The sequence below is a fragment of the Luteibacter jiangsuensis genome (genome assembly GCF_030812295.1).
GTDB classification, from domain to species: domain Bacteria; phylum Pseudomonadota; class Gammaproteobacteria; order Xanthomonadales; family Rhodanobacteraceae; genus Luteibacter; species Luteibacter jiangsuensis_A.
The window spans coordinates 286153-397145 of sequence record NZ_JAUSSK010000005.1; the positions used below are offsets into that span (position 1 = coordinate 286153).

Sequence of the window (110993 nt, forward strand, 5' to 3'; positions counted from 1 at the left end):
CCAAAGGCCTCGATCACCTTGCCGGCGGCGCCCGGCCCGTTGTGCCCATGCAGCAGAACCACGCGCGTGGACGCGATGTTCAGGGCCAGGCGGAGCAAGGTGGCGAACAGCACCACGGTGGGGAACGACGCCAGTTCCAGCGGTCGCATGACATACATCGTGGCAAGCAGGATCACCAGCGACAACGCGATGTTGAAGGTGAACAGCAGGTCCAGCATGAACGGCGGCAAGGGCAGCATCATCATGCCGAGCATGATCAGCATCGCGACCGGGGCTGCGATGCCCCGGCGGCCGATCTGCCGGAACGTGCCCATGAGGTTGGAGGAAGCTGCCATCGTCAGTTATCCATGCGGTAAGGGCCGAGCAAATCCGGATCGATATCCTGCTCGGGTAGATCGGGCGGGAGATCGCCCACGGCGATCGCCTGCTTCAGCCGGAACACGTAGGCCAGGATCTGGGCCACCGCGATATACAGCGCGGCGGGAATCTCGCGTCCGATTTCCGTCGTGTGATACAAGGCGCGTGCCAACGGCGGCGCTTCCACCACCGGTACCTTCGCCCCACCCGCCACGTCGCGAATCTGCTGGGCGATCACATCCACGCCCTTGGCCACCACGCGCGGCGCTCCCATGCGGTTCTCGTCGTATTTCAGGGCGACGGCGAAATGGGTCGGATTGGTCACGATCACGTCCGCCGCCGGGACGTCTTCCATCATCCGCCGGCGCGCCATCTGGTGCTGCATCTGACGGATTTTCGACTTCAGTTCGGGGCTGCCCTCGCTTTCCTTGTGCTCGTCCTTCACTTCCTGCTTGCTCATCTTCATCTTCTTGGTGAAGCTGAATTTCTGCCACGGCGCATCGACCAGCGCGATGGCACCGAGCGCGCAAGCGAAGACGAGCGAGGCCTGGCCGAAGATGGCGAAGGCCTGCGCGATGCCGACGCTGACGGGACCGGTGCCCACCGTGTACATGTCCCTCGTCGAGCGGAGCAGGAACCAGACCAGCGCACCGCCGATAAGCATGAGCTTGAGCAGCGATTTGCCCAGCTCCACCAAGCCGTTCACCGAGACCAGGCGCGAAAATCCCTTGATCGGATCGAGCCGGTCGAACTTCGGAGCGAGCGCCTGAGCGGAAAAATTCAATCCGCCCATGAGGGTCGGCGCGGCGACCGCGGCGACCGCGGTCACCGCGAACACGGGACCGAGCAGCTTGAGCCCTTCCAGGGCGGCCGTGGCCAGTGCGCGATACACGCCATTGGCGGCGAACAGGTCGCCGCGGCTGTAGCGCAGGCCCACGTGCATGATGTTGGCCGCGTGCACGGACATCTGGTCGCGTGCGGCGATCAGGGTGATCACGCCCGCAAGCACCACCACGGCGGTGGAGAGATCGCGCGAACGCGGCAGGTCGCCTTTCTCGCGCGCTTCGCGAAGGCGCTTTTCACTAGGCGCCTCGGTGCGGTCTTCCTTGTCGGTCTCGCTCATGGGCGTGTCACCTCCCCATGAGCTGGCGCATGGTGTCCCACGCGGCCGTTTGCAGCGAATCGAACGCGCCCGGCAGGGCGCGCAGCGCGAGCCATACGGCCAGGAGGCCGAGGCAGATCGTGATGGGGAATCCCACCGCGAAGAGGTTCATCGACGGTGCCGAGCGGCTGATCGCGCCGAAACCGAGGTTCACCACGAGCGTCGCGGTGAGCGCGGGCAGCGCCACGCGCACGGCGCCGCCGAAAAGGTGGCTGGCGAAGGTGAGCACGCCCCAGATACCGTTCGCGCCGATGCCCTGCTCGCCCACCGGCAGCGTGCGGAAGCTGTCGGCCAGCAGCGAAATGAGTTGCAGGTGGCCGTTCATCACCAGGAACAGCAAGGTCACGAGCATCGTGTAGAACTGGCTGAGCACCGGCGTGGTGCCGCCGACGCCCGGGTTCACCGTCTCGGCGAAACCCAGGCTCATCGCCTGCGACACGAGCTGTCCGCCGAACGACACCGCCTCGAACACCAGCTTGAGGACGAAGCCCAACGAGGCCCCCACCAGGATCTGCTGCGCCAGCGTGGCCACGCCCTGTGCGGAAATCGGGCGGATGTCCAACGGTGCCAACGGGGCCAGGACCATGGTCAGCAGCAGCGCCAGACCAAGACGGATGCGCACCGGGATCATCGTCGCGCTCAGAACGGGCGCGACGAGCAGGAGGCCCGAGACGCGGGCGAGCGCCCAAGACGCTCCTCCGACCCATGCTTCGAGCTGGCCGAAGTCGATCGGCATCAACGCACCGCCTGGGGAAGGTTCTCGATCAGCGTGCGCGTGAACTGCACGAGGGTGCGCAACATCCAGGGCCCGGCGATGATCATCACCAGCGCCATGGAGATGAGCTTCGGGATGAAGCTGAGCGTCTGCTCGTTGATCTGCGTGGCCGCTTGGATCATGCCGATGAGGAGGCCCACCGCCAACGCGGTGAGCAAGAGCGGCGCGCCGATCAGCATCGCGATGTGCAGGGCCTGCTGGCCGAAGCCGATGACCGTTTCCGGAGTCATGGGAAAAAGCTCCCCGCAAGCGTCCCCAGCAGCAGTGTCCAACCGTCGACCAGCACGAACAGCATGATCTTGAATGGCAGCGAGATGATCATCGGCGAGACCATCATCATGCCCATCGACATCAGCACGGAGGCGACGACGAGGTCGATGATGAGGAACGGGATGAACAGCAGGAAGCCCATCTGGAAAGCCGTCTTCAGTTCGCTCGTCACGAACGCCGGCAGCGCCACGCGGTAGGGCACGGCATCCTTGTCGGCATACGGCTGCTCGCCGGCCAGCTTGGTGAACAGCTGCAGGTCCGGGTCGCGGGTCTGCTCGAGCATGAAATGACGGAACGGCGCGGCGGCGAGCGGCAGCGCTTCCTGCACGCTCATCTGGCCGTCCATGTACGGTTTGATCCCGGCGTCATAGGCCTTGTTGATGACAGGCGTCATCACGAAAAGCGTGAGGAACAGCGACAGGCCGAGGATCACCTGGTTGGGTGGCGTGCTGTTCGTGCCCAGCGCCTGGCGCAAGAACCCAAGCACGATGATGATGCGGGTGAACGAGGTCATCATCAGCAAGATGGCTGGCAAGGCGGTCAAGGCCGTCATCAGCGCCAGCATCTGGATCGACAGCGACCAGGTTTGTGAGCCGTTGGCACCCGGCTGCACATTCAGCAACTGGATACCGGGCGGCTCGGTGGCGAACGCCGCGGCGGGCACGAACAACAAGAAAAGCACCACCAGCCACGACCAACGTCGCGCCCGCCCGGCAAGGTGGGAGCACCGCCCGTCAGCCCCTCGTCCTGCTCGGTGGGAGCGGACCCCGTCCGCGATAGCCACGGCCTTCATGGGTGCTTCCACTGTGCAAGAACGTCACGGAAACCACGCGCCACCGGCGTCGCCGGCGGCGGCGCATCGTCCTGCACCGGCGTGGCCAGGACGTGCAACGTACGCAGGCCGCCCGTGGGCGAAGCCCCGACCAGGAGTTGCGTACCGCCGACTTCCAGCAGCATGACCTTTTCCTTGATCCCGACCGGCATCGATTCGATGACCCGGATCTTCCGGCCGCCGGGGCGCACGCGCGCCTGCGCGCGGCGGCCGAACCAGCCGACGAAGAAGATGAGCGCCACGACGCCGAGCAGGCTGACCAGCACGCGAAGCCATTCGGCGCCCGAGTCGACCGCCGGGGCGGCGGCCGGGGCCGCCATCAGGGCGCGGGGAAGGAAGCCACCGGCGAAGGCGGCGACGGTACGACGCATGGGGATCACCGAAGCTTGCGGACGCGTTCGGCCGGGCTGATCACGTCGGTCAGCCGGATACCGAACTTCTCGTTGATGACGACGACTTCGCCATGGGCGACGAGGGTGCCGTTGACGAACACGTCGAGCGGTTCACCGGCGGCGCGGTCGAGTTCCACGACGGAACCCTGGTTGAGCTGGAGGAGGTTGCGGATGCTGATCTTGGTCCGGCCCACTTCCATGGCCATGGTGACCGGGACGTCGAGGATGACGTCGAGGTTCACTTCGTTGCCGAGTCCAATGGACGAGGCCAGCGTGGCGTCATTGGCGTTTTCGATTTCGTCGAGCGTGGCGTTCATGTCGTTCCAGTGTTTGCGTTGCCGAGGGGTTCGAAACCCTATGAAGCAAGCGGCGTGCCATGGGGCGAACGCCTGTGGAACGGTGATGTTGCCCAGATGGATCAGATACTTAGTGACTCGCCGGGGACCGCCCTGAGTAGGTGACCTGTAGCGGCAGACGGAAACCTGACGCTCGACGGCAGTTAGTCACCGTGACGGACCATTGGCGGCATGCGTCAGGCCGGTTCGGTAGTCGGCTGGGCAGGGACCGTGGACGCACGAGGGGCCGTGCGGCGGAGTAGCGATTCGAACTGGATCGCCTTATTGCCGCTGGAATTGGCCATGCGGCCACGGAAAATCGGCACGTCCTCGGCGAACACCGTGGCCGTCTCGGGCAGGTTGATCGGGATGATGTCGCCCTTGCGCAGATGCAGGAAGTCGCCAATGGTCAGGCGTGCCTCGGCGAGCATGGCCGTGACCTCCACTTCCGCGTCGAGGAGTTCCTCGTGCAGGTTCTGGATCCAGCGGTCGTCGCGTTCGGCGCGGTCGCTCTGCACGCCCGCGTCGAGTAGCTCGCGAATCGGCTCGACCATCGAATACGGCAGGGTCAGGTGCACTTCGCCACCACCGCCGTCGAGTTCGATATGGAAGCGCGATACCACCACCGTCTCGGTGGGGCTCACGATATTGGCGAACTGGGGGTTGATCTCCGAGTTCAGGAACTCGAAGTGCATCTTCAATACCGGTGCCCAGGCCTCGGCCATGGCGCCGAATGCCTCCTGGAGCACGATCTGGATCACCCGGTTCTCGGTCGGCGTGAAGTCGCGACCCTCGATGCGGGCGTGATAGCGGCCGTCACCACCGAAGAAGTTGTCGATGACGGTGAAGACCAGGCGCGGCTCGAACACCATCAGGGCGGTGCCACGCAGGGGCTTGATGCGGATGAGGTTGAGGTTGCTCGGTACCGCCAGCGAATGCACGTACTCGTTGAACTTGGTCATCCTCACGCCGAGGACCGACACCTCGCACGACTTGCGCAGCACGTTGAACAGGTTGGCGCGGAAGTAGCGGGCGAAACGGTCGTTGACCATTTCCAGCGTGGGCAGGCGACCGCGGACGATGCGGTCCTGCTGGGTGAAATCGTAGTCGAGGATGCCACCGGGCGGGGGAAGATCGACCTCGGTCTCGACCGCGCCGCCTTCCACGCCCGCCAGGAGGGCATCGATTTCGTCCTGGGTAAGGATGTCCGTCATGGCTGCGGGGTTCCCATCACTGCATGATGAAGCTGGTGAAGTAGACCGCGTCCACGCCCGGGCGGCCGATCTTTTCCTTCAGCACGCGCTGGATCTCGGCCAGGGCGGCGGCCTGCAGCTTCTGCTTGCCTTTCACGTCGGACAGCGACTTCATGTCCTGGGCCGAGAACAGCATCAGCAAAGCGTTACGGATCTCCGGGTCGGCCTGCTTGGCGGCGGCGATCGCTTCCGGATCGTGCGACATCACGTTCACGCCCACCTGGAGGAAGCGCAGCGCCGCCTCGTCCTGGAAGTTGACCACGAAGGCGGGGTCGAGCTGGAGATAGACCGCCGGCTTCGACCTCGCCGCCTCGGCGGCTTCCTCACCCGGCTTGCCGTGGCCGCCTTTCAGCATCAACCAGCCGCCGGCGCCACCGGCGGCCAGGACGACGAGCGCGCCGATGACGAGCAGGCCGCCCTTCTTCTTTTTGCTGGGGGCCCCTTCGGTTTCTTTCGGTGCTGCGGCCATGCGTGAAAAACCTCTCGATACGGAATGCTATGACGATAACGCCCGGGGACGTAACGCTGATGATGCGAGTGTTGCAAACGGCGTGCCATCCGGACGAGCCGTCTTTCAACCCGATACAAGGCGGCGTGGCGCGATTCGCGGGGCTACGCCCCTCAGACTCGGGTCGACAAATTGACGCTCGACGACTTTACGTCGACAGCGCGTCAGGCGACTTCGTCGACCAGCCCACGGGAAACACGCGACGTCGCCGCCGTGGCGGCGATACCGCTCGCCTCGGTGTCGCCGCCCTGGCCAGTCGTGGCCTGCCCGCCATGCTCGCCACCGTGCTCCGCCTGGCGCTGGCCGACATCGGCTTGTCCCAGCGAAAGACCGTGATGAGCGAGCATGCTGTCCAATTGCGACAGCGTCTGCTGGACAGCGTGCACCGCCGCCGGGTGCTGCGCCAGGATCGCGACGTTGACCTTGCCTCCCTCCAGGTTGACACGCACATCCATGCTGCCGAGTTCTTCGGGGTGAAGCTTGATCCGGGCCTCCTTGACCTGGCCGGAGCCCATCCATGCGATCTGCTCGCCCAGCTCCTGGGCGAACTGCGGCGAGGTGGCCGGCTGCGTGGCCTGTACCTGCAAGACCGGTGCGCCACCCTGGCCAAGCCCTTGCACATGCGCGAGCGGCATGGGATTCGCGGCATCGGCGCCCGGCGACGCATCGTCCTTCACTGCCGGGGCATCACCCGATGCGGCCAGCAACGAGGTGAACGGCGAGGCGATGGCGGCGGCCATGCCGCTACCGAGGGAACCCGCCGGACCGGCGGCACCGAGCGGGGCCTGGGCGCCATCCTTCAGCGCGGCCGCTTCATCCACCGCTGCTTCCGTTCCCGGCAAGGCACCCGCCAATGCGGCAGCCGAACCGAGCGCTTCGCCTGCGCCGGCCTCCCCATCCTTCAGTGCACCGGATGCCTTCGCGGCCAGATCGGCCACCTTCGGCGGTACGCCGATCAGCGACAGCATGGTGGCGGCGATCGACGCGTCGTCCGCGGGCTTGTCGTCCTTCTTCGTCGGCGGCTCGTCCGTGGCGCGTGCGGTGTCCTTGGTGGTCGCGGCCTTCGCCACCGGTGCGGCATCGTCGGTTGCCGCGGATGCCTTCGCCTGCTTGTGTGGATCGCGCGCATCGGCGTGCGCGGCATCCAGCGCGGCGTCGAAGCGCTTCGACGGAGGCGTGCCGTCCGCGTCGCGGCCCGTTGCCGGCGGAACGGCCGGGGCGGCGGGACGGGAAACGTTGAGGGCGAGCGTGGCGTTGTTCATACGGTTACTCGTTCACATCGGTCGGCGTGGATGGACGTGGCTGGCGTCGATATTGCGAGCGTTCGTCGGCTTGTTCCTGCTCGCGGCGGTCCTGCGTCTTGCGTTCCTGCTCGCGATATTTCGTGGTGACCGAGTCCAGCGCCTTGGCGCGGCCACGCGCCTCGGTCCAGTCCTGGCGCGCCCGTTCGAGCGCGCGCTCACGGCGCTGCACCTCACCCAGTTGCTGCACGATGGCCATGTCGATCTTCTGCAGGAACTGTTGCCGGTTGAGCAATGCGCTCACGCCGATGCCATTGGGCATCTCGGCGTACTCGTTCCTGTAGCGGCGCAGTTCCGTCAACTGGTGCTCCGCGTCGGCGAGCGCGCGCTGCTGCACGGCCAGCGCGCGCGTGGCGTCCTCGGCCCGCTCGGTAGCCAGGTCGACGACGGGCTGGAGGCGGTCGGCGCGCGAGGGCATCAGCCGGCCGCCGTGGTTTCGGCGAGGCCGGCTTCGGCCTCCTGGAGGTTCACCGGCACCTCGGTCTCCTGCTGCAGGAAGGCCGAGAGCCGCGGATAGAGCGCGATGGCTTCGTCGGTACGCGGATCGCTACCCTTCTGGTAGGCGCCCACGGCGATCAGGTCACGCTGCTGGCGATACGCCGAATACACCTGGCGAAAGCGCTGTGCCGACCGCATGTGCTCCTTGCTGACCACGGCGGGCATGACGCGGCTGATCGATGCCTCGATATCGATCGCGGGATAGTGTCCGGCCTCGGCCAGGTCGCGCGACAGCACGATGTGGCCATCCAGGATGGCTCGCGCGGAATCGGCGATCGGATCGTGGCGATAATCGTCGCCCTCCGTGAGCACGGTATAGAACGCGGTGATCGAGCCACGGCCATCGGCGTCGTTACCTGCCCGCTCGACCAGCGCGGGCAACATCGCGAACACCGAAGGCGGGTAGCCCTTCGTGGCCGGAGGTTCGCCGATGGCCAGCGCGATCTCACGCTGCGCCTGGGCGTAACGGGTGAGCGAATCCATGAGCAGCAGCACGCGCTTGCCCTGGTCGCGGAAGTGCTCCGCGACGGCGGTGGCCACCTGCGCGCCGCGCAGGCGCGACAGCGGCGGTGCGTCCGCCGGTGCGGCGACGACGACGGCGCGGCGACGGCCTTCCTCGCCCAGCGTATGGTCGACGAACTCCTTTACCTCGCGGCCGCGTTCGCCGATCAGGCCCACCACGACGACATCGGCGTTGGTGAAGCGGGTCATCATCCCCATCAAGGTCGACTTGCCGACGCCCGAGCCGGCGAACAGGCCGATGCGCTGGCCGCGGCCCACGGTGAGCAGGGCATTGATCGCCCGCACGCCGGTATCCAGGGGGGTGTCGATCGGCTGGCGGAGCATGGGATTGATCGGATCGCGACGCAAGGGCGCGCGTTCGCGCGCGAGCAAGGGGCCCTGTCCATCCAGTGGTACGCCGTCCGGGCCGATGACCCGGCCAAGCAACGAATCGCCCACGGGGATACCGGACACCGACGCGACCGGGATGACCCTCGCGTTCGGCAACACGCCATGCATTTCACCCGTGGGCATCAATAAGAGGCGCCCATCCGAAAAACCGACCACCTCGGTTTCCAGTTGCTTGCCGTCGGCGCCCGCGACCATGCAACGGGCACCGACGGGTGCCTCGCAACCCACCGCCTCGAGCGTCAGCCCGACGACACGGCGCAGCTTGCCTTCGGCCTGCAACGGACGCACATGCTCGGCGCTGGCACGCTGCGCGGCGAGCGACTCGCGCCAATGCGAGTTCCGGGCGGCGACATGGTCGGTCGTGCTCATGCCGTGCCCGCTTCGTCATCGATGGATATATCGATACGTCCCTGCAGCACGCTGTCGACCACGGCGGCAAGACGGGTGCGCACGCGGGCGTCCAGGCGCGAATGCTCGCTTTCCAGGCGCACGTCACCACGCTCCAGCGACGCGTCGTCGACCACCGTGCCTTCGTGATCCAGGGACGACCGGTGCTCGCGTACGATCGCGGCGTCGGCCGGATTCAGGTGGATCTTCAGATGACGCGTGGCGGCCGGCAGTGCGTCGACCGCCTGGCGCACCACGTCGAGGATTTTTTCCGGCCGCGTGGCGATCTCGTAGCCCAGCACGCGCTCCGCGATGACCGTGGCCAACATGGCCAGATCACCGGCCACCTCATTGTCCAGTTCGGCGAACGGCCGTTCCACTGCCGCGAACAAGGCGTCGAGTCGCGCTACTTGTGCGGCCAGTTCGCGCTTCGCCATCGCGCGGCCCTCGTTCAGCCCCGCATTGAAACCTTCCTCCCGAGCCTGCCTTTCTATCGCCTCGATCTCGGCGACAGTCGGCCGCTGCGGGCCCTCGTCCATCGCTTCGTCGCGCGCATCCGGTGCATCGGTTGCACCGACGACAGGAAGCTCCCAGCGCTCGAACTGGCCGACACGCTCGCGTGCGAGGATGGAGGTAAGGCTCATCAGACGAATTCTTCGCCGCCACCGGCAAGGTTGATCTGGCCCGCGTCAGCAAGACGCCGCGCCGTGGCCAGCACTTCCTTCTGCGCCGCATCCACCTCGGAAAGGCGCACGGGACCCTTGACCTCGAGGTCGTCGCGCAGCATGTCGGCGGCGCGCTTGGACATGTTGGAAAAGATCTTTTCGCGGATCGCCGATTCCGCGCCCTTGAGCGCGGTGATGAGGCGTGCCGACGGCACCTCGCGCAACAGCGTCTGCATGCTGCGGTCGTCCAGTTCGGCGAGGTCGTCGAACACGAACATCAGTTCCTCGATGCGTTCGCCCAGACCCGAGTCGATGCCGCGGATGGAGGCCATCAGCTCGGCTTCACGCGAGGTTTCCATCGCATTGAGAATATCGGCCGCCGCCTTGAGGCCACCCACGCTCGCCGACTTCAGCTTGTTCGAGTTCCCGGAGAACTGGCGCTCCATGATTTCGTCCAGTTCGTTCAGGGCATGTGGCTGCACGCCATCGAGCGTTGCGATGCGCATCACCACGTCGCTCCGTGTGCGCACGGGGAGGTAACCGATCACTTCCGCCGCCTGGTCGGACTCGAGGTGGGCCAGCACCAGCGCGATGATCTGCGGATGCTCCTGGCCGATCATCTCGGCGATAGCCCGGCTTTCCATCCACTTCAGCGATTCCAGGCCCTTGCTGCTTCGGCCCAGGAGGATACGGTCGATGAGGCCACCGGCCTTGTTTTCACCCAATGCGTTGACCAGGATGCGGCGGATGTATTCCTCGGTGCCGACACCGATCGACGTGTGCTGGCCGACGTCTTCCTGGAGTTTCGTGAGGACCAGGTCCACCTGCTCCTTGGTCACGTTCTTCAACGCGGCCATGGCCGTGCCCACGGCCTGCACGTCGCGTGCGCCAAGGTGCTTCAGGATGGACGCCGCGTCTTCCTCACCCAGGGTGAGGAGCAGGATCGCCGCCTTCTGTGCGCCCGTCAGGGCCTCTTTCTGTTCAGCCGCCATCGTCGGACACCCAGCTCTTCACGACTTGCGCCACCTGTTTCGGATTTTCGGCGGCCATGCGCTTGGCAAGGCCCACCTTCTGTTCGTAGGCCAGCAACGCGGGCGAGCCGAGTTGGGCCTGGGACGTGCTGACACGGTCGGGCGTCATGTCGTCGTCATCGACCATCACCGAAACACTCGGCATCGGTCCCGCCAGCGCGACGTTGTTCATCGCCAGCGGAGCGGGCTTCAACAACCCCTTGAGGATCGGACGCAGGACGAAGAATCCCACCAGCAGCGCGATCATCACGCCCAGGCCCTGCTTGATCAGGTCGAGCATGCCCGGGCGTTCCCAGAAGGGCGCGCTGACCGGCGCTTCTTCCGCGGTGGCGCCATGGAACGGTTCGTTGATCACGCTGACACTGTCGCCACGCTCGGCGCTGAAGCCCACGGCGTTCTTGGTGAGTTCGGTCAGGCGCGACAGTTCCTCCGGCGTGAACGGCACGCTCTTGGTCTTGCCGTCCTTGTCGGGCATCTGTTTGTTGTCGACCACCACGGCCACCGAGAGACGGGCGACCTTGCCCGCGGGGTCGGTGACATGGCTTACCGTGCGGTCGAGCTCGTAGTTGCGCGTGGCGCTCTGCGTCTGCTGGGTAGGCGTCTGCGCCGCCTGCGTGGCGGCCGCCTGTGCGCCGGGCTTGGCGGCACCCGCGGCGGGATTGGCCGCCGTCGCGTTCGCGCCCGTGTTCGGGGGCTGGTTGCTCAACGCGCCGGGCACGCCGCCATTGTTCGCCGGCTCGGTGCGCGTATCGCTATTGGTCTGCTCGCTGCGCAGCGCCGGGTTGTCGTGGTTGAAGGTTTCGCTGGCTTTCTCTGTCTGCGAGAAGTCGAGGTCGGCGAAGACCTGGGCACGTACCTTGCCGGCGCCCACGAGCGGCGTGAGCAGATCCTCGACGCGCTGCGTATAGGTGGCTTCGATGCGGTTGGACAGGCGAAGGCGGCTGTCGCCGATGGCCGAGGCGCTGTCCGGATCGCTCACGGTGAGAAGGTTGCCACCCTGGTCGATCACCGAGACCTGGCGGGTATCGAGGTCGGGCACGCTGGCGGCGATGAGGTGGACGATGGCGGCCACCTGGCCCTGGTCGAGTTGCCGGCCCGGATACAAGGTGACGACCACCGAGGCGCTGGCCGGCTTGTTGTCGCGAATGAACGCCGACGGCTTGGGCAAGGCCAGGTGCACGCGTGCCGCACGCACGGATTGCAGACCGGCGATCGTATTGGACAGGTCGTTCTCGAGCAGCGACTGGTAGCGCGAACGCTCGGCCATGTCGCTCATGCCGAACGGCGAATCGGCCTGCGGGATGGCACTGGCGGCGCTGCCCTGCGGCAGCCCCTGGCCTGCGAGCTTGAGACGGACACCAGCGACATCCGCGGCGGGCACGAAAATCGAGCTACCGTCCGAACTCAGCGTATAGGGCGTGTTGCCCGCCTGCAGCGCCTGGGTGACGGCGGCGGCATCCTTCTGCTCCAGGCCGCCATAAAGCAGCCCGTAGTTCGGCGCACGGGACCACATCACCGCGGCGATGCCGATAGCGACGGCACCGGCGATACCGGCCAGCATGAAGATCTGCCGCGCCGCGGGCGTCTGCGCCAGCGACTTCAGCGAGTCCATGCGTGACGCGTTATTGCTGTCCGTGGTGGCTACGCCGTTATCTGCCATGGTTCGACTCGAATCCTGTCATTGCGCTCATGCCCAATCAGATCGACATGTTCATGATTTCTTTGTAGGCATCGACCATCTTGTTGCGCACTTCGGTCATCGCGCGAAACGAGAGATCGGCTTTCTGCCCCTGGATCATCACCTGGGCGAGATCGACGCCGGGATCACCGCGCTCGAATGCCGTCGCCATTTTTCTGGCTTTGTCCTGGCTCTGCGCCACGCCATCGATCGATTGCTTGAGCAAGTCGCCGAACGAACCCTTCGCCGCTGGGGTGGCTTCGCCTACGCCACGCAGGGCGGGCATCTCGGTCTGCGCACTGATACGGCGCATCTGGAGCAGGAGGCTGTTGACGTCGATCGTGGTCATGACGGTTTTCCAACGCGTTATCGGCTTTGCGTCACCCGATGCACGACCTGTGCCAAGCGTCGGATCATCAGCCCGCCTGGACCGTCTCGGACAAACCGTACTTACGCAGCTTCTCGACCAGCGTGGTGCGCTGGACGCGGAGCAGCTTGGCGGCGTGGGCGACGACGCCGTTGGCGGAGTCCAATGCCTGACGGATCAGACCGATCTCGATGCCGGCAAGGTGATCCTTGAGGTCCAGGCCACCCTGGGGCAGGACCGACGGGTCGCCTTCGCCGGCGTAGCCGAAGGTCTCGGTGATTTCCGGTCCGGCTTCCATCATCGCGATGAGCGCCGCACCCGATACTTCCTCGACCGGCAGGACACCCCGGTACTTCTCCGGAAGGTCGGCCGCGCGCACTTCGCCGTGCGGCATGAGGATGGCCATCCGCTCGACCAGGTTCGACAACTCGCGCACGTTGCCCGGCCAGCCGTAGCGGCACAGGGCGCCCATGGCGCTCGGCGAGAAGCGGATCGACGACAGCCCGCGATGGACCAGGCGCTGGTTGAATTCGGAGATCAGTGCCGGCAGGTCTTCGAGACGCTGGCGCAGCGGCGGCATCTCCAGCGGGAACACGCTCAGGCGATAGAATAGGTCTTCGCGGAAGCCGCCGCGCTCGATGGCGTCCTCGAGGTCACGGTGGGTGGCGGCGATGATGCGCACGTCGCAACGCTGCGGACGGTTCCCGCCCACCCGCTCGAACACGCGCTCCTGCAACACGCGCAGCAGCTTCACCTGCATCGGCAGGCTCATGTCGCCGATCTCGTCCAGGAACAGCGTGCCGCCCTCGGCCATCTCGAAACGGCCCTTGCGGGTGCTGATCGCACCGGTGAAGGCGCCCTTCTCGTGGCCGAACAGTTCACTTTCGAGCAGCTCGGCGGGAATCGCACCGCAGTTGATCGCGACGAAGGGCTTGTCGCGGCGCGGCGAACAGTCGTGGATGGTGCGGGCAACCAGTTCCTTGCCGCTGCCGGACTCACCCAGCACCAGCACGCTGGAATCGAACGGCGCAACCTGGCGGATCAGCGCGTTTACGCGCTGCATCGGTCCGGACTGGCCGACGAAGCGGCGGCTGGACGGCACCGGCTCCATGCGCGACTGCAAGGCACGCAGGGCTTCGGACAGCCGTTCGTAACGCAACGGCATGTCCACCAGCTCCACGTGCTGGCTGCGCACGTCATCGGCGATCAACGAAGTGGCCAGCGGAGAATCCGCCGCGACCAGCAGCGGCAGTTGGCGACCGCCGCGGCCGAGAGAGGAAAGGTAGCCTTCCAGTTCGTTCTCGTCGTCCACCATGCCGACATAGGCACCGCGCCAGTTTTCCGATGCTTCGGCCAACGGCATCTGCTTGGCCAGCACCGGACGGTAACCGAGGAAGGTCAGCGCGGAAACGATGCTGTCGGCACGGGTGGTGTCGGATTCGACAACGAGAAAATTGGAAGACTTCACCTGGGATACCTCGCATGACGTGGGGTCGAAGTCCTGGGAACGGTTCCGCGATGGAATCCCGTCGACCTCGTTGCAAGGTATCAATCAAAGAGCGTGCCAACGTCGGAATTCCGGCGCGCGATGGCTGAAATGCATGTGCTATCGCGGCTCTTGAGGTTGTGCGCGGAATCCCTTTCGATGGCTGCCGGACGAGCCGGAAGGCGCCCGGTGTCAATCGTGACGACAGGCGTCACGAATGTGACGCGGGACGCCACGCGACGTTCCGACGTCACGTGACGTAAAAGGTCACATCGCGTCCGGGACGCCTTCCGCAGGGCGGGCCTGGGCCCGTGCTTCGGCGACCTGCCGCCTGTGCTGGCGGAAAACCAATCGTTCCAGGCCATCCCGCACGGCTTCGGACAAGCCCTCGAAACCGATGAATCCCTTGCCATCCTGCGGGCCGACAAGGCGCACGCCGGGCAGTTCCAGAGGCAGCGCGCGACATACGTCGAAATGGACCTTGAGCAGGACGGGCTGGCCTACGGGTGGCAAGCCATGCCAGGGCAGTACGGCACCGGCCGCGTTGAAACGCAGCGGCATGCGCGGCGGCAAGCCCGACTGGGGAAGCAGGAGCCGGTTCACGATCTCCATCAGGACATTGAGCTTGGCGTCGAGCCGGGCCACTTCCTGGGAAAGCGGGCTGTCATCCTCGACGGGATCGCTGCGGCGATCCATGAGTGCCGACACCGCGACCAGGACGCTGGCATTGCGGTCGTTGATGAGGGACAGCGCGGCGGCGTCCGGCCGCTCGACGGCGTCGCAAGTGGCATGGAATGCCGCGTCCCAGGCAACGCGATCGGAGAATGCCTGCCAGTCCTCGCCGCTCATCCGCCCTACCCCCTGCCGAAGATCAACGTTCAGAAGGAACTATACGCGGCCACGGCCCGGCGTACCCGGCGGGAAGCGTCCCACGCGACCGAAACCTCGTCGCGGGCCACGGAGACGAGATCCTTGATGAGGCCATCGAGCAACATGATGGACTTCAACGACTCCAGGGTTTCCGGCGCGGGACGCATGCTGCCGCTCCTGAGGACCGGCTCGCGCTCGGCCTCCAGTTCCGCCAGCTCGTCCCAACGTCCTTCGCTGGCCGCGGCATGCATGGCCTCGGTCAGGCCAAGGACGCGGTCGAGATCGCACCAGACGACGTCGTTCACGCGCCCGCTCCGGCAGGTTGACGGGCCTCGACGGGAATCGCGACCCAGCTCTCGCGGATTTGCCCGAGCAGGCGGGTCACCTCGTCCAGGGCATCCGCATCGTTGTGCAGGTTGGCGTGCAAGAGACGACGGCTCATGTAGTCGTACAGGCTATCCAGTTGCCCCACCAGCGGCGCCTTGACCTCGTGGTTCAAGGCGGACTGCAACGCGCCGACGATTTCGATAGCCTTCGAGATGGCCTCGCCTTTCCCGGCCACATTCCCGGTCACCATGTGACCGAGGGCGAAACGGATCCTCTCGAGCGCACCGTCCATCAGCATGGTGATAAGGCCATGCGGATCGGCGGTTTCGATGCCGCCTTGCGTACGGACCTGCTTGTAGGCGCCTGCGCCCTGGGAATATCCGAGTGCCATGAGTTTTTTCCTGAGGAGACCGTCAGCTCTTGCTGGTGGTCAACGCGTCGAACTGTTGCTGGAGGAAGCTGCTGGTATTGCTGAGCTTGGTCATCATCGTGTCGAGCGCCGTGTACTGCTTGGTCAGGCGGTCGGAATAGGCCTTCATCGTGACGTCGAAGTCCGTTTGCTGCTGGGTGAGATCCTTGGCCTTCTTGTTCAGGTTGGCCGTACGCTGGGTCAGGATGCCGCTGGACGAGGTCCAGCTGGTGATCAGCTTGTCCAGCTTGGGTGCGATGCCATCGCTGCCGCTGAGCAGGCCCTGGGTTTCCTTGGGATTGGTCGCGAGCGCCTTGGTCAGCTTGGTCGAATCGAACTTCAACGTGCCGTCGATCTGGAACGCCACACCCAGATCGCTCAGCGATTTCGGGCCGGCACCGGTACCCGTGGACTGCGAGCCGACCAACGAGGTGATCTGGCTCTTGATCGAGGTCAGCGTGGCGTCGCCGATGAGGGCGCCGACCTGCTGGTTGGTCGCGTCGTACTTGGTCAGCGTCTGGTAGGTGGAAACGAAGGCGTTGTAGGCCGCGACGAACGAGGTCACCGCCGACGACACCGCGGTGGGATCGTTGGCGATGGTGACGGTGCTGGTACCCGTCTTGGACAGGGCGAGGGTGACGCCGTCGATGGCGGTGGCCACGGTGTTCGACGGGCTCGTGGCGGGAAGGCCGTCGATGGTGAACTCGGCGTCCTGGGCCTTCACCGTCGCGGAATCGGTCGCCGGATCGAAATCGAGTTGCGACAGGTTGCCATCGCCGCCGCTGGAACTCACCGTGAACGCGTTGGCCGCGCCGGTGGAGGTCGACGTCAGCACGAGATGCGCGCCGTCGGTACCCGTGACGATGCTGGCGGTAACGCCCGGATTGTCCGACGCCTTGTTGATGGAGTCGCGGATGTTCTCGAGCGAGTTGGCGCCGGATGCGACGTTCAGGCTCATCGACTTGCCACCGATGGCGATCGTGAGCGTGCCGGTGCCCACCTGGGTCTTGCTGGTGGCGAAAGCCGTCGAGGTGGTTTTCTGCGAGGTGGCCAGCTTGCCGACGACGATGTTGTACGTGTTCGGCTGGGCATCCGCGTCCGCCGTGGCGGAAAGGATCGTCGAATCACCGACGGAGGTCTTCTGCGTCGTGAACGCGCTACCGTCCGTCAGTGCCTTCATCGCGTTCTGCAAGCTCGTCAGCGACGAGGTGAAGTTGCCGATCGCGGAAATCTGGGTGGTGTTCGCGCTGACCTGGGCAGCCAGGGAGCTGTCCGTCGCCGCGCGCTTGTTGTTCGTCAGGTTGGTGACGATGCTCGCGACGTCGATGGAACTGGAACCGAGGGTGATGGGATTCGTGGCCATGAAGCTCTCCTGGAGGACGCCTCACTGCCCTGGGCGCCAATTTGTCGGCGGCTGGCTCCCTTTCGAGTGCCAACCGCCGACAACTAAGCAATTACCCTGCCAATCCCAGCCTTGGCCGGGACTGGCGGTGTGACGCCTGTTACTGGAGCAGCTTCGAGACGATCTGCTGGGCCTGGTTCGCCTGGGCGAGGACCGAGACGCCGGCCTGCTGCAGGATCTGGGCCGAGGACATGTTCGCCGTTTCCTGGGCGAAGTCGGCGTCCGTGATGGCGGACTTCGACGAGGTCAGGTTCTGCGAGATGTTCTGCAGGTTGGAGATGGTCGATTCGAAGCGGTTCTGCACCGCACCGAGGTCCGAACGGAGGTCCGAGACCGACTGCAGGGCCGCGTCGATGCGGTTGATCGTCTGGTTGGCGCCGTCGACCGTCTTGACCGAGGAATTGGCCAGGGTATCGGTCGTGGAGACCGCCAGCGTACCGGCGGTCAGGCCAGCGTCGGCCGGAGCCGTGCCGCCCACCGTGATCGCCTTCGCCGAAGCGAACTTCACCGCGCCATCGGAACCGACATAGGCGTTGATGCCCTGGCCCGACTTGGCGTTGATCGCATCGGCCAGGTCCTGCGCCGAGTTGTACGTACCGGCGAGGTCGAACGAGGCGTTGTCACCAACCTGCAGGGTGACGGCGCCGGCGGCGAGCGTGACCGGGGTCTTGTCGCCGATGCTGACGCCAGCGGTCGTAGAAGTGGTGCCGAAGATCGACGCATTGGCGCCGCCGATGACCGGAGCCGTCGCGGTGTTGCCCGTGGCCGTGCTGGTGAACTCGATGCGGCCGGTCGTGGCGTTGACCGAAGCCGTGGCCGTGGCGCCGGCGCCCAGCTGCGTGTTGATTTCGGCGGCGACGCCGGCGGCGTCCGTCAGGTTCGTGGTCAGGCTGACCGCGGTGCCGTTGACGGTGAAGTTGGCATTGGTGGTCGAGAAGTCGGCGGTGGCCAGGGCCTGGCCGGCCGTGGTGACGGCGCCCGAGGCGGCGGTGGCCGCGAACGCCAGCGAGGCGGAACCGGAGGCCAGCTGACCGACCTGGTTGGCCTTCATGCCCTGGTTCAGGCCGACGGTGATCACTTCACCCACGTTGGCACCGACCTGGAAGCTCAGCTGGTTGGCCGAACCGTCGAGGACCTTCATGCCGTTGAAGTTGGTCTGCGTGGCGATACGCGTGACTTCCGCCAGGCGCTGCTGGACTTCGGCGTCGAGCGCGGCGCGGTCGCTGTCCGAGTTCGAGGCGTTGGTCGACTGGACGGCCAGTTCGCGGATGCGCTGCAGGTTGTTCGTGACTTCGTCCAGCGCCGATTCGGTCGTCTGCGACAGCGAGATACCGTCGTTGGCGTTCTGCACGGCGCGGTTCAGGCCGTTGATCTGCGTGGTGAAGCGGGTGGAGATGGCGAGGCCGGCGGCGTCGTCCTTCGCGCTGTTGATGCGCATACCGGAAGACAGGCGCTCGATGGCCGAGGACAGCTTCGTCTGCGAGGTGCTCAGGTTACGCTGAGCATTCAGCGACATGATGTTGGTGTTGATGGTCAGAGCCATGGGATTGATCCTTTGTAAGCGGAACCGAAATGCCGGAGGTTGTGCGGCGTAGTCCGGCGGGGTTCCGTTAGGGAAGCCTTCCGCCTCAGAGAGGTTTACGGCACGCCGGGAAGAAACTTGAGAACTTTTTCTACCTGTCAACCACTTTTTTGATCAGCACCCGCCAATGACGTCTCGCCGGCCGCTGTCAGGGTTCCTTATCGGCACGTCCGGCCCGGGATTTAGGCCTCGTTGCAAGAAAATAAGGCGGCCTCGCGGCCGCCTCGAATGCACTGCAAAGAGAAATGCGCGTTTCTTACTTGAGGTAGTTGAACAAGCTCAGGTTCTGCATCTTCACGTACGACTGCTGCGCGGCGTCGAGCGCGGATTGCTGCTGGGTGAACTTGCTGATGGCGCTGGCGTAGTCGAGGTCCTGCAGGTCGGAGAGCGTGCTGGCGTACTGCAACTTCACATCCGCACCGATCTGCGTCTGCTGATCGAGCGTGTTCATGCGCGCGCCGATCTTCGTGCGTGTATCGAGGAAGCTGGTGGCGGCCTGGTCGAGGTTCTGCAGCTGCGCGTTGATCTGATTATTCATCGCCGCGCCACCGCCGGGCGCCTCGAAGGCATTGATGATGCCGGCCACCGAGGAAAAAACGTCTTGCGACGACGAGGGACCCACGGCGAAGGTGTCGCCTGTCGCTGGGTTGCCCGTGAGATTGAGCTGCGTGCCCTTGAACGCGATGGTGCCGGTGTCGCCCGTGTACGTCCCCGTGGAGATGACCGTATTGGTGGGGTCGTTGACGTCGCGGATCTCGTAGTCGGTGGGCGAAGTGAAGGTGATGCTGTAGCTGCCGCCATCCCAGGCGCTTGCATCGGTGACCGACGTGGCCCCGACCACGGCCGTCCCCGTATTGGTGGCACCCGCGCTGGTGACGAAGGTGCCGTTGCCGCCGCGGATCGACATGAAGACGTCGGCACCGTTGTCGCCGGTGGCGACCTGCAGGCCCGCCGCCGCGGCGACCATGCGCTGGCCCTGGTCACCGCCATAGTTCACGTTCAGGCCGTCGATGGTGAAGGGCTGGGTGGTGGTACGGCTGCCCGCGAAGATGTATTCGCCCTGCCCGTCCTTCGTATTGCCCAACGCGACCAGCTGCTGCAACGTCTGCCGCAACTCCGTCGCGATCGATTGCCTCGATTCGTCCGTCTGCGTGCCATTCATGCCTTCGAGCGTGAGCGAGCGGATGCGATCGAGGATGTCGCCCGCCGAAGAAAGCGCCTGCTCTTCGACGGACAGGCGGGTGGTGGCGGATTGGATGTTGCGTGTGTACTGGTCGTTCTGCGCGCTGGCGGAACTGGTGTCGACGGCGCGCGCGGCGGCCGCGGGGTTGTCCGCGGGGGTCTGGATCGCCTTGCCGTTGCCCAGCGAAAGCTGGGTCTGCGACATCTGGTATTGCCTGTCGAGCATCGAGTCGACGGCTTGCTGTTGGCCCCAGGAAGTGGAAATACGCATGGTCGTCAGCCCCGCACGGCGGTCATAAGAGAGTCGAAGATGGTGTTCGCCGCGTTGATCACCTGGGCGGATGCCGCATACGCCTGCTGGAACCGCAGGAGGTTGGCCGCTTCTTCATCCATGTTCACTCCGGAAAGGCTCTGCTGCGATGCCATGGCCTGGTCGAGGATGCTCTGCTGGGCGTCGAGTGCGGTGTTCGCCTGCGCGCCCGCCGTGCCCACCTGGGCGATCAGCTGGCTATAGGACTTGCCCACCGTGGTGGCGCCGTTGTCGAGGACGCCCTTGTTGGCGACGTTCGCGAGCGCAAGCGCATTGCCGTTGTCACCGCTGGCCGAACCCGCCGGCTTCACGGTGAACGTATCGTTAGCGGCAGGGACACCGGAAAGCTTGAGCGTCCACCCGTTGCCGGTGATGGTGTCGCCATCCGCATAGGTTTGCGGAGCCCCCCCGTTGACGGTGTAGGTGGTCGGCGAGGTGAAGACGATATTGACCGGGGTGTTGAACGCCGGATCGGCGACATTGGTGACCGTGAGGGCGCCCAGGGTGGCCTTGCCGGTGTTGCCGGAAGCCTTGGTCGCGGCCAACGGACCCGATGCGGCGATCTTGCTGGTATCGCTGATCGCCACGCTCATGGTGGAGGCGGCATTGCGCGTCGGCTGGATCTGGAAGCTGTCACCGGCCTGAGGCGTGCCGCTCGGTACCGAGATCGCGAGCCCGTCGATGAGGATGGGATCTCCCGCGGCGCCCGTGCCCGTCGAAGGCACGGTGACGCCAGCCGCCGTCGTCACCGACCAGTTGGTTCCGTTGTAACGCATGATGTAGTCGGCGCTGCCGAGCTTGCCCACGTCGGTCACGGTTGCCGTAACCTGGGCGTTGCCCGTGTTGCCCGTGCTGTTGAACACCGCCGGATCGCCGATGGTGAAGAAATCGCCACCCGCATCGCCGTTGAGGTCGATGCCCTGCGCATGCTGCTGGTTGAACGCGTCGGTGAGGGCTATGGCCGCACGGCCAAGCTGGTTGCGCGCCGGATCGAGCACGTTGGTGCGGAAATCGAAGGTCGCCCCGAGCGAGCCGGAGCCGAGCTGGCCGCTGATGACGGAACCGCCAGGGCCGACGACTTCCAGGCGCGACGAATCGTACTGGTTGGCCGCGGTGCTCAACGTGGTCGCGTCGGTGCCATTGACCAGGGGCTGGCCGTTGCCCACCGACACGGTGACCATGTGGTCGCTGCCCTGGGTGACGTTCACCCCGACCACCTGCGACAGCTGCGAGATCGCCTGGTCGCGCGCGTCGAGCAAGTCGTTGGGCGCGGCGCCGCCCGCATAGGCTTTCTGGATCTGCCCGTTGAGGTCGGCGATGCTCCGCGCCAGGCTGTTGATGCTGTCGACCGAGTTGCTGATTTCCTGGTTGGTCTGCTGGTCGATCTGCTGGAACTGCGACGACAGCGAGCGGAAGGTCGAAACCAGGGTGCTTGCCTTGCCGATCAGGGCCTGGCGGCTCGCCGTGTCGACCGGCGCGTTGGCGAGGTCGCTCACCGCGCCGAAGAAGCCGTCGAGGGCCGTTTGCAGGTTGGCCGAGCCACTGACGGCGTTGTTGACCGACGCGGTGAGGCTGGCATATTGCGTGGCGCGGCTCTGGCCGGAATTCGCCGACCACACCGACTGGGTGAGGAACTGGCTATACGCGCGCTGGACGCTTACCGCATCCGCACCCTGCCCCACGTAGTAGCCGCCGTTGTACTGCGGCGCACGCGCATTGAACGTGGTCGTCTGCCGGGTATAGCCCGCCGTGTTGACGTTGCTGATGTTGTGGCCGACGGTGGAGAGGCCGACTTGCGATGCAAGCAGCCCGGAGACGCCGGTGGAGAGCAGGTCGGCCATCGCTGTTATTCCTTGTGATCTTTCATGGGCCCGTGTCTTACAGGTCCGCGGCGATGTGCTTCAGCGCGGCGAGCGCCTGCTTCATCACCGGACCGTTGGCGATATCGGTGAGCTTCTGCGCATAGCTGGGGTCGGTGGCGTAACCGCCCTTGACGAGGGCATGCGCGAAGCCGGACACATCGTCGCCACGTCCCACGGCCGCCGCATAGCGCGGACTGTTGGTAACCAGGTCGGCGTAGTCCTTGAACGAGTCGGACGGTGAATCGTATGCGCGGAAACTGTCTTTCCGACGTACGGCCACGCCGTCCTCGTATTCGAGCGTCGGCACGTTCACCCGCTTGCCATCCCAGCTGCTGCCCGCCTTGATGCCGAACATGTTGAAACTCGTGGTGCCACCCTGTGCCGGCAGATGCTTGCCCCAGCCTGTTTCCAGGGCGGCTTGTGCCAGCAGCGCGCGCACGGACACACCGAGTTTCTTCGCCGCCTCGATGGCATGCGGCGCAAGCTTCTGTACGAAGTCCTCCGGACCGGAGATGGATAGCTTGCCAACCGTGCCCGCCACCGCGTTCGCTCCATCGCCCACGGCCTTACCCGCGCGGCCGAGCATGCGCTCGAGCGAATCCATGAGGCCGCTGTCCTGGTCGGAAGGCGACGAGACGGCGGCGGCGGTGCTGGCGTCGCCGGTGACGCCGGCGAACAGGTCGTTCGAGGATGCGTCCTTCGCCGGGCTGCCACCGAGCTGGCGGATAAGCATGTCGGCGATGCCGATACCCTTGCCCTGCGACAGCGTGAGCGACAACTGGTGATCGAACATGTCTCGATAGGCGTCGGCCGCCTGTGAGCCCATGATGTCGTCGCCCATCGCGGCGCTGGCGTCACGCATGGACTTCAGCATCATCTGGGTGAAGATGGACTCGAACTGCTTGGCGACGGTCGGCAGGGCCGCCTTGGAATCCTTCTGCGCGGCCGCCCGCAGTCCGGCGAACGCGGACATGTCCGTGTAGGTGCCGAGCCTCTGGGTGTCGACGGCGGCGGCCATGTCAGATCACCACCAGTTCCGCATGCAGCGCGCCGGACTGTTTCAGCGCCTGCAGGATCGAAATGAGGTCGCTCGGCGAGGCACCCACCTGGTTCACGGCACGCACGATGGCATCCAGGCTGGTACCCGGCCCGAACTTGAACATGTGGCCACCTTCCTCGCTCACGGCCACCTGGCTGCTCGGCACCACGGCCGTCTGGCCCCGGCTGAACGCGCCGGGCTGGCTGACCTGCGGTTGCTCGCTGATGGTGACCTGGATGGAACCATGCGCCACGGCGGCCGCGCCCACTTTCACGTCGGAGCCGATCACGACCGTGCCGGTACGCGAGTTCACGATGATCCGCGCCGGAGCGTCGCCCGGGGTGACTTCCAGCGCCTGGATGGTGGACAACCACGACACGCGTTGCGACGGATCCAGCGGCGCGCGTACGGCGACCGAAGCCGAATCGATGGCGTTGGCCGTCCCCGCGCCGAAGCTTTGATTCACCGCCTGGGCGATGCGGGCGGCGGTCGTGAAGTCGGCCGTGTTGAGGTTGAGCATGAGGTCGCCGCCCTTGTCGAAAGACGAGGCGACGCTGCGCTCGATACTTCCGCCACCGGGAATGCGGCCGCTGGCCGAGATATTCACCTGTACGCTGGAGCCGCTCTTGCCTTGGGCACTGACGCCGCCCACGACGACGCTGCCCTGTGCGATGGCATACACCTGGCCGTCCGCGCCCTTCAGCGGTGACATGAGCAGTTCGCCACCGCGGATGCTCTTGGCGTTGCCGATCGAGGCCACCGTCACGTCGATGCGCTGGCCGGGCTTGGCGAATGGCGGCAGTTCGGCCGTGATCGTCACGGCCGCGGCGTTCTTCAGCTGCGGACGGACGTTGGACGGTACGTTGACGCCGAACTGCTGCAACATGTTCTCGAGGCTTTGCGTCGTGAACGGCGCCTGGCTGGTCTGGTCGCCACTACCGTCGAGGCCGACGACGAGCCCGTAACCGATCAACTGGTTGCTGCGCACGCCGCCCACCTGCACGAGGTCGCGAATGCGATCGGCCTGCACGGGCAGCACGATGCCCAGGGCCAGCACGGCGGCGGCGCCGCGAACGAGCATGCGGAGGCGCTGCGCGGTCTTCATCAGAACGGCATCCACTTCGAATCGAAGAAACGTGACAGCCAGCCGCGCGTATTCGCATCGGCCAGCGTGCCCTTGCCCACGTATTCGATGCGCGCGTCGGCGACACGGCTGGACGCGACGATGTTGTCGTTGCCGATGTCCTGTGGACGGACAATGCCGGAGATGCGCACCAGTTCCTCGCCCTGGTTGATCGTCAGCCACTTCTCGCCACGGACCACCAGCGCACCATTGGACAGGCGCTGAGCCACCGTGACGGTGATCTCGCCGGTGAGTTGGTTGCTCTGCTCGCTGGAGCCGTCGCCGGCAAACGCGTTGCTGCTGGACAAGGAACTGTCGGCGGCCTTGCCACCGATCCGCAGACCCTGGCCGAGCAGGGTCGGAGAAGAGATGGTATTGCCGTTCTTCTTGTTCGTGCTGGTCGCGGCCTTCTTGCTGGCCTGCGTGGACTCGACGAGGGTGATGGTCAGGATATCGCCGATACGGTGCGCACGCGGGTCGGCGAACAATTCCATCGACTGCTGGTCGGCGTAGATGGACCCCGTGGCCTGCGGCTGTGCCGCCGGCTCGACGGGAAGCGTCGCCGTGTACATCGGCTTGGGCGTGGGCGGAACGATGGCGCAGCCTCCGAGCGCGGCAAGTGGCAACGCGGCGACGAGAAGGCGGACGAGGGAACGGTTCATGTCGTTTCTCAGGTCTTGTTGGAGATGAACTGGAGCATCTGGTCGGCGGCGGAGATCGCCTTCGAGTTCATCTCGTAGGCGCGCTGCGTCTCGATCATGTTCACCATTTCCTCGACCACGTTGACGTTCGAGGTTTCCAGGGAGTTCTGTTCGATGGTCCCGAGACCGTTGAGGCCCGCCGTACCCGTCTGCGGCGCGCCACTGGCGGCCGTCTCCAGGTAGAGGTTGTCGCCACGCGGCTCGAGGCCGGCCGGATTGACGAAATCGGCGAGCTGGATCGTGCCGATCTGCTGCGATGTGGCGTTGGCGGCCGTGGTCACGCTGACCGTGCCATCCGTGCCGATGCTGATGGTCTTCGCGTTGGCGGGAATGGTGATCGCCGGCTCGAGCGGATACCCGTCGTTGGTGACGATCTGGCCGTCCTGGTCCTGCTTGAGCGCACCGTCCCGCGTATAGCCGACGGTGCCATCGGGCAGGGTCACCTGCAGGAACCCGCGCCCCTCGACGCGCATGTCCAGTGGATTGTCCGACTGCTGCACGCCGCCCTGCTCGAACATCTTCTGCGTGCCTACCACGCGCACGCCCGTGCCGAGCATGAAGCCGGTGGGGGACTGGGTCTGTTCGGTCGTCTGCGCACCGGCCTGGCCGCGGTTCTGGTAGGACAGGTCCTCGAACTCGGCACGCGAACGCTTGAACGCGGTCGTGTTGGTGTTGGCCAGGTTGTTCGATACGACATCCATGCGCGTCTGCTGCGCATCGAGGCCGGTCTTGGCGATCCAGAGGGACGTGAACATCGTTGACTCCTGCGCGCGGGCGCTTTACATGCCGGCGACGGTTTTGCGTCGCCCGGCGGTGGTTACCCCACCTGTAGCAATTTCGATGCCGACTGGGCGTTGTCGTCGGCGGTCTTGATCGAACGGACCTGCATTTCGAACTCGCGGGACAGCGAGATCATCTTCACCAGCACGTCGGAAGGATTGACGTTGCTCGATTCCAGCGCGCCGGCATCGACACGCACGTTGGCATCGGCGGGCGCCTGGGTACCGTCCTTCATGTGCATGAGGCCATCGCCGGCGTACGCCAGCTGGTCGTTGCCCGGGTTGACCAGCTTGATCCGGTCGGTGGTGGCGACGGTGGCCGGGGTTTCGCCGAGGGGCACGACCGAAATCGTGCCGTCGGAGCCGATCTTCACGCTGGACGCCTGCGGGATCGTGATCGGGCCGCCACCGCCAAGCACGGCGTTGCCGCGCATGTCCGTCAACAAACCGTCGGCATCGATGCGCAGGTTCCCGGCACGGGTGTAGCCTTCCGTGCCGTCCGGCGTCTGCACCGCGATCCAGCCGTCGCCCTGCACCGAGATGTCGAGGTCGTTGCCCGTCTGCATCTGGTTGCCCGCGGTCATGTCCCACCCGGTGCCCTGGGCCACGCCGTTGATGCGAGTCTGCAGACCGTCGCCCTGCACGGGCAGGCTCTGGAAGGCCGACAGCTCCGCCTTGAATCCGGCGGTGTTGGCATTCGCGAGGTTGTGCGCCACCTCGGCCTGCGCACGCATGATCTGCGTGGCGCCGGTCATCGCGACATATACGGAGCGGTCCATGTGGGTCCTCGGAAGCCGTCGGGCGCGGGCGCGCTTAGTTGCGGATGTTGATGATGGTCTGGGTCAGCTTGTCGTCGGTCGAGATCACCTGCGCGTTCGCCTGGTAGTTGCGCTGCGCCTTGATCATGTTGACCAGCTGGGCGGTCAGGTCGGCGGTGTTCGACGATTCGAGCGAACCGGCCTGGATCGTGCCGACGTCACCGGAGTTGGCGACGCCGCGGATCGGCTGGCCCGATTCCGACGACGGCACCCAGTTGGTGTCGTTGAGCTGGCGCAGGCCCTGGTTGTTGGCGAAGGTGGCGATCGCCAGCTGGCCCAGCGGCGTGGAGACGCCATTGGAATAGATGGCCGAGACGGTACCGTCCTTCGCCACGTCGATCTTCGAGAACGTGCCGGCCGCATAACCGTCGTTGGCCACCGCCGTGGTGGCGAAGGTATTGCCGAACTGCGTGACCTTGTTCATGTCGATGGTCAGGTCCATCGGCGCGGCGCCCGGGTTCGGCGACACGGCGCCGAAGTTCAGCTTGCCGCCGTTGGTCGGCACCAGCGCGCCACCCGAGCTGAAGGCCATCTGCTGCGAGGTGCCGACCTGCGTGCCGTCCACCGTCATGCTCACGTTCCACGTGTTCGCGGCGGTCGCGTCCTTCACGTAGTAGAGGTTGACCGTGTGCGAGGCGCCGAGCGAGTCGTAGGCCTGGAAGGTCGACAGGTTGTTGTAGGTCTTGTCGTTCGTCGGGTCGAACGCGCCGCCGGTCGGCGCAGTGGCATCGGACGGCAGGTTCGCCGTGATGCCGATGGCGGAACTGGCCTTGGCCGGGCTGGAGCCGTTGGTGATCTTCAGGTCGGTGAGGCTGCTGATGTCGAAGCCGCCCGTGGCGGTCGGCGGATAGGCCTGCACGAACTGGCCCGTGGCGTTGACGATGTTGCCGTTCTCGTCCGGATGGAAATTGCCGGCGCGCGAGTATGAATAGCCCGCGCCATCGCGAAGCGTGAAGAAACCCGCGCCGCTGAGGGCGAAATCGTAGGAGTTGCCGGTCTGCGTGACGTTGCCGTCGCCGAACTGCTGGGCGATGTTGGTCAGGCGCACGCCGCTGCCGGCCGCCGTGGCCGAGAGGTTCTCGCCGGCTACGGAATAGACCTGCGAGAACTCGGCGCGCGAGCCCTTGAAGCCGACCGTGTTCACGTTGGCGATGTTGTTGGCGGTGACTTCCAGGTCGGAAGACGCCGCGTTGATGCCGCTGAGGGCGATGTCGAATGGCATGGTGGGTTTCCTCGCTGGAATTACAGGATTTGTGCGATCTGGCTGAGCAGGGCACCGCCGTAGCCGGCCACCTGCACGTAGGTTCCGTCGGTACCCGAGGCACCGACGCCTTCCACCTTGCCGCGAACGAAGGTATCGATCGCGGTTCCGCCGGAAGTAGCGGATATCTTGTAGACGCCATCGTCCAGCTGCGTGCCGTCGTCGGACTTGCCATCCCAGGTGAAGGGGACGAGGCCGGCATCGGGCTGGCCCAGCGATATCGTGCGGACGATGTTTCCCGACGAATCCTTCACCTGCACGTTCACGTAGGTACCCGACGTACCGACGTTCACGGCACCGTTGAAGCTGCCATCGGTGAGCTTGCCGGCCGTGGAAGGCACCAGCACTTCCTGGCCCACCAGCGCCGCGGCGCGGACGAATTGATCGCCGCTGAGGTTGGTGGCCAGCGAGTCGAACGACTGCTGCAGTTCCTGCGTGGCGGCCACCTGCGAGAACTGCGCCATCTGGGCCACCATCTGGGTGGAATCCATCGGCTTGGTCGGGTCCTGGTTGGTCATCTGGGTGACCATCAACTTGAGGAAATCCGACTGGCTCAGCGTCTGCTGCTGAAGCTGGCCCGAGGACGACTGGGTGGTGGACGTTGAGCTGCCGTTGACGGTATCGACTGCCATGGGAATCCTTACTTGCCGAGGTCGAGCGTCTTCTGCATGAGCTGCTTGGCGCTGTTCATGACTTCGACGTTGTTCTGGTAGGAGCGCGACGCGGAGATCATGTTGACCAGCTCGTCGACCGGGTTGACGTTGCTCGAATACACGTAGCCATTGGCGTCGGCGAGCGGATTGGAGGGCTCGAAGCGCGACTGCACCGGCGCCTGGCTTTCGGTGACGCCGAGCGTGCGCACGCCCTCGTTTTCCATCTGCCCGTTCACCTGGCGCTGGACCGCCGAGAACAACGGCTGCTTCGCGCGGTAGGCACCGGCTTCGCTGCTGGCGAGGCTGTCGGCGTTGGCCATGTTGCTGGCCGTGGTGTTGAGGCGCGCCGACTGCGCGGCCATGCCGGAACCGGCGACGTCGAAGATCTTGAGCAGGCTCATGAACTGGACCCTGTGATGGCGAGGCGCATGGTGTGGATCTGCGCGTTGATGAAGCCGAGCGACGCCTGGTAGTGGATGGCATTGGCGGCGAACTGCGCTTGCTCGACCTGGGTGTCGACGGTGTTGCCGTCCATCGTCGGCTGGGTCTCGACGCGATAGGCGAGCTTCTGCGCATCGGCGAGGGCCGCGGCCGGATTGCCGCCGATATGTCCAGCTTCGGTCGCCGTCATCGGCAGCGTATTGCCATCGACGGCACCGGTAGCGGCGGTCATGACCTTGCGGAAATCGAGATCGCGGGCGAGAAAGCCGGGCGTATCGGCATTGGCGAGGTTCGAGGAAATCACCTCGGCACGGCTCTGCCAGAGGCCAAGGGCCTGGGCGTGAACGCCGAACAGCGCATCGGGTTTGTCGATCATGGGCTCTGCCCTCTCGTGACCTTGGCCCGAGGGGTTGAGCAATTCGCGTGCCACGCAAGAGCGGCGCGGGTGAAACGGCGGCGTGGCGCCGTTTTTCAGTCGTGTGTGGCTGTGTCCGCCCGGTGCCGTGTCGGAATTCCGGCGCCTGCCTGCGTCACATCGCTGACAGGGCGCCGACCGCCATCAGGCCGGCAATAGCTCGAGCACGGCGGTAGCCAGCACGTCGGGCTGGAACTTCGCGATGAAGCGGTCGGCGCCGACCCGTTCCACCATCGCCTCGTTGAACACGCCACTCAGGGAGCTGTGCAGCAAGACCTTGAGGTGACGCAGCTGGGTGTCCTCGCGGATGGCGCGGGTCAGTGCGTAACCGTCCATGGCCGGCATCTCGATGTCGGACACCACCAGGGCGATCCGCTCGGAGGCTGGTCCCGCGGCCAGGTTACGCAGCATGTCGAACCCTTCACTGCCGTCCTTGGCCACCACGCACTCCAGGTCCATCTTGCGGAAGAGATCGACCAGTTGCGTCCGGGCGACCAGGGAGTCGTCCACCACCAGCACCCGGCGATTCGACGCCTGCTGCACATGGGCGGCCTGCTGCACGCGTTCGGACAATTCGGCCACCCGCGGATCGACGCTGGCCAACACCTGCTCGACGTCGACCACCGCCATCAGGTTGCCATCCAGCCGGGTTACCGCGTTCACACGCGGGCCGTAACCCAGCGCGGGGGGCGGCGCCGCCAGGTTGCCACCATCCACGTGGACGATGCGGTCCACGTCGGAGACAAGGAAACCCTGCACCGACCGGTTGAACTCGGTCACGATCAGGTGCGCTCCGTCCTCCGTGGCGAGCGGTGGATAGCCCATGGCCGCGGCGAGATCGACCACCGGAATGGTGCTGCCGCGGTAGTCGAAGCTGCCCGCGACGAGCTCGTGCATGCTGGGCATCCGCTCCAACCGCGGCCGGCGCAGTACCTCGCGCACCTTGAACACGTTGATGCCGAAGGCCTGGCCATCGCCCAGCCGGAATAGCAGCATCGCCACGCGGTTATGGCCCGCGAGGCGGGTGAAGGTTTCCACGGTATCGAGGAGCGGTCGGGCCATGGGCTGCGCATGCGTCTACGGAAGGTGTCGCGGAACGTATCGGCCGGGGGCGGGCGAGCTTGAGGCACATCTCATGGCACGACGATTGCTTGGCTCAAGAAGCCGGCCTTCCTACCGATGTAGTGAGGCGACCACCCGAACAAAGCGAAAGCGAAATCATGACCCTCCTCTGGAGCCAGCACGTCCGCCTCCTAGCCCACGCCGCCGCCAGCGGTGACACCGCGCGCGTGCGGGCGCTCGCCGCCCAGTATCCGGCGGCCGCGAGTGCGCTGGGTGCCCTGCTCAAGCCCGCCGAGCCACGTACCGCGGCGGCGACGACCATCCAGGCGATCGAGCAACAGGGCATGGTGTTGACCAACGCCCAGGCGCTCGGCACGACCCTGCAGGAACTCGGCACCGCCGTCGAAGGCGCGCGCGATACCGCCGGACGATTGACGGAGGCCAGCGCCAGGATTTCGACGGCGATCGACCAGGCCCACGCCGGCGTCGCCGGGATGGCCGATGCCGGCAGCCAGGGACAAACCACGTCGGCCGAACTCGACGGCCAACTGCGCCTGCTGCGCAGCGCCTTGTCGGGAATGAGCCGCAACCATGCCCAGTTCGCCGATTATTTCACCGCCATCCGCAAGCTCACTGCCGCGGTGCAGGACATCGCCCACCAGACCAATCTCGTGGCGTTGAACGCCGCGATCGAAGCGGCTCGTGCCGGCGAAGCCGGCCGTGGCTTCGCGGTGGTGGCCGACGAAGTGAAGCAACTGGCGGAAAAGACCACACAGGCGACCGCCGAAATCGATCAGGTCACCCAGGCGGTGGGCGAATTCTCCGGACATCTCGACGAGGCCGTGCAAACCAGCCTGCGCCGACTGGACCAGTCCCAGTCCGGCATCGCCGGCATGCAGGCCTCGCTCGGACGCGTCGACGACGCCGTGCGCGGGGCGCGCGGCAGCCTTGAGGCCGCACGCGAAGGCATGGGTGCGCTACAGGGCCGTATCGCCGCGATCCAGACCACGCAAGGCACGCTCAGCCGTATCGGCAACGACGCACGGCGCCAGGCCGACGCGGCCGCCCGCGCCGCCGTCCTCGCCCATCGCCTTAGCCTCGCGAAGCTGGAAACCGAGGGCAACCTCGATGCCGCCAGCCTCAGCCAGATGATCCGCGAGGCCAGCCAGGGCCTGCGCTATGCCCTCGAACTCGCATCGCGCGATCCGTCCAGCCTCGACCGCCGCTGGCTCGACACCACGCCGATGATGCGTTGCATCGACCAGTTCCGCGCACGCCGGCCCGACGAATCCGCCGATGCCATCCGCGCCGCCGGCGAGCGTTTCTCCATCCTTGCGTCGCAATACGCCATCACCCTCGGCGAAGGCCGCCACGCCGATGCGGGACACATGCTGCCGGGCCTCGTGAAGGAGCTGGACGCCATCGCCCAGGGCCTTTCCACCTCCCTGGCGGAACGCGCCGCGTGATCCATCGCGTTCTCACCATCGGCCTCGCCTTCATCGCGACGCTCGCCCTTCCTCCATCCGCGGAAGCGGGCCAATCGCTGGACGCGATACGCACCACCGCTGTCGACTGGCTGCAACAGCATCGCAACCTGCCTGGCACCCGCATGACCGCCGAGGCCGGCGCCCTGGACAGTCGGCTGCGCCTGGCCGACTGCACCGCTCCGCTGGACGCGTCGCTGCCCGGCAATCGCCCGCTCGGCGCCCGGGTCGGCGTGACGGTGCGCTGCCCCATGCCAGGCGGCTGGACGGTGCGCGTGCCCGTGCGTGTGAAAATGCTCACCGACGTCCTGGTCACCAGCAGGCCACTTGCCCGCGGTGACGGCATCGGTGCTGGCGACGTCCATGCTGAAGAACGCGACGTCGCCACCCTTGCCTATGGGTACGTGGCCGACCTCGACCAGATCGGTGGCCGCTCGTTGGTCCGCCCGCTCAGCGCGGGCACCGTGCTCACCCCGGGCATGCTCGCCGGCCGTCAGGCCGTGCGCATCGGCGACGCCGTGAGCATGGAAGCCAGCGTCGACGGCGTTACGATCCGCGCGGAGGGCGTGGCCATGGGTGCCGGCGATACCGGCGCGCGGCTCAAGGTCCGCAACGCCTCGTCGGGCAAGGTGCTCGACGCGATCGTGAGCGGTCCTGGCACCGTCGCGGTCCTGCCGTGAACGAAATCCGAACCAGGTCACACTTCACGGCCTGAGGCCAGCTAAAGTTCGCCCGCGGACCGCCGATAAAGGTCTGACGGAAAAAATGATCCGAGGGATACACCCATGACGACGACCATCAAACCCGGCCTCCAGGCCACGCAGCCGCAGGTGCAGCTCCGCACCCAGAACCCGGCCGCCGGTTCCGCCGGTTCGACCCAGACCACCGGTTCGGTGCGCCCGAGCGACGACAGCGTCAAGATCACGGATTCGGCCAAGGCCCTCGACGCCGCGAGCCGCGGGGACGACATCGACGCGAAGCGCGTGGACGAAATCCGCTCCCGTCTCGCCGATGGCACCTACAAGCCCGACTCCCAGGCCATCGCCAGCAAGTTCCTCGCGCTGGAAGGCCAGATGGGCGGTAGCAAGGCATGACCGGCCCGCTCGGCCCCGACTTCGATGCCGCGCTCGTCGCGGTCATGGGCGACCTCGCCCGCGAGGTCGACGCCCTGCATGCCAGCCTGGTCGAAGAGCGCATGGCCCTTGGTCAGGCAGATCCGCAGGCGCTGGAAGCCGCCGGCCGGGCGAAAGGCAAACTGCTCGACCGGATCGAGAAACTCGACGTGGAGCGCCGCCAGCTGGGCGACGCGGCCGGCATCGACAGCCTTCTCGACCCGCGTTGGCTCCATACCCTCGAACGGCTGGCCGAATGCAGACAGCTCAATGAAGTGAATGGCCGCGTCGTCGCCCAGCGAATGGGCCACGTCCGCCAGGCTCTCGCGCTGATCTCCGGCGAATCGCCAGGCGGCTCGACCTACGGCCGCAACGGTGTGGCGAAAGTGAATCTTCGTTCCGCGACCCTTGCACAGGTTTGACCGAAACGAAGCAGCGACACTCAAGGTCCACCCAGACGGCGCAAGAAGGAAGCAATGGCAGCACATCCCCAGCCGGCAGCGGTGAACGACGACGGTATCCTGCCCATCGTCCGCGTGCCCATCCTGGACAAGAAGCAGTCCCTGTTCGCTTATGAACTGCTCTTCCCCCGGCCGATCGGCAGCGACATCGATGCCGCTTCGCTCGCCCATACGCAGGCGACGCTCAGCGCGATCGCCGACGGCAGCCTGAAGCGCCTCGTTCGCGACAACCGCGCGTTCCTGCACATGTCGCGCGACCTGCTGTTGCAGCACGCCGACATCCTGCGCCACAACGCGCGGCTCGGTGCCAGCATCAGTGCCGATGTCGGCACCGACGACCAGCTCCTGGTGAAACTCCGTGAACTGAAAGGCCATGGTTGCCTCTTCATGCTCGAGGATTTCAACCTGCCCGCCGACCCGGAACACCGGGCCGGTGTCGACGCGTTGCTGCGCATCGTGCAGTTCGCGAAGGTGGCGGTGGACCATCGTCACCCCGTGGCCGCCCGCGCGCACATGGACTACGTGCATGCGTTCGGCGTAAAGGTGATCGTCACCGGCGTCGATACACACGAAACCTTCGTCGACTACGCCGACCAGGATGTCGACGGATTCCAGGGCAAGTACCTGCTCCGCCCGGAGCGCGTCGACATGCCACGCCTGAGCCCGAGCAAGCTCGGCGTGCTGCGCCTCATGGGAGCGTTGCAGGACCCGGAGAACGGCCCGGTCGAACTCGGCAAGATCATCCGCGACGACGCCATCCTCAGCTACAAGCTGCTGGGCTGCGTGAACTCCGCGTATTTCGCCCTGCCCCGCCAACTGAAATCGGTGGAGCAGGCGGCGGTGTTCTTCGGCGTCAACCGCATGCGCAACTGGATCTTCACCATGGCCGTATCGGGCATGGACGAGCGTCCGCCGGAGTTGCTCCGCCTTGCCCTGATCCGTGCGCACATGTGCGAGAAACTCGCGCGTGCCATCAAGCCCGAACTGCAGGAAATGGCCTTCACGGCCGGCTTGTTCTCGTTGCTGGACACACTTATGAACGTGTCCATGGCCTACGTGCTCGAACACCTGCCGCTGGCGATCGAGATCCGCGAGGCCCTGCTCGAGGGAACCGGCCCGTTCGCTCCGATCCTCGACCAGATCCGCCATTGGGAACAGGGCGAACTGGAAAGCGATACGGCGCTGCGCGAGCAACACGTGCACACGATGGCGGCGATGTACGTGGAGGCCGCGAACTGGGCCGACCACGTCTACTCCTTCGCCGACGGCACGGCGGTGGTCGAAGCCGAGGCTTGAAGCCCGGGAAGCGCTATACCAGCAGGTGGATGACCGCGTACTGCCACAGCAGCATCAGGGCCATGAGGGCGATCACCAGCAAGGTGATCGCCGCGCCCGTGGCGCGGCCGGCCGAATAACCCGGTGTACCGGACAACCCGATGGCGTGGGCGATCCGCGCCAGCAACAGGACGATGCCGAAGGCATGCAGTAACACCGGCAAGGTCTGGTTGAGTTCGAGCACCAGCAACAGGATCAACGCCAGCGGCACGTATTCCGTGGCATTGCCATGGCTGCGCACGGCGCAGGCCACGGCACGATCGCCACCATCGCCGAGGCCGATGCGAGTGCGCCGGCGCAACCACATCACCCGCGCCGCCAGGCCAAGGATGAGCAGGGCAAGCAAGGCCGCATAAAGTCCCGTGATACGCATCGCCTGCTCTCCGTGGTTTCAGTGTGTTCCTGGCGCCGTCCGTTGCTGTACCCGCCAGATCGCAAGCCCCGCACCCAGCACGGCCACCAGCAACCATACGCTGGCCGCCATCGCGTCGCCAGCCAGCCACATGACGCCGGCGACGGCGGACACCACCACCGCACCGATGCCGATGGCGAACAGCACGTCGTTACGTAAACGGCTGGTGCAAGCAAGCAGCAGCGACCCGAGTATCGCCAGCACGAAAGCGCCCGCGCGCGCGGGCATGACGGCATCCGGCTGCTCGGGCAGGGCGGGCAGCACGTCGAGCAGGCTGCGCTCGCCCACTTGTACGTCGAAGCCATTGTCGCCATCGCGGCTGGCAGCCGGCACCAGCGCATCGTCGTCGATGCGTGCCAGCACGGTCATCGGTTGCAAAGGCACCGCTTCCCAGCTGACCCGCAGGTCGCCGAGACGGGGGTTGGCCGGCTTGGCGCTCGTGACCAGCGCGTCGCCGGCACGCTGGAAGGTGGCGGCCAGGTTCGGCGGCAGTTTCTTCTCGTCCGGCGGAATGGTCACGCGTCCAGGGAATGCGCGCAGGATCGTCTCGGACAGCTTGAAGTTACCCAGCTTCACCTCGCCCGCTTCGAATTGCCTGCCCTGGATCGGAAAGGCACCCGGATTCACGTGACCCGCCGGCTTGGCGAAATTCGTGGCGTCGATCGGGCGGTCCACCCAGTCGAGTTCGTAGTGGGAGACCCCGCCGACGGTGATCTCGCGCCACTGGAACATCTCCACGTGGCGGATGAGGATCGGCGACTCCGCACGGACATCGAATTCAGGATCGCGTGGCGCCTCGACGATCAATGGCATGCCGCTGACCCGGGTGAGCGCACCGTATTGCCCGGCCGTGGGCCGTCCCTCGGCGCCGAGGTCGAGCACCGGCGAGCCGTGCCGGACCAGCGCGGCGGTGTAGTCCATCACGCGGCGTTCGTTCCACGCGACGAGGCCCAGGCCAGCCAGCAGCAACACGGCACCGGCGAGCCGGGTTCCCAGGGCCATCCCCGTCTGGTTCATCCTGTAGTTCGATGACATCCTGCCCCCGTCCCCTGCACGCCTAGACATCGAGCCCAGCCAGTCGCCCAAGCGCATCGGCCGCCCTGTAGCGGCCCTTGTCGTCTTTCTCGACCGTCGCCAGCGCGCAGTCGTGATCGTGCGTGAAGAACAGCTTCACGCCACGCGCGATCTTATCGTCGAGGAAGGTCTTTTTCTCGTCGATGAGCTTCTCCGGCCAACGGTCGTAACCCATCGTCACCGGCAGGTGCACCCAGGCACGTCCGGGAATGAGGTCGGCGCAGAACACCACGCCACCGACTTCGGCGAGCATCAGGCCCGGCGTGTGTCCTTCGGAGAATTCGAAGCGCACCGACTCGCCCAGCGAAGATGGCATGCCCTCATGCACAAGCTCCAGCCGACCGCTCTCTTGCAGCAGCCGGACGATGTCCGGCACGAAGGAGGCGCGATCGCGCGGGTGCGGGTCCCGGGCGCGTTCCCAATGGGCCGCCCCCACGAGGAAGCACGCGTTGGGGAACAGCAGCCGTGCCGGCTCGCCTTCCACCCAGGGGGCCAGCAAGCCGCCGGCATGGTCGAAATGCAGGTGCGAAAGCACCACCGCATCGATGTCTTCATGGCCCAGGCCCGCCTCGGCGAGCGAATCGAGCAGCACGTGCCGCTCCTCCACCACGCCATAGCGTTCGCGCATCGCGGGCTCGAAGAACGCGCCAATGCCCGTTTCGAAGAGCACGTTGCGGCCATCCAGCCCGGTGACGAGCAGGCAACGGCAGGCCAGCGGGATCCTGTTCTCTTCGTCAGGCTCGATCCAGCGTGCCCACAGGGCGCGCGGTGCGTTGCCGAACATGGCGCCGCCGTCGAGCTTTTGCGAATTGCCGATCAATGACCAGAGCTTCATGGGACGGACTTCACTGTGCCCACCTTGCCCAGGCCCGACGGACGGCGCGGATCGGTGGCGGCATCCAGCGCGTTGGTCCGATGGTCCCAGGTGACCACGTTCATGAAACCCCACGGTGACCGGTTCTTCAAAACATGACCCATGTCCGTGAGCGTCTTGGCCGTGGCCTCGTCGAACGCACCCGCTTCCACGTCCACGCGATCGGGCAGGTACTGGTGGTGATAGCGCTTCTGCGCCGTGATCTGGGAGGCGCTCTTGCCGTCGATGAAGGCGAGGATGCCCTCGAGCACCTGCGTGATGATGGTCGAACCACCCGGTGAACCGATCACCGCGGTGCGGTCGGCACCAAAGACGAAGCTCGGCGACATCGAGGAAAGCATGCGCTTGCCTGGCTCGGGAGCGTTGGCAAGGGCACCGCGCAGACCGAAGGCGTTGGGCTGACCCGGCACCAGGGCGAAGTCGTCCATCTCGTCGTTGAGCACCACGCCCGTGCCCTTGGCGACAAAGCCCGAGCCGAATTCCAGGTTCACCGTGAGCGTGGACGCCACCATGTTGCCGTCGGCGTCGATCACGGAAAAATGCGTGGTGTGCATGCCCGGATCGGCCGACATGGCCGTGGGCAACAGATCGGAAGGCGTCGCCTTGTCCGGCGAGATGGTCGCGCGCAAGCCGTCCGCATAGTACTTCGACAACAGCATGTCGAGCGGCATCTTCACGAAGTCCGGATCGCCCAGGTATTCGTTGTGATCGCGAAAGGCACGACGCATCGCCTCGATCGTCAGGTGCGTGGAATGGGCGAGGTCGAGCTTGGTGAGATCGAAGCCGGAGAGGATGTTGAGCACCTCGGCGATCGCCACGCCGCCCGACGACGGCGGTGGCGCGGTGACGATGCGGTAGCCCTTGTAGTCGACGGTCAGGGGCTCGCGCTCCTTCACGCGGTACGCTTCCAGATCGGCGGCCGTCCAGTTGCCACCGGCAACGCGCGAGGCGGAGACCAGCAGCGTCGCCGTCTCGCCCTTGTAGAAGCCGTCGGCGCCCTTGACGGCAAGGCGTTCCAGCGTCGTCGCGAGGTCGGGCTGGCGCAACGTCCAGCCCTGCGCGGGCACTCTGCCGTCAGGCAGGTAGATCGCGGCCGATGCGGGATAGCGCGCGAGGACATCCTTGCGATCCTCGATGGTGCCGATGAAACGCGCGTCGGGCTGGAAGCCCTCTTTCGCGATCCGTATCGCCGGGGCCAGCGACGCGGACAAAGGCAGCTTGCCGTAATGCTCGGCCATCCAGGCCAGGCCCGCGGGCTCGCCCGGAATGCCAGCCGACAGCGGGCCGTTGGTCGACACATCGCGGTTCGGTTTGCCGTCCTTGCCGACGTAGACCTTCATGTCCACGGCCTTCGGCGCCGTTTCGCGCGCGTCGATGAAAACGTTGCGTCCATCGGACGCCTTGTGCAGCAGGGCCATGAAGCCACCGCCGATGCCGGAACTCTGCTGCTCCACCACGGCCAGCGTGGAGGACACCGCGACGGCCGCGTCGAACGCGTTGCCGCCCTTGGCGAGTACTTCGAATCCGGCATTCGTGGCCAGGAAGTTGGCGCTGGCGATCGCGGCCTGACCGGGACCCCGCGAAGCGGGAACATCCTTGGCGGTGGCCTGACCGGCACCGACGACGAGGAACAGGCTCGTGGCGAGCACGCGCCACGACGGGGCATGGATCATGTGGAATTCTCTCCGGAAGGGATATCGCTTTCCCTGAGATTAACCCATGACGCCTGTGGAGCGTTTACGTGCCGGCCTTCGCCATCAGGTGTTCGTACTTGAGCATGAGCTGCTCGCGCGTTTCCACATGGTCGGGGTCGTGCGGGATGCACTCGACCGGGCATACCTCGACACACTGTGGATTGTCGAAGTGGCCGACGCACTCCGTGCAAAGGTTCGGGTCGATCACGTAGTACTGCTCGCCCAGTGAGATGGCCTTGTTCGGGCACACGGGCTCGCAGACGTCGCAGTTGACGCAGGTATCGAGGATAAGCAGGGACATGTCCCCATTTTACCCTACCTTCGCCTGGCAAACCGCCCTTGTAAAAAGGGCGCCGGTAAGCGGCGCCCTTTGTTCACACCGGAAAACCGGCTCGATTACATCGCGACGAAGCGGAACGTCGCGCCGCTCGGGCCCACGGCGTCGGCGACACGCTGCTGGTCGGCCTGGTCGCCGATGAACAGCACGATCACGTTCTTGAACGAGCCCGGGTTCGCGCCCTTGAAGGCCTCGACCATCAGGTCGGCCGTCTTGGCCGACTCCGGGCCACCGAAGACGAGCATGTTGCCCGGGGTGACGCCGCGGGCGACGGTGCCCTGCACGTTTTCGAGCTGGCGGGCACGGCCATCCTGGCCGGCTTGGTCGTCGCCGGCCGGTACGAAGTACGGGAACGGACGGTCAGCCGTCATGCCCTGCATGTTCTTCCGCACGATCTGGCCGAAATACTGGCTCCAAGCCTTGGTATCGGTCGCATTGGTCGGCTTCGCGACAGCGGCTTCCTGCTGCGTGGCAGTCTGGTCGGTATCTTCGGACTTGTTGCAGGCCGAGAGGGCCAGGGCGGCGGTCAGGGCCACGGACGCGGCGAGGACGAACTTACGCATGATGATCACCTTTGGTTTCAAGAGTTGCGCCAGCGCTGGCGCATGGCCTGCTGCACCGCCGGATGCACGAAGCCGGAAATATCGCCACCCAGGCGACCGATTTCACGCACGAGCGAGGAGGAGATAAAGCTGTATTGCTCCGCCGGGGTCAGGAACAGCGTCTCGGCCTGGGGAATCAGGTGACGGTTCATGCTGGCGAGCTGGAACTCGTATTCGAAGTCCGACACGGCACGCAGGCCGCGAAGGATCACGCCCGCGCCGATCTCCGTGACGAAATGGGCGAGCAGGCAGTCGAAGCCACGCACCTCCACGTTCGGCAGGTCGGCCAGAGCCAGGCGGGCCAACGCGATGCGCTCGCCCAGGCTGAAGCCCGGGCCCTTGTTCCGGCTTTCCGCGACGGCCACCACGATGCGGTCGAACAGCGGCGCCGCCCGCGACACGAGGTCGGCGTGGCCGTTCGTGATGGGATCGAACGTGCCGGGATAAACGGCGAGACGCGGATTGGCCGGCAGAGGGGTCATGGATGGCGGGTCGGGAGAAAACGCGGGCTAGCTTAACGGATCGGCAGGTGTGCGGCGATAGAGGGCGTAGGCCACCTCCCCGGCCTGCCCCTGGCGGTGCGGCAGCCAGTTGTCCGGCAAGGCGAAGACGGCGCCACGGGGCGACTCCACGTAGATCCACGCGTGCGCCGCCAGCCAACCGCCCAATTCCAGTGCCCGTGCGGTATCCGCCCACGCGTCCAATGCGAATGGCGGATCGAGCAGGACGAGGTCGAACGGTCGTGCCGGCCCGCGCAGCCACCGGCTGGCATCGTCACCCACCACCTCCCCGGATACCTTGAAGCGCGCCAGGTTCGCCTTCAAGGCGGTCGCCAGCCGCGGCTCGCGCTCCACGAAGGTGACCGCCGCGGCACCCCGCGACAGCGCCTCGATGCCCAGCGCGCCCGTGCCCGCGTAGAGATCGAGGCAGCGCGTCCCACCCACCACGGGTTGGAGCCAGTTGAACAAGGTCTCGCGGACGCGCTCCGACGTGGGCCTCAGGCCTGGCAGGTCGGGCACTTCGATCCGTGAATTGCGCAGGGTTCCGCCGATGACGCGGATGCGGCCGGGAGCGCTCATCGCTCAGCGGCCAGTGAGGGCGGGGGTGATAGCATTCGCCTATTGTCTTTGAATCCTTCGCGCAATGCTCAAGTTCTGGAAGAAGAAGCCCGCCGAACCCGCGACCGCCGAGTCTCCGGCCGCGGACGAGCACGTCGACCGGACCGCCGACCCCGCGTCGGCCGAGGTCGGCTCGGCCATCGCCGAGACGCTGGCCGAGACGGCCGCGCCGGAACCCCAGGCTCCCGACCTCGAACCGGAGGCGGAAGAAACCGCCATCGTCGAGGCCGCGCGCGAAGCCGAACAGCACGAGTCCCAGCCGGCCCGGCGCAGTTGGCGCGAGCGCCTCTCCGGAAGCGGCTTCGCCAAAAGCCTCACCTCGCTCTTCGTGCGTCATCCCAAGCTCGACGACGACCTGCTCGACGAGCTGGAAACCTCGCTGATCACGGCGGACGTCGGCGTCGAAGCCAGCACGAACCTGGTGGAGGACCTGCGCAAGCGCATGCACAAGCGCGAGTTCGCCGATGCGGGCGAACTGCTCAAGGCGCTGCGCAATGAACTGGTCTCCCTGCTGAAGCCCGTCGAGAAGCCACTCGACGTCTCCACGGCCTCGCCGTTCGTGATCCTCACTGTCGGCATCAATGGCGTGGGCAAGACCACCACCATCGGCAAGCTGGCGCGACGCTACACCGACGAAGGCCGCGGCGTGATGCTCGCCGCCGGCGACACCTTCCGTGCCGCCGCGGTCGAGCAACTGAAGACCTGGGGCGAGCGCAACAAGGTGCCCGTGGTCTCACAAGGCCAGGACGCCGATTCGGCCAGCGTGATCTTCGATGCCCTGCAAGCCGCACGGTCGCGCGGAACGCAGGTGTTGATCGCGGACACCGCCGGCCGCCTGCACACCCAGGGTGGGCTGATGGACGAACTGGGCAAGATCGCCCGCGTCATGAAGAAGCTGGACACGGCGGCACCACACGAAGTGTTGATGGTGATCGACGGCACCACCGGACAAAACGCCATCAGCCAGTTGCGCCAGTTCCGCGACACCGCCGGCGTCACCGGCCTTGTCGTGACCAAGCTCGACGGCACGGCCAAGGGCGGCGTGATGTTCGCGCTCGCCCGTGAATTCGGCCTTCCGATCCGCTACGTGGGCCTGGGCGAAACGGCCACCGACCTGCGCGTATTCGACGCGGAGGCTTTCGTGGATGGCCTGCTCCCGGCGAGCCTCGGCGGCTGAGTGAAGGCGATGGCGCAGGGTACGCGGCGATGAACCGTCGACTGCGGATCGGGCTCTACGCGGCCGGCGGCATGATCGTCGTGTTCGTGCTGGCTGCCTTCATCGCCACGTACGTGGTACTCCAGCCCGAGCGTTTCACCGCCTTGCTGCAATCCCGCGCCCGCGCCGCCGGCCTCGACCTCGCGCTGGCCAGTCCCGCCAGCCCCACCCTCTGGCCAAAGCCGGCGCTGGAGCTGGAAGGACTCACGTTGCGCGCCGAAGGTGCCGGCACGCCGATGATCGTCGCTTCGCGCGGAAAGCTCGTGCTTCCCTGGCGCACCTTGACCGGCGGCGGCACGCGGATATCCCGGCTGGAGATCGAAGGTGCGCGCATCGACCTGAACGCGGTATCCGCCTACCTCGATACCCTGCCCTCGCGCCCGTCCACGGCAGGAGCGATCCTGCCGACCATCGACGCGGGCTTCCGCGTCAGCCGCGGCACGCTCACCCGCGGCAACCAGCTCTTCCTCTCCAACGTGGACATCGATGCCGGCCGGCTGGCGAATGGACGTCCATTCAACCTCTCGCTCGCCGCCAGCACGGCGGGCGATTCGCCGTACACGTTGGACCTGGAGACAACGCCGAGCCTGGCACATGGCGTGCTCACGCTCAACGACCTCGCGCTCGAGGTGACGAGCAAGCCCACCTTCTCGACCACGTTGCGCGGTGACGCCACATGGCGAGGCGGCGCGGACGTCGGCGCTTCGCTGGCTGGCAGCATGACGCGCACGTCGGGCACACCGTACGACATCGTGCTCGATGTCACGCCGGCCAACCAGCAGGACCCTCTCTATATCGCGATCAAGCTCGACGGCGACAACGACCACGCCAACCTGCGCATTCCACCGATCGCGTTCGCCGAATGGTGGGGCCGGATCAACGCCGGTGGCTCGCCCACACTGCCGCCCTTGCTCGGGACCGTCGATGCGAAGGCCGTCGATGCCGGTCCGGTGCACGTGAAAGGACTGCGCATCCGCGCGACGCCCAGCGTCCCCGCCGCGGCAGCGTCGAGCGCGAACGCCCGGCCCAGCGTGTCTCCATGAATACGTTCGCGCGCGAACTGCTCCGTTGGTACGACCACCACGGGCGCAAGGACTTGCCCTGGCAGCATCCGCGCGAGGCGTACCGCGTGTGGCTGTCCGAGATCATGTTGCAGCAGACCCAGGTAGTCACCGTCATCGGTTACTTCCAGCGTTTCGTGGAACGCCTGCCGACGCTCGTGGACCTGGCCGATGCCGACGAAGACACGGTGCTCGCCCTGTGGTCCGGCCTCGGTTATTACCGCCGCGCGCGGTTCCTGCACCGAGCAGCCCAGCTGTGCGTCGAGGGGCACGGTGGCGAGCTGCCGCGCGACCTCGACGCGTTGATGGCCCTGCCGGGCATCGGCCGCTCCACGGCGGGGGCGATCCTCGCCCAGGCGCACGGGCTGCGGTTTCCCATCCTCGACGGCAACGTGAAGCGCGTGCTCTCCCGTTACCACGGCGTCGCCGGTTTCCCCGGCGAAAGCGCGATCGAGAAACAACTCTGGCGGCATGCCGATGAGCACACGCCGGAGGAACGGACGGCCGATTACACGCAGGCGATCATGGACCTGGGCGCCACGGTCTGCGTGCGAAGCAAACCGCTGTGCCTGCTCTGCCCGCATGCCGCCTCGTGCGTCGCCCACCGCGACGGTCTCACCGCCACGCTACCCACCGCCAAGCCCGGCAAGAAGGTGCCGACGCGCTCGCTCGCCATGTTGCTCCTGCGCGACGCAGGCGGCCGCATCCTGCTCGAGAAGCGCGGCCCGCAAGGCGTGTGGTCGGGCCTCTGGAGCCTGCCCGAGGCAACGGACCCCGATGCCGCCGGAAGCGTGGCATCCGCCTTCGCCCACGTCGGAGATGCGGACCCCTTACCCGCCTTCACCCACGTGTTCAGCCATTACAAGCTGGACGTGTCGCCCATCCTGTTCGACCATGCGGCCCCCCTCGCCGCCGTCGCGGACCGGGCCGACCGGCGCTGGTGCGGCCGCGACGAGATCGCGGCGCTCGGCCTGCCGGCCCCGGTACGCACGCTGCTCGACAACCTTCCGGAGATATCCCCATGACGCGTCTGGTCCACTGCGTGAAACTCGGCCGCGAAGCCGAGGGCCTCGATTTCGCCCCATGGCCCGGGGAACTGGGCAAGCGCATCTACGAGAACGTCTCGAAGGAAGCGTGGGCCCAATGGCTCGCCCACCAGACCATGCTGATCAACGAGATGCGGCTCTCCCCGCTCGACCCGAAGACGCGCAGCTTCCTCGGCGGCGAGATGGAGAAATACTTCTTCGGCGGCGACGTGGTCCAGCCGGCCGGCTACGTTCCGCCCGAACGGGACGCTTGACGCAGACGCTTCCAACGGATTTAATACGCGGCTCCACTCGCCGCAACGCTCGTTGCAGGCACCCGTGGCCGAGTAGCTCAGTTGGTAGAGCAGGGGATTGAAAATCCCCGTGTCGGCGGTTCGATTCCGTCCTCGGCCACCATTTCAAGTTCAAAATGCCGATGATGCCGCGTTCCACGAGCATCCGTTCCCACGGAACGGAGCGTGGCTGCATGTATCGCTGCACCCTTCGAGAGCGACCAGCCGTCGCCATTTCCTGAGCAAGATAGATGGCGCTGCCCCCGCGGAGAACCTGGGGTGATGCCTGTCCCACCGCCAAACCGGTCGAGCAGGTGCCTTCACGTCGGCCGACTGCCCCGGGCCGTTGGGAACGCATCGATTTGAAGCCTCGGGTTGGGATCCGCGCCACCGCAGCAAGGCAGCATCGCATCGTGCGACCGCGTGATTCGCACATACCGCATCAAACCTTCGTATAGCGGCGTTTGTCGCAACTGTTCGGCAATCCATACCATGAGATAGCTGGTGAGGCGGTGGCGATGCACGGATAGTTCGGTCACCCCCAGATGGCAATCGCAATGCGCGGGCCAATGGGCAAACCAAGCGGATCGTTCGGTCTCGCAACCTGCTTCCAACACCAGGAATCCACCATGTCCGACATCATCATCACCGAAAAGCAGCTGTCCTCGTCCGCCTACTCGGCCGTGATCAATGCGCCGATCGAAAAGATCGACATCGCCGACTGGTTGTTCAATCTGCCGGAAGCCGAATACCAGCGTTGCTGCCCGCCGGACCACATTTCGGCTGGAGCCACCACCACCGATGACGGCAAGCGCATGTCGATCAACGTCGAAATGATCGGTCAGACACTGATGGTTCAGCACTATGTCGCGGAAGTCGCGACGCCGACACTTTGCAAGATGGTATCGACCTCCGATGCCTTCACGCCCAACGGACGCACGCGTGTCCAGGTTATCTGGACCCTGAGCGTCAAGAAGATCGACGACAAGACCTGCGAATACACCAACAGCGTGGTCGCACATCCTACACAGGAATTCCTCGATTTCATCGCCAAGCACGGCACGCCGTTCGAAGCTGCGGCCGATGCGCGCCAGCGCGACGGTGGCGATCACAACAGCCGTGAAACGCCGCTCTTCGCTGCCAGCATCGAGCGCCGCGCGCTCGCACGCAGCGCGGCGAAGGCCGCCTAAGTCCGACCTGACCGTCAGGCTCGTAGAGTCCCCCAGAGACTCTACAGCTGGACCTTGATGCTCGACCCCGTCCTCGGCAACCGGGGCCGAGCATGTCCACCTTCACCGTTGAAATGATCTGAGATGGTTGAGGAGAACGACCATGGGCGCTGTCTCCTCCGCTTGGCGGCCTGGCGCGTACAGGCAATGGCATCGACGAGACCTAACGATCGGTCGACCACATGGGCGGTGAGCCAATGGCTTCCTTCAGATGGTCAAGGACGAGCCGTACCGTCGCGGAAGGCTTGGCGAGAGCCCGTAGCGCGAAGATACCCACTTCCATGCTCGGGCGCATTTTCTCGAGCGCAACCTGGATCAGTGTGCCGTCGTTGATATCGGGCCCGACCACCCAATCAGGCAGGTAAGCGACGCCCATCCCGGCCAATGCGGCAAGGCGCATGGCTTCGAAGTCGTCACACGCGAAACCCGCGCGCTGTCCGGCGTGCCCGACGGGATGACCGAGTACCTCAGTCCAGCACAGCAGGTCCGCTCCATGCATCTTGTCGATCAGGCAGAACTGAGCCAGTTCGTCCGGGGTCGTCGGAACCGCTCGCGCGTCAAAGAAGGAAGGGTGCGCACAGAGGACGCGCTTCTGAGTCGCCAGTCGCGTGGCGATCAGCGTGCTATCGGCTAGTTCACCTATCCGGATCACAAGGTCCAGGCGCTCCGCTACCGGATCGGCGAGGCGTTCAGTGAGGTCCAGTTCGAAGCGTAAAGCCGGATATCGTGCCGAGAGTGCCGTCATGACGGGTATCACGTAGCGCTTGCCGAACGTCGGATAGCAAGCGAGTCGGAATACGCCAGCGATGTCGCCGCCGATCGATGCGATTTCCTGGTGTGCGTCGGCGAGTTCATCAAGAATGCGCCGTGCCCGAACGAGCAGCGCCTCACCCGCATCCGTCAGCGTCAGAAGGCGTGTCGAGCGCAGAAACAGCGGCGTGCCGAGTTGTGATTCCAACATATCGATCTGTCGGGAGACCGACGATGGCTGCATGCCACGGCGACGCGCGGCACCCGAGAAGCTGCCCTCACGGGCCACGTCGACGAAGATCCCCAGAAACTCGGCGAACCGCTCTGACTGCATCTATGCATTCCACGCAAAGCCGTTAACGGCGATGGGCTGATTATCAACCAGATGCATGGCACGTAGCCTTTTCCCACGACGAAGGCACCCGCGCCTCATGAGGAAAAGACCGTGAATCTCGCATACGACCCCCTGTATCTGTTCATCGGCGGCCACTGGCTGCAGGCCGGCAACCGCGATACGGCGCCCGTCACCAATCCGGCGGATGGCTCGGTCCTTGCCCGGGTTCCGCTTGCCACCAAGGCTGACCTCGATCTGGCCCTGACCACGGCCGAGTCCGTCGCAGCCAGCTGGCGAAACACGTTTCCTGACGAGCGGGCCGCCATCCTGCGCCGCGCAGGCGCCCTGATTCGCGAACGGGCCCCCCGGATCGCCCGCATGTTGACCCTCGAAGAAGGCAAGCCGCTTAATGAGGCGCTGGACGAGGTCAACCGCGCTGGCGAGTACTTCGAGTGGTTCGCCGAGGAAGCGCGTCGCATCGATGGCCGGGTCGTTCCCGCCAACCGCCCGGGTGTCCAGCAGTTGGTGAAGCGGCAGGCCATCGGGACCGTAGCGGCCTTCACACCCTGGAACTTCCCGGCGATCACACCCGCCCGCAAGCTCTCCGCGGCGCTTGCCGCCGGTTGCCCTGTCATCATCAAGCCGGGCGAGGAGGCGCCGGCTACGGCCCTGGCGCTCGCTCGTGCGCTGGACGACGCGGGTCTGCCCAAGGGCGTCCTCCAGGTCGTCTTCGGCGTGCCAGATATGGTGTCGGCCCACCTGATCGCTTCGCCGATCGTTCGCAAGGTGACCTTCACGGGTTCGGTGCCAGTCGGCCGTCTGCTCTCAGCCCGGGCAGCAGAGGGCGTCAAGCCCATTACATTGGAGCTTGGTGGTCACGGCCCGGTGCTCGTATTCAAGGACGCGGACATCGAAGCCGCCGCCGTCGGTGGCGTCGCCAATCGCTTCCGCGGCACCGGCCAGGTCTGTATCTCGTCGACACGTTTTCTTATTCAGCGTGAGGTCTACGACGCGTTCACCGAACAATTCATTACCGCCACCCGAAAGCTCAAGGTGGGAGACGGCCTCGAGGAAGGAACACAGGTGGGTCCGCTGGCCAACACGCGTCAACTCGAAAAGATGGAGCAGCTCGTCGCTGACGCGGTCGAGCATGGCGCCCGCATCCTGACAGGTGGCAAGCGTGTTCCCGGCCCCGGCTTCTTCTTTGAACCGACCGTGCTCGCCGACGTGCCAATGGAAGCGCGTGTCATGCAAGAGGAACCGTTTGGCCCAATCGCGATTCTTCGTCCGTTCGATACGCTCAAGGACGGGCTGGAGGAAGCAAACCGTCTTCCGTATGGCCTGTCGGCATATGCGTTCACCCGTGATGCGCGCACCGCCATCGACGTGGGTGATGGTCTGGAAGCGGGAATGATCGGTATCAACCAGTACCGGATCATCGCTACGGAACTGCCATTCGGCGGCATGAAGGAGAGCGGGCACGGCTCCGAGGGGGGCGCCGAGGGCATCAGCTATTACCTGACCAACAAATTCATCAGCCAGGCTTGAGGAGACCGGCATGTCCAAGATCGATTTCACAAGCCCGCGCGAGGCCGCTCGCGCATTCACCCCGAAACTCACGGGCTTTGTTGAAGAGCCACTGTATTCGAAGGTCTGGCCCGACGCCGACCTCGTGCCTCGCGATCGTTCACTGGTCACGGCTGCCACGCTCATCGCTGGCGGCCATGCCGAAGAACTCCCCGCGCACTTGCGCCGCGCGGTGGAAAATGGCGTAACAAAGCGCGAGCTGTCCGGCCTCATTACGCACATGGCCTTCTACGTCGGTTTTCCCGCCGCCATCACGGCCTCGGCGATCGCGAATGCGACGCTCGGTGCCATCGAGGAGTCGAAGTGATGAAAGCCATCGACTTCAGTGAATTTGGTGACGCGGACGTTCTCACGTTGGTTGACGCGCCCGATCCGGTGCCGCGCGCTACGGATCTCCTCGTAAAGGTCTACGCCGCGGGCGTCAATCGCGCGGATCTTCTGCTACGCACAGGCCATTATGGGCGCCCCGACTTCGGTGACTCCCATCTCGTTGGACTTGAAATCGCCGGTGAGGTCGTCGCCACCGGTGCCGATGTCGTCGGCTTCAAGGTCGGCGACCGCGTGATGGGTATCACCGGCGGCGGTGCCTATGCGGAACTGGCCCGCATCGATTTCCGCATGGCCATGCCCGTTCCCGATGGTCTGGACTACGTTCATGCCGCTGCGATCCCCGAGGTTTTCGTGACCGCTCACGAGGCGCTGATTAACCTGGGGCGCCTGCAGGCATCGGACTCGGTCCTGATTCATGCAGCCGCGGGTGGAGTCGGCTCGGCCGCCGTGCAACTCGCGCGAGCCACCGGCGCGCGTATCTTTGCCACGACCGAAGCTGAAAAAGCCGAGCGTGTGCGTGCTCTCGGTGCAGATGTCGTCATCGACTACAAGAACGAGGATTTCGCGGAGGTCATTGAAAAGGCGACCGACGGCGCGGGTGTGAATGTCATCGTGGACTTCGTCGGCGCGCCCTACTTCGCACGAAACATACAGTCACTGGGCTACGGCGGCCGCCTCGTACAGGTCGGCCTGCTCGCCGGCGGCAAGGGCGCGACCATCGATCTGGAGCGGGTGTTGTATCGACATCTGCAGATCCTGGGTACCGTCATGAAGTCCCGGGAGCAGCCCGTCAAGCACGGCATGGTCGCACGCTTCCGGGATTTCTGGCTCGGCCACTTCGCCGGCGGCCACCTGGTTCCGGTGATCGATAGCGTCTTCCCCCTCAGCGGTGCAGCGGATGCGCACCGTCGCATGGAGACCAACGACAGTGTCGGCAAGATCATCCTGAAAACTGACTGACCCACGCCCCGGGAACCGAGCCATGGTAAAGCGGAGACTTCGGCAGCATGGGCCACGTCCATCAGCGCGCCGGGCTCCACGCCCTCGAGCGGCGCCGGGAAGCGCCTCCGCATTTCCGCCAACGTCAAGTCGTGACCGTGAGTCGATGGAACCAGCGCGACGCATGCCAGCCCGCATTTCGCAGGCTCCTGACGAATGACTTTCATTCAGACGTCGCTCCCGCCGCCATGCACTGGCGCCATGCCGACGCCAATATGTCCGCTTCATCGGCGGGAGGCGTGCCTGCATCCTGCCCGTTTTCGTCACGCATCAAGCGTCGCGCGCGCTCTTCCATGACACCGCGCAAACGATCACGCGTCTCCTGGCCGCACGGGGTGCGCGGTTTCCAGTCGGACAGCGCGTTGATGCGAGTGATGAGGCGATCGACACGCGGCTGGCGATCCTCGGGAGCTGCCTTCTCCGCGTCGGCCAGGAGCGATCGCCAATCGGCGATCATTTCACGCAGGTCGCTACCGTCGGCCTCCAATGCCTTGGCATCGGCCTCGCGTGCGCGGTGCGACGCCGTGAAGGCGAGCATCGCCGTCGTCGCCGACGCGATGAACGCGACCGCGATCACGATCAATGCGATCTTGCGGCCATTGCGTCCGCTCTCGGATGCCTTGTCGCCATGCGTCGCCATGCAAGCCTCTGCCAATCGTCCGGGGCTGGTCATTGTGCCTCACCCGCCCGATGTCGACACAGGTCACGACACCGACTTGGGCGCGCCGTTATAGTCGGGCGATCGTCCAGCAAAGGCAGGTAGCCATGACCCTTCTCCCTCGCATCGCCCTCGCCCTGTCCATCGCGGCGGCCGCCCTCCCCTCCACGGCGGCCGACCTGAAAGTGATGACGTTCAACGTCCGCACGATGACCGGCAAGGATGGCCCCAATGGCTGGGACAAGCGACGCGACCTGTTCGCCGACACCATCCGCCAGTTGCATCCCGACGTCATCGGCACCCAGGAGCTGTACAAGCAACAGGGCGACGACACGGTGGAGCGCCTGCCGGAATACACATGGTTCGGCCGCGACCGCTTCGGCGCCCACGGCGACGAGCACATGGGCATCTTCTACCGGAAGGACAGCCTGAAGGTGATCGAGTCCGGCGACTTCTGGCTTTCGGATACGCCGGACAAGGTGGCAAGCATCACCTGGGGCAACATCTTTCCGCGCATGGTGAATTGGGCGCTGTTCGAACGAACCAGCGACCACAAGCGCTTCTACCTGCTGGACACGCATTTCCCCTATCGCGACCAGGACGAAGACGCCCGCTCGCGCAGCGCGCGCGAAATCGCCGCGTGGATCGCGAAGCTGCCAGCCAACGTGCCGGTGATCCTCACCGGCGACTTCAACACCGGCCCGGACAGCGAAACGCACAAGTCGCTCACCGCATCGCTGAAGGATGCATGGAACACCGCGCCGAAGCAGGACGGCCCAGCGGAGACGTTCCACGACTTCACCGGCAAGGCGACGAAGCGGATCGACTGGATCCTCTATCGCGGCGTCGAGGCGACGTCGGTCAAGACCGTCACCTCATCGAAGGATGGGCGCTATCCGTCGGATCATTTTCCGGTGCAGGCTGATTTCAACTTCTAATCTCAATCGATAGCAGCGAAGATCCGCTTGTCGGTGCATTTAATACTCGCGCCTTCGCGGTTACACGGGCGGAAGTTGCCCAGAAAGTCATGGACGACTTGCTTGGCGTCGTCACCTGCCCCCTCTATATGGACATGAACGGAAGGCTGGTTACCCTTTCCTGCATATAGAACGTCCCACTTAGAGGTCGAGGTCACGTATCGACACTGAGTCACTTCCAACTCGGAACTGCAGGGCTTAGCTGATTCAAAAATGTCCATTTTCGGGTTGTAGCCGAGATAAACGCGTACCTTCACGGAATGCGGGAGAGTCAGGTCATATATCGTAAAGTCGATAGGCAACGACATCGTCAGTTCATCACCTCCACCAATGCCGAAGCAGACTGTGCCCGCATACACGTTGCAATATACGTAACGTGACGCCTTTACCTGGGCCGCTTGCTCCTGATTACTTGCCGCAACGACAATTCCGCATACCATAAAAAGCAAGAACCCATAATAGATTCTCAAAGAGCGCGAGAAGTTGAACATGCGCGCATAACTCCTATGGGTTCGTAGGGGACTCTTTAATGGTGATGTTCTGCCGACTTTTAAGAATTGCATCCATATTCTGGCTCCCCGTAATCACGTTATTACCTAGTGCACCCATCAAGTTTGATTTATATCCTGGGTCTGCCACCGTCACACGGTTTCCACTTGCATCCTTTGTCTCGGAATAATGATCATTCTCCATCATAAGATGTCCCGTCTCATGCTCTGCCTCGCCTTGGGACCAGCCTGAGGATGTGACATTCCACTCACCGCTATTACCTTGACTTACGAAAGAAGCGCCGGAGCTATTCAAATCTGATGTTGGACCATTTACTAGCGTAATGTTATTTACTGCCTTCTTTGGCGTAGTAGCGTCAACATCGACTATGGCGACTTTTACCAAAGTAATCGCGCCACCGACACTATAAAGCCCTGACCATTTTGCGGCGACACTTGATTTTATATTTGAAACCACTTGCGAACTCGCTGAAGCCGGACCCGAAAATTGGACCGGGACTGCGATGGAAATACTTCCATCCTGCTTATACGTAATGATCGCATTTCGGCCATCAGGATCAATATGCACCAGCGGACTGTTGTTCGCATAATTGAAGCGATTGAACAAGAAAGGCTCGCCCGGAGCAGGCTGACTTGGATCAACACTGATAAATCGACCGATGAAGGGATCGTAATAACGAGCTTGCGCATAAATTAGGCCGCTATCAGTATCAGCAACGTGCCCTGTGTAACCTGGGCCATCTGACACTGAACCCATCACGGAAGCGCCATAGGGCGCGTAGTCCGTAGTAGAGACTACGTTGCCGTTCGAATCGGTAACCGCCAGAATGGTGCCTTGTGGATCGGAGTAATAGTACGAAACTGATTTTCCGCTCCATGCTGGCGCCGCGACCATCAGTGCAACAATCAAACAACAAGCGCTTGAATAATTTGACCTTGAGATACCCATATCTCCCCCTGTTCCTTGTCTGGGTATCGTTACATAAAACTTGTTGTTCGTGCCTCTGCGCCCAATCAACCTTTTCTATGGCAGATTGCTATTCGGACACCTTCCCGGCTTGGAGAGGGCACCACTAGGCTCAGCCGCCGTTAACCGGCGGCTGCGGTGACACGGGAGGCAACGGGGGCGTCTTCGGCGGCACGGGCGTGTACTGCGCCGAGGCCATGCGCCAGCCGTCGGCACCCTTGACGACACTCGCGCCGAGGGTCAAACGACGTTGCATGCCCTTCACCGTGAAGACCACGGTGCCGGTTACGAAGGCGCTATTGCCATGGACGCGTGCCTTCACGTCGTCGAGCGACGTAGGCGGCACCTCGCCCTTCTTTTCCGGAGCGTAGAAGCCGAGCACGGCATCGTGCTCGTCCACTTCCCCGCGCGGTGATACCTCGACGAAATTCGGAAGCAGGATCGCGCGCAGCGCGGGAAGGTCGAAGTCGTGTTCCGCTTTCACATAGCGGGCGACCGCGGCCTCGGGCGTGCCCTCGGCGGCGGCGGCCGTTCCGGCCACGGGAAGGAGCGCGAGGGACAGCAGGGCCGTTCTGTATGGCGACATGAGCGTCTCTCGTCATCAGGATGTTGCCGGATCATCCGGCGGGACCGATCCGCACGCATGGCCCGTTCGTCACCCTCCGCTCCGACGTGCCTGCCGCGCGGCGGGACGGCGGCGGGCTCACGGGTGAACGCGGGATATTTCGTTCGGGTACGCTTCGGGAAGGCGAGCGTGGCGTGAGGGCCGGAGGCCCCCGCCACGTGCCGATGACGACCATCACTCTTCAAGGGGTACTTCGATGCGACGACTGCTTGCCACCCTCCTGGTCTGCCTTGTTGCGCTATGCGCCCAGGCGGGCACGGCGCCTGCCGCCACGACCTCCTCCTACTTCGACAACACCGGCCGCGACGACGTCCTCTCGGGCGGGGTCAAGACGATCGTCATCGACACGCCCAAGGGCAAGTTCAAGGTGTGGACCAAGCGCGTCGGCAACAATCCCCGCATCAAGGTGCTCCTGCTGCACGGCGGACCGGGCGCCACGCATGAGTATTTCGAGGCCTTCGACAGCTATTTTCCCGGCGAGGGCATCGAGTACTACTACTACGACCAGCTCGGCTCGGCCTTCAGCGACAACCCCAAGGACGAATCGCTGTGGGAGATCCCCCGCTTCGTCGACGAAGTGGAGCAGGTACGCACGGCCTTGCACCTGGACAAGGACAACTTCTACCTCCTCGGCCATTCCTGGGGTGGCGTGCTGGCCATCGAGTACGCATTGAAGTATCCACAGCACCTCAAAGGGCTGGTCATCTCCAACATGATGGACAGCATCCCGGCGTACAACGCCTACGCCAGCAAGGTGCTGATGCCCGCGATGGACCAGAAGAAGCTCGCCGAGGTGAAGCGCCTGGAAGCCGAGCACAAGACCGACGACCCGGCGTACATGGCCCTGCTCATGCCCATGCACTACGAGCAGCACATCCTGCGCATGCCGGCCGCGCAGTGGCCCGACCCGGTGGAGCGGGCGTTCTCCCGGCTCAACCAGCAAATCTACGTGGCCATGCAGGGCCCCAGCGAGCTGGGCGCCAGCGGCAAGCTGCTGCACTGGGACCGCAGCCAGGCATTGAAGACCATCAAGGTACCCACCCTGGTGATCGGCGCCCGATACGACACCATGGACCCCGCCTACATGGAAGCCATGGCGAAGAAGATGCCCGACGCGCGCTTCCTGCTTTGCCCGCAGGGCTCGCACATGGCGATGTACGACGACCAGAAGACGTACTTCGCCGGGCTGGTCAAGTTCCTCAAGGACGTGGACGCCGGCAAGCCGTTGAACTGATGAGCCTCCTGCCCGGTCTTCGCTCCTGAGACGCCTTTCTGGCACCATCGTCCGGTTAACGACGCGCCGTGGCGCGCCAGCCGGATGCTCAAGCCCATGAATTTGCAAGCCAATTACGAACAGATCCCGCTCAAGGACTACGCTGAGCGGGCCTATCTCGATTACTCCATGTACGTGGTGCTGGACCGCGCCCTGCCCTTCGTGGGCGACGGGCTGAAGCCGGTGCAGCGCCGCATCATCTACGCCATGAGCGAGCTCAGCCTCGCCGCCACGGCCAAGCCGAAGAAGTCGGCGCGCACCATCGGCGACGTCATCGGCAAGTTCCATCCGCATGGCGATTCGGCGTGCTACGAGGCGATGGTCCTCATGGCCCAGCCGTTCTCCTACCGCTACCCTCTGGTGGATGGTCACGGAAACTTCGGCTCGCCGGACGATCCGAAGAGCTTCGCGGCCATGCGCTACACCGAGTCGCGCCTCACGCCGATCGCGGAAGTGCTCCTGTCCGAACTCGGCCATGGCACGACCGACTGGGTGCCGAACTTCGACGGCACGCTCGAGGAGCCCTCCTGGCTCCCCGCGCGCGTACCGCACGTGCTGTTGAACGGGTCCATGGGTATCGCCGTGGGCATGGCCACGGACATTCCGCCGCACAACCTCCGCGAGGTCGCCAGCGCCTGCATCCGCCTGCTCGACGACCCGGACGCGACGATCACCGACCTCTGCGAACACGTGCACGGGCCGGATTACCCGACCACGGCCGAGATCATCACGCCGCGCCGCGAGATCCTGGCGATGTACCAGAACGGCACCGGCTCGATCCGCGCCCGTGCCGTGTACGAGCGTGACGACGGCAATATCGTCATCACCGCCCTGCCACACCAGGTTTCGCCCTCCAAGATCCTCGAGCAGATCGCCGCGCAGATGCGCGCGAAGAAACTGCCGATGATCGAAGACCTCCGCGACGAGTCCGATCACGAGAACCCGATCCGCCTCGTGCTCGTGCCGCGTTCGAACCGCGTGGACGTGGAGGAGATGATGCAACACCTCTTCGCCACGACCGACCTGGAGAAGAGCTTTCGCGTCAACCTGAACATGATCGGCCTGGATGGCCGTCCGCAGGTGAAGGACCTGAAGGTCATCCTCAGCGAATGGCTGCGCTTCCGCACCGACACGGTCACCCGGCGCCTGAACCATCGCCTGGGCCGCGTGGAACGGCGCCTCCACCTGCTGGAAGCACTGCGCATCGCCTACCTCAACATCGACGAGGTGATCCGCATCGTCCGTACCGAGGACGAGCCGAAGCCGATCCTGATGGCGCGCTTCAAGCTGGACGACGAACAGGCCGACTACATCCTCGAGACGAAGCTGCGCCAGCTCGCGCGCCTCGAGGAGTTCAAGATCAACGAGGAGCGCGACAAGCTCGAGGAAGAGCGCGCCCGCATCAACGTGTTCCTGAAGTCGCCGGCCAAACTCAAGGGCCTCATCAAGGACGAACTGCGCAACGACGCCGAGAAGTACGGCGACGAGCGCCGCTCGCCACTGATCGAGCGCAGCGCCGCCCAGGCACTGGACGAAAGCGCCCTGGTCGTGTCCGAGCCGGTCACCGTGGTGCTCTCGCAGAAGGGCTGGGTACGCGCGGGCAAGGGCCACGACATCGACGGCGAGGCACTCTCCTACCGCGACGGCGACAGCCTGCTGGCGGTGGCGCGCGCGCGCACCACGCAGCAGGTGGCCTTCATCGACTCCACCGGCCGCGCCTACGCCACGCCTGCGCATACGTTGCCTTCCGCTCGCGGTAACGGTGAACCGCTCACCGGCCGGTTCAGCCCGCCGGCGGGCGCGCGCTTCGACGCCGTGGTGGCCGCGGACAACGACACGCGTGTCATATTGTCCACCGATTTCGGCTACGGCTTCGTCACCCGTTTCGAGGCGCTCACGGGCCGCCAGAAGGCAGGCAAGCAGATCATCTCGCTCAGCGATGGTGCTCGCGTGCTGGCGCCGGCGATCACCGCCGATCCGTCGCGTGACCGTATCGTCGTCGTCACCAGCGAGGGCCACCTGCTGATGTTCTCGGTGGCCGAGCTACCGGAACTGGACAAGGGCAAGGGCAACAAGCTCATCGAGGTGCCGAAGGCCAAGCTGGCCTCGGGCGAGGAGCGCGTCGTCGGTGTCGCCGTGGTCACCGAAGGAAAGGGCGAAGTCACCCTGTACGCGGGGCAGCGCAAGCTCACCCTGCGGTGGGCCGACCTCGTCGAGTACGGCGGCAATCGCGCCACCCGAGGCGGCGTATTGCCGCGCGGCCTGAGGCGCGTGGAGCGGATCGAGACAACGGGCTGATGCCCCATGGGCCCCTGCCGGAGCCATCGCCGCTGAAGCGGCTCCCACACTCTGCCTGGCAATCCAGGCATGCGTGCGTTTTGTGTGGGAGCCGCTTCAGCGGCGACGCTTCTACAACCGGGTGAACCCCCAGGACATCATCCGCCCGTCCTTGTACGGCATCACGCCATGGAACGGCCGTGGGTCGGCGTCGAACACCAGCGGCAGAAAATGTCGGTCGCCTTCCCACATGGGAAGGTCGTGCAGGCTTTCCAGCGCCACCCATTCCAGCGCGCCTTCGTGGTTCGATTCCAACGGCGTCCCCTCGAAGCGGGTCACCACGAAGATGAAGCCCAGCCAGTCTTCGCCGTGCTTGCCGAAGCCGGGCCAGTTCAGGGTGCCGCGCAGGGACATCTCCAGGCATTCGATACCTGCCTCTTCCCTGATCTCCCGGCGCATGCACGCGGCGATGTCCTCGCCCGGCTCCATCTTTCCGCCAAGGCCGTTGTACTTGCCCAGGTGATGGTCGTCCTTGCGGGCGTTGCGGTGGATCATGAGGACGCGCTCGCCGTCCGGTGACAACACATAGCCGAGGGTGGCAACGATAGGCGTATAGGGCATGGTGGTGGAGGAATCGGGGTAAAAGGCCGAAGTTTACGCCGTCCGCGCGGGAGTGGCGTCTTCGGCCCTTGCACTGCACCTCCACCCCGGCGAACATCGACGGATGCTCCATCCTTCCTTCTCCCGAATGTTCCGCCATGTCGGCCTTCGCATCCTCGCCCTCGCCGCCCTCACGGGGCTGGCCATCGGCTGTGCGGACCCGGCCGATGCCGTCGATGGCCGTGACGTCGTGTTCGACAGCCAGTCCTATTTCGTGGTCACCGTGGACACGCGCGACGAGGATATCGAGCTCCATTGGCGCAACCCGGACAACGGCCAGCCCTTCAGCACCCTCGAGACGCTGAAGGCGTGGACCGAAGCCAAGGGGCGCCATCTGGCGTTCGCCACCAACGCCGGCATCTACGATCGCGAATTCAAGCCGCTCGGCCTCTATGTCGAGGATGGCAAGACCATCGTCCCGCTCAATCTCGCCCACGGAAATCCGCGGTCGGGAAATTTTTCGCTACTGCCCAACGGCGTCTTCGCCGTCTACGAGGACGGCAGCGCGGAAGTGCGCACGAGCGAGGCATTCCGCGCCGCCGGCCGGAAGCCGCGCTGGGCGACCCAGTCGGGGCCGATGCTGGTGATCGACGGCGAGATCAACACGCAGTTCGACAACGGTTCGGACAGCATGAAATGGCGCAGCGGCGTCTGTGCGAAGACGCCGCGCGAGGTGGTCTTCGTGGTCAGCCGCGCGCCGGTCAACTTCCACAGCTTCGCCCGCCTGTTCCGCGACGAGATCGGTTGCCGCGATGCGTTGTTCCTCGACGGTACGATCTCCCAGGCCTACACACCCGACGACGGCTACGTGGGCGCGCCCGCATTCATGACCAAGCCCTACGCGGGCATGATCGCGGTGTTTCCGAAGCGCAAGTGATGGTGCGCGACGGTCAGCGCAGCATGCGTTCGCAGATCGCCTCGTAGAGATCCGGCAACCGCTCGAGATCGGCGACCGACACGCACTCGTCCACCTTGTGGATCGTTGCGTTCACCGGCCCGAGTTCGATCACCTCGGCACCCATGGGCGCGATGAAGCGGCCGTCCGAGGTCCCACCGCCCGTGCTCTGCTCGGGATCGATCCCACACAGGTCGCGGCAAACGCCGACCACCACCTCGCGCAGGCGCCCACCCGGCGTGGCCAGGAACGGATGCCCGGAAAGGTGCCAGTCGATCGAGAAATCGACACCGTGTGCGCACAGGATCGTTTCGGTGCGCTCCCGCAATGCCTCGGCCGTGCTCGCGGTGGAAAAACGGAAGTTGATCAACGCCACCAGGTCACCGGGGATGACGTTGTTCGCACCCGTACCCGCATTGATGTTCGACACCTGGAACGAGGTCGGCGGAAAGTCGGCGTTGCCTTCGTCCCAGCATTCCGCGACCAGCGCCGCCAGTGCGGGGGCAAGGACATGAATCGGATTCTTTGCCTTCTCGGGGTAAGCGACATGTCCTTGTATGCCACGCACTGTCAGTGTTCCGGATAACGAGCCGCGGCGGCCCACGCGAATGAGGTCGCCGAGCTTCGCCTTCGCGGACGGCTCCCCGACGACACAGGCATCGATGCGCTGCCCTGTCTTCGCAAAATGATCGACCACCTCGCGCACGCCATGCAGCGCCACGCCCTCTTCGTCGCTGGTAAGTAACAGGCCCGCGGTGCCGGGATGATCCGGGTGCGCGCTGACGAAGCGTTCGAGGGCGACGACCATGGCCGCCACCGAGCCCTTCATGTCGGCCGCACCGCGGCCATAAAGAAGACCCTCGCGTTCGTCCGGCTCGAACGGCGGCGAGGCCCACGCGCTTTCCGGTCCGGCCGGAACGACATCCGTGTGCCCAAGAAAGGCCAGCACGGGACCGACGCTCCCATGGGTGGCCCAAAGGTTGTCGACGTCGCCGAAGCGCAAATGCTCGATATGGAAGCCAAGCACGGCCAGCCGCTCCGCGATCAACGGCAGGCAACCCGCATCCTCGGGCGTCACGGACCGGCGGCGAATCAGATCGTGGGTGAGTTCGAGTACGGGTGACATGGGCGCTATTTACCGAAGCGCTTCTTGAAGGCGTTGTCGCTGAAGCCGACCGTCACCTCGTCGCCTTCGACCACCACCGGGCGCTTGATCAGCGCCGGATACTCCTTCAGCAGGAGGGTCCACTCCGGATCGGTGCGCGGATCCTTGCGCTGTGGCAACAGGGTGCGCCACGTCGTCGATGCCTTGTTGACCAGTCTCTCCCAACCGCCGAGCTTGCCGGCCCACGCCTTCAGCGTGGCGGCAGGCACCGGGTTCGTACGATAGTCGACGAAATCGTGTGCCACCTCGAAGCGGGTGAGCCAGTTGCGCGCCTTCTTGCAGGTATCGCAGTTGGGCAAGCCATACACCGTGATCGTCATGGATCAGTCACCGCTGCGCAGGAGTTCGTTGATGCCGGTCTTCGAGCGGGTTTTTTCGTCCACCTGCTTCACGATCACGGCCGCGTAGAGGCTGTGGCTGCCGTCCTTCGCCGGGAGGCTGCCGGAGACGACGACACTGCCCGCAGGCACGCGACCGTAGCTGACCTCGCCCGTGGCGCGGTTGTAAATACGCGTGGACTGGCCAAGGAACACGCCCATGCCGATGACCGAACCCTTCTCCACCACCACGCCCTCGACCACCTCGGAACGCGCGCCGATGAAGCAATTGTCCTCGATGATGGTTGGATTGGCTTGCAACGGTTCGAGCACGCCGCCGATGCCGACGCCGCCGGACAGGTGTACGTTCGCGCCGATCTGTGCGCAGGAGCCGACCGTGGCCCAGGTGTCGACCATCGTCCCCGCACCGACATAGGCACCGATGTTCGTGTAGCTCGGCATCAACACCACGTCCCTGGCGATGTGAGCGCCACGCCGAACCAGCGCACCCGGCACGACACGCGCGCCGAGCGCCGCGTATTCGGTGGCGTCACCATCGGTAAAGCGCAACGGCACCTTGTCGAACGCGCTGGACGGGCCCCCGTCGACGACCTGGTTGCCGTTCATGCGGAAATAAAGCAGCACGGCCTTCTTCAGCCACTGGTTGACCTTCCACCCACCGTTGCCATCAGGCTCGGCCACGCGGCGCTCGCCGGACTCGAGCAAATTGAGCACCTGCTCCACGGCTTCGCGCAAGTCGCCCTCGATCTCGTTCTGGGTCAGTTCGGCGCGGCGTTCGAAGGCGCTATCGATCAGGGATTCAAGTGTTTGCATCTGCATGTTGGGGAGTCCTGGGATGTTCGGAACCGATGTGGCGCAGCAGGCAGGCCCGCAGGATCTCCCGGCGTTCGGGCGACAGCGGCGCGTTGCTGCGATCGGTAAGTTGGAAGAAATCTTCGACGCGCTCGCCGAACGTGGCAATGCGCGCATCATGCACGCGCACTTCTGCCTCGGCCAGCGCCTGGGCCACGGCGGCGAGCAGTCCCGGCCGGTCGGTGCAGACCAGTGCCAGCTGTGTGCGCTCGCCCGCATCGACGAACTCGACGCGTGGCGCCATCTGGAAGTGCCGCAGGTGACGCGACAGGCTGCGCTTGGGCGGCCCCTGCCCCGCCGGCTGATCGAGTGCGCGCAGCATGCGCGTGCGCAATTCTTCGGACCGTTGCAGCGATGCGGGGGCTTGCGAGTCCGACTCCAGCAAAAGGAAGGTATCGAGCGCCTTGCCGGTGCTGGAAACAAGCACGCGCGCTTCCACCACCGAGAAGCGCAGGCGGTCGAGCACGGCCGTCACCGTGGCGAACAAACCATCGCGGTCGGGGGTGTAGATGAAGAGTTCCGTGCTGCCCCGCACCGAGAAGGGATGCACTTCCACCAGCGGCGTGGCGCCATGCGCGCGCAGGATGGCCGCGGTCTGCCAGGCGATCTGCTCCGGCCGATGACGCAGGAAGCTCGTATCGGGAAATTCGGCCCACACCTTCGCGATGTCGTCGGCGGCGATGTGCTCGGCCACCAGCATCTCGAGGGCACGGTCGCGACACTCGCGCACGCGCATGCCCGAATGGCCGGGCGGCGTGAGGTCACTGCGCAGGGCGAAGCGCGTGGCCGTGTAGAGGTCCGCCAGGAGGCGATCCTTCCACGCGTTCCACAGCTTGGGACTCGTGCCGATGATGTCGGCGATGGTCAGCAGGTAGAGATGGTCCAGGTGCTCCCAATCCTCCACCACGGCACCGAAGCGATGCACGACGTCGGGATCGGTGATGTCCTGGCGCTGCGCCGTCGTGCTCATCAGCAGGTGATGGCGGACCAGCCAGGCGACCAGCTCCACCTGCTCGTCCGGAAGGCCCAGCCGCGTACAGAAGGCGCGCGCGTCTTCCTCACCCAACATGGAATGATCGCCGCCGCGACCCTTGGCGATGTCGTGGAACAGCGCGGCCAGCAGCAACAGTTCGGGCTTTTCGACATGCGGCCAGATCTCGCATGCGATGGGGAAATCGCGCCGGGCGGCGGGCTCGGCGAAACGGGCGACGTTGCGCAGCACTCGCAACGTATGCTCGTCGACGGTGTAGACATGGAACAGGTCGTACTGCATGCGCCCCACGACCTTGCCGAACGCGGGCAGCACCGCCGCGAGCAGGCCGTGCCGGTTCATCCGCCACAAGGCTTCCACGGCGGGAGCGCCACGGCGAAGCAGCGTGAGAAAGGCGCTCAGCACCTGCGGATCGTCGGCGAGCGACTCGCCGTGTGCCGACACCGCGTGCTGGATGCGCCGCATCGTCTCGGCGGTGAAGCCGGCGATGCCCGGTTCGTCGAGGCGGGCGATGAAAATCTCGACGAGTGCCGAAGGACGGCGTATGAACAAGTGCGGATTGCGCAACGCGATACGCGCGCCATAGCGCACGTAGTCGCTGCCGACCGGCAGTGGCTCCGTCACGGGGTCGAGCATCTCCTCGAAACGCTCGACCAGCTGCGTGCCCGAACGCTCGATCTGCGTGGCGGCACGGTAGTAGCCCTGCATGAACTGCTCGACGCCCAGGTTCTTCGCATGCTCGTCCTCGAAACCAAGCCGCGCGGCCAGCGCCCGCTGGTAATCGAACAGCAGGCGCTCCTCGGCGCGTCCCGCTTCCAGGTGCAAGGCGTAACGGTAACGACGCAGGGTCTCTTCCGCGCGAGTCAGCCGGGCCGCCTCCACCGGCTCCAATAGTCCTTCGGCCACCATCGCATCGAAATCCGGTGCATGGGCCAGGCGCCGTCCCAGCCAGCGGATGGCGTCGAGCGTGCGCAGTCCACCCGGGCCGTCCTTCAGGTTGGGCTCCAGGTTCTGCGCGGTGTCGTCGTAACGCGCATGCCGCGCATCGCGCTCGGCGAGGCGCGCGGCAAGGTAGGCCCGGGGTGGCCACACCTCGGGATCGTCGAGGATGCCGCGGAGTTCGTTGCCCAGGATGGGCCAGCCGACCAGTCGCCGGGCATCGAGCAGGCTGGTGAAGACGCTCAGGTCCCTTGCCGCCAGCTCACGGCATTGCTCCGTGGTGCGCACGGCATGCCCCGGCTTCAGGCCGATGTCCCACAGGCAGGCGAAGAAGTTTTCCAGCGCACGGTAGAGCGCCGGCGAACTTTCGCCTACCAGCGCGAGGAGGTCCACGTCCGAACGGGGAAAAAGCATGCCGCGACCGAAGCCGCCCACGGCGAACAACGCCGCGGCCGCCATGTCGCCCAGGCAAGCTCCCCAGGTGTGGACGACGATGCGCTCGACGATCTCGGCCCGGCGTCGGGCCAGCGCGGACGCATCCTCACCGTCATGGAAAGCGACGGTGAGCGCACGATCGACGTCGCCCAGCAACTGCCTGAGCGAACGCCGCGCCTCGGGCGACACGCCCGAGCGGGGTACCACGGCGGGCAGGCGTGGAAGCGATGGCAGCGTCACGTCGGGGCCCTCGGTGGTGGTGGGATGAAACCGACGAAGACTAGGCGCGCCCTCGTCGAAAGCGCATCAGGCGGCGTCCGGCCAGGGCGTGAGGATTTCGAAGCCATCCTCGGTGACCGCGATGGTGTGCTCCCATTGCGCCGACAGCGAATGATCCTTGGTCACCACGGTCCAGCCGTCCGGCAGCGACTTGGTCTGCGGCTTACCCGCGTTGACCATCGGCTCGATGGTGAAGGTCATGCCCGGCTTCAGCTCCAGGCCCGTGCCGGCGCGCCCGTAGTGCAGCACCTGGGGTTCGTCGTGGTAGACCTTGCCGATGCCGTGGCCGCAGTATTCACGGACCACCGAGAAGCCCGCCGCTTCGGCGTGCTTCTGGATCGCGGCGCCGACGTCGCCCAGCGTCGCGCCCGGCTTGACCGCCTCGATACCCTTCATCATCGCTTCGAAGGTGGTTTCGACAAGGCGCTTCGCGAGGACGCTGGGCGTGCCCACGAAATACATGCGGCTGGTGTCGCCGTGCCATCCGTCCTTGATCACGGTGACGTCGATATTGACGATGTCACCGTCCTTCAGGACCTTGCCGGGGCTGGGAATCCCGTGGCAGATCACGTGGTTGACCGACGTGCAGGTGGTTTTCGGGTAGCCCCGGTAGCCGACGTTGGCGGGGATCGCCTTCTGCACGTTCACGATGTGGTCGTGGGCGAGCTGGTCCAGGTATTCCGTGGTGACGCCCGGCTTCACGTGCGGCACGAGCATGGCCAGCACTTCGGCGGCCAGGCGGCCAGCCTCGCGCATGGCCTGGATCTCTTCGGGGGTCTTCGGTACGACTGCCATGGTGGGTTCTCTTTTTTCCTTCGCCCTCAGGGTATTGGGCCTGCCACCCGAGGTGGCGGCGACCCTGCCGGAAATCCACCCTCGGCTTGCGGCCGGGCGGGTCCAGGGGCTACAATTAGCGAGTTTTGCTGTCCGGCGAAGTCACTCTCAAGTGACCGCGGCGGTGAATCGAAGCGCGATTGTAACCGCACGAAGCCATCCTTGGCCCGGCGCAAGGCATTCGCTTTTAACGCCACACACGCATCGGCACCGCCTTCGGGGTGCCCGTCCTCCCGTCGTCGCGAAAGGCGCCGCGGCCAGGCCGGGTCGAAGCCGGGGATGCGTGGAGGTCCCAACCCCCATAGAACCGCTCGAGCGGTTCGCCCAGGAGTAATTCCATGGCACAAGTCACCATGCGCGAGATGCTGGAAGCCGGCGTCCATTTCGGCCACCAGACCCGCTACTGGAACCCCAAGATGGCTCCGTACATCTTCGGCGCCCGCGGCAAGATCCACATCATCAACCTCGAGAAGACGCTCCCGCTCTTCACCGACGCGATGAACTTCCTCTCGGGCCTGGCCCAGAAGGGCGGCACCATCCTGTTCGTCGGCACCAAGCGTTCGGCCCGCGAGGCCCTCGCCGAGGAAGCCGCGCGCGCCGGCCAGCCGTTCGTCACCGCCCGTTGGCTCGGTGGCATGCTGACCAACTTCCGCACGGTCAAGCAGTCGGTCGCCCGCCTGAAGGAACTCGAGGCCGCTGAAACCGACGGTTCGTTCGACCGCCTGGTCAAGCACGAAGTACTGGCCCGCCGCCGTGAGCGCGACAAGCTGCAGAACTCGCTGGGCGGCATCAAGGACATGAACCGCCTTCCGGACGCCCTCTTCATCGTGGACATCGGCCACGAAGACATCGCCGTCCAGGAAGCCCGCAAGCTCGGCATCCCGGTCGTCGCCATCGTCGATACCAACTACGACCCGGCCCTCGTCGACTACGCCATCCCGGGTAACGACGACGCCATCCGCGCCATCCAGCTGTATGCCCGTGCCGCCGCCGATTCCATCCTGGAAGGCAAGGCCGCTTCGCCGAACGCCGCCCGTGGCGACGCGAACGAATTCGTCGAGCTGGACGAGGAAGGCAACCCGGTGGCCAAGGACGAAGCCCCGCGTGGCGAGCGTCGCGGCGCCCCGGCCAAGAAGGGTGCACCGCGTCGCGAAGGCGGCCGTGACGGCGGTCGTGGCCGCGCGTAAGCGCCCCGCCCCGTAACACACGCTCTTCCGTTTCATCCGGCGCCGCGGCACCACCGCCGCGGCGCCCATCAAATCATTGAGGAATTACCATGGCTGAGATCACCGCGGGCCTCGTCAAGGAACTGCGTGAGCGTTCCGGCGTAGGCATGATGGAGTGCAAGAAGGCACTCGTCGAAAACAACGGCGACATCGAAGCGGCGATGGAATGGCTGCGCAAGAACGGCCTCGCCAAGGCGGACAAGAAGGCTGATCGCGTCGCCGCCGAAGGCCTGATCGCCGTCGCCCAGAAGGCCGGCAAGGCAGTCCTGGTCGAAGTCAACAGCGAGACCGACTTCTCCTCGCGCAACGAGCAGTTCATCCAGTTCACCAAGGACGTCGCCAACGTCGCCCTCGAGTCTGGCGTCGCCGACATCGAGGCGCTGAAGGCCGCCAAGCTCGGCGACACCACGGTCGAGGAAGGCGCCAAGGCCCTCACCCTCACCATCGGCGAGAAGTTCGACGTGCGCCGCATGGCCAAGGCCGAGAACGATGGCCCGATCGGCGCCTACTCCCACAGCGGCCGCATTGGCGTGCTGGTCGCCCTCAAGGGCGGCTCGGAAGAGCTGGCCAAGGGCATCGCCATGCACGTCGCCGCGATGAACCCCAAGTTCATCAAGGTGGAAGACGTCCCGGCCGACTACATCGAGAAAGAAAAGGAAATCGCGCTGAGCCAGATGTCGGACAAGGAAAAGGCCAAGCCGGCCGACATCCTCGACAAGATCGTGACCGGCAAGATCAACAAGATCCTCGCCGAAGCCACCCTGGTCGGCCAGCCGTACGTGCTGGACGGCGATGTCACCGTCGCCGAGACCCTGAAGAAGGCCGGCGCGGACATCGTGACGGTGCAGCGTCTGGCCGTTGGCGAAGGCATCGAGAAGGTCGTCGACGACTTCGCGGCCGAAGTGATGAAGCAGGCTGGCCTGGCGTAAGCCTTCCCACCTGGTGAAAGTAAAGAGGCCGCGAGCGATCGCGGCCTCTTTTTTGTGGTTCTGATGGAGCCTTTTCGGTCTGGTGGGAGCCGACCTTGCCGGCGATCCCGCGGCAGCGGGCCAGGTCACGGCAAGCACCCATCGCCGACAAGGTCGGCTCCCACCAGTGGCCCTGCCATTGCCCCTACCAGCGCTCCCACCAGCGCCACTCGTTCCAGCGCTTCCAAAAACGCGATGCGCGACAGTTTTTCACATTCCTGTCATGCCTCCCGGCGCGCTAAACTGCCCGCGTTTTGCCCCACACAATCTGGAGATCCCCATGAGCAATCCGCTGAACCACCGCCGTATCCTGCTCAAGCTCTCCGGTGAAGCCCTGATGGGTAGCGAGGACTACGGGATCGATCCCAAGGTGATCGGCCGGCTCGCGAAGGAAATCCTTGAAGTACGGGACGCCGGCGTCCAGATCGGTGTCGTCATCGGCGGCGGCAACATCTTCCGCGGGGCCGGCCTGGCCGCCTCGGGCATGGACCGTGTCACCGGCGATCACATGGGCATGCTCGCCACCGTCATGAATGCGCTGGCCATGCAGGACGCCATCGAGAAGCTCGGCGGCGAAGCCCGCACCATGAGTGCGATCAAGATCAACGAGGTATGCGAGGACTTCATCCGTCGCCGCGCGATCCGCCACCTCGAGAAGGGCCGCGTGGCCCTGTTCGCCGCCGGTATCGGCAATCCCTTCTTCACCACCGACTCCGCCGCCGCCCTGCGCGCCGTGGAAGTCGGCGCCGACCTGTTGCTGAAGGCGACCAAGGTCGACGGCATCTATTCGGCCGATCCCAAGCGCGATCCGACGGCCCAGCGCTACGACCACCTTACCTACAACCAGGTGATCGAGCGCCGCCTGGAAGTGATGGATACCGCCGCCATCGCCCTGTGCCGGGAGAACAAGCTGCCGCTGCGCATCTACGACATGACCCAGCCGGGCAACCTCATGAGGATCATGCGGGGCGAGCCGGTCGGCACCCTCGTCGACGCGGGCTGACCCCCGGCCGCCTCTGGCGCCTCCGTGGCGCGGTGCGGCACGGCCGCGCCGCCCGCGCTGCTATACTCGCTTGCTGACCTGTTCCATCGGAATTACGTCCATGATCAACGACATCAAGAACGATGCCCAGACCCGCATGGGCAAGAGTATCGAATCGCTCAAGCACGACCTGAAGACGATCCGCACCGGTCGCGCCAACCCTTCGATCCTCGACAATATCGTCGTGCCCTACTACGGCACGCCCACTCCGCTGTCCCAGGTCGCCAACGTGACCACGCCGGACGCGCGCTCGCTCTCTGTCAAGCCCTTCGACAAGAGCATGGTCGGTCCGATCGAGAAGGCCATCATGGCTTCCGACCTCGGCATCACCCCGACCACCATGGGCATGGACATCCGCCTGAACTTCCCGCCGCCGACCGAGGAGCGCCGCAAGGAGCTCGCCAAGAGCGTGTCGAAGGAAGGCGAAGCCGCCAAGGTGGCCATCCGCAACGTGCGCCGCGATGCCGTGCAGCACGTGGCCAAGCTGTTCAAGGACAAGGAAATCACCGAGGACGACCAGAAGCGCGCGGATGACGATATCCAGAAGCTCACCGACAAGTTCGTCAAGGAAGTGGACGACGTGGTGAAGGAAAAGGAAAAGGAGCTGATGGCGCTCTGACGCGCCATCGGATCTTGCCCATGGCAGCGAGGCCCGAAGCCGGGGTGCCACGCCACCTGGCCATCGTGATGGATGGCAACGGCCGCTGGGCCAAGCAGCGCCTGCGCCCCCGCACGTTCGGCCACCACGCCGGGCAGAAGGCGGTGAGGGAAGCGGTGGAGTTCTGCCTCCGCCGCGGCATCGCCTCGCTGACCCTGTTCGCCTTCTCCAGCGAGAACTGGCGTCGTCCGCCCACCGAGGTCTCGGCCCTGATGGAACTCTTCCTGAAGGCGCTCGACAAGGAAGTGGACGAACTCCATGGCAACGGCGTGCGCATCCGCTTCGTGGGAGACCTCGACGCCTTCGCTCCCGAGTTGAGCGCACGCATGCGCGCGGCGATGGAGCGCACCTCCGCCAACACCGCGCTCAACATGAATGTGGCCGTGAACTACGGCGGACGCTGGGACATCGCGCATGCGGCACGGCTCGCGGCGGAGGCCGTCGCCCGCGGCGAATTCAGCGCGGACGACATCGACGAAACGCGCCTGCACGGCTACACCTGCCTCGCCGACCAACCACCGCTCGACCTCTTCATCCGTACCGGCGGAGAGCGCCGGGTAAGCAACTTCCTGCTCTGGCAGATCGCCTATGCCGAGCTTTATTTCACCGACACCCTGTGGCCCGACGTCGACCAGGCCTGCCTCGACGAGGCCCTCGACGACTATGCCCGCCGCGAGCGCCGTTACGGGCGCACCGGCGAACAGGTCGCCAAAGGCTGACGCCGGAACCCCATGCTGAAACAACGCATCACCACCGCCGCGATCCTCATCCCGTTGGTCCTGGCCCTGATCCTGCTGCCGCCCACCGGCTTCTTCGCCGCGCTGGTCGCCATCGTCTTCGTCGGCGCCGCTTGGGAATGGAGCCTGCTGGCCGGCTGCCGCACCCCGGTCGGCCGCGGCATCGTTGCCGGCGTCGCCGCCGCGATGTTCGTCGCCCTGTTGATCGTTCGCACGCCGGGCCTGCTCACCGTGGTCACGCTGGCGGGCGTGGCCTGGTGGATCGGCTGCTGCTTCTGGCTGCGCCACTTCAGCTTCGCCGCCGCCCCGAACGCCGAGAACCGCATGCTCAAGCTGGGCGCGGGCGCGTTCGTGATCGTGCCTACCCTCGCCGCCGCGATCCTCATGCACAGCGGCGAACGCGGCAACTGGTGGACCCTGCTCTCCCTCGTGATCGTCTGGTTCGCCGATACCGGCGCCTATTTCAGCGGCCGCTATTTCGGCCGGCGCAAGCTCGCCCCGCGGATCAGCCCGGGGAAGACATGGGCCGGCGTCTACGGCGCCATCGTGGCTGGCAGCCTCGTCACCCTTCTCGGCGGCTTCCTGCTCGGCGTGCGCGAAGGCTGGCAACTGGTCGGCCTGGCGGCACTGGGCGTGGTCACCGTGGCGATCGCGGTGGTCGGCGACCTCTTCGAAAGCCTCATGAAGCGCCATGCCGAGGTGAAGGATTCCGGTGACCTGTTCCCCGGCCACGGCGGACTCCTGGATCGTCTCGACAGCGTCTTCGCCGCGCTGCCGGTGTTCGCCGCCGGCAAGCTGCTGCTGGGGCTCTGAACCATGGGTATACGCCAGGTCGCCGTCCTCGGCGCCACCGGCTCCATCGGCGGCAGCACGCTCGACGTCATCGCCCGCCATCCGGGTCGCTTCCGCGCCGCCGTGCTGGCGGCCAACCGCGATACCGCCTCGCTGGCCAAACTGTGCGAGCGCTTCCGGCCCGACCTCGCCATCGTGGCCGACCCCTCGATGGAAGCGGATCTGGCCCGTCGGCTGGCCGCGGCCGGCGTGCGCTGCGAAGTCGCCTCGGGGCACGAAGCCGTTACCCAAGCCGCCGCGGGACCGTTGTGCGACACGGTCGTGGCTGCGATCGTCGGCGCGGCGGGGCTCGATTCGACCCTGGCCGCCGCACGCTCGGGCAAGCGCTTGCTGCTGGCCAACAAGGAATCCATCGTGATGGGTGGGGCCTTGCTGCTCGAGGCGCTGCGCCAGGGCGGTGGCGACCTCATCCCCATCGACTCCGAACACAACGCCATCTTCCAGTGCCTGCCGGGCGGCCGGCCCGACCTGCATCGCTCAGGCGTTCGCCGGATCGTCCTCACCGCCTCGGGTGGCCCGTTCCGCGGCCGCACGCGTGCGGACCTCGGTGCGGTCACGCCGGATGAGGCCTGCGCCCATCCCAAGTGGTCCATGGGCCGGAAGATCTCGGTCGACTCGGCCACGCTGATGAACAAGGGCCTGGAAGTGATCGAGGCCCACCACCTGTTCGCCGCACCGGTGGACTCGATCGACGTGGTGGTGCATCCGCAGAGCCTGGTCCACTCGATGGTCGACTACCTCGACGGCTCCATGCTGGCCCAGCTGGGCAACCCCGACATGCGGACGGCCATCGCCTGCGCGCTGGCCTGGCCGGAGCGGATCGAGGCGGGCGTGGCACCGCTGGACCTCGCCGCCCACGCCCGTCTCGACTTCGAGCAGCCCGATACCGAAACCTTCCGCTGCCTCGCCCTGGCGTTCGCCGCCCTGCGTACCGGCGGCGACGCCACGGCCATCCTCAACGCCGCCAACGAGGTGGCCGTGGAGGCCTTCCTGGCCGGAACCCTCCCCTTCCTCGGTATTGCCGAGCTCGTCGAAAGGGTACTTGAGGAACTGCCGGCCGAACCCGTGGTCGATGTCCAGTCCCTTGTGGAACGAGACGCCGAAGCACGCAGGGTGACCCGGGACGTGCTTCACCGCGCTTACTGCTAAACTCGCTCCACCCAAACGTTTTTTATTCGAGACCTTCCCTCTCCGATGAGTCCTGTCCTAGGTTCCGTGTTCTGGCTGCTGGTTACGCTCGGCGTGCTGGTGACCTTCCACGAATTCGGCCACTACTGGGTCGCGCGCCGCTGTGGCGTGCGCGTGCTGCGCTTTTCGGTCGGTTTCGGCCGCCCGCTGTGGCGCCGCGTGGCGAAGGACGGCACGGAATACCAGATCGCCGCGATTCCCCTCGGCGGCTACGTCAAGATGCTGGACGCCCGCGAAGGCGACGTCTCGCCGGCCCAGCGCGACGAGGAATTCACCGGCAAGTCGGTCTGGAAACGCATCGCCATCGTGGCGGCCGGCCCCGCCTTCAATCTGATTTTCACCATCGCCGCGTTCTGGGCGATGTACATGGTCGGCAAGCCGGACGTGGCCCCCGTGATCACCGCCCAGCCCGGCAGTGTCGCCGCCGTGGCCGGCATACGCCCGGGCGACCGCATCGTCGCCATGAACGGCGATCCGGTGGGCAACTGGAGCGATGCCACCGAAGTGCTGGCCAATGGCCTGCTCGGCAACGATCCCCTCCCGGTGCGGGTCACCGGTGCCGATGGCACCCAGCGCGACGTCGTGCTGCCCTTGCAGAACCTCGACGCCAACGGCGACATCGGCAAGCGGTTCACCCAGCTCGGCCTGGGGCTGCAATTGCCCGCCGTCATCGGCCAGGTGGTTCCCGGGGATCCCGCTTCCCTCGCCGGCATGCGCGTCGGCGACCGCATCCTCGCCGTCAACGGCAAGCCGGTATCGGACTTCGGCGACTTCACCAAGCTGGTGCCGGAGCAGGCCGCGATATCGCCAAAAATCGCCGTCACCGTCCAGCGTGATGGTCAGCCGAAGACGTTCGATATCACCGCCCGGATGAAGTCCGAGCAGGGCCAGCCCACCCGCTGGCTGGTCGGCGTGGCGCCCCGTCCCATGGAGGAAGCCACGCTCCGCTACGGGCCCGTACGCGCCTTCAGCGAATCACTGCGGGCCACGTGGACAGGCACGGCCTCCACCTTCAACCTGATCGGCAAGATGCTCTCCGGCGAGGCCTCCACCAAGAACCTCTCCGGTGTCATCGGCATCGCCCAGGTCGCCAACGATTCCGCCAATCGCGGCCTTGGCTGGTTCCTGAACTTCCTCGCTCTGGTGTCCCTGAGCCTCGCGATCTTGAACCTCCTGCCCATCCCGGTCTTGGACGGTGGACACCTGCTGTATTACCTTATCGAGTTGATCAAAGGCAGCCCGGTCAGCGAACGCACCATGATCGCCGGCCAGTACGTGGGTATCGTCCTCTTGTTCACGTTGATGGGGCTGGCGTTCTTCAACGACATCCAGCGAATGCTCGTCTCGTGACGGGGATCCACGCGTTGCGGGGAACCCACTCACCGTATCACCCAGGCTATGGACGCTCGCGCGTCCTGCGCCGAACGACGCAGGGCATGAGTCCTGCGCGTGCTCCTCTTCGGTCGCCGGCCTCGTCCGCCGTCGGCTGGAATTAACCCAACGGAATCGACGATGAAGCGTATCGCCGCCCTGATCTTGCTTGCCTCCCTGTCCGCCAATGCGCTTGCCTTCGAGCCGTTCGTCGTTTCCGACATCCGCATCGACGGCCTCACGCGCATCGCGCAAGGCACGGTGCTGAGCTACCTTCCGATCGAGAAGGGTGAAACCCTGAGCGACGACAAGGCGCAAGCCGCCATTCGCGCCCTTTACCAAACCAAGTTCTTCAGCGACGTCGAACTCGACCGCCAGGGCGACATCCTGGTGATCAAGGTCGTCGAGCGCCCGGCCATCGCCAAGCTCACGCTGCGCGGCAACAAGGACATCAAGGAAGACGACCTGCGCAAGGGCCTGAAGGAAATCGGCCTGGCCGAAGGCGAGACCTTCGACCGCCTGTCGCTCGACCGCGTGCAGCAGGAACTGATCCGCCAGTACTACAACCGCGGCAAGTACAACGTCTCGGTCGATCCGCACGTCACCCGCCTCGACCGCAACCGCGTGGCGATCGACATCGAGATCCGCGAAGGCAAGGCGGCGAAGATCAAGGAGATCAACGTCGTCGGTAACAAGGCCTTCGCCGACAAGGACATCCGCAAAGGCTTCGAGTCCAACACCACGAACTGGCTGTCCTGGTATTCCAAGGACGATCAGTACTCGCGCGAGAAGCTTTCGGGTGACCTGGAAAAGCTCAGCAACTACTACATGAACCGCGGCTACGCCGACTTCGGCATCGATTCCACGCAGGTGGCCATCAGCCCGGACAAGCGCGCCATGTACGTGGACGCCAGCGTCAAGGAAGGCGAGGTCTATACCGTCTCCGACGTGAAGCTGCTCGGCGAACTGATCCTGCCGGAAGACACCCTGCGCAAGCTGGTCTTCATCCACAAGGGCGACACCTTCAACCGTGGCGCCATCGAGGCCAGCACCGACGCGATCAAGGGCATCCTCGCCAACATCGGCTACGCCTTCGCCAAGGTCACGCCGATTCCGAAGCTCGACAAGGACAAGCGCACCGCCGATCTCACGCTCTTCATCGAGCCGGGCAAGCGCGTGTATGTCCGCCGCGTGGTCTTCCAGGGCAACACCCGCACGGAAGACGAAGTGCTGCGTCGCGAGATGCGCCAGCTCGAAGGCGCATGGTATTCGCAGGGCGCGATCGACCGTTCGAAGACCCGCCTGCAGCGCCTGGGCTATTTCAAGACCGTGGATATCGACAAGGCGCTGGTCCCCGGCACCGTCGACCAGGTCGATCTCACCGCGAAGGTCGAGGAACAGTCCGCCGGTTCGTTGATGTTCGGCGTCGGCTACTCGCAGTACTCCGGCATCATCCTGTCGGCCTCGGTCTCGCAGAACAACTTCCTGGGTACCGGCGACCGCTTCTCGATCGGCGCTGAAACCAGCACGTACTACAAGCGCGTCAATGCCAGCTACACCAACCCGTACCTGACCGACTCCGGCGTGCAGATCGGCTACAACCTGGGCTACAGCAAGCTGGATTACGGCGATACCGATCTGGCGAACTACACCTACAGCACGAAGTCGTTCGAGACGACGCTGTCGATCCCCATCACCGACTTCGATTCGGTGTCGACCAGCCTCGGTGTCAGCTCCAACCTCATCAACACCTCGTTCTACACGCCGCAGCAGCTGGTGGCATACCAGAACGCCCTGGGTAACAAGACGATCCATTCGTGGACGTCCAGCCTGGGCTACACCCACGACACCCGTAACAGCTACTGGGCCCCGACCCGCGGCGGCCAGCTGACGGCCTCGATCTCGGGCGCGCTGCCGGGCTCCACCGTGCAGTTCTACAAGCTGTTCGGCGAAGCCAACCACTATTGGCCGGTCGGCAAGGGCTTCGTGCTCTACCTCGACGGACAGATCGGGTACGGCAAGACCTACGGCCAGACCTACGACAACGACGGCTACGCCATCAATGCCGACGGTACCCGTGGCGCGAAGCTCTACAGCAAGGGCGACAAGGTGGAGTTCCCGTTCTGGGAGAACTACTACGCCGGCGGCGTGCGCGACGTGCGCGGCTTCCAGGACAACACCCTCGGCCCGCGCTTGTGCGACGGCGGCAGCACAACCTCGGTGCCGAACAGCAAGGGCCAGTGCACGGGCGGCTACTACAGCTACGGCCAGCCGGTCGGTGGCGCGTTCAAGGTACTGGGTACGGCGCAGATGTTCCTGCCCCTGCCCTTCCTGAAGGACGTGAACACGGCACGTGTCTCCTGGTTCGTCGACGTCGGTAACGTCTACAAGGACTACGGCTCCTTCGACGCCAGCGAACTGCGTGCTTCCACGGGCCTGTCGCTGCAGTGGCAGGCGCCGATCGGCCCGTTGATCATCAACTTCGCCGTACCGTTCCGTAAGAAGGATGCCGACAGCCGCTTCGTCGAACGCATCCAGTTCACCTTCGGCAATACGTTCTAACCGCGGTCTCCAGCGAAGACCCTGTAGAATCATGGGGGTGGCCAAGCGCCACCCCTTTTCTTTTGGGAGCGTTCCGTGAGCGGGAATCCGCAATTCACCCTGGCCGAACTGGCCGCCCGCTTCGAGCTCGAAGCGCATGGCGACCCGGCCACCGTCGTGGACGGCGTCGGCACCTTGTCGGCGGCGACCCCGAACCAGTTCACCTTCCTGTCGAACCCCAAGTACACCTCCCAGCTGGCCGAATCGCAGGCGGGCATCGTGGTACTTGGCGCCGACGCCCTGCCCCTGCGCAAGGGTGCCGCGCTGGTGGCGAAAGATCCCTACGTCGCCTATGCGAAGATCGCCGCGCTCTTCGAGAAACATGCGGCGGCACCGCACGGCATCCATGTCAGCGCCGTGGTCTCACCGTCTGCCCGCATCCATCCCACCGCCAGCGTCGGCCCCTGCTGCGTGATCGAGGACGGCGCGGTGATCGAGGAAGGCGTGGTCCTGGGCCCGCATTGCTCGGTCGGGCCCGGCTGCGTCGTCGGGGCCGGCAGCCGCCTGGTCGCCCGCGTCACCCTGGTGATCCGCGTGACCCTGGGCGAGCGCGTACTGGTCCATCCCGGCGCCGTGATCGGCTCTGACGGCTTCGGCATCGCCTTCGACCGCGATCATTGGGTGAAGCTGCCACAGCTTGGCGGCGTGCGCATCGGAAATGACTGCGAAATCGGCGCCAACACCACCATCGACCGCGGCGCCCTGGAAGACACGGTGCTCGAGGAAGACGTGCGCCTGGACAACCAGATCCAGATCGCCCACAACGTGCATATCGGCGCACATACCGCCATGGCCGGTTGCTCGGCGGTGGCAGGCAGCGCGAAGATCGGCCGCTACTGCCTCATCGGCGGCAATGCGGGCGTCCTCGGCCACCTCGAACTGGCCGACCGGGTTACCATCACGGCGAAAAGCCTCGTGACGGCATCGATCAGGGAACCCGGCGAATACTCGTCAGGCTCCCCGCTGCAGGAAAACCGCCTGTGGCGGCGCAACGCGGCGCGCATGAAACATCTCGACGAGTACGCGCGCCGCCTGGCGGCGCTGGAAAAGGATAAAGGGCAATGACCGAAATGAAAGCTGCCGTGACTCTCCCTGTCGACGTGGAGCAGATCCAGCGGCTCCTGCCGCACCGCTACCCGTTCCTGCTGGTGGACAGGGTGATCGAGATCGAACCCGGCAAGTGCATCACCGCGATCAAGAACGTCAGCATCAACGAGCCGTTCTTCCAGGGCCACTTCCCCGGCCACCCGGTGATGCCGGGCGTGTTGATCGTCGAGGCCATGGCCCAGACCGCCGGCCTGTTGACCCAGATCACAAGCCAGATCGATGGGAACGCCGGCAGCCCGCTGTTCTACCTGGTCAAGGTCGACAACGCACGCTTCTCCGCAGTCGTGGCGCCCGGCGACCAGCTGCGCATGGAGGTCTCGCTCAAGCGCCTCATCCGTGGGATGGGCCTGTTCGAAGCCAAGGCCCTGGTCGACGGCAAAGTGGTCGCCTGCTGCGAACTGATGTGCGCCGCAAGGAGCGACAAATGATCCATCCCACCGCGCAGATCGATCCGTCCGCCCGCATCGCGGACAACGTCGCCATCGGTGCGTACAGCATCGTCGGCGCGGATGTGGTCATCGGCGAGGGCACGACCGTCGGCCCGCACGTGGTGATCGAAGGTCCGACCATCATCGGCCGCGACAACCGCATATCGCAGTTCGCTTCCATCGGCGGCCCGCCGCAGGACAAGAAGTGGCAGGGCGAGCGTACCGAGGTCGTCATCGGCGACCGCAACCTCATCCGCGAGTTCGTCACGATCAATCGAGGCACCGGCGACGGTGGCGGCATCACCCGGATCGGCAACGACAACTGGCTGCTGGCCTACGTGCACATCGCGCACGATTGCCAGGTGGGCAATCATGTGGTGTTTTCCAACTATTCGGCGCTGGCTGGACATGCGGAGATCGGCGACTGGACGATCCTTTCCGGCTATTCGGGCGTGCACCAGTTCTGCAAGGTGGGGGCGCATGCCTTCATCGGCATGGGCTGCCTGGTGGGGTCGGATGTACCGCCATTCGTGATGATGGCCAACGAGACGCGTGGCCGGCCGCGCGGCATCAACAGCGAAGGGCTCAAGCGCCGCGGCTTCGACACCACGCGCATCGCGGCGATCAAACGCGCCTACCGCACGCTGTACATGGCCGGCCTGCCCTTGGCCGAGGCACGCGAGCAGTTGCTTGCCCAGGCCGAGACCAGCGAAGACGTGCGCCAGATGCTCGAGTTCATCGACCGCAGCGAGCGTTCGCTCGCCCGCTGACATCCGCTGCGGGAAACGCACACCATGCAGCAGAGCAGCCCTTCGACCGAAACACCGCTGATCGCGCTCATCGCGGGCGAGGACTCCGGCGACCAGCTCGGCGCCGATCTCATCGATGCGTTGCGGGCGCGCTTTCCGGGCGCCCGCTTCGTCGGTATCGGCGGCCCGCGCATGCTCGCCCGTGGCTTCGAATCCTGGTATGACATCCGCGAACTGTCGGTGATGGGTTTCGCCGAAGTCGTGAAGCACCTGCCACGGCTGCTCCGCCTGCGCCGGGAACTGCTAGCCAAGCTATTCGCCGCGAAACCCACCCTCACCATCGGCATCGATGCACCCGACTTCACCCTCGGCGTGGAGCGCAAGCTCAAGGCCGCCGGCCTGGTCACTGCCCACTATGTCAGCCCCTCCGTATGGGCATGGCGCGAAAAACGCGCCGAGAAGATCGGCCACTCGGCGGAGCGCGTGCTCTGCCTGTTCCCGATGGAGCCCCCGATCTACGCGAAGCATGGCGTCGACGCGCGCTTCGTCGGCCATCCCCTCGCCGACCGCTTTCCGATGGTGGCCGATCGTGACGGCGCGCGCGACACGCTTGGCCTTCCCCACGACGCGCCCGTGCTCGCCGTCCTGCCCGGCAGCCGTCCAAGCGAGATCGAGCGCGTGGGTGCCATCTTCATCGAAGCCGCACGGCGCATCGCATCGGTCATGCCGGCATTGCGCATCGTCGTTCCGGCAGCCAACGAGCGCGTGCATGCACGGCTCACCGAACTCCTGCACGATTTTCCGGGCACGCCGCCCCTGCTGACAAACGGTCAGGCTCACGAGGCCATGCTCGCCGCCGATGCCGTACTGCTCGCCTCGGGCACCGCCACTCTGGAAGCCATGCTGGCCAAGCGGCCGATGGTGGTCGGCTACCGGGTCTCACCGACCAGCTATCGCATCGCGCGGATGCTGCGCATGCTGAAGACAGATGTTTACAGTCTGCCCAACATTCTCGCCCGTGCCTGCGGCCTGGGCCGTGACCTCCTGGTGCCGGAATTCATGCAGGACGACTGCACGGCGGAAAACCTCGCCCAGGCCACCCTGGAACTGCTGGGCGACAGCGAACGCCGCGGCGCTATCGTGGCGGCCTTCGAGTACCTGCACCAGGAACTGCGCGGAGGCCTCGAAGGCCGCGCGGCCGACCACGCCGCGGACGCCGTGGCCGACCTGGTGGCGGCACCCGGCTTGCCCGTCACGCCCACCGCGCACTAGGCTTCCGTCCATGCCACGCAAGCGCAACGTCACCTCCCAGCTCGCCCGCGATCTCGTCGTCGCCGGGGTGGACGAGGCCGGGCGAGGACCGCTTGCCGGGCCTGTGGTGGTCGCCGCGGTCATCCTCGATCCCGCCCGCCCGATCCGCGGCCTCAACGACTCCAAGCAATTGACCGAGGACGTGCGCGAGAAGCTCTACAGCCGGATCGTCGAGCGTGCCCTCGCCTACTGCGTGGTCTTCGTCGACCACCAGGAAATCGACCGGATCAATATCTTCCAGGCGACGATGGTGGGCATGACCCGATCGCTCATGGGCCTGTCGCTCAGTCCGCACCTGGCCCTGGTCGACGGCAACCGCCTGCCGCGTTCGCTGCCCTGCGAAGGCCGCGCCGTGATCGGCGGCGACGCCACGGAACCGGCGATCAGCGCCGCCTCGATCCTCGCGAAGGTGAGTCGCGACCGGCACATGCACGCGCTGGACGCGCTGCATCCGGGTTATGGCTTCTCCAGGCACAAGGGCTATGCCGTGCCCGAGCACCTCGATGCCCTGGACAGGCTCGGTCCCTGCGAAGTGCATAGGCGCAGCTTCGCCCCGGTGAAGCGCTGGTACCCGGAGCTGGCCGAGGTCAGCGGGGATCTCTTCGAGTCGGCCTGAGCCACGCCGGCCTCGTCGGAAAAATCCTAAAGTCGCGCCGGAACCTGCCGATACGAGGGCTAACGCCCTCTCCCGAGGGTGTGCACCTATCCCCTATCGACAGGTACCACCCATGAAGAAGATCGCCATCGTCGTCGCACTGTTCGTCGCCGCCCCGTTGTCCGCCCACGCCGCCTGTGCCGCCAAGGATTTCACCATCGACGGTTTCGCCGTCAAGCTGCAGCAGGGCTCCGGCCAACCGCGTTTCAGCATGAAGGGCAACCTCGTCAACAAGTGCGGCGAAGCCGCCGCCGCGCAGATCCGCATCGACGCGAAAGACGCGTCCGGCAAGGTCGTCGCCAGCAAGCAGGGTTGGCCGGCCGGCACCTCCAACATCGAACCGGGCAAGAGCGTCGATTTCGACCTGGGCCGCCTGTTCCGCTATTCGCCGGACATGCAGGACTACACCGTGGTCGTGTCGGACGTGAAGGCCTGGTAAGACAAGCCTGGCTCTGGTGGGAGAGCCAATTCCGGTGGGGAAACCGGCTCCCACCAGGGGCTCGCTTCGGCCAGAGGGTCGGCTCCCACCAGAGCGTCCAGCGACGGCGCTAGATAGACAGCCAAGCCACGCGTTCACCTGTCGCGAACGCCGTCGTTCGCGACGGCAGCCAGACCAGCGCGTGCGCCGACGCCAGGTTGCTCAGCATGTGCGAGTCCTGGCGCGGCAGCAGTTCCAGTGTGGCGACGCCGTCGACCATGTCCAGGCGCATGCGAAGCAGCCTGTCACGCTCGGAGTCCGCTTCGACGTCCGTCTTGAGCACGCCGCTGCGCCATGCCGGCTGTGTGCCATCCTCGCCCTCGAGCCGGGCCAGCACGGCACGCGCATGCACCGCAAGGCAGACCAGCACGGCTGCCGGGTTGCCCGGCATCCCGAGCAGCGCCTTGCCGTCGCGCATGCCAAACCACAGCGGTTTACCGGGTTTTTGCGCTACCTTCCAGAACACTTTGCGCACACCGAGTCGATCGGCGACGGCGGGGATGAAATCACGATCGCCGACGGAGACGCCACCGCTGGTGACGACGAGGTCCGCGCTGTCGAGGGCGGCGCTCATGGCCTCTTCGAGCGCGCTCTCATCGTCGCGGACATAGGCCACCACGGGCTCGCCATAACCGTGTTCGACGAACCATGCGCGCAGTAGCGGTCCGTTGGCGTCATAGACCTGGCCGGGGCCAAGCGGTTCGCCCACGCGCACCACTTCGTCACCGGTGACCAGCACCGCCACGCGCGGTCGCCGATGCACTTCGAGCGAATCGATGCCCGCCATGGCCAAGGCCGCGAGCAGTCCGGCGGTGACCCGTTGTCCCGACCTGGCGATGATGGTGCCGGCACGGAGTTCCTCGCCCTCATGGCGGATGGCCTCCCCCGGGCGCACGCGCTCGCGCAGCACGATGCACTCGCCCGTGCGCTCGACGATTTCCTGCCGGGCCACGGCGTTCGCGCCATCGGGCAGCATGCCGCCGGTAAGAATGCGCACGGCCTGCCCCGGCCCGACGGTCACCGTCGCGGGGTTGCCAGCGGCAGCCGTGCCAATGAGCGCCAGAGGTGCCAGTCCGTCTTCGGCTCGCAACGCATAGCCGTCCACGGCGCTCTGGGTGAAGCGCGGCAGCGCGATGCGCGCCGTCGGCGATTCAGCCAGCACCGCGCCGAGCGCCAGTTCCAGGGGAACCCGGTGCGTCGGCAAGGCACGCACGGCGGTACGGTAATGGTCGAGCGCCTGTTCGATCGGCAACAGCGCCATGTCAGTGGGCTTCGCCGTAGCCGCCGGGATGCCTGCCACCCGCACGCCCGGTCTCCAGCAGGTGGACCAGGCCGGGCAAGGTTGCCGCCAGCGACTCGCTCGCGCCCCCACGGCTCCCCGGGAAGGTGACGATCAGCGTATCGCTCGCGTATCCGGCAACACCACGCGAAAGCATGGCGAAGGGCATGCGCTTCTGGCCGAAGGCCCGCGCGGCTTCCATGATGCCGGGGATCTCCACGTCGAGCATGGGCCGGACCGTGTCCACGGTGATATCGCGGGGGCCGAGTCCCGTCCCGCCGACGGTGACGACGAGCGCTACGCCGCCGTCCACCAGCGAACGCAAAAGGTCGGCAAGCACGTCCGCGTCATCGGCGATCACCGCGTACTCGACCGGCGCGAAGTTTGCCTCGATCAGCGCGTCGCGCACGTGCGCTCCTGCCGTATCCGGCTTGGCACCACTGGCCACCGTATCGGACAACACGACTACCGCGGCACTGCGCGGCGTATCCAATGCGCGCCTGTAGTGGGATTTACCGCCGGTCTTGCGCTCGAGACGGCAATCCTCGATATGCAGCTCGTCAGGCTCGGCATAGGGCTTGAGCATGTCGTAGATCGTGAGCGCCGCGAGACTGGCCGCCGTGAGTGCTTCCATCTCGACCCCGGTGGGGCCGATGGTCTGCACTTCAGCGATCACGCGCACGAAGGTATCGGCCAGTTCGTAATGCACGTCCGCCCGGTGGATCGGCAACGGGTGGCACAGCGGAATGAGTTCATCGGTGCGCTTGGCGGCGAGTATGCCGGCGACACGCGCCGTCTTCAGCGGGTCGCCCTTCTCGGTCTGGCCACTGCGCAACAGGTCGATGCAGGCGGCAGGGGCATGGAGGGTGGCGGTGGCGCGCGCGACGCGCAGGGAGTCCGGCTTCTGGCTGACGTCTTTCATCCGTGGCTCGTGTGCGAATGGTGGCGATGCGGCGTAGCGGCCGGTGCGTCGAGGTCGTCGCGGATGCAACAGCCCTCCACGAAAGCGCTGCTTCCGTCGGCGTAGAACTCTTCCTTCCAGATCGGCGCACCATGCTTCACCGCATCCACCGCATAACGGCAGGCGTCGAATGCTTCCGCGCGATGCGGGGCACGGACCACGCAGGCGATCGCGACATCGCCGATGGAAAGATCGCCCAGCCGATGGACGATTCGCACATACGGTACCCCGTAGCGCTCGCGCGTTGCGTGCTCGACGTCGCGAATCACCTTCGCGGCCAGCGGCTCGTGCGCCGTGTACTTCAGGTGATGCACCTGCCGTCCCTCATGGTGGTCGCGCACCGTGCCGACGAAGAGCGCCAGCCCGCCGCATTCCGGGTGGGCATCCAGTTCCAGCAAGGGCTCGACGGCGACGGCGGTGTGCGAAAGAACCTCATACATGTTCAACCTCCAGCCACGGGCGGCAACAGGGCGATCCGGCGGTCGGCCGGAAGGGGATCGGCGCGGCGGACGATGGTGTCGCCGGAGACGCAGGCGCAACGCTCGAGCGAACCGGCAAGCTCCGGTCGCTGTTCGGCCAGCACGGCCAATGCGTCGGCCACGGTGACGGTCTCCTCGCCGGCATCGACACGGCATTCGTTGGCCCCGGCCAGCCGTTCGAGGTTGGCGAAAAGTTCAAAGACGATCGGTTTCATGGATATCCCTGGAATACGGAAGTTCAGCCACCCATGGCATGCATGGTCAGGGGCCGGTCGACCGGCCCGGGCCGCGAGGCATAGCCCGCATCCTTCAGCCATACGGCCCGCGCGACCTGCGCGGCCAGCGCCTCGTCATCCAGGCCTTCGCGCAGGCGTGCGCCTAGCGGGGTGCCAATCGGAGAGAACAGGCAGGTGAACAACTCGCCGGTGGCGGTGATGCGCAGCCGGTCGCAGGTGGAACAGAACGGATTGGATACCGTGGAAATAATGCCTAGCGGATACCGTCCGTCGACGACATAGGGCGTGGCCGGATCGTGGCTGCGCGGCACGCTTTCCACATGGTGCCGTTCACCGATGGCCGCGAGCATCTCGGCCTCGGAAACCACGGCGTCGCGCTTCCAGTGGCCCGGCGCATCCAGCGGCATGTACTCGATGAAGCGCAACGGCAGTCCTCGCGCCATCGCCCACTCGAGCAGGGGCACGACGTCCTTCTCGTTGTCGCCCCGAATGACCACGGCGTTGAGCTTCACCTTCGCCCCCGCATCCACCAGTGCGTCGATGCCGTCCAGCACCGGCGCGATCTCGCGCCGGGTCAGGCGGCGAAAGGTGTCCGGATCGATCGCGTCGAGGCTCACGTTGAAATCGTCGATACCCGCTTCCACCAGTTCGCGTGCCTTGGGCGCGATGCGCGAGGCATTGGTGGTCATCGACAGGCGCGCGAGCCCGCGTGCGCGGAGCGCGCTAATTTCCCGTACGCATTCGGAGAGGTCACGGCGCAGCAGCGGTTCGCCGCCGGTCAGTCGGATCTGGTCGATGCCGTGGTCCACGAACAAGCCGGCCAGACGCACGATCTCGCCGCGTCCGAGCAGGCTGGCGCGGGGCAGCCAGTCCGGATGTTCCGGCATGCAGTACGTGCAGCGGAAGTTGCAGCGGTCGGTCAACGATATCCGCAGCTTGCGCTTGGTACGTCCGTGACGGTCGATGAGTGGTGACATGGTCGCCTTAGCAAAGCATAGTGATCGTGAGACGGGTGTTCCGGCCCGGTCGCGACCTTCGTACCCAATCGTGCCAGACTTCGCCCATGAGCGCCTTGCATCCCTTCGTCGCAGCCGCATGGCCCGAGTGGCCCGACTATGCCCTCGTGGAGGACCTGCTGCCGCCGCTGCGCGAATTCGCGCGTGCCGGGCGGGTCGCCCTCGCCACCCTGGTAAGCATCGACGGCCCGTCGCCGCGCCCGCCGGGCAGCGAAATGGCCATCGCAGCGGATGGCCGTGTGGCTGGCTACGTCTCCGGCGGCTGCGTGGAAGCCGCCGTGGCCAGCGAGGCCGCCATGGTCCTGGCGGATGGCCGCCCCCGCCTGCTCGATTACGGCGTCGGCAGCCCGGTCATCGACATCCAGCTGAGTTGCGGCGGCCGCATCGGTATCTTCGTTCGTGAACTGCGTGAACCCTCCGCGTACGTTAATTCGCTCGGGCTGGCCCGCCGCGCGCGGCGCACGGTCACCGTCCTGAGCGATGCTTCCGACGGCGCCTGGCGCGTCGAAGACGGCGTCCACACCGGCGATGCGGGCACTTATGCGACCGTGCACCGGCCACCGCTGCGACTGGTCGCCGTCGGTGGCGATCCGGTCACACTGGCGGTGGCGACACTCGCACCCTTCGTCGGCATCGAAGTCGTGCTGCTTCGGCCACATGGCCCGGCGCGGCCGCCAGAGGGCGTCACACTCGCCGGTTACGATGCCCGCTCGCTGCCGGTGGCGCTGGCCGACCTGGCCGTGGACGAACGGACCGCCATCTATTCCCTCAGTCACGACGCCGAGGTGGATCACACCGTGGCGGTCCACGCGCTTCGGTCTCCGGCTTTCGCGGTAGGCGTGCTGGGCAGCCGGAACAAGATCGCCTCGCGTGTCCAGCGGTTGAAGGACGATGGCGTGGGCGAGCACGACCTGCACCGCCTCAACCTGCCGGCGGGACTGCCCATCGGCGCGCAGACGCCGCACGGCATCGCGTTTTCGATCATCGCCCAGGTCTGCCAGCGCGATCGCGCTCGCCAGGCGTGACGATGGCGCACGACGCCGTGGTCCTGGCCGCGGGTGGCAGCCGCCGCCTTGGCCGCCCCAAACAACTGCTGACGGTAGGCGGCGAGCCGCTCGTCGCTCGCGTGGCGCGGCTCGCGCTGGGTACGCGGCCATCGCGGACGCTGGTGATCGTCGGTGCCTACCAGGATGTCGTCACCGCGGCGCTGGCTCCGTGCGATGTGGAAATCATCGTCAATCCCGCCTGGACGACCGGCATGGCATCGTCCCTGCACTTGGCGGCGCGCGTGCTGCATGATCGTGACCTGCCGGTCCTGCTGTCGGTCGTCGACCAGCCTGCCCTGGTGGCCTCACACTTCGACGCGCTGCTCGCGGCACACGACGATAGCCGCGATACCGTCAGCGCGTATGGCGAAGCGCTGGGTATCCCAGCCGTCCTCCGCGCCTCGACCCTGACGCGCGCGCGGGTACTTGCCGGTGACATGGGATTCCGGCATCTCTGGGCGCAGGTTCCGCCGCATGCCGTTCGCGCCGACGAGCTTGGCGAAGACCTCGATGACGAAGCGGCCGTGGCCCGGGCCACGGCCGCCGGACTGCTGGACGACCCGCAGCGCTGACTCGCGTATCGGCTGCAAGAAATCAGGCCTTTCCCCGGTCATACTCCGGACTACCCGTCCGGGGAACCCGCCATGACCGTTACCCGCCTCGTTTACCGCCACCGCTGGCCGGTGCGCGTGATGCACTGGATCAACGTGGTATGCCTCTGCGTGCTGCTCGGTAGCGGCCTACAGATATTCAACGCCCATCCCGCACTGTACTGGGGCAACCGTTCCGATCCCGGCAAGGCCGTGCTCGCCCTCGAAGGCGGTCAGGATGCGCAGGGAAACCCGCGCGGAACCACACGCATCGGCACGCATGCATTCGATACCACGGGTGTCCTCGGCGCATCGAAGGTCGACGGCGAATGGACCGCCCGCGGCTTTCCCGCCTGGGCGACCATTCCGGGGCCAGGGTGGCTCGCGATGGGCCGGCGTTGGCACTTTTTCTTCGCGTGGCTGTTCGTCGCCAATGGCATCGCCTACGTCGTCTGGTCGGTGGTCAGCCGGCACCTCACCCGCGACCTTGTCCCCACGCGTGCCGACTGGCGTGGTCTCGGCCGTTCGATCGTGGACCACCTGCGGTTCCGCCATCCACAAGGCGAGGAAGCCATTCGATACAACGTGCTCCAGCGACTGGCCTACCTGCTGGCGATCTTCGTCTTCGGCGGGGGCATCGTGCTGATGGGCATCGCCATGTCGCCGCGCATGGATGCGGTGCTGCACTGGCTGGTCGATGCCGTAGGCGGTCGGCAGTCCGCACGAACGATCCATTTCATCATCGCCACGGCCTTCGTAGCCTTCGTGTTCGTGCACGTCTTCGAGGTGCTGGTGAACGGCCCGCTGAACCAGTTGCGCGGGATGATCACTGGCTGGTACCGGATTCGCGACGAACGGCGGGAGACCCGCCATGACTGATCGCCGGGCATTCCTGCGCAACACCGTGCTCGCCCTGGGAAGCGCCGTGCTGACCGGTTGCGACCGCATCTCGGAAAGTGAAACCGGCGCGAAGGTACTGGAATCCGCCGAAGCGGTGACCCGACGCGTCCAGCGTTTTCTTTCGCCCTCGCAAGCCCTGGCCAAGGAATATACGGAGGCCGATATCTCGCCGGTATTCAAGCCCAATGGGAGCATCCTGCCCGACACGCCGGCGTACCAGGCGCTCCTGCGCAACGGCTTCGCCGATTATCGCCTCGAGGTGGATGGCCTGGTCGAGCGCCCTTCACGCCTCTCTATCGAGGACCTGAAGGACCTTGGCACGCGCACGCAGATCACCCGCCACGACTGCGTCGAGGGCTGGAGCGTTATCGGCAAATGGACCGGCACGCCTCTGGCTTCCGTGCTCGATCATGTCGGCGCGAAGCCAGGCGCCCGCTACGTCGTCTTCCATTGCTTCGACAACTACGAGGAAGACACGGCCTACTACGAGAGCATCGACCTGGACGAGGCGCATCATCCGCAAACCCTGCTGGCCTACGGCCTCAACGGCGGGGACCTGCCCGTGGCCAATGGCGCACCGTTGCGCCTGCGCGTGGAACGGCAGCTCGGTTACAAGCACGCCAAGTACCTGCGCCGGATCGAACTGGTCGCCTCCTTCGCTGACATCGGCGAAGGCAACGGCGGGTACTGGGAAGACAACGGTTACGAGTGGTATGCAGGCATCTGAAGCGGGGTCTTTTCCGCATTGCGTCAACCGGCCCCTGAAAAAAAGGGCTCAAAATGCAAAAAAACTTCGCGGACCCTATTTTCAGCGGACGAAAGCAACGCTAGAGTGAGTCGCCCGCTGGGCACCGGCCGGAACGGCCGCCTCATTCGATCAAAGTGACAAGGATAACCATGGCCAAGACCACCAAAACGGCGGCGAAGAAGGCCGCTGCCAAGGCTCCCGCCAAGGCTGCGAAGGCGCCGGCCGCCCTCAAGCCAATCAAGGATCCGCTGTCGAAGTCGTCGCTCGTCTCGCACATCGTCGAGCAGAGTGGCGTCGACAGCAAGAGCGTGAAGGCCGTTCTGGCCTCGCTGGAAGGCGCGATCTCCGCGTCCGTCCACAAGAAGGGCGCTGGCACGTTCACGCTGCCCGGCCTGCTGAAGATCACCTCGGTTGCCGTCGCGGCGAAGCCGAAGCGCAAGGGCAAGGACCCGTTCACGGGTGAAGAGCGCTGGTTCGCCGCCAAGCCCGCTTCGGTCAAGGTCAAGGTCCGTCCGCTCAAGAAGCTCAAGGACGCGGCCGCCTGATTCCACGCGGTGGTTCGTCCACCGCGTTCAACCAGGTAACCGAAAAGCCCCTGCTTATGGCGGGGGCTTTTTTTGGTGGGAGCCGACCTTGTCGGCGATCCCGCGGCAGCGGGCCTGGTTATCGCAAGCACCCATCGCCGACAGGGTCGGCTCCCACCACACACCCTCTGCCGCAAGTCATGCTTGACTACAACTGTCGTCAAGCGCACTCTGCCTACATCTGTAGTCAGGAGCGTCGGCATGAGCAAGAAGACGATCGGTGACCAGGAGCTAGCCCTCCTGCAGTACATCGAGGAAGCACCGAAGAGTTCCGTGGCCGAGGTCTGCGCGGGGTTCGGCGAAGCCCGCGGGCTCGCACGGTCCACTGTGCTGACCATGATGGAACGGCTGCGGGCGAAGGGTTACCTCACCCGCCGCAAGATCGACAACAGCTTCCGCTATAGCGCGACCAACGGCGCGGGCGAAGTGATGACCGGCGCCGTCGGCCGCTTCGTCGAAAGAACGTTACAGGGTTCGGTTTCGCCCTTCGTCGCCTGGATGTCCGAACGCGGGCAAGTCAGCGATGCCGAACTGGCGGAACTCGAAGCCCTCGTCGGTACGCTGCAGTCGCGGCGCAAGGGGCGCTGAGATGGATACCTTCCTGGATACCCTGCTTTCGCGCCTGGCGTTCGCCTCGGTGCAGGCCTTGTTGCTCGCCGGTGTGGTCTACGCGGCGTGTCGTTTCTTCCCCGCCCTTTCCGCGGCGGCACGCAGTGCGCTCTGGTGGTTGCTCGGTGCGCAGCTGCTCATCGGCGTCGCCTGCCCTGCGCCATTCGCCCTTCCCCTGCTTCCTGCCGCCGCGCCAGCGCGCGACGTGCTGCTGACCGCACCTACCGTGATCGGCGACGCGACGATGTCCGTCGACATGGTGCCGCCTTCGGGAGCACCCTCCTGGAGCATGGTGTTGCTCGGCGCATGGGGGCTCGCCGTGGTGCTGCAACTGATCGTCGCCTCCGTGCGTTGGGCAAGGCTGTCCGCGGTGTTGCGGCGGGCCATGGCGCACGAGGATGTACGCGTCGAGACGCTTTGCGCCCGCCGCGCCCGTGAACTCGGCTTGCGCCGTTCCCCTCGCCTGGCGGTATCCGCGGAAGTGGATTCGCCACAGGTGGTGGGCTTGTGGCACCCCACCATCCTGCTGCCGCTCGACGACCGGCTCGACGACGAGGAGCTGGAAATGGCGTTGATGCACGAACTGGCCCACGTGCGTCGCGGCGACCTCCTGCTGGGCTGCGTGCCGGCCCTTGCACGGGCCCTGTTCTTCTTCCACCCGCTGGTCCATCTGGCCACCCGCGAATACGCCCTCTGCCGCGAGGCGGCATGCGACGCCATGGTGCTCTCACGCGGCCGGCAGGCACCGCGGACGTATGGACGTCTGTTGCTCCGTCTCGGCGTCGCTCCGCATCCGCACCATGCCCTGCCGGGCGCATCCCCCACGTTTCGCACGCTGAAAAGGAGACTCGACATGCTCGGCCAAGTTACCGACGCGCCACCGCGCGCACTCACCTGGTGCCTCGTCGCCGCCATCGCCGTCGTGGGCGTGATCCCCTGGCGAGTCGTCGCCGCCGATGGTGGCGCCGACTCGCAGGATACCTACCATCCCGCACCGCCCTCACCGCCCTCACCGCCGGGACCATCACCGGCGGCACCAGCCCCGCCAGTACCGCCAGCACCGATGGCCGCCCCTGCGCCCATGGCGCCGGCGGCCCCTTCGGCACCGATGCCCCCAACGGAAATCACCACCGTGCAAGGCGGCAATCCGGAACGGTCGTTCATCTTTTTCAGCGACGACATCCATGTGATGAACGGCAGTGGCAACGACTTCCGCCGGGCGGAAGCCGCACGCGACGGCGCCGACGACTTCGTCTGGTACCGCGAAGGCAAGCAAGCCTGGGTACTGAAGGACCCCGCGTACGTGAAGCGCATCCGTGACGCCTTCGCCCGCAGTGCGCAGCCGGCCGACGGTGCCGCGATGAGCGCCGACAAGCAGGCCGAACTCGACCGCGAGCAAGCCGTGCTCAACGAGCAGATGGCCAAGCTCGCCCAGCGACAAGCCGAACTGGCGGTACAGGAAAGCGATCCGAGGGGGCCGACCGATCGCGCCGCCTACGCCGCCGGCCACGCCGCCCTCGGCAAGGAGCAGGCAGCCATCGCGCAGAAGATGGCCGACATCGGCCGGGTCCGCGCGGAACAAGGCAGTATCCAGGCCGAATGGGGCCGCCGGCAGGCCGAAGCGTCACGAAAGGCGACCAAGGAGGTGGATGCCATCCTCGCCGAGGCCATTCGCAATCACGCGGCCAAGGCGGCGCGCTGACGCGACGACGATGCTCCGGTATGGTGAGGGGTTTTCACCTGCCGGAGGCATCATGCGACTTGAAACGGGCACGCTCATCGAAGCCAGCGCCCTGCTGTTCGACATGGATGGAACGCTGATCGATTCGCGGGTCGTGGTCGAGAAGATCTGGAAACGCTGGTGCGACGAGAACGGCATCGATTGGCACTACGTGCTGCCGCGCCTGCACGGGGTGCGCATGCTGGATTCCGTACGCATGTTCGTGAAGCCGGGCATGGACGTCGACGCCGTATACGAGCGGCTGTATCGCGAAGAGGTCGAGGATGTGGATGGCATCGTGCCCATCGCCGGCGCTCCGGACCTGCTGGCGTCCCTGCCGCCCGAAGCCTGGACGATCGTGACCTCGGCCGATACCGTGCTGGCGAAGGCCCGTCTCGGCGCCGCGGGAATCGTGCCCCCGCCGCTCATGGTCACCGGCGAGATCGTCACCAACGGCAAGCCCGATCCCGAGGGTTACCTGCTGGGTGCGACGCGCATGGCCGCGGCCCCGAGGGACTGCCTCGTATTCGAGGATGCGAAGGCGGGTATCGACGCGGGCCTGGCCGCGGGTGCCCGGGTGATCGCGATCGCGGGCGACCATCCCGGCGAAATTCCGGAAAACGTCGAATGGGTGACCGACCTGACGGCGCTACGCTTCGACAGCATGTACGAAGGCAAGGTGCGCCTGGTCGTCACCTGATCGCCGGTCAGTAGACGTCGCGGCGGTAGCGGCCGGAAGCGCCCAGGTCGCTCACTGCCGCGTCACCCAGGATGTCGCGCAGCGCCCTGTCCACGCCTGGCGCCATTCCGGCAAGGCTGCCACACACGTAAACGCCCCCACCCTCGCCCACGAAACGGCGCAACGCGTCGGCGGCGATGCGCAACCGGTCCTGCACGTAACGTGCACCGCGCGCCTCCCGCGACCAGACCAGGTCGAGCCGCTCGATGCCACCGGCCTCGTACCAACGCTCCAGGTCGTCCACATGTAGACGGTCCGCGCGTGCGTGGCGTTCCCCGTAGACCACCCAGTTGCGCAAGTGACCCTTCGCCAGACGCGCCTTGAGCAAGGCGCGCAGGCCGGCGATGCCCGTGCCGTTACCGATCAGCAACAACGGCCGGTCGTCAGCCGGCGCATGGAATCCCTCGTTCCGGCGTACCCGCACGTCGATCGGATCGCCCACCGCCGCATGCGCTGTCAACCAGCCGGAACCGACCCCCGGCGTGCCGTCCTCCGCATGCATCTGTCGTACGACAAGGTGGAGCGCACCGTCCGCTGGTAACGACGCGATCGAGTATTCGCGTTGCGGCACGACGGATTCGTCGCCACGAGCGCGGCGTGGCCCGATCTCGGCGATGTCGCCCGCTTCCCACGCGAGATCGGACTCATCTTCCGGAACCAGCGCGACGTGGTAACACTGTCCGCCCACGCTCCCCGGGTTCAGCAGGCGGCGCTCGGCCAGCCGCCAGCGTCGATAAGCCGGGCGCGACCAGTCCGCCATGGCCGTCGTTCCCGACACATGTGCCACGTGGTGTTGCCAATGGCGCAGGGAGCCTTCATCGCCATTGTCCACCTCCACGCGGTCGAACAGGGGCGTGGCGCCACTGGCATGCAGCCACTGGTCGAGGTCGCGGCCGAAAGCGCAGAAATCGTCATAGTCGCGATCGCCAAGTGCCAGTATCCCGTAGCTCAAGCCATGCAGGGCCAGTGGAGCACGCATGGCACGCTCGCGGAACAGGCTGGCCATGTCGGGCGCATCGCCCTCGCCTGTCGTACTGACGACGAATAACACGCGCGTGGCCCGCTCCAGCCTGTCCGTTGTCAACGCGTCCATGCCGCGCACCTCGGCACGGGGACCACCTGCGTGGACCACACCGGCGGTGCGTACCGCCAATTCGGTGGCGAAGCCGGTTTGCGAGGCGTGGACGATGAGGATGCCGCCGGCATCACGGACATCGCCGGCGCTCGCCCTGTGACGGGTGGCGAACGCGGTGAATATCATCCAGGCGAGCAACAGGACGCCGGCCGCCATGAGACGCGGCAACGCCGGTGCCTGCATCGTCGAAAAATCCTGGAGCAGCCCGAACCATACGGCGAGCGTGGCCAACAGGAGGCAGAGGCCCGCCTGTCCAGCCAGCGCTTTCACCTGTCCTTCCGTCCCGGCCATGCTCACGGCGGCGACACCGCCGTGAAGGCAGGTGATGCCCGCTCCTCGAACCGTCCGTTCTCGCCATAGAGGATGAAGAGCACGGCGATACCATGGCGTTTCGCATAGGCCATGCCTTCATCTGGCCCGAGCACGGTCATCGCGGTACCCAGCGGGTCCGCGTGCATGCAGTCGTCCGCGACGATGCTTACCGATGCCACGCGATGCGCCACGGGGTAGCCCGTACGCGGATCGATATGGTGCGAGAAGAACGTCCCGCCGCTCTCGAAGAAGTGCCTGTAATCCCCGGAGGTGGCGATGGCCTTGCCGGTCAACGAGACGATGCGCTGGACTTCGTCCAGACTGTCGACGGCACCCGCCGCCGCGCCGGGGCGCTCGATACCCACACGCCAGGGCGAGCCGTCGGGTTTCCCGCCGCGGGCGCGCAACTCCCCACCGACTTCCACCAGGTAATCCCGCACCTCCGAGCGATCGAGGAAGCGGGCGACCTGGTCGACACCGAAGCCCTTCGCCACCGACGAGAGGTCCACATAGACGCCGCCCGGTTGGAGCGCGCGCCGGTTCGCCTCGTCCAGCTCGATCTTCGACCAACCCACCCGCGCGCGCGCCGCGGCGATCGCGGCAGCGTCCGGTGCGTCGTGGGGACGCTTGTCCGGGCCGAACCCCCAGAGGTTGACCAACGGCCCCACCGTGGGGTCATAGGCACCGTTCGAATCCTTCGCCAGCCACAGTGCGTAACGCAGCACGGTGAAGAGCTCCGGCGGCAGCGTCCGCCACGTGCCGGCCGGCGCACGGTTGAAGCGGCTGAGGTCCGAATCCGGTTCGTACGTGCTCATCTGGGCGACGACGCGGTCCACTTCGGACTGGATGCCACGCTCGATGGCGCGACCGTCCGCGCCATCCGGCAACACGGCATTGACCGACCAGGTCGTGCCCATCGTCTCGCCTTCGAAACGTCGTACGTCCTTGCCGGAGGCTACGGGTGCTGCCGACACTGCGAAGGTGAAGATCAACGCCGCGATCCCCCGGACACATTGTGGGAGCCGCTTCAGCGGCGATGGATGCTTGCGAAGAACTGGCCCGCTGCCGCGGGATCGCCGCTGAAGCGGCTCCCACCAAGTTGAGGGACCGGTCGGCACGGGTTACTGCGGGAGCACTTCGAGCGTCGCCGTATACGCGAGGCGGCGCTGCTTGGCTTCCTTCACCGAGGTCTTCGTGTCTTCCGTGGACGCATTCACCCAGTACATGCCCGCCGACGGCCAGGCGAAGGAGAACTTGCCATCCTTGTCGGTGGTGGTGGTCATCTCGTCCTGCGCGTTGCGGTAGCGGGTGGCGCCATTGATAGCGACGACCTTCAGGTTCGCGGCGGGCTTGCCGTCGACGATCAACTGGAAGGTCGCCTTCTCACCGGCCACGAGATCGTTCGGCTGGGTGACCGGCACCAGTTCCAGCCCCCTGTTCGTGGGCTTGAGCGCACCCTCGCTCGGTGATCCCTGGGTCACGAAGGTCTCCACGCGCGAGGCGATCTCACTGAGTTGCACGTTCTTCGCGTTTGCCGGTATGGCCGTCCTGACGTCCTCCGGCCTGCCGCGCCAGCGCTTTTTCTGGCCGTCCACTTCGTAGCTCGCGAACAGTCCCTGGTTGACCAGCGCGAGGCGATAGGTTCCCTTCTGCGGAACGGGGAGGTCGAACGTGCTGCGGTACTTGCCCGTGGAGGGGTTTTCCGGCTTCACCGTGGAGCCGTCCGGTGCGGTGACCACCAACTGGTCGAGTTGCGCGGGGAAATGGTCCGGGTAATACAGGTCGTTGGAAACCGCGGCGTCGACGGTCACCCAGGCGTCGTCTCCGGAGATCACGGTGGCCGACGGGACCATCCACATCTTGTGCGCCTGCGCGGCCAGCGGCAGGGCCAGGGCGATGCCAAGCGCGGCGCGAACGAATGCATGCTTCATCGGGTAGCTCCGTTTCTAGGGATTGAGGTCGAGGCTGATCTGGCCGAGTTCTTCCGTGCCGCTGGCCGACAGGTGCACGGGAGCCTTCGCCGGCCAGTCGAAGGGAATCCTTTGTGCTTCACGCCCGCCCACCTCGCGCGCCGCCTCCACCACGAGGTCGTAGTGGCCCGGCGGAAGCGTGCCCAGCGGCGGCTTGCCATCGCTGAAACGCAGTTGGTGCTGGCCGGCCGGGCGCGTGGCGCCGGACACGCCGTCGATCGGCATGGTTTGCTCGCGGCCACTACGTCGCCACCACTGGCGCATGTCTTTCAGCCATTTCGTCCCTTCGCCCCCGGCCTTCTTCACGTCGTACCAAACGGCGAGATTCGCGGCGACACTGTGGTCATCGCGTTCGATCCACACGGCCACGTAGGGCCGGTGGTATTCGGCCACCTTCAGCGTGGGAATCTCCACGGTGAGGTTCATGTCGGCGGCCAGGACCGGCGTGGCAAGCGCAAGACACGAGGCGAACGGCAGGATGCGTCGCATGGCGGTTTCCGTCAGTGGATGAAAATAAGCGCGAGGACGACCGGCAACACGAAGCCGAGCGCGACCATCGGCCAGGTCATGCCGCGCTGTCCCGCGTGCATCTTGAGCAAGAGCAGTCCGGTGAACGCGAAGACGATGCAGGCCAGTGCGAAAACGTCGATGAACCAGCTCCACACCGGTCCCGTGTTGCGGCCCTTGTGCAGGTCGTTGAGGTACGCGAGCCAGCCGCGGTCGGTCGTTTCGTACTGCACATCGCCCGTTTCGCGGTCGATGCTGACCCAGCCGTCGCCACCGGGCCGCGGCAGTGACACGTAGACCTCGTCGTCGCTCCAGTCACCCGCGCGACCGTCGACCGGTGCGCCGGTGTTCGCGGCGACAAACGCCACCACGGGGGCCGGCAAGGGCGCGGATTTCGCGCCCGGGCGGGCCACCTGCTTCAGCAGGGCGTCCGGCAGGGTCGCCGTGTGTCGCTCGACGTGCGGTGAGGCTTCGATCCGCGCCGCGTGGTTCAACGTGAATCCGGTGATCGAGAACAGCAGCAATACGACCAGCGAAACCGCGGAACTGATCCAGTGCCACCGGTGCAGGTGCTTCAGCCAGAACGCGCGGCGTTGCCGGTCGACGGTGTCGCGCATGTGCTGGAACGCCCCTGGGTATGGATCTCGAAGGCACCCATGGTAAAACACAATGCGAATCGTTCGCAATTAGGCCGATTCAGCCCAAGGTATGAAGGGCCGGGAAAGCGCGGCGAAAGCCTGCCGCGACAGCATGCGCGCAGCCCTCCCCGGAGCGTATCCTTGACCCTCATGCGCATCCTCCTAGCCGAAGACGACGCCGCCATCGGCGCGGCCGTACGTGCCTCCCTCGAACAGGGCGGCCATGCCGTCGACCACGTCACCGACGGGTCCAGCGCGGACCACGCGCTGCGCGACCACGATTACGACCTGCTCGTGCTCGACCTCGGGCTGCCCCTGCTCGACGGCAGCGACGTGCTGGCTCGTGCGCGCAAACGCGGCGCGAGCCTGCCGGTGCTGGTGGTGACCGCGCGGGAGGGTTTGAAGGAGCGTGTCCGCGTGCTCGACCTCGGCGCCGACGATTACCTGGTGAAACCGTTCGCACTGGCCGAATTCGACGCCCGGGTACGCGCCCTGCTCCGCCGGCGCACCAGCAACGGCACGCCGGAATTCCGTATCGGCCGGTTGCGCCTCGACATTCCCGGGCATCGGGCATGGATCGGCGAATCCGCGCTCGACCTCACCGCTCGTGAATTCGGTCTCATCGAAGCCCTCGCGGCGCGCGCGGACAAGGTCACCAGCCGCGCGCAGCTCGTCGAGGCGCTGTGCAACTGGGACGAGGACCTGACCGACAACGGCCTGGACATCGCCTTGCATCGCTTGCGCAAGAAACTGCAGGGGTCTGGCACCAACGTGCGCACGATCCGCGGCCTCGGCTACCTGCTCGAAGAAACCGCGGATGCCTGAACGCCGCTCCGCGGCGCGTCGCCCCGCGCGTCCCAGCCTGCGCCGGCGCCTGCTCACCTTCCTGCTCGTCCCCGTGCTCGGCGTGCTGGTGCTCGACGCCGTCATCGGCTATTTCGTGGCGCTGGCGTATTCGAACCGCGTGCATGACGCCGACCTCTCCGACTCCGCCCTTACCTTGTCGGAAATGATCGGCAGCGATGCCCTGCGCGGGGAATTGACCGCGCAGGCACGCTTCCTGCTCGAATATGATCCGGACGGGCGCAACTACTATGCCGTGGTCAGCGATCGCCACGGCCGGATGATCGGCAACGCGGAACTGGAGGGGCCCGGTGCCGCCGTGGTGACCGACGCGGCACCGAAGCTGTACGACACGGCGCTCGGTCATCGCCCCCTGCGCGCGGCGATCATGCGCGTACCGAACCACCAGGACCCGGGTGACGTCCTCACGATCACCGTGGCCGAAAACCTGCGCGATCGCCATACCCGGGCACGCGAAATCCTTTTCCTCACTCTGCCGATGCAGGCGCTGCTGATCGTCGCCGTGTTGTCCCTGGTCTGGTTCGGGGTTCGCCACGGCCTGGGCGTGCTGGAACCGCTCACGGCGCGGCTGGGCAAGCGCGGCCACGACCTGGGCCCCATCGGCGAGGAAGACGTCCCCGTGGAGATCCTGCCGCTCACCCGCACCATCGACGACCTCTTCGCCCGCATGCGCAACATGCTCGGCCTGCAAGAGCGTTTCATCGCCGATGCGGCGCACCAGCTACGCACGCCACTGGCTGGCATCCAGTTGCATGTCGAACGGTTGGAAGCCACGAACGATCCGGTACAGCGCGTGGACGCGCTCGGCCACGTGCACCGTCTCGCGGCGCGCGCGGCACGCACGTCGGCACAGTTGCTCGCGCTCACCCGCACGCAGTCGCCCGACCTCCCCGACCACGACGGCATGGCCATCGTCGACCTCGCCAGCGTGGTGCCCGAGGCCGTGGCCATGCGTGTGCACCAGGCCCTCACCCTGGGCGTCGACCTCGGCTATGAAGGTGACGACACCCCCTGCCTCGTTCGCGCCGACGCGCTGCAGGTGCAGGAGGTGATCGACAACCTTGTCGACAACGCCTTCCACTACGCCGGACGCGGCCACGCCGTGACGGTGTCCTTGCGCCACGACGAGGGGGAAGTGGTCCTGGCCGTCGAGGACGATGGCCCCGGGGTGGACGATGCCTTTCTCGACCAGCTGGGTGAACGTTTTTTTCGCGTTCCGGGGGGCGACGAGGACGGTACCGGCCTGGGCCTGGCCATCGTCGAGAGCATCGCCGAGCGGCACGCGGCGCGCGTGGCTTTCCTCCACGCGGCATCGGGGGGTTTGCGCGTCGAACTGCATTTTCCTGCGGTCGCTTCCGGAAAGCCCGCTGAAACCACCTCCTGAGACCATTCGCCCATCGTAGGCAGGACGCGAGGCGTCGGGTGAACCATTCCGCGGAATTCCAGTTCGAAGGCGGACGTGACGGCGTATTGCTGATCCACGGGCTGACCGGTACGCCTACCGAGATGCGCATGGTCGGCAAGGGCCTCAACCGCGCCGGCTTTACCGTCGTGGGCGTACAGCTGGCAGGCCACTGCGGCAGCGAGGACGACCTGCTCGCCACCACCTGGGAAGACTGGTACGCGAGTGTCGAAGCCGCCGCCAACGACCTGCGCGGGCGGGTCGACCGCGTGTTCGTGGCCGGATTGTCGATGGGAGCCCTGCTCGCCCTGCGGCTCGCCGCCGTACGGCCCGGCTGGATCGACGGCGTCGGCGTGTACGGTGCGACCTTCCGTTACGACGGCTGGTCGATCGGCTGGACGGGGCGGTTGTCGTTCCTGCTACCGATCTTCAAGCGTCTCGGTATCGGCCGCCAGCGCAGCTTCATCGAGCAGCCGCCCTATGGCATCCGCGACGAGCGCCTGCGCGCCCAGGTGAGCGCGGCGATGTTCGCCGGCGACAGCGAGGCAGCCGGCTTGCCCGGCAATCCATGGCATGCGCTGGCCGAGATGGTGAAGCTATCGCGCGACGTGCGCCGGCGCCTGCCGGACGTGCTCGCTCCGTGCTTCATCGCCCATGCGGCGGACGACGACGTCGCCAGCGTCGCCAACGCCGACCTGGTGGCGCGCAGGGTGCGTGGACCGATCGAAATGCTGCTGCTCGCGGACAGCTACCACATGATCACGATCGACCGCGAACGGCGCACACTGATCGAACGCAGCGCCGACTTCTTCGGACGCATCGCGCGCGACGCGCGCCCCGTGCGCATCGCGGCCTGATCGTGCACGGCCTCGTCCTCATCCTGTGGCTGGCCAACGTGCTGCTCGATACCAGCGGCCAGCTGGCCTTCAAGGCGGCCGCCGGAGACGACCGCGCGGGCGATGGTCTCGCCCGTTGGCGCTATATGTTCGCGCGGCCCTGGATATGGGCCGGCATCGGTTGCTACGTAGCCGAGTTCGTCGTCTGGATCGCGTTTCTCTCGTTGGTGCCGTTGTCCGAAGGTGTCCTGCTGGGATCGATCAACATCGTCGCGATCATGATCGCCGGCCGCTTCCTGTTCAGCGAGCGCCTGAGCCCCCTGCGGGTGACCGGCATTCTGCTGGTAGCGGCCGGTGTCGCCATCGTCGGAGCGGGCGCATGAAACGCTTCTATGCCGTCGGCTTCGCGCTGTTGCTGGCGTTCGACACATTGAACCTGATCTGCTTCAAGCTGGCCGGCACGGAGGCATTGCCCGTGGCGATGGATATCGCATGGCTGCTGCGGGTGTTCTCGCATCCGTGGATCTACGGCGCCGTCGTCGGTTACATCGGCGCGTTCGTGACCTGGATGAGCCTGCTGAAGCACGCGCCGATCGGCCCCGCCTTCGCCGCCTCGCACCTGGAGGTGATCAGCGTGATGCTGCTGTCCTGGTGGATGTTCTCCGAACCGGTAACGGCCACTCAGATAGCCGGTGCGCTCGCGATCGTCGCGGGCATCGTCTGTCTCGCCTTTGCCGAGAGCAGGGAGGAGACGGCTGCCGATGCCGTTCCGGCCTGAACGCGAATCGCCACCGACGGCAGGCATGCCGTTGGGCCTGGCCGACCTGGGCGGCACCGCTCCCGCTCCGCTGACGGCGCTCGCCGCCGTCTGGCTCGGTGTCGACGACGTGCAGCTCGAATGTTCGGGTACGGCGGCGCTAACGGTGGCATTGACCGCATTGGCCGAAGACGCGCCTTTCCGGCGCGAGGTGGCGATCCCGGCCTTCACCTGCCCGCTGGTGCCGCTGGCGATACGCCGGGCGGGTCTGGTGCCTCGACTCGTCGATCTCGCGCCTGGCCATTTCGACATGGACCCGCAACGCCTCACCGATGCATGCGGGCCGGCCACGCTCGCCGTCGTGCCGACGCACCTCGGCGGCCGCATTGCCGACGTGGCCGCGGCGAACGCCATCGCGCACCGCGTCGGCGCCGTCACCATCGAGGACGCCGCCCAGGCACTCGGCGCGCGATGCGAAGGCGGCTTTGCAGGCACGCGCGGCGATATCGGCTTCTACAGCCTCGCCGCGGGCAAGGGTTTGTCGATCTTCGAAGGCGGCCTGTTGGTGAGCCGCGACGAAACATGGCATCCACGGTTTCGCCGGGCGGCGAAGCGCATCGCGCGCTGGCAGCCGGGATGGGAACTGCGACGGTCGCTGGAACTGGCGGCATATGCGTTGCTTTATCGACCGCACGGCCTGGGTTGGGCCTATGGGCGTCCGCTGCGTCGCGCACTGCGCCGCGGTGACCTGCTCGGCGCGGCGGGCGAACATTTCTCCGTCGATTTTCCGTTGCACCCGGTCGGGCGCTGGCGACGCGCCGTCGGCGCACGGGCGTTCCACCGTCTGCCAGCCTTCATCGAGGCGACATCCCGGCAAGCGCGCTCGCGCCTGCCGCGGTTGGCCGCCATTCCGGGGCTGCATGCGTTCTCGGACGAAGGTGGCACCTGGCCTTACCTGATGCTGCGCCTGCCCGACCAGGCGACCCGCGATGCCGTGCTCAAGCGGCTCTGGCCCTCGCGACATGGCGTATCACGCATGTTCGTGCACGCGTTGCCGGACTATCGCTACCTCGACCCGATGCCGGGCGGCGAAGACGTTCCCCACGCTCGCGACTTCGCGGCGCGCACGCTGACCATCACCAACAGCCCGTGGCTCGACGACGCGGCATTCGAACATGTATGCGCCGTGATCGAGGCGGTGATCGCTTCGCGCTAGGGCATTGCCGCTCCAGCCGCGACAGCGTGTCTCAGGCGCGCCCCTGCTCCACCAGGGTAAGCGCCACCTTGTCGCGCAGGTATACGGGCAGCGCCAGTTCCGGAGCCACCGCTTCACCGTCACGAAAGCACCGCGCCGCCACTTCCGCCACGTGCCTGGCCTGTGGATAGCGCGCGCCATCGGCCGAACGGATGGGCGCCCGGATGCGGTCGCGCAGGATCGCCTCGTACGTGGCCCAGCCCGTGCCCACGACGTGCCAAGCCGATGCCTCCGGCAGCATCAGCGTGGCGGCGGTATCCACACGTTCGCGATCGATCAGGCGGATGCTGCCGTCGTCTTCGCGGCGCCACGCGGCCACGTAGATCTCGCCCATCCGTGCATCGATGACGGAAAGAATCGCGGCGTCGTCGTCCGGCGCCTCGAGTGCCAGCGCCTGCAGGGAAGACACCGTGACGACGGGAACATCCAGCGCCATCGCCATGCCCTGCGCCAGCGACACCCCAAGGCGCACCCCGGTGAACGCGCCTGGCCCACGGCCCACGGCGATGCCCTGGAGCGCTTCGCGCTTCAGCCCGGCCTCGGCGAGCAATCCGTCAGCCATGGGCAGCACCAGTTCCGCATGGCGGCGGGGGGCGATCTCGCTGCGTTCGATCACTTCGTCGCCATGGACGAGGGCGACCGAACAGGCTTCCGTTGAGGTTTCGATGGCGAGGAAGTTCATGGCGTATCCAGCGAGGGAGGGAGCGGCGCCGCGTAGGCGTACCAGTCGATCCGGCGGGTCAGGTACATCAGCAGCGCGATCACCGCGACGAGCACGACCGAACCGATCAGCAGCGCGTACTGCTCCGCTCCGATCAGGCCATACAGTATGGCGTAAACCAGGGTGAGCACGCCGCCCAGGGCGAGGCCGGCGGCGCGGGCGCGCAGGGCCGCCATGGCGTAGCCGCCCACGATCAGCACCACCGCCGCTGCCGCCACGGCGTACGCGGGGCCGAAGCCGATCTGTTCGGACAAGGCCAGCAGGAGGACATAGAAGCTGGTCATCGCCGCGCCCACGAGCAGGTACTGCACGGGATGCAGGCGCAGTCCCTTCAACACCTCGAACAGGAAGAAGGCGACGAAGGTCAACGCAATGAAGAGCAGGCCGTACTTGCCCGCCCGATCGTTCTGCTGGTAGACGCCACCAGGCTGGTAGAGCTTCACGCCGGAGGCGGATGGTTCGAGACGGGCCGCCACGTTCGCATCGGAGACGTCCCAATGCTGGCCATAGGCCCGGTTGAGGTCGAGCACCCGCCATGTCGCGTCGAACCCTCGCGCGCCGACGCTTCGCTGGCCGGGCAGCATGGCACCGGTGAAGCTGGGGTCGGGCCACGGCGAACGGATGCGCAGCGTGTTCGTACGCGCCAGGGGCAATGCCGAGAACGACCCTGTACCGGCGATGCGCAGGGTAAGGGCGAAGTCCAGCGGCGTGTCGCGGCCGGAGTCTACCGGCACCGGTGCGGAAAGCACGGTATAGGGGCCCATTCGCGCCGTGGAAGACGACAAGCGCACGGCGTGGCCGTCGACCGTCAGCGCCGTGATGCCCTGCAAGCCGCGAGTGTCGGCGATCAACAGGCGCAACTCGGCCTTGGCCGGATACCACGCCGCTCCCGTATCGGTGGTGAAGCGGCGGAGATCCTCGGGCAGGATGCGACCTCGGATGGTGACGTCGCCCGTGTAGACCGGCACCTCGTACATGCCGACGCGCCGACGGTCCACGGCAAGGTCGACCACGGTGCTTTGTTCGTCGGCCAGCACGATTTCCGTGCCGTCACGCACGCTCACCACCTTGCCATCGCTACCCCGCGTCTCGTATCGCGTGGGCACGGCCAGGACGAGGCCTCCGACGGTCTGCGGTCCGCCCCAACCCTCGGCGACACGCGTGAAAGCCGCATCGCGCATGGCCTGCCGTTCGCGCACGAGGCCATCGGCCTGGGACAGCGGTATGAGCATGATCAGCGCGAGCATGGCGACACCCAGCACCTTGGCGGTGATCGATTGCATCCAGCGGAACATGGGCTTCTCCATCGTCGGTGATGGGACCATCATTGAACGGCGAAGGGCGTCGGGAAAGGTCGGTTTCTGTCCTGAACATGGCGAACGAGGGCGAAATGCGGAGCATCGCCTGCCTATGCCTGAATAAGCCATTCGAATGAGAGTGTTCTCATGACAAGCGGCCGCTCCAGCGTGCAGCATCCGTCGATCACCCACGCAAGGAGCGCACGATGCTTCCCGTCCAGCTAGCGATGCCCCTGGCCCTCCTCGTCGGAGCCGCCATCGCCGCCACGACCGATCCCTCCCGAAGCGAAACCCTGCCCGCCGTCACGCAGGCACGGGCGGACGGGCAACCGGAGATGCGCATGCTGCGCATCTCGATCGAACCCGGCGCCTCCCTTCCGTGGCACCGGCACACCGTGCCGGAAGCGGGTTACCTGCTCGAAGGGGAACTTCGCCTGGAAACGCTGGAAGGAACGTCGCGCGTGATGCGGCCGGGTGATTCGATCGTGGGCGGCAGCGATGTCATGCGAGGTGGAACGGCCGGGCCGAAGGGAGCGACCGTCGTGGTGTTTTATGCGGATACCGGTGGAGATCCGCTGACCGTTTCCGGGGCCTGAAGAGCATCGCGGACAGAGTCCGCGATTCAGTCCGCCGCGGCGTCCGATGCGAAGAATCCCACCACATCCGCCAATTCCCGCGTCCGTGGCATCGGCGGCAGGCTAGCCAGGAACAACCGTCCATAACCCTTCGTGCTGAGACGCGGATCGCACAGCACCAGCACCCCACGGTCGTGCACGTCGCGAATCAAGCGGCCGACACCCTGTTTCAAGGCGATCACCGCCGTGGGCACCTGCCAACCCATGAAGGGGTTGATCCCCGCGTCCTCCAATGCTTCCAGCCGTGCCTGCAACACCGGATCGTCAGGCATCGCGAAGGGGAGCTTGTCGATCACCACCACGCTCAAGGCCTCGCCCGCCACGTCGACACCCTCCCAGAAACTCGCCGCGCCGAGCAGTACGCCGCGTCCGCTCGCCCTGAATTCCTCCAGCAGGCGGTGCCGCGGCGCACTGCCCTGAACGAACAACGGCCACGGCACGCGGCCTTCCAGCAGTTCGGCCGCACGCCGCAGTGCGCGATGCGAGGTGAACAGCAGAAAAGCACGCCCATCCGAGGCATCGAGGACGGGCCGGATGGCATCCACCACCCGGTCGGTGTAATCGCGGGCGGAGGGGTCGGGGAGGTTCGTTGGTAAATACGCCAGTGCCTGGCGCTGATAGTCGAAGGGACTTTCCACATGCAGCGTACGTGGATCATCCAGCCCCAGCTGGCGGGCGAAATGACCGAAGTCGCCCGCGATCGACAAGGTCGCCGAGGTATGGATCCACGCCGCGTCCGTCGACATGCGCATCGCCCGCAGCGGCGCGGCCAGATCCAGCGGCGTGGCATGCAACGCGAATCCACGTGGCCAGGTCTCGTACCAGCGCACGTCGCTGGCGGAGTGTTCTTCCGCGATGCGGTCGAGGCGCAAGCTCAGCATCTGCGCCCGTTCGTGCACGTTCGCCAGCCCGCGCGAACGCTCACCGAGTGCCGCGAGCAAGTCGGCCATGGCCGCCATCACGTCGCGCAGTTCGAGCAGTGTTCCATGCACCGAGGGGTCACGATCGAGCGCACCGAAGGGCCCGCGCGGCGGCAACGTGTCCATCGCCAGGCGAAGGCGTTTGACGAGGTCCTGGATGGCCTCGACCGGCTCCAGCAACTGGCTGGTGGCTCCGGTGACACCCTGCGCTTCCGCCAGCGCGTCCTGACCGAGGTCGACGAGCTGCCGCGCACTGACGCTCTGCGAGAAGAACTGTCCGGCAAGCTCTGGAATCTGGTGCGCCTCGTCGAGGATGAAGGCATCGGCACCCGGCAGGATCTCGCCGAAGCCTTCCTGCTTGAGCGCGAGGTCGGCCATCAGCAGATGGTGGTTCACCACCACCAGGTCGGCCTCCATGGCTTCGCGACGCGCCTTCACGACGTGGCAGTCCTCGAAGAACGGGCATTCCGAACCGAGGCAGTTCTCCGGCGTGGACGTCACCCGCGGCCAGACCGCCGAGTCTTCGGGGATATCCGCCATTTCCATGCGATCGCCACGACGAGTCCGCGCCGACCAGGCGCGGATCGCGGACAACTGGGAGGCCAGCTGACGGTCGGGATTCCCCTCGCGCACCGCCTGGTCCAGGCGGTAGAGGCACAGGTAGTTGGCCCGCCCCTTGAGCAGGCTCACCCTGGCCCGGCTGCCCAGCACCGCACGCACGCGAGGCAGGTCACGGAAGAACAGCTGGTCCTGCAAGGCCTTGGTGCCGGTGGAAACGATCACCTTGCGCCCCGACATCAGGGCGGGCACCAGGTAAGCGAAGGTCTTGCCGGTGCCGGTGCCCGCCTCGGCGACCAGGACGTCGCGTCCGGCGATGGCCCCGGCAACCGCCGAGGCCATGCGCTGCTGGGCCTCGCGCGGCGCGAAACCCGGTACTTCACGGGCGAATGGGCCCTCCGCGCCGAGGATCGCGGCCACTTCGAGTTCAGTCATCCACCAAGTATCGCCTACAATGGCGGTCTTTTCGTCCGGGAATCCACGCATGGACAAGAGTTTCGAGCCCAGCCAGATCGAATCGAAGTGGTACGCCCAGTGGGAGGCCAACGGCTATTTCAAGCCGTCCGGCAAGGGCACGCCCTACACGATCATGCTGCCGCCGCCCAATGTCACGGGCACGCTCCACATGGGCCACGCGTTCCAGCACACGATCATGGACACGCTGGTGCGCTACCACCGCATGCGCGGCTACGACACGCTGTGGCAGCTCGGTACCGACCACGCGGGCATCGCCACCGAGATGGTGGTCACCCGCCAGCTCAACGCCGAGGGCAAGCAACGCTCGGACTTCGACCGCGAATCGTTCATCGCCCGTGTCTGGGAATGGAAGGCCGAGTCCGGCGACACGATCGGCCGCCAGATGCGCCGGCTGGGCGTGTCGGGCGACTGGACGCGCGAACGCTTCACCATGGACGAGGGCATGTCCGAGGCGGTGATCGAGACCTTCGTGCGGCTTTCCGAGGAAGGCCTGATCTATCGCGGCCAGAAACTGGTCAACTGGGATCCGGTGCTGAAGACCGCGATCTCCGACCTCGAAGTCGTCAGCGAAGAGGAGGACGGCTCGCTGTGGTCGATCCGCTACCCACTCGCCGACGGCTCGGGTGAGCTCGTCGTCGCCACCACGCGGCCGGAAACCATGCTGGGCGACGTCGCCGTGGCCGTGCACCCGGAAGACGAGCGCTACGCACACCTGATCGGGCGCATGCTCGCGTTGCCGCTGTCGAACCGGCAGATCCCGATCATCGCCGACGACTACGTCGAGAAGGACTTCGGCACCGGCTGCGTGAAAATCACGCCCGCGCACGACTTCAACGACTACGCCATCGGCCAGCGCCACAACCTGCCGATGATCAACATCCTCACCGACGACGCCAGGATCAACGACGCCGCGCCGGAGAAGTACCGTGGCATGGATCGCTACGTCGCCCGCAAGGCCGTGCTCGCCGACCTGGAGGCCGAAGGTCTCCTGGTGGAGACGAAGAAGCACAAGCTGCAGGTGCCGCGGGGCGATCGCAGCGGCCAGGTGATCGAGCCGTACCTCACCTGGCAGTGGTTCGTGAAAATGGACACGCTCGCCGCGCGTGGACTGGAACTGGTCGAACAGGGCCACGTGAAGTTCGTGCCCGAGAACTGGATCAGCACCTACCGCCACTGGCTGGCCAACATCCAGGACTGGTGCATCAGCCGCCAGCTGACCTGGGGGCATCGCATCCCGGCGTGGTACACCGACCAGGGTGGCGTGATCGTCGCACGGAACGAAGACGAGGCCGCCCACAAGGCCGCCGCACAGGGGTATACCGGCGCGTTGCGCCGCGACGACGACGTCCTCGAAACGTGGTTCTCGTCCGGCCTGTGGAGCCACTCCACGCTTGGCTGGCCGAACCCGCAGCGCCAGGCCGAACTGGGTTTCGACCGTTACCTGCCGTCGAGCGTCCTGGTGACCGGCTTCGACATCATCTTCTTCTGGGTCGCGCGCATGATCATGCTCACCGACCACTTCACGGGCGAGGTCCCCTTCAAGGACGTCTATGTCACGGGTCTGATCCGCGACAAGGACGGCCAGAAGATGTCCAAGTCCAAGGGCAACGTGCTCGATCCGCTCGACCTCATCGATGGCATCACCCTCGACGAACTGCTCGCCAAGCGCACGCGTGGCCTGATGCAGCCGAAGATGGCCGAGAAGATCGAGAAGTCCACACGCAAGGAGTTCGCCGAGGGCATCCCCGCCTTCGGTGCCGACGCGCTGCGCTTCACGTTCGCCTCGCTCGCCACGCACGGTCGCGACATCAAGTTCGACCTGGAACGTTGCGGCGGCTACAAGGCCTTCGTCAACAAGCTATGGAACGCCTCGCGCTTCGTGCTGATGAATCTCGGCGAAGAGGCTATCGCCCCGACGAAGCCGTCGACCGAAGCCGAGCGCTGGATCCTCACCCGCCTTCGCGACACGCTGGCGACGGTGAAGGAGCAACTCGCCCTCTATCGCTTCGACCTCGCCGCACAGGCGTTGTACGAGTTCACCTGGAACGAGTTCTGCGACTGGTTCCTGGAGCTGTCCAAGCCTGCGCTCAACAGTGGTGATGCCGCGGCCGTGGCTTCCACGCGATACACGCTGGTCCACGTCCTCGAGACACTGCTGCGTGCCTTGCATCCGCTGATTCCCTTCGTCACCGAGGAAATCTGGCAGCATGTGCGTCCGCTGCTCGGCATCGAAGGCGAGACGATCATGCTGCGCCCCTATCCGGAAGCCTCGGACGTGGAAGGCGACGACACCGCCACCGCTGAGATCGAGTGGGTCAAGGGCGTGCTCACCGGCGTCCGCCGTATCCGCGCGGAGATGAACATCGCGCCGGGCAAGACCATCCCGCTGCTGTTCGCCGACGGCGATGCGACGGATCGCGAGCGCTCGGCGAAGTTCGCGGCGCAGGTCGCCTTCCTGGGGCGGGTCGAGTCGCCGGCCTGGGTGGATGGTGAAGAGCCCGCCGCCGCAGTCGCCGTGGTCGGCGGCATGCGTGCGTTGATCCCGCTGGAAGGGCTGATCGACGTGGGTGCGGAGAAGACGCGCCTCGCCAAGGAGATCGCCCGTGTCGAGGGAGAGATCAAGAAGTGCGAGGCCAAGCTCGGCAACGCCAATTTCGTCGCCAATGCGCCGGTGGAAGTCGTCGAGCAGGAGCGTCAGCGCATCGCCGACTGGACCAGGCAGGCCGATGCGATGCGCGAGCAGGCGCGGAAGCTGGGCTGAAGGCACAGCACCGACAAAGCATCGCCGACAGGGTTGGCTCCCACCCGTCCGCCGCAAGGGCTGACGCTTGGTGGGAGCCGGCCCTGTCGGCGATGCATCGACACGCTAGCCATCGGCTCACATGTCGTGCTTGTTCACCTCGAAACCCGCCTTCTTGTACTCCGTCCAGCGCACGCGCGATCCCTCGCGCTCGGCCGGATCGGCCGCGACCACTTCCAGCACCCGGTCGAACCGGCCCTGGGCGCAGGTATCGCGCAGGTTGATCACCATCGGCCGGTCGGCGGTTTCCACGCCCGGCGGCACGATGAGCACCGCCGTGTTCGCGTCGTCGTCGTCGCCCGCGAGCTGGTGCGGAATGAAACTGTCCTCGTCGAACGACCACAGGTATTCGTCGACCGCCTCGGCCTGCTCGAAATCGCGGGTGAGGATCAGGGTCGGCTGCTGGGCCGCGAACGCGCGCTTGGCGAGTTCGCAGACCAGCATCAGCGGATCCTCGCGGAATCGCGGCTTGTCGATCAGATAGAAATCGGCGCGCGGCATCGGACAGGGATCAGCCGGCGGCGACGCGGTCGAGCAGCCACTGGGTAAGCAATGGCACGGGGCGGCCCGTGGCCATGCCCTTGCGGCCCTCGTCCCAGGCGGTGCCGGCGATGTCCAGGTGGGCCCAGCGACGGCCTTCGGTGAAGCGGGCAAGGAAGCAACCGGCCGTGATCGCACCGGCGTACTTGCCGCCGATATTGGCCACGTCGGCGAAGCCGGATTCGAGTTGGCTCTGGTAGTCGTCCCACAGCGGCAGGCGCCATGCGCGGTCGAGCGTGGCCTCGCCCGCGGCGAGCAGCTCGGCCGAGAGCGCCTCGTCCTTGGTCATCAGGCCGCTGGCGTGCTTGCCCAGGGCGACGACGCAGGCACCGGTCAGGGTGGCGGCGTCGATGATGGTGTGCGGATCGAAGCGCTTGCCCGTGTAGGTGAGCGCGTCGCAGAGGATCAGCCGGCCCTCGGCGTCGGTGTTCAGCACCTCGATGGTGATTCCCGAGAGGCTGGTGAGGACATCGCCCGGGCGATAGGCGGCGCCGTCCGGCATGTTTTCCACCGCCGGGACCACGCAAACCAGGTTCACCGGCAGCTTGAGCTTCACCGCGGCGACGAAGGCACCGAGCACGCCGGCCGCGCCGCACATGTCGAACTTCATCTCTTCCATGCCGGGGCCCGGTTTGAGGCTGACGCCGCCGGTGTCGAAGGTGATGCCCTTGCCGACGAAGGCATAGGGCCGTTCGCCCTGCTTGCCGCCATTCCACTGCAGGATGACGAGGCGCGGCGCGTTCGCCGAGCCACGCGCCACCGCGAGCAAGGAGCCGAAGCCCTCGCGCTCCATGTCGGTGCGGTCGAGCGCCTCGAAGCTGACGCCCTCGTGGGCGCCGGCGAAGGCGCGGGCTTGCTCGGCGATGTAGTCGGGGTTGCAGATATTCGGCGGCAGGTTGCCCAGTTCGCGGGCGTAGCGCACGCCCTCGGCGATGGCGCGGGCCTCGGCGAGACCGGCTTCGCCCTCGGCGGGACCGACCAGGGTGACCGAAGCCAGTTCCGGCTGCGCCTTGTCGCGCGGCTTCAGCGTGGCGGTGTATCGATAGGCGGCATGATCGGTGACCAGGGCGGCGACGCGCAGGCGCCAGGCGGCGTCGCGGCCGGGCACGTCGATCTCGGGTAGCCAGCTGACGGCTTCCGTGACGGGTAAGCGGCCGATCGCCCGGGCGGCTTCCTGGGTGACCCGCTGGTAGCGGGCGGCGTCGAAGGACTTCTGCGCGCCCAGGCCCACGATGAGCACGCGGGCGGCGGCCACGCCCGCCGGTTGCAGCAGGGTGACGACGTTGCCGACCTTGCCGGTGACGTCGCCGGCCTCGAGCAGGCGCTTGATCGCCCCGTTCGCGGCGGTGTCGATCCGCGCCGCGGCGCTGGTCAGGACACCGTTCTCGTAGACGCCGACCACCGCCACCGGGGTAGCGGTCGACTCCGGAGCGTTGGAACCGAGGCTGAACTGAACCGTCATAGCTTACTGTCCTGCGAAAGCCCGCCGGGGGTCCGGACAGGCTAGACTTATGGTTTGCCGGCCGGGACTGACGCGGCACGAACCGCCAATTCTATCAAATGCTCAGCATCCTCGACCGTTATTTCCTGCGCGAACTTGCCTACGGGGTGCTCGCGACGGCCATCGTGCTACTGGTGATCTTCGCCGGCGGTGCGTTCGCGACCGTCTTGCAGAAGGTAGCCAACGGCAGCATCCAGCCCAGCGTGATGTTCGAGGTACTGGGCCTGCAGATGGTCGACCTGCTCTCCACCCTGCTGCCCATGTCGGCCTTCCTCGGCACCCTGATCGCCCTGGGCCGCATGTACCGCGAGAGCGAGATGCACGTGCTGGCTTCCTCGGGCATGGGCCCGCGCGGCATGCTCCGCCCGGTCACCCTGCTGGCCGTGCTCTCCACCATCGTGGTGGGCCTGGTCTCGCTCTGGCTCGGTCCTCTGTCGGCACGCACGGCCGACCAGGTCATCGCCGCGGCGAACAAGTCGGTGATCGCCGCCGGACTCGATGCCGGCCGCTTCACCGAATTGCCAGGCAAGGGCGGCATCATCTTCGTCGACACGCTGAGCCGCGACGGCACCGTGCTGGGCAAGACCTTCCTGGCCACCGACCGCACGGACAGCGAAGGCCGTCCACAGGTCCGCGTGATCAGCGCCAAGAGTGGCCGCATGTACCAGGAGAGCGATGGCCAGAACCGCTTCCTGGCCCTCTATGACGGCTGGCAGTTCGAGATTCCGCTGGCCGCCGATAATTGGCGGCGAATGAAATACGAACGCAACGACGCATCGCTGTCGTCCATTTCCGACGATGACGACGACACCGATCCAGCCCACGAATCGGCGACGACCGATCTGTTCAAGGACATCACGCCAGAGAACCTCGGCGAACTCGTCTCGCGCTTCGCCGCCCCGGTCAGCACCCTGGTGTTGATGATGATGGTGCTGCCGATGTCGCGCCAGGCACCGCGCGACGCCCGCTACGGGCGCCTGCTGATCGCCGTGCTGGCGTACTTCCTCTACGTGGTCTGGCAGTTGATCGCACGCGCGCAGATCATCAAGGGGCACCTGCATACCTCGGCGCCCATCTGGATACTGCACGCCATCGTGTTCGGCGTGGCGGCCTGGTATTTCTGGCGACAGAACAGCGCCCGGC

The 110993-nt window shown here is 65.9% G+C and carries 117 protein-coding genes, 1 tRNA gene and 1 pseudogene (2 of these 119 only partly in view); 50 read left to right on the plus strand and 69 right to left on the minus strand.

Going from position 1 to position 110993, the window contains the following annotated elements; all coding sequences use genetic code 11:
• From flhA to J2T07_RS17630, 34 genes are all read right to left on the minus strand, one after another.
• A protein-coding gene (gene flhA, locus J2T07_RS17465) for a flagellar biosynthesis protein FlhA (protein WP_306851672.1) crosses the window boundary here: on the minus strand, nucleotides 1-335 show its 5' portion. 1771 nt of this gene lie to the left of the window's left edge; 335 of the gene's 2106 nt are visible here — the first part of the coding sequence; its start codon is at nucleotides 333-335; its stop codon lies off the left edge, out of view.
• A gap of 2 nt (nucleotides 336-337) precedes the next feature.
• Entirely contained in the window at nucleotides 338-1480 is a 1143-nt protein-coding gene (gene flhB / locus J2T07_RS17470; protein ID WP_306851673.1) for a flagellar biosynthesis protein FlhB, read from the minus strand.
• 7 nt (nucleotides 1481-1487) lie between these two features.
• On the minus strand, nucleotides 1488-2255 hold the full coding sequence (gene fliR / locus J2T07_RS17475) for a flagellar biosynthetic protein FliR (RefSeq protein ID WP_306851674.1): 768 nt from the start codon (nucleotides 2253-2255) through the stop codon (nucleotides 1488-1490).
• Nucleotides 2255-2524 (minus strand): flagellar biosynthesis protein FliQ, encoded by a 270-nt coding sequence (fliQ, locus tag J2T07_RS17480; RefSeq protein ID WP_306851675.1) that lies wholly within the window; start codon nucleotides 2522-2524, stop codon nucleotides 2255-2257. The genes fliR and fliQ overlap by 1 nt, the downstream gene beginning before the upstream one ends.
• Nucleotides 2521-3237: a flagellar type III secretion system pore protein FliP gene (gene fliP, locus J2T07_RS17485; RefSeq protein ID WP_345783961.1), complete on the minus strand. Its 717-nt coding sequence runs from the start codon at nucleotides 3235-3237 to the stop codon at nucleotides 2521-2523. The genes fliQ and fliP overlap by 4 nt, the downstream gene beginning before the upstream one ends.
• Before the next feature lie 116 nt (nucleotides 3238-3353).
• A complete protein-coding gene (gene fliO / locus J2T07_RS17490; RefSeq protein ID WP_306851676.1) occupies nucleotides 3354-3767 on the minus strand; it encodes a flagellar biosynthetic protein FliO in 414 nt (137 codons plus the stop codon).
• A gap of 5 nt (nucleotides 3768-3772) precedes the next feature.
• On the minus strand, nucleotides 3773-4105 hold the full coding sequence (fliN, locus tag J2T07_RS17495; protein ID WP_306851677.1) for a flagellar motor switch protein FliN: 333 nt from the start codon (nucleotides 4103-4105) through the stop codon (nucleotides 3773-3775).
• Between the two features lie 215 nt (nucleotides 4106-4320).
• Nucleotides 4321-5337: a flagellar motor switch protein FliM gene (fliM, locus tag J2T07_RS17500; protein WP_306851678.1), complete on the minus strand. Its 1017-nt coding sequence runs from the start codon at nucleotides 5335-5337 to the stop codon at nucleotides 4321-4323.
• Between the two features lie 16 nt (nucleotides 5338-5353).
• A complete protein-coding gene (locus J2T07_RS17505; RefSeq protein ID WP_306851680.1) occupies nucleotides 5354-5845 on the minus strand; it encodes a flagellar basal body-associated FliL family protein in 492 nt (163 codons plus the stop codon).
• Between the two features lie 203 nt (nucleotides 5846-6048).
• Nucleotides 6049-7146 (minus strand): flagellar hook-length control protein FliK, encoded by a 1098-nt coding sequence (locus tag J2T07_RS17510; protein WP_306851682.1) that lies wholly within the window; start codon nucleotides 7144-7146, stop codon nucleotides 6049-6051.
• Between the two features lie 4 nt (nucleotides 7147-7150).
• Complete coding sequence (fliJ, locus tag J2T07_RS17515; protein ID WP_306851684.1) at nucleotides 7151-7603, minus strand: flagellar export protein FliJ; 453 nt, start codon at nucleotides 7601-7603, stop codon at nucleotides 7151-7153.
• Entirely contained in the window at nucleotides 7603-8964 is a 1362-nt protein-coding gene (gene fliI / locus J2T07_RS17520; protein ID WP_306851685.1) for a flagellar protein export ATPase FliI, read from the minus strand. Before fliI ends, fliJ begins: the two co-directional genes overlap by 1 nt.
• Complete coding sequence (locus tag J2T07_RS17525) at nucleotides 8961-9626, minus strand: flagellar assembly protein FliH (RefSeq protein ID WP_306851687.1); 666 nt, start codon at nucleotides 9624-9626, stop codon at nucleotides 8961-8963. The genes fliI and J2T07_RS17525 overlap by 4 nt, the downstream gene beginning before the upstream one ends.
• On the minus strand, nucleotides 9626-10615 hold the full coding sequence (gene fliG / locus J2T07_RS17530) for a flagellar motor switch protein FliG (protein WP_306852171.1): 990 nt from the start codon (nucleotides 10613-10615) through the stop codon (nucleotides 9626-9628). The genes J2T07_RS17525 and fliG overlap by 1 nt, the downstream gene beginning before the upstream one ends.
• Nucleotides 10616-10628: 13 nt before the next feature.
• Nucleotides 10629-12338, minus strand: a complete 1710-nt coding sequence (fliF, locus tag J2T07_RS17535) for a flagellar basal-body MS-ring/collar protein FliF (RefSeq protein ID WP_306851689.1) — start codon at nucleotides 12336-12338, stop codon at nucleotides 10629-10631.
• Between the two features lie 37 nt (nucleotides 12339-12375).
• Nucleotides 12376-12705: a flagellar hook-basal body complex protein FliE gene (gene fliE, locus J2T07_RS17540; RefSeq protein ID WP_306851691.1), complete on the minus strand. Its 330-nt coding sequence runs from the start codon at nucleotides 12703-12705 to the stop codon at nucleotides 12376-12378.
• Nucleotides 12706-12772: 67 nt separating this feature from the next.
• Complete coding sequence (locus J2T07_RS17545; protein ID WP_306851693.1) at nucleotides 12773-14191, minus strand: sigma-54 dependent transcriptional regulator; 1419 nt, start codon at nucleotides 14189-14191, stop codon at nucleotides 12773-12775.
• Nucleotides 14192-14476: 285 nt separating this feature from the next.
• Entirely contained in the window at nucleotides 14477-15058 is a 582-nt protein-coding gene (locus J2T07_RS17550; RefSeq protein ID WP_306851695.1) for a PilZ domain-containing protein, read from the minus strand.
• A gap of 29 nt (nucleotides 15059-15087) precedes the next feature.
• On the minus strand, nucleotides 15088-15384 hold the full coding sequence (gene fliT, locus J2T07_RS17555; RefSeq protein ID WP_306851697.1) for a flagellar protein FliT: 297 nt from the start codon (nucleotides 15382-15384) through the stop codon (nucleotides 15088-15090).
• Nucleotides 15381-15797, minus strand: a complete 417-nt coding sequence (fliS, locus tag J2T07_RS17560) for a flagellar export chaperone FliS (protein ID WP_306851699.1) — start codon at nucleotides 15795-15797, stop codon at nucleotides 15381-15383. The genes fliT and fliS overlap by 4 nt, the downstream gene beginning before the upstream one ends.
• Before the next feature lie 22 nt (nucleotides 15798-15819).
• On the minus strand, nucleotides 15820-17178 hold the full coding sequence (gene fliD, locus J2T07_RS17565; protein WP_306851701.1) for a flagellar filament capping protein FliD: 1359 nt from the start codon (nucleotides 17176-17178) through the stop codon (nucleotides 15820-15822).
• Nucleotides 17179-17317: 139 nt separating this feature from the next.
• A complete protein-coding gene (locus J2T07_RS17570) occupies nucleotides 17318-18760 on the minus strand; it encodes a flagellin (protein WP_306851703.1) in 1443 nt (480 codons plus the stop codon).
• A 295-nt stretch (nucleotides 18761-19055) separates the two neighbouring features.
• Nucleotides 19056-20252 (minus strand): flagellar hook-associated protein FlgL, encoded by a 1197-nt coding sequence (flgL, locus tag J2T07_RS17575; protein WP_306851705.1) that lies wholly within the window; start codon nucleotides 20250-20252, stop codon nucleotides 19056-19058.
• A gap of 5 nt (nucleotides 20253-20257) precedes the next feature.
• Nucleotides 20258-22132: a flagellar hook-associated protein FlgK gene (gene flgK / locus J2T07_RS17580; RefSeq protein WP_306851707.1), complete on the minus strand. Its 1875-nt coding sequence runs from the start codon at nucleotides 22130-22132 to the stop codon at nucleotides 20258-20260.
• Nucleotides 22133-22169: 37 nt separating this feature from the next.
• Nucleotides 22170-23171 carry a flagellar assembly peptidoglycan hydrolase FlgJ gene (flgJ, locus tag J2T07_RS17585; RefSeq protein WP_306851708.1) on the minus strand — a complete coding sequence of 334 codons (1002 nt, stop codon included), beginning with the start codon at nucleotides 23169-23171 and terminating at the stop codon, nucleotides 22170-22172.
• A gap of 1 nt (nucleotide 23172) precedes the next feature.
• Entirely contained in the window at nucleotides 23173-24273 is a 1101-nt protein-coding gene (locus tag J2T07_RS17590) for a flagellar basal body P-ring protein FlgI (RefSeq protein ID WP_306852174.1), read from the minus strand.
• Between the two features lie 23 nt (nucleotides 24274-24296).
• Complete coding sequence (flgH, locus tag J2T07_RS17595; protein ID WP_306851710.1) at nucleotides 24297-24977, minus strand: flagellar basal body L-ring protein FlgH; 681 nt, start codon at nucleotides 24975-24977, stop codon at nucleotides 24297-24299.
• Nucleotides 24978-24985: 8 nt separating this feature from the next.
• On the minus strand, nucleotides 24986-25771 hold the full coding sequence (gene flgG, locus J2T07_RS17600; RefSeq protein WP_306851712.1) for a flagellar basal-body rod protein FlgG: 786 nt from the start codon (nucleotides 25769-25771) through the stop codon (nucleotides 24986-24988).
• Between the two features lie 62 nt (nucleotides 25772-25833).
• A complete protein-coding gene (gene flgF / locus J2T07_RS17605) occupies nucleotides 25834-26574 on the minus strand; it encodes a flagellar basal-body rod protein FlgF (protein WP_306851713.1) in 741 nt (246 codons plus the stop codon).
• A gap of 34 nt (nucleotides 26575-26608) precedes the next feature.
• A complete protein-coding gene (flgE, locus tag J2T07_RS17610) occupies nucleotides 26609-27835 on the minus strand; it encodes a flagellar hook protein FlgE (protein ID WP_306851715.1) in 1227 nt (408 codons plus the stop codon).
• Nucleotides 27836-27855: 20 nt separating this feature from the next.
• Complete coding sequence (locus tag J2T07_RS17615; RefSeq protein WP_306851717.1) at nucleotides 27856-28506, minus strand: flagellar hook assembly protein FlgD; 651 nt, start codon at nucleotides 28504-28506, stop codon at nucleotides 27856-27858.
• Nucleotides 28507-28514: 8 nt separating this feature from the next.
• Nucleotides 28515-28928, minus strand: a complete 414-nt coding sequence (gene flgC, locus J2T07_RS17620) for a flagellar basal body rod protein FlgC (protein ID WP_306851719.1) — start codon at nucleotides 28926-28928, stop codon at nucleotides 28515-28517.
• Entirely contained in the window at nucleotides 28925-29344 is a 420-nt protein-coding gene (gene flgB, locus J2T07_RS17625) for a flagellar basal body rod protein FlgB (protein WP_306851721.1), read from the minus strand. The genes flgC and flgB overlap by 4 nt, the downstream gene beginning before the upstream one ends.
• 183 nt (nucleotides 29345-29527) lie before the next feature.
• Nucleotides 29528-30445 carry a chemotaxis protein gene (locus tag J2T07_RS17630; protein ID WP_306851723.1) on the minus strand — a complete coding sequence of 306 codons (918 nt, stop codon included), beginning with the start codon at nucleotides 30443-30445 and terminating at the stop codon, nucleotides 29528-29530.
• A gap of 158 nt (nucleotides 30446-30603) precedes the next feature.
• Between J2T07_RS17630 and J2T07_RS17635 the strand changes: the two genes are divergently transcribed.
• From J2T07_RS17635 to J2T07_RS17655, 5 genes are all read left to right on the plus strand, one after another.
• Nucleotides 30604-31911, plus strand: coding sequence for a methyl-accepting chemotaxis protein (locus J2T07_RS17635; RefSeq protein WP_306851725.1), 1308 nt, complete (start codon nucleotides 30604-30606; stop codon nucleotides 31909-31911).
• Complete coding sequence (gene flgA / locus J2T07_RS17640) at nucleotides 31908-32609, plus strand: flagellar basal body P-ring formation chaperone FlgA (protein WP_306851727.1); 702 nt, start codon at nucleotides 31908-31910, stop codon at nucleotides 32607-32609. The genes J2T07_RS17635 and flgA overlap by 4 nt, the downstream gene beginning before the upstream one ends.
• A 105-nt stretch (nucleotides 32610-32714) precedes the next feature.
• A complete protein-coding gene (gene flgM / locus J2T07_RS17645; protein WP_306851729.1) occupies nucleotides 32715-33023 on the plus strand; it encodes a flagellar biosynthesis anti-sigma factor FlgM in 309 nt (102 codons plus the stop codon).
• Nucleotides 33020-33463: a flagella synthesis protein FlgN gene (locus J2T07_RS17650; RefSeq protein WP_306851731.1), complete on the plus strand. Its 444-nt coding sequence runs from the start codon at nucleotides 33020-33022 to the stop codon at nucleotides 33461-33463. Before flgM ends, J2T07_RS17650 begins: the two co-directional genes overlap by 4 nt.
• A 54-nt stretch (nucleotides 33464-33517) precedes the next feature.
• Entirely contained in the window at nucleotides 33518-34798 is a 1281-nt protein-coding gene (locus J2T07_RS17655; RefSeq protein ID WP_306851733.1) for an EAL and HDOD domain-containing protein, read from the plus strand.
• Nucleotides 34799-34811: 13 nt separating this feature from the next.
• Here J2T07_RS17655 and J2T07_RS17660 read toward each other — a convergent pair whose 3' ends face one another.
• The 8 genes from J2T07_RS17660 to rsmD form a co-directional block, all read right to left on the minus strand.
• Entirely contained in the window at nucleotides 34812-35210 is a 399-nt protein-coding gene (locus J2T07_RS17660; protein ID WP_306851736.1) for an MAPEG family protein, read from the minus strand.
• 18 nt (nucleotides 35211-35228) lie between these two features.
• Nucleotides 35229-36284, minus strand: coding sequence for a TMEM43 family protein (locus J2T07_RS17665; RefSeq protein ID WP_306851738.1), 1056 nt, complete (start codon nucleotides 36282-36284; stop codon nucleotides 35229-35231).
• 22 nt (nucleotides 36285-36306) lie between these two features.
• On the minus strand, nucleotides 36307-37158 hold the full coding sequence (locus J2T07_RS17670; RefSeq protein ID WP_306851739.1) for an MBL fold metallo-hydrolase: 852 nt from the start codon (nucleotides 37156-37158) through the stop codon (nucleotides 36307-36309).
• Complete coding sequence (ggt, locus tag J2T07_RS17675; RefSeq protein WP_306851741.1) at nucleotides 37155-38870, minus strand: gamma-glutamyltransferase; 1716 nt, start codon at nucleotides 38868-38870, stop codon at nucleotides 37155-37157. Before ggt ends, J2T07_RS17670 begins: the two co-directional genes overlap by 4 nt.
• A gap of 64 nt (nucleotides 38871-38934) precedes the next feature.
• Nucleotides 38935-39192: a YfhL family 4Fe-4S dicluster ferredoxin gene (locus tag J2T07_RS17680; RefSeq protein ID WP_306851743.1), complete on the minus strand. Its 258-nt coding sequence runs from the start codon at nucleotides 39190-39192 to the stop codon at nucleotides 38935-38937.
• Between the two features lie 95 nt (nucleotides 39193-39287).
• Entirely contained in the window at nucleotides 39288-39791 is a 504-nt protein-coding gene (locus J2T07_RS17685) for a hypothetical protein (RefSeq protein ID WP_306851745.1), read from the minus strand.
• A 17-nt stretch (nucleotides 39792-39808) separates the two neighbouring features.
• Nucleotides 39809-40312 (minus strand): pantetheine-phosphate adenylyltransferase, encoded by a 504-nt coding sequence (gene coaD, locus J2T07_RS17690; RefSeq protein WP_306851747.1) that lies wholly within the window; start codon nucleotides 40310-40312, stop codon nucleotides 39809-39811.
• A 27-nt stretch (nucleotides 40313-40339) separates the two neighbouring features.
• Nucleotides 40340-40909, minus strand: a complete 570-nt coding sequence (gene rsmD, locus J2T07_RS17695) for a 16S rRNA (guanine(966)-N(2))-methyltransferase RsmD (RefSeq protein WP_306851749.1) — start codon at nucleotides 40907-40909, stop codon at nucleotides 40340-40342.
• A 64-nt stretch (nucleotides 40910-40973) separates the two neighbouring features.
• Here rsmD and ftsY point away from each other — a divergent pair, with 64 nt between their 5' ends.
• The 6 genes from ftsY (at nucleotide 40974) to J2T07_RS17725 (ending at nucleotide 45733) form a co-directional block, all read left to right on the plus strand.
• The gene (ftsY, locus tag J2T07_RS17700) at nucleotides 40974-42125 is read left to right on the plus strand and encodes a signal recognition particle-docking protein FtsY (RefSeq protein ID WP_306851751.1); all 1152 of its coding nucleotides are present in this window, start codon (nucleotides 40974-40976) and stop codon (nucleotides 42123-42125) included.
• Nucleotides 42126-42154: 29 nt separating this feature from the next.
• On the plus strand, nucleotides 42155-43207 hold the full coding sequence (locus J2T07_RS17705) for an AsmA family protein (protein ID WP_306851753.1): 1053 nt from the start codon (nucleotides 42155-42157) through the stop codon (nucleotides 43205-43207).
• The gene (gene mutY, locus J2T07_RS17710) at nucleotides 43204-44250 is read left to right on the plus strand and encodes an A/G-specific adenine glycosylase (protein WP_306851755.1); all 1047 of its coding nucleotides are present in this window, start codon (nucleotides 43204-43206) and stop codon (nucleotides 44248-44250) included. The genes J2T07_RS17705 and mutY overlap by 4 nt, the downstream gene beginning before the upstream one ends.
• On the plus strand, nucleotides 44247-44525 hold the full coding sequence (locus tag J2T07_RS17715) for an oxidative damage protection protein (RefSeq protein WP_306851756.1): 279 nt from the start codon (nucleotides 44247-44249) through the stop codon (nucleotides 44523-44525). The genes mutY and J2T07_RS17715 overlap by 4 nt, the downstream gene beginning before the upstream one ends.
• Before the next feature lie 66 nt (nucleotides 44526-44591).
• A tRNA-Phe gene (locus J2T07_RS17720) sits at nucleotides 44592-44667 on the plus strand.
• A gap of 505 nt (nucleotides 44668-45172) precedes the next feature.
• The gene (locus tag J2T07_RS17725; RefSeq protein WP_306851758.1) at nucleotides 45173-45733 is read left to right on the plus strand and encodes a hypothetical protein; all 561 of its coding nucleotides are present in this window, start codon (nucleotides 45173-45175) and stop codon (nucleotides 45731-45733) included.
• A 202-nt stretch (nucleotides 45734-45935) separates the two neighbouring features.
• On the opposite strand, the gene J2T07_RS17730 is transcribed toward J2T07_RS17725, so the two are convergent.
• Nucleotides 45936-46856, minus strand: coding sequence for a LysR family transcriptional regulator (locus tag J2T07_RS17730; protein WP_306851760.1), 921 nt, complete (start codon nucleotides 46854-46856; stop codon nucleotides 45936-45938).
• 111 nt (nucleotides 46857-46967) lie between these two features.
• On the opposite strand from J2T07_RS17730, the gene J2T07_RS17735 reads away from it, so the two are divergent.
• Genes J2T07_RS17735 through J2T07_RS17745 form a run of 3 tightly spaced genes read left to right on the plus strand, consistent with a single transcriptional unit; the run spans nucleotide 46968 to nucleotide 49733 of the window.
• A complete protein-coding gene (locus J2T07_RS17735) occupies nucleotides 46968-48404 on the plus strand; it encodes an NAD-dependent succinate-semialdehyde dehydrogenase (RefSeq protein WP_306851762.1) in 1437 nt (478 codons plus the stop codon).
• A 10-nt stretch (nucleotides 48405-48414) separates the two neighbouring features.
• Nucleotides 48415-48750: a carboxymuconolactone decarboxylase family protein gene (locus tag J2T07_RS17740; RefSeq protein WP_306851765.1), complete on the plus strand. Its 336-nt coding sequence runs from the start codon at nucleotides 48415-48417 to the stop codon at nucleotides 48748-48750.
• Nucleotides 48750-49733, plus strand: coding sequence for an NAD(P)H-quinone oxidoreductase (locus J2T07_RS17745; RefSeq protein WP_306851768.1), 984 nt, complete (start codon nucleotides 48750-48752; stop codon nucleotides 49731-49733). The genes J2T07_RS17740 and J2T07_RS17745 overlap by 1 nt, the downstream gene beginning before the upstream one ends.
• A 44-nt stretch (nucleotides 49734-49777) precedes the next feature.
• Here the strand turns inward: J2T07_RS17745 and J2T07_RS19185 are convergent.
• A pseudogene (locus J2T07_RS19185) lies at nucleotides 49778-49939 on the minus strand (cysteine peptidase family C39 domain-containing protein); the annotation flags it as partial.
• Nucleotides 49936-50412: a hypothetical protein gene (locus J2T07_RS17750; protein WP_306851771.1), complete on the minus strand. Its 477-nt coding sequence runs from the start codon at nucleotides 50410-50412 to the stop codon at nucleotides 49936-49938. The pseudogene J2T07_RS19185 and the gene J2T07_RS17750, both read right to left, overlap by 4 nt.
• A gap of 125 nt (nucleotides 50413-50537) precedes the next feature.
• Between J2T07_RS17750 and J2T07_RS17755 the strand changes: the two genes are divergently transcribed.
• On the plus strand, nucleotides 50538-51368 hold the full coding sequence (locus J2T07_RS17755) for an endonuclease/exonuclease/phosphatase family protein (protein WP_306851774.1): 831 nt from the start codon (nucleotides 50538-50540) through the stop codon (nucleotides 51366-51368).
• A gap of 2 nt (nucleotides 51369-51370) precedes the next feature.
• Here the strand turns inward: J2T07_RS17755 and J2T07_RS17760 are convergent, their stop codons facing one another.
• From J2T07_RS17760 to J2T07_RS17770, 3 genes are all read right to left on the minus strand, one after another.
• Nucleotides 51371-51898 carry a hypothetical protein gene (locus tag J2T07_RS17760; protein WP_306851776.1) on the minus strand — a complete coding sequence of 176 codons (528 nt, stop codon included), beginning with the start codon at nucleotides 51896-51898 and terminating at the stop codon, nucleotides 51371-51373.
• A 13-nt stretch (nucleotides 51899-51911) separates the two neighbouring features.
• Nucleotides 51912-52865 carry an RHS repeat domain-containing protein gene (locus J2T07_RS17765; RefSeq protein ID WP_306851779.1) on the minus strand — a complete coding sequence of 318 codons (954 nt, stop codon included), beginning with the start codon at nucleotides 52863-52865 and terminating at the stop codon, nucleotides 51912-51914.
• 130 nt (nucleotides 52866-52995) lie between these two features.
• Nucleotides 52996-53469, minus strand: coding sequence for a nuclear transport factor 2 family protein (locus J2T07_RS17770; protein WP_306851781.1), 474 nt, complete (start codon nucleotides 53467-53469; stop codon nucleotides 52996-52998).
• 235 nt (nucleotides 53470-53704) lie between these two features.
• On the opposite strand from J2T07_RS17770, the gene J2T07_RS17775 reads away from it, so the two are divergent.
• Together J2T07_RS17775 and parC are read left to right on the plus strand one after the other, a co-directional pair.
• Complete coding sequence (locus J2T07_RS17775; RefSeq protein WP_306851783.1) at nucleotides 53705-54742, plus strand: proline iminopeptidase-family hydrolase; 1038 nt, start codon at nucleotides 53705-53707, stop codon at nucleotides 54740-54742.
• Nucleotides 54743-54838: 96 nt separating this feature from the next.
• The gene (gene parC, locus J2T07_RS17780) at nucleotides 54839-57079 is read left to right on the plus strand and encodes a DNA topoisomerase IV subunit A (RefSeq protein WP_306851785.1); all 2241 of its coding nucleotides are present in this window, start codon (nucleotides 54839-54841) and stop codon (nucleotides 57077-57079) included.
• 111 nt (nucleotides 57080-57190) lie between these two features.
• Here parC and J2T07_RS17785 read toward each other — a convergent pair whose 3' ends face one another.
• Nucleotides 57191-57679 (minus strand): NUDIX hydrolase, encoded by a 489-nt coding sequence (locus J2T07_RS17785; RefSeq protein WP_306851787.1) that lies wholly within the window; start codon nucleotides 57677-57679, stop codon nucleotides 57191-57193.
• A 103-nt stretch (nucleotides 57680-57782) separates the two neighbouring features.
• Between J2T07_RS17785 and J2T07_RS17790 the strand changes: the two genes are divergently transcribed.
• Complete coding sequence (locus J2T07_RS17790; protein ID WP_306851789.1) at nucleotides 57783-58595, plus strand: phosphodiester glycosidase family protein; 813 nt, start codon at nucleotides 57783-57785, stop codon at nucleotides 58593-58595.
• Between the two features lie 13 nt (nucleotides 58596-58608).
• Here the strand turns inward: J2T07_RS17790 and dapE are convergent, their stop codons facing one another.
• From dapE to map, 5 genes are all read right to left on the minus strand, one after another.
• On the minus strand, nucleotides 58609-59739 hold the full coding sequence (gene dapE / locus J2T07_RS17795; RefSeq protein WP_306851791.1) for a succinyl-diaminopimelate desuccinylase: 1131 nt from the start codon (nucleotides 59737-59739) through the stop codon (nucleotides 58609-58611).
• Between the two features lie 5 nt (nucleotides 59740-59744).
• Nucleotides 59745-60098: a Spx/MgsR family RNA polymerase-binding regulatory protein gene (locus J2T07_RS17800; RefSeq protein WP_306851793.1), complete on the minus strand. Its 354-nt coding sequence runs from the start codon at nucleotides 60096-60098 to the stop codon at nucleotides 59745-59747.
• A gap of 3 nt (nucleotides 60099-60101) precedes the next feature.
• Nucleotides 60102-60929 (minus strand): 2,3,4,5-tetrahydropyridine-2,6-dicarboxylate N-succinyltransferase, encoded by an 828-nt coding sequence (gene dapD, locus J2T07_RS17805; RefSeq protein ID WP_306852177.1) that lies wholly within the window; start codon nucleotides 60927-60929, stop codon nucleotides 60102-60104.
• A complete protein-coding gene (gene glnD, locus J2T07_RS17810; RefSeq protein WP_306851796.1) occupies nucleotides 60916-63573 on the minus strand; it encodes a [protein-PII] uridylyltransferase in 2658 nt (885 codons plus the stop codon). The genes dapD and glnD overlap by 14 nt, the downstream gene beginning before the upstream one ends.
• Nucleotides 63574-63639: 66 nt before the next feature.
• Complete coding sequence (map, locus tag J2T07_RS17815; RefSeq protein ID WP_306851797.1) at nucleotides 63640-64407, minus strand: type I methionyl aminopeptidase; 768 nt, start codon at nucleotides 64405-64407, stop codon at nucleotides 63640-63642.
• 377 nt (nucleotides 64408-64784) lie between these two features.
• On the opposite strand from map, the gene rpsB reads away from it, so the two are divergent.
• The 15 genes from rpsB (at nucleotide 64785) to J2T07_RS17890 (ending at nucleotide 79778) form a co-directional block, all read left to right on the plus strand.
• Complete coding sequence (rpsB, locus tag J2T07_RS17820; protein WP_306851799.1) at nucleotides 64785-65633, plus strand: 30S ribosomal protein S2; 849 nt, start codon at nucleotides 64785-64787, stop codon at nucleotides 65631-65633.
• An 89-nt stretch (nucleotides 65634-65722) separates the two neighbouring features.
• Nucleotides 65723-66601 carry a translation elongation factor Ts gene (tsf, locus tag J2T07_RS17825; RefSeq protein WP_306851801.1) on the plus strand — a complete coding sequence of 293 codons (879 nt, stop codon included), beginning with the start codon at nucleotides 65723-65725 and terminating at the stop codon, nucleotides 66599-66601.
• A gap of 319 nt (nucleotides 66602-66920) precedes the next feature.
• Nucleotides 66921-67643, plus strand: a complete 723-nt coding sequence (gene pyrH / locus J2T07_RS17830; protein ID WP_306851802.1) for a UMP kinase — start codon at nucleotides 66921-66923, stop codon at nucleotides 67641-67643.
• A 100-nt stretch (nucleotides 67644-67743) separates the two neighbouring features.
• Nucleotides 67744-68301 carry a ribosome recycling factor gene (frr, locus tag J2T07_RS17835; protein ID WP_306851804.1) on the plus strand — a complete coding sequence of 186 codons (558 nt, stop codon included), beginning with the start codon at nucleotides 67744-67746 and terminating at the stop codon, nucleotides 68299-68301.
• A gap of 20 nt (nucleotides 68302-68321) precedes the next feature.
• Nucleotides 68322-69059: a polyprenyl diphosphate synthase gene (uppS, locus tag J2T07_RS17840; protein WP_306851806.1), complete on the plus strand. Its 738-nt coding sequence runs from the start codon at nucleotides 68322-68324 to the stop codon at nucleotides 69057-69059.
• 12 nt (nucleotides 69060-69071) lie between these two features.
• The gene (locus J2T07_RS17845) at nucleotides 69072-69890 is read left to right on the plus strand and encodes a phosphatidate cytidylyltransferase (RefSeq protein WP_306851809.1); all 819 of its coding nucleotides are present in this window, start codon (nucleotides 69072-69074) and stop codon (nucleotides 69888-69890) included.
• 9 nt (nucleotides 69891-69899) lie between these two features.
• Nucleotides 69900-71078, plus strand: a complete 1179-nt coding sequence (locus J2T07_RS17850; RefSeq protein WP_306852180.1) for a 1-deoxy-D-xylulose-5-phosphate reductoisomerase — start codon at nucleotides 69900-69902, stop codon at nucleotides 71076-71078.
• A gap of 45 nt (nucleotides 71079-71123) precedes the next feature.
• Entirely contained in the window at nucleotides 71124-72467 is a 1344-nt protein-coding gene (gene rseP / locus J2T07_RS17855) for an RIP metalloprotease RseP (protein ID WP_306851811.1), read from the plus strand.
• Between the two features lie 162 nt (nucleotides 72468-72629).
• The gene (gene bamA, locus J2T07_RS17860) at nucleotides 72630-75050 is read left to right on the plus strand and encodes an outer membrane protein assembly factor BamA (RefSeq protein WP_306851814.1); all 2421 of its coding nucleotides are present in this window, start codon (nucleotides 72630-72632) and stop codon (nucleotides 75048-75050) included.
• 75 nt (nucleotides 75051-75125) lie between these two features.
• The gene (gene lpxD / locus J2T07_RS17865; RefSeq protein ID WP_306851817.1) at nucleotides 75126-76154 is read left to right on the plus strand and encodes a UDP-3-O-(3-hydroxymyristoyl)glucosamine N-acyltransferase; all 1029 of its coding nucleotides are present in this window, start codon (nucleotides 75126-75128) and stop codon (nucleotides 76152-76154) included.
• Nucleotides 76155-76159: 5 nt separating this feature from the next.
• A complete protein-coding gene (gene fabZ / locus J2T07_RS17870; RefSeq protein ID WP_306852183.1) occupies nucleotides 76160-76624 on the plus strand; it encodes a 3-hydroxyacyl-ACP dehydratase FabZ in 465 nt (154 codons plus the stop codon).
• Nucleotides 76621-77394 (plus strand): acyl-ACP--UDP-N-acetylglucosamine O-acyltransferase, encoded by a 774-nt coding sequence (gene lpxA, locus J2T07_RS17875; RefSeq protein WP_306851820.1) that lies wholly within the window; start codon nucleotides 76621-76623, stop codon nucleotides 77392-77394. Before fabZ ends, lpxA begins: the two co-directional genes overlap by 4 nt.
• A gap of 24 nt (nucleotides 77395-77418) precedes the next feature.
• Complete coding sequence (lpxB, locus tag J2T07_RS17880) at nucleotides 77419-78645, plus strand: lipid-A-disaccharide synthase (RefSeq protein WP_306851823.1); 1227 nt, start codon at nucleotides 77419-77421, stop codon at nucleotides 78643-78645.
• Between the two features lie 10 nt (nucleotides 78646-78655).
• On the plus strand, nucleotides 78656-79300 hold the full coding sequence (gene rnhB / locus J2T07_RS17885; RefSeq protein WP_306851826.1) for a ribonuclease HII: 645 nt from the start codon (nucleotides 78656-78658) through the stop codon (nucleotides 79298-79300).
• Between the two features lie 112 nt (nucleotides 79301-79412).
• Nucleotides 79413-79778, plus strand: coding sequence for a hypothetical protein (locus tag J2T07_RS17890; RefSeq protein ID WP_306851829.1), 366 nt, complete (start codon nucleotides 79413-79415; stop codon nucleotides 79776-79778).
• A 109-nt stretch (nucleotides 79779-79887) separates the two neighbouring features.
• Here J2T07_RS17890 and J2T07_RS17895 read toward each other — a convergent pair whose 3' ends face one another.
• The 5 genes from J2T07_RS17895 to moaA are packed head-to-tail and all read right to left on the minus strand — an operon-like array spanning nucleotide 79888 to nucleotide 83749.
• Nucleotides 79888-81078, minus strand: a complete 1191-nt coding sequence (locus tag J2T07_RS17895) for a molybdopterin molybdotransferase MoeA (RefSeq protein WP_306851834.1) — start codon at nucleotides 81076-81078, stop codon at nucleotides 79888-79890.
• A 1-nt stretch (nucleotide 81079) separates the two neighbouring features.
• Nucleotides 81080-82018, minus strand: coding sequence for a bifunctional molybdenum cofactor biosynthesis protein MoaC/MoaB (moaCB, locus tag J2T07_RS17900; RefSeq protein WP_306851837.1), 939 nt, complete (start codon nucleotides 82016-82018; stop codon nucleotides 81080-81082).
• A complete protein-coding gene (locus J2T07_RS17905) occupies nucleotides 82015-82497 on the minus strand; it encodes a molybdenum cofactor biosynthesis protein MoaE (RefSeq protein ID WP_306851840.1) in 483 nt (160 codons plus the stop codon). The genes moaCB and J2T07_RS17905 overlap by 4 nt, the downstream gene beginning before the upstream one ends.
• Before the next feature lie 2 nt (nucleotides 82498-82499).
• A complete protein-coding gene (locus J2T07_RS17910; protein ID WP_306851845.1) occupies nucleotides 82500-82751 on the minus strand; it encodes a MoaD/ThiS family protein in 252 nt (83 codons plus the stop codon).
• A gap of 23 nt (nucleotides 82752-82774) precedes the next feature.
• Nucleotides 82775-83749 (minus strand): GTP 3',8-cyclase MoaA, encoded by a 975-nt coding sequence (gene moaA, locus J2T07_RS17915; protein WP_306851848.1) that lies wholly within the window; start codon nucleotides 83747-83749, stop codon nucleotides 82775-82777.
• An 86-nt stretch (nucleotides 83750-83835) separates the two neighbouring features.
• Between moaA and J2T07_RS17920 the strand changes: the two genes are divergently transcribed.
• From J2T07_RS17920 to J2T07_RS17955, 8 genes are all read left to right on the plus strand, one after another.
• Nucleotides 83836-84813 carry an XdhC family protein gene (locus J2T07_RS17920; protein WP_306851851.1) on the plus strand — a complete coding sequence of 326 codons (978 nt, stop codon included), beginning with the start codon at nucleotides 83836-83838 and terminating at the stop codon, nucleotides 84811-84813.
• A 2-nt stretch (nucleotides 84814-84815) separates the two neighbouring features.
• Nucleotides 84816-85406: a nucleotidyltransferase family protein gene (locus J2T07_RS17925; RefSeq protein WP_306851853.1), complete on the plus strand. Its 591-nt coding sequence runs from the start codon at nucleotides 84816-84818 to the stop codon at nucleotides 85404-85406.
• 72 nt (nucleotides 85407-85478) lie between these two features.
• Nucleotides 85479-86303 carry a cytochrome b/b6 domain-containing protein gene (locus tag J2T07_RS17930; RefSeq protein ID WP_306851855.1) on the plus strand — a complete coding sequence of 275 codons (825 nt, stop codon included), beginning with the start codon at nucleotides 85479-85481 and terminating at the stop codon, nucleotides 86301-86303.
• Nucleotides 86296-87051 carry a molybdopterin-binding protein gene (locus J2T07_RS17935; protein ID WP_306851857.1) on the plus strand — a complete coding sequence of 252 codons (756 nt, stop codon included), beginning with the start codon at nucleotides 86296-86298 and terminating at the stop codon, nucleotides 87049-87051. Before J2T07_RS17930 ends, J2T07_RS17935 begins: the two co-directional genes overlap by 8 nt.
• A 170-nt stretch (nucleotides 87052-87221) precedes the next feature.
• The gene (locus J2T07_RS17940; RefSeq protein ID WP_072321789.1) at nucleotides 87222-87617 is read left to right on the plus strand and encodes an HU family DNA-binding protein; all 396 of its coding nucleotides are present in this window, start codon (nucleotides 87222-87224) and stop codon (nucleotides 87615-87617) included.
• A gap of 240 nt (nucleotides 87618-87857) precedes the next feature.
• A complete protein-coding gene (locus J2T07_RS17945; protein WP_306851861.1) occupies nucleotides 87858-88244 on the plus strand; it encodes a BlaI/MecI/CopY family transcriptional regulator in 387 nt (128 codons plus the stop codon).
• A 1-nt stretch (nucleotide 88245) separates the two neighbouring features.
• Entirely contained in the window at nucleotides 88246-89967 is a 1722-nt protein-coding gene (locus J2T07_RS17950) for a M56 family metallopeptidase (RefSeq protein WP_306851863.1), read from the plus strand.
• Between the two features lie 52 nt (nucleotides 89968-90019).
• Nucleotides 90020-90685, plus strand: coding sequence for an HAD-IA family hydrolase (locus J2T07_RS17955; protein ID WP_306851867.1), 666 nt, complete (start codon nucleotides 90020-90022; stop codon nucleotides 90683-90685).
• 7 nt (nucleotides 90686-90692) lie between these two features.
• On the opposite strand, the gene J2T07_RS17960 is transcribed toward J2T07_RS17955, so the two are convergent.
• The 5 genes from J2T07_RS17960 to J2T07_RS17980 all read right to left on the minus strand — a co-directional run bounded on the left by J2T07_RS17960 (nucleotide 90693) and on the right by J2T07_RS17980 (nucleotide 95265).
• Entirely contained in the window at nucleotides 90693-92129 is a 1437-nt protein-coding gene (locus tag J2T07_RS17960) for a sulfite reductase subunit alpha (protein WP_306851869.1), read from the minus strand.
• 23 nt (nucleotides 92130-92152) lie between these two features.
• Complete coding sequence (locus J2T07_RS17965; protein ID WP_430539378.1) at nucleotides 92153-93145, minus strand: FAD:protein FMN transferase; 993 nt, start codon at nucleotides 93143-93145, stop codon at nucleotides 92153-92155.
• 147 nt (nucleotides 93146-93292) lie between these two features.
• On the minus strand, nucleotides 93293-94102 hold the full coding sequence (locus J2T07_RS17970) for a DUF4198 domain-containing protein (RefSeq protein WP_306851875.1): 810 nt from the start codon (nucleotides 94100-94102) through the stop codon (nucleotides 93293-93295).
• 15 nt (nucleotides 94103-94117) lie between these two features.
• On the minus strand, nucleotides 94118-94630 hold the full coding sequence (locus tag J2T07_RS17975) for a DUF2271 domain-containing protein (protein ID WP_306851877.1): 513 nt from the start codon (nucleotides 94628-94630) through the stop codon (nucleotides 94118-94120).
• An 11-nt stretch (nucleotides 94631-94641) separates the two neighbouring features.
• Nucleotides 94642-95265 (minus strand): PepSY-associated TM helix domain-containing protein, encoded by a 624-nt coding sequence (locus J2T07_RS17980; protein WP_306851880.1) that lies wholly within the window; start codon nucleotides 95263-95265, stop codon nucleotides 94642-94644.
• Nucleotides 95266-95436: 171 nt separating this feature from the next.
• Here J2T07_RS17980 and J2T07_RS17985 point away from each other — a divergent pair, with 171 nt between their 5' ends.
• Genes J2T07_RS17985 through J2T07_RS18010 form a run of 6 tightly spaced genes read left to right on the plus strand, consistent with a single transcriptional unit; the run spans nucleotide 95437 to nucleotide 100361 of the window.
• Nucleotides 95437-96111: a response regulator gene (locus J2T07_RS17985; RefSeq protein ID WP_306852186.1), complete on the plus strand. Its 675-nt coding sequence runs from the start codon at nucleotides 95437-95439 to the stop codon at nucleotides 96109-96111.
• Nucleotides 96104-97534: a sensor histidine kinase gene (locus tag J2T07_RS17990; protein ID WP_306851883.1), complete on the plus strand. Its 1431-nt coding sequence runs from the start codon at nucleotides 96104-96106 to the stop codon at nucleotides 97532-97534. Before J2T07_RS17985 ends, J2T07_RS17990 begins: the two co-directional genes overlap by 8 nt.
• A 38-nt stretch (nucleotides 97535-97572) precedes the next feature.
• Nucleotides 97573-98409, plus strand: coding sequence for an alpha/beta hydrolase (locus tag J2T07_RS17995; protein ID WP_306851885.1), 837 nt, complete (start codon nucleotides 97573-97575; stop codon nucleotides 98407-98409).
• A gap of 2 nt (nucleotides 98410-98411) precedes the next feature.
• Complete coding sequence (locus J2T07_RS18000) at nucleotides 98412-98771, plus strand: hypothetical protein (RefSeq protein WP_306851888.1); 360 nt, start codon at nucleotides 98412-98414, stop codon at nucleotides 98769-98771.
• Entirely contained in the window at nucleotides 98768-99166 is a 399-nt protein-coding gene (locus J2T07_RS18005) for a DMT family transporter (RefSeq protein ID WP_306851892.1), read from the plus strand. Before J2T07_RS18000 ends, J2T07_RS18005 begins: the two co-directional genes overlap by 4 nt.
• Nucleotides 99150-100361, plus strand: a complete 1212-nt coding sequence (locus tag J2T07_RS18010) for a DegT/DnrJ/EryC1/StrS family aminotransferase (protein ID WP_306851895.1) — start codon at nucleotides 99150-99152, stop codon at nucleotides 100359-100361. Before J2T07_RS18005 ends, J2T07_RS18010 begins: the two co-directional genes overlap by 17 nt.
• Before the next feature lie 31 nt (nucleotides 100362-100392).
• Here the strand turns inward: J2T07_RS18010 and tsaB are convergent, their stop codons facing one another.
• Nucleotides 100393-101082, minus strand: coding sequence for a tRNA (adenosine(37)-N6)-threonylcarbamoyltransferase complex dimerization subunit type 1 TsaB (gene tsaB, locus J2T07_RS18015; protein ID WP_306851898.1), 690 nt, complete (start codon nucleotides 101080-101082; stop codon nucleotides 100393-100395).
• A complete protein-coding gene (creD, locus tag J2T07_RS18020; protein WP_306851900.1) occupies nucleotides 101079-102416 on the minus strand; it encodes a cell envelope integrity protein CreD in 1338 nt (445 codons plus the stop codon). The genes tsaB and creD overlap by 4 nt, the downstream gene beginning before the upstream one ends.
• 209 nt (nucleotides 102417-102625) lie before the next feature.
• Between creD and J2T07_RS18025 the strand changes: the two genes are divergently transcribed.
• Complete coding sequence (locus J2T07_RS18025; RefSeq protein WP_306851902.1) at nucleotides 102626-103015, plus strand: cupin domain-containing protein; 390 nt, start codon at nucleotides 102626-102628, stop codon at nucleotides 103013-103015.
• Nucleotides 103016-103041: 26 nt separating this feature from the next.
• On the opposite strand, the gene J2T07_RS18030 is transcribed toward J2T07_RS18025, so the two are convergent.
• Nucleotides 103042-104967 (minus strand): ATP-dependent DNA helicase, encoded by a 1926-nt coding sequence (locus tag J2T07_RS18030; protein ID WP_306851904.1) that lies wholly within the window; start codon nucleotides 104965-104967, stop codon nucleotides 103042-103044.
• Nucleotides 104968-105016: 49 nt separating this feature from the next.
• Here J2T07_RS18030 and J2T07_RS18035 point away from each other — a divergent pair, with 49 nt between their 5' ends.
• On the plus strand, nucleotides 105017-107770 hold the full coding sequence (locus J2T07_RS18035; protein WP_306851905.1) for a valine--tRNA ligase: 2754 nt from the start codon (nucleotides 105017-105019) through the stop codon (nucleotides 107768-107770).
• Nucleotides 107771-107887: 117 nt separating this feature from the next.
• Here J2T07_RS18035 and J2T07_RS18040 read toward each other — a convergent pair whose 3' ends face one another.
• Both J2T07_RS18040 and J2T07_RS18045 read right to left on the minus strand, forming a co-directional pair.
• Entirely contained in the window at nucleotides 107888-108310 is a 423-nt protein-coding gene (locus J2T07_RS18040; RefSeq protein ID WP_306851908.1) for a DNA polymerase III subunit chi, read from the minus strand.
• Between the two features lie 10 nt (nucleotides 108311-108320).
• Nucleotides 108321-109811, minus strand: a complete 1491-nt coding sequence (locus J2T07_RS18045; protein WP_306851911.1) for a leucyl aminopeptidase — start codon at nucleotides 109809-109811, stop codon at nucleotides 108321-108323.
• A gap of 98 nt (nucleotides 109812-109909) precedes the next feature.
• On the opposite strand from J2T07_RS18045, the gene lptF reads away from it, so the two are divergent.
• A protein-coding gene (gene lptF / locus J2T07_RS18050; RefSeq protein ID WP_306851913.1) for an LPS export ABC transporter permease LptF crosses the window boundary here: on the plus strand, nucleotides 109910-110993 show its 5' portion. 20 nt of this gene lie beyond the right edge of the window; the window shows 1084 of its 1104 coding nt (coding positions 1-1084); the start codon lies at nucleotides 109910-109912; the stop codon falls past the right edge of the window.

What these genes read in the sequence shown, in the direction of transcription:
- flhB (WP_306851673.1), bottom strand. Translation starts at nt 1,480, where the DNA reads ATGAGCGAGACCGACAAGGAAGACCGCACCGAGGCGCCTAGTGAAAAG.
- fliR (WP_306851674.1), bottom strand. Translation starts at nt 2,255, where the DNA reads ATGCCGATCGACTTCGGCCAGCTCGAAGCATGGGTCGGAGGAGCGTCT.
- fliQ (WP_306851675.1), bottom strand. Translation starts at nt 2,524, where the DNA reads ATGACTCCGGAAACGGTCATCGGCTTCGGCCAGCAGGCCCTGCACATC.
- fliO (WP_306851676.1), bottom strand. Translation starts at nt 3,767, where the DNA reads ATGCGTCGTACCGTCGCCGCCTTCGCCGGTGGCTTCCTTCCCCGCGCC.
- fliN (WP_306851677.1), bottom strand. Translation starts at nt 4,105, where the DNA reads ATGAACGCCACGCTCGACGAAATCGAAAACGCCAATGACGCCACGCTG.
- fliM (WP_306851678.1), bottom strand. Translation starts at nt 5,337, where the DNA reads ATGACGGACATCCTTACCCAGGACGAAATCGATGCCCTCCTGGCGGGC.
- J2T07_RS17505 (WP_306851680.1), bottom strand. Translation starts at nt 5,845, where the DNA reads ATGGCCGCAGCACCGAAAGAAACCGAAGGGGCCCCCAGCAAAAAGAAG.
- J2T07_RS17510 (WP_306851682.1), bottom strand. Translation starts at nt 7,146, where the DNA reads ATGAACAACGCCACGCTCGCCCTCAACGTTTCCCGTCCCGCCGCCCCG.
- fliJ (WP_306851684.1), bottom strand. Translation starts at nt 7,603, where the DNA reads ATGCCCTCGCGCGCCGACCGCCTCCAGCCCGTCGTCGACCTGGCTACC.
- fliI (WP_306851685.1), bottom strand. Translation starts at nt 8,964, where the DNA reads ATGAGCACGACCGACCATGTCGCCGCCCGGAACTCGCATTGGCGCGAG.
- J2T07_RS17525 (WP_306851687.1), bottom strand. Translation starts at nt 9,626, where the DNA reads ATGAGCCTTACCTCCATCCTCGCACGCGAGCGTGTCGGCCAGTTCGAG.
- fliF (WP_306851689.1), bottom strand. Translation starts at nt 12,338, where the DNA reads ATGGCAGATAACGGCGTAGCCACCACGGACAGCAATAACGCGTCACGC.
- fliE (WP_306851691.1), bottom strand. Translation starts at nt 12,705, where the DNA reads ATGACCACGATCGACGTCAACAGCCTCCTGCTCCAGATGCGCCGTATC.
- J2T07_RS17550 (WP_306851695.1), bottom strand. Translation starts at nt 15,058, where the DNA reads ATGAGCGGCGAGGACTGGCAGGCATTCTCCGATCGCGTTGCCTGGGAC.
- fliS (WP_306851699.1), bottom strand. Translation starts at nt 15,797, where the DNA reads ATGGCACTCGGATATTCCCAGGGCGCAGGCGCCTACAAGCAGGTCCGT.
- fliD (WP_306851701.1), bottom strand. Translation starts at nt 17,178, where the DNA reads ATGGCCACGAATCCCATCACCCTCGGTTCCAGTTCCATCGACGTCGCG.
- J2T07_RS17570 (WP_306851703.1), bottom strand. Translation starts at nt 18,760, where the DNA reads ATGGCTCTGACCATCAACACCAACATCATGTCGCTGAATGCTCAGCGT.
- flgL (WP_306851705.1), bottom strand. Translation starts at nt 20,252, where the DNA reads ATGCGTATTTCCACTTCCTGGGGCCAACAGCAAGCCGTCGACTCGATG.
- flgK (WP_306851707.1), bottom strand. Translation starts at nt 22,132, where the DNA reads ATGGCCGACCTGCTCTCCACCGGCGTCTCCGGGCTGCTTGCATCGCAA.
- flgJ (WP_306851708.1), bottom strand. Translation starts at nt 23,171, where the DNA reads ATGGCCGCCGCCGTCGACACCCAGAGGCTCGGCACCTACACGGACATG.
- J2T07_RS17590 (WP_306852174.1), bottom strand. Translation starts at nt 24,273, where the DNA reads ATGCTCGTTCGCGGCGCCGCCGCCGTGCTGGCCCTGGGCATCGTGCTG.
- flgH (WP_306851710.1), bottom strand. Translation starts at nt 24,977, where the DNA reads ATGAACCGTTCCCTCGTCCGCCTTCTCGTCGCCGCGTTGCCACTTGCC.
- flgG (WP_306851712.1), bottom strand. Translation starts at nt 25,771, where the DNA reads ATGTTCACGTCCCTCTGGATCGCCAAGACCGGCCTCGATGCGCAGCAG.
- flgF (WP_306851713.1), bottom strand. Translation starts at nt 26,574, where the DNA reads ATGGACCGCTCCGTATATGTCGCGATGACCGGCGCCACGCAGATCATG.
- flgE (WP_306851715.1), bottom strand. Translation starts at nt 27,835, where the DNA reads ATGCCATTCGACATCGCCCTCAGCGGCATCAACGCGGCGTCTTCCGAC.
- J2T07_RS17615 (WP_306851717.1), bottom strand. Translation starts at nt 28,506, where the DNA reads ATGGCAGTCGATACCGTCAACGGCAGCTCAACGTCCACCACCCAGTCG.
- flgC (WP_306851719.1), bottom strand. Translation starts at nt 28,928, where the DNA reads ATGAGCCTGCTCAAGATCTTCGACGTCGCCGGTTCCGGCATGGCCGCG.
- flgB (WP_306851721.1), bottom strand. Translation starts at nt 29,344, where the DNA reads ATGATCGACAAACCCGATGCGCTGTTCGGCGTTCACGCCCAGGCCCTT.
- J2T07_RS17630 (WP_306851723.1), bottom strand. Translation starts at nt 30,445, where the DNA reads ATGGCCCGACCGCTCCTCGATACCGTGGAAACCTTCACCCGCCTCGCG.
- J2T07_RS17635 (WP_306851725.1), top strand. Translation starts at nt 30,604, where the DNA reads ATGACCCTCCTCTGGAGCCAGCACGTCCGCCTCCTAGCCCACGCCGCC.
- flgM (WP_306851729.1), top strand. Translation starts at nt 32,715, where the DNA reads ATGACGACGACCATCAAACCCGGCCTCCAGGCCACGCAGCCGCAGGTG.
- J2T07_RS17650 (WP_306851731.1), top strand. Translation starts at nt 33,020, where the DNA reads ATGACCGGCCCGCTCGGCCCCGACTTCGATGCCGCGCTCGTCGCGGTC.
- J2T07_RS17655 (WP_306851733.1), top strand. Translation starts at nt 33,518, where the DNA reads ATGGCAGCACATCCCCAGCCGGCAGCGGTGAACGACGACGGTATCCTG.
- J2T07_RS17660 (WP_306851736.1), bottom strand. Translation starts at nt 35,210, where the DNA reads ATGCGTATCACGGGACTTTATGCGGCCTTGCTTGCCCTGCTCATCCTT.
- J2T07_RS17665 (WP_306851738.1), bottom strand. Translation starts at nt 36,284, where the DNA reads ATGTCATCGAACTACAGGATGAACCAGACGGGGATGGCCCTGGGAACC.
- J2T07_RS17670 (WP_306851739.1), bottom strand. Translation starts at nt 37,158, where the DNA reads ATGAAGCTCTGGTCATTGATCGGCAATTCGCAAAAGCTCGACGGCGGC.
- ggt (WP_306851741.1), bottom strand. Translation starts at nt 38,870, where the DNA reads ATGATCCATGCCCCGTCGTGGCGCGTGCTCGCCACGAGCCTGTTCCTC.
- J2T07_RS17680 (WP_306851743.1), bottom strand. Translation starts at nt 39,192, where the DNA reads ATGTCCCTGCTTATCCTCGATACCTGCGTCAACTGCGACGTCTGCGAG.
- J2T07_RS17685 (WP_306851745.1), bottom strand. Translation starts at nt 39,791, where the DNA reads ATGCGTAAGTTCGTCCTCGCCGCGTCCGTGGCCCTGACCGCCGCCCTG.
- coaD (WP_306851747.1), bottom strand. Translation starts at nt 40,312, where the DNA reads ATGACCCCTCTGCCGGCCAATCCGCGTCTCGCCGTTTATCCCGGCACG.
- rsmD (WP_306851749.1), bottom strand. Translation starts at nt 40,909, where the DNA reads ATGAGCGCTCCCGGCCGCATCCGCGTCATCGGCGGAACCCTGCGCAAT.
- ftsY (WP_306851751.1), top strand. Translation starts at nt 40,974, where the DNA reads ATGCTCAAGTTCTGGAAGAAGAAGCCCGCCGAACCCGCGACCGCCGAG.
- J2T07_RS17705 (WP_306851753.1), top strand. Translation starts at nt 42,155, where the DNA reads ATGAACCGTCGACTGCGGATCGGGCTCTACGCGGCCGGCGGCATGATC.
- mutY (WP_306851755.1), top strand. Translation starts at nt 43,204, where the DNA reads ATGAATACGTTCGCGCGCGAACTGCTCCGTTGGTACGACCACCACGGG.
- J2T07_RS17715 (WP_306851756.1), top strand. Translation starts at nt 44,247, where the DNA reads ATGACGCGTCTGGTCCACTGCGTGAAACTCGGCCGCGAAGCCGAGGGC.
- J2T07_RS17725 (WP_306851758.1), top strand. Translation starts at nt 45,173, where the DNA reads ATGTCCGACATCATCATCACCGAAAAGCAGCTGTCCTCGTCCGCCTAC.
- J2T07_RS17730 (WP_306851760.1), bottom strand. Translation starts at nt 46,856, where the DNA reads ATGCAGTCAGAGCGGTTCGCCGAGTTTCTGGGGATCTTCGTCGACGTG.
- J2T07_RS17740 (WP_306851765.1), top strand. Translation starts at nt 48,415, where the DNA reads ATGTCCAAGATCGATTTCACAAGCCCGCGCGAGGCCGCTCGCGCATTC.
- J2T07_RS17745 (WP_306851768.1), top strand. Translation starts at nt 48,750, where the DNA reads ATGAAAGCCATCGACTTCAGTGAATTTGGTGACGCGGACGTTCTCACG.
- J2T07_RS17750 (WP_306851771.1), bottom strand. Translation starts at nt 50,412, where the DNA reads ATGGCGACGCATGGCGACAAGGCATCCGAGAGCGGACGCAATGGCCGC.
- J2T07_RS17755 (WP_306851774.1), top strand. Translation starts at nt 50,538, where the DNA reads ATGACCCTTCTCCCTCGCATCGCCCTCGCCCTGTCCATCGCGGCGGCC.
- J2T07_RS17760 (WP_306851776.1), bottom strand. Translation starts at nt 51,898, where the DNA reads ATGTTCAACTTCTCGCGCTCTTTGAGAATCTATTATGGGTTCTTGCTT.
- J2T07_RS17765 (WP_306851779.1), bottom strand. Translation starts at nt 52,865, where the DNA reads ATGGGTATCTCAAGGTCAAATTATTCAAGCGCTTGTTGTTTGATTGTT.
- J2T07_RS17770 (WP_306851781.1), bottom strand. Translation starts at nt 53,469, where the DNA reads ATGTCGCCATACAGAACGGCCCTGCTGTCCCTCGCGCTCCTTCCCGTG.
- J2T07_RS17775 (WP_306851783.1), top strand. Translation starts at nt 53,705, where the DNA reads ATGCGACGACTGCTTGCCACCCTCCTGGTCTGCCTTGTTGCGCTATGC.
- parC (WP_306851785.1), top strand. Translation starts at nt 54,839, where the DNA reads ATGAATTTGCAAGCCAATTACGAACAGATCCCGCTCAAGGACTACGCT.
- J2T07_RS17785 (WP_306851787.1), bottom strand. Translation starts at nt 57,679, where the DNA reads ATGCCCTATACGCCTATCGTTGCCACCCTCGGCTATGTGTTGTCACCG.
- J2T07_RS17790 (WP_306851789.1), top strand. Translation starts at nt 57,783, where the DNA reads ATGCTCCATCCTTCCTTCTCCCGAATGTTCCGCCATGTCGGCCTTCGC.
- dapE (WP_306851791.1), bottom strand. Translation starts at nt 59,739, where the DNA reads ATGTCACCCGTACTCGAACTCACCCACGATCTGATTCGCCGCCGGTCC.
- J2T07_RS17800 (WP_306851793.1), bottom strand. Translation starts at nt 60,098, where the DNA reads ATGACGATCACGGTGTATGGCTTGCCCAACTGCGATACCTGCAAGAAG.
- dapD (WP_306852177.1), bottom strand. Translation starts at nt 60,929, where the DNA reads ATGCAAACACTTGAATCCCTGATCGATAGCGCCTTCGAACGCCGCGCC.
- map (WP_306851797.1), bottom strand. Translation starts at nt 64,407, where the DNA reads ATGGCAGTCGTACCGAAGACCCCCGAAGAGATCCAGGCCATGCGCGAG.
- rpsB (WP_306851799.1), top strand. Translation starts at nt 64,785, where the DNA reads ATGGCACAAGTCACCATGCGCGAGATGCTGGAAGCCGGCGTCCATTTC.
- tsf (WP_306851801.1), top strand. Translation starts at nt 65,723, where the DNA reads ATGGCTGAGATCACCGCGGGCCTCGTCAAGGAACTGCGTGAGCGTTCC.
- pyrH (WP_306851802.1), top strand. Translation starts at nt 66,921, where the DNA reads ATGAGCAATCCGCTGAACCACCGCCGTATCCTGCTCAAGCTCTCCGGT.
- frr (WP_306851804.1), top strand. Translation starts at nt 67,744, where the DNA reads ATGATCAACGACATCAAGAACGATGCCCAGACCCGCATGGGCAAGAGT.
- uppS (WP_306851806.1), top strand. Translation starts at nt 68,322, where the DNA reads ATGGCAGCGAGGCCCGAAGCCGGGGTGCCACGCCACCTGGCCATCGTG.
- J2T07_RS17845 (WP_306851809.1), top strand. Translation starts at nt 69,072, where the DNA reads ATGCTGAAACAACGCATCACCACCGCCGCGATCCTCATCCCGTTGGTC.
- rseP (WP_306851811.1), top strand. Translation starts at nt 71,124, where the DNA reads ATGAGTCCTGTCCTAGGTTCCGTGTTCTGGCTGCTGGTTACGCTCGGC.
- bamA (WP_306851814.1), top strand. Translation starts at nt 72,630, where the DNA reads ATGAAGCGTATCGCCGCCCTGATCTTGCTTGCCTCCCTGTCCGCCAAT.
- fabZ (WP_306852183.1), top strand. Translation starts at nt 76,160, where the DNA reads ATGAAAGCTGCCGTGACTCTCCCTGTCGACGTGGAGCAGATCCAGCGG.
- lpxA (WP_306851820.1), top strand. Translation starts at nt 76,621, where the DNA reads ATGATCCATCCCACCGCGCAGATCGATCCGTCCGCCCGCATCGCGGAC.
- lpxB (WP_306851823.1), top strand. Translation starts at nt 77,419, where the DNA reads ATGCAGCAGAGCAGCCCTTCGACCGAAACACCGCTGATCGCGCTCATC.
- rnhB (WP_306851826.1), top strand. Translation starts at nt 78,656, where the DNA reads ATGCCACGCAAGCGCAACGTCACCTCCCAGCTCGCCCGCGATCTCGTC.
- J2T07_RS17890 (WP_306851829.1), top strand. Translation starts at nt 79,413, where the DNA reads ATGAAGAAGATCGCCATCGTCGTCGCACTGTTCGTCGCCGCCCCGTTG.
- J2T07_RS17895 (WP_306851834.1), bottom strand. Translation starts at nt 81,078, where the DNA reads ATGGCGCTGTTGCCGATCGAACAGGCGCTCGACCATTACCGTACCGCC.
- moaCB (WP_306851837.1), bottom strand. Translation starts at nt 82,018, where the DNA reads ATGAAAGACGTCAGCCAGAAGCCGGACTCCCTGCGCGTCGCGCGCGCC.
- J2T07_RS17905 (WP_306851840.1), bottom strand. Translation starts at nt 82,497, where the DNA reads ATGTATGAGGTTCTTTCGCACACCGCCGTCGCCGTCGAGCCCTTGCTG.
- J2T07_RS17910 (WP_306851845.1), bottom strand. Translation starts at nt 82,751, where the DNA reads ATGAAACCGATCGTCTTTGAACTTTTCGCCAACCTCGAACGGCTGGCC.
- moaA (WP_306851848.1), bottom strand. Translation starts at nt 83,749, where the DNA reads ATGTCACCACTCATCGACCGTCACGGACGTACCAAGCGCAAGCTGCGG.
- J2T07_RS17920 (WP_306851851.1), top strand. Translation starts at nt 83,836, where the DNA reads ATGAGCGCCTTGCATCCCTTCGTCGCAGCCGCATGGCCCGAGTGGCCC.
- J2T07_RS17925 (WP_306851853.1), top strand. Translation starts at nt 84,816, where the DNA reads ATGGCGCACGACGCCGTGGTCCTGGCCGCGGGTGGCAGCCGCCGCCTT.
- J2T07_RS17930 (WP_306851855.1), top strand. Translation starts at nt 85,479, where the DNA reads ATGACCGTTACCCGCCTCGTTTACCGCCACCGCTGGCCGGTGCGCGTG.
- J2T07_RS17935 (WP_306851857.1), top strand. Translation starts at nt 86,296, where the DNA reads ATGACTGATCGCCGGGCATTCCTGCGCAACACCGTGCTCGCCCTGGGA.
- J2T07_RS17940 (WP_072321789.1), top strand. Translation starts at nt 87,222, where the DNA reads ATGGCCAAGACCACCAAAACGGCGGCGAAGAAGGCCGCTGCCAAGGCT.
- J2T07_RS17945 (WP_306851861.1), top strand. Translation starts at nt 87,858, where the DNA reads ATGAGCAAGAAGACGATCGGTGACCAGGAGCTAGCCCTCCTGCAGTAC.
- J2T07_RS17950 (WP_306851863.1), top strand. Translation starts at nt 88,246, where the DNA reads ATGGATACCTTCCTGGATACCCTGCTTTCGCGCCTGGCGTTCGCCTCG.
- J2T07_RS17955 (WP_306851867.1), top strand. Translation starts at nt 90,020, where the DNA reads ATGCGACTTGAAACGGGCACGCTCATCGAAGCCAGCGCCCTGCTGTTC.
- J2T07_RS17970 (WP_306851875.1), bottom strand. Translation starts at nt 94,102, where the DNA reads ATGAAGCATGCATTCGTTCGCGCCGCGCTTGGCATCGCCCTGGCCCTG.
- J2T07_RS17975 (WP_306851877.1), bottom strand. Translation starts at nt 94,630, where the DNA reads ATGCGACGCATCCTGCCGTTCGCCTCGTGTCTTGCGCTTGCCACGCCG.
- J2T07_RS17980 (WP_306851880.1), bottom strand. Translation starts at nt 95,265, where the DNA reads ATGCGCGACACCGTCGACCGGCAACGCCGCGCGTTCTGGCTGAAGCAC.
- J2T07_RS17985 (WP_306852186.1), top strand. Translation starts at nt 95,437, where the DNA reads ATGCGCATCCTCCTAGCCGAAGACGACGCCGCCATCGGCGCGGCCGTA.
- J2T07_RS17990 (WP_306851883.1), top strand. Translation starts at nt 96,104, where the DNA reads ATGCCTGAACGCCGCTCCGCGGCGCGTCGCCCCGCGCGTCCCAGCCTG.
- J2T07_RS18005 (WP_306851892.1), top strand. Translation starts at nt 98,768, where the DNA reads ATGAAACGCTTCTATGCCGTCGGCTTCGCGCTGTTGCTGGCGTTCGAC.
- J2T07_RS18010 (WP_306851895.1), top strand. Translation starts at nt 99,150, where the DNA reads ATGCCGTTCCGGCCTGAACGCGAATCGCCACCGACGGCAGGCATGCCG.
- tsaB (WP_306851898.1), bottom strand. Translation starts at nt 101,082, where the DNA reads ATGAACTTCCTCGCCATCGAAACCTCAACGGAAGCCTGTTCGGTCGCC.
- creD (WP_306851900.1), bottom strand. Translation starts at nt 102,416, where the DNA reads ATGTTCCGCTGGATGCAATCGATCACCGCCAAGGTGCTGGGTGTCGCC.
- J2T07_RS18025 (WP_306851902.1), top strand. Translation starts at nt 102,626, where the DNA reads ATGCTTCCCGTCCAGCTAGCGATGCCCCTGGCCCTCCTCGTCGGAGCC.
- J2T07_RS18030 (WP_306851904.1), bottom strand. Translation starts at nt 104,967, where the DNA reads ATGACTGAACTCGAAGTGGCCGCGATCCTCGGCGCGGAGGGCCCATTC.
- J2T07_RS18035 (WP_306851905.1), top strand. Translation starts at nt 105,017, where the DNA reads ATGGACAAGAGTTTCGAGCCCAGCCAGATCGAATCGAAGTGGTACGCC.
- J2T07_RS18040 (WP_306851908.1), bottom strand. Translation starts at nt 108,310, where the DNA reads ATGCCGCGCGCCGATTTCTATCTGATCGACAAGCCGCGATTCCGCGAG.
- J2T07_RS18045 (WP_306851911.1), bottom strand. Translation starts at nt 109,811, where the DNA reads ATGACGGTTCAGTTCAGCCTCGGTTCCAACGCTCCGGAGTCGACCGCT.